The sequence below is a fragment of the Lentzea sp. NPDC042327 genome, assembly GCF_040647275.1.
Classification (GTDB): Bacteria; Actinomycetota; Actinomycetes; order Mycobacteriales; family Pseudonocardiaceae; genus Lentzea.
In genome coordinates, this window is sequence record NZ_JBEZBX010000011.1 from 1 (window position 1) to 112,586 (window position 112,586).

Consider the following 112,586-nt stretch of genomic DNA (forward strand, 5'->3'; position numbering starts at 1 on the left):
ACCCGGTCCCATTCCGAACCCGGTAGTTAAGCCCTTCTGCGCCGATGGTACTGCACTGGTTACGGTGTGGGAGAGTAGGTCGCCGCCGAACTTACGTACAGAAGCCCCTGAGGGTCGAGCGCCAGTCGCTCCCCTCAGGGGCTTTCTGCATTTGTCGGCTCACCCCCTCAGCACTCCCGCAGCCGCGCTCCAGCCGCCCCTACGCTCAGGGCTCACTCGACCGGGTGAACGTTGTCCGGATCTCGTCCTTCCTCCGTCTTGTAGATGTCCACCCATCCGAGCTGTCCGGAACTCATGGTCATCTTCGCCCGCCAATATGGAACCGCGTGGGGGAGGCCGCATGTCCTCAACGACTCCAACCCGACCACTCCCGAGCTGAGCCCCAAGCCGCCCCTCCGGAACTCACCCATCGCGGAGCCCACCGAGCCCAGTCGCCCTCAAGCCGAGTCATCCCACGAACTCGATCACCCCGAAGCCGAACCCAGCCGGCCCAGGCCTCAGCTGCTCCGACCTCGGTCATCCCAACCCCCAGTCACCGCAACCCCAGCCTCCGCAACGCCAATCGCCGCCCAATCCCAGCCACTGCAACCGGAATCACTGCCCAACCCCGGACACCCCAGAGCCGTACCGAACAGCCGACCCGCCACAGGTACCTTCTGCACATGCACAACGAGCAGCGCACCGCCCGCCGGTCCGGGGGCACGAGCAAGACCGCGGACCTCGCGACCAACCCGTTCCGGGTGGACCGCGACCGCGTCGCGAGCTCCCCGTTCTTCGCGCGGCTCGGCGGTGTCACGCAGGTCGTCAGCTCCACCGGCTCCGGTCTGCTCGTGCACAACCGCCTGACCCACAGCCTGAAGGTCGCCCAGGCCGCCCGCGCCATCGCCGAACGCCTCACGAACCGCCCCGAGCTGACCGCGGTGCTGGAGAAGCTCGGCGGTTGCGACCCCGACGTCGTCGAGGCCGCCGCCCTGGCCCACGACCTGGGCCACCCGCCGTTCGGCCACCTCGGCGAGCAGGTGCTCGACCGGTTGGCCCGCCACCGGTTCGCCCTGCCCGACGGGTTCGAGGGCAACGCGCAGTCGTTCCGCATCATCACCACCACCGACGTGCGCGGGCCCAAGGCGCTCGGGCTGGACCTGACCGTCGCCGTCCGTGCCGCGATGCTCAAGTACCCGTGGACCCGTCACCAGGACCTGGGGCTCGCCATCGCGCCCCGCGGTGCGGCCGAGCCGGCTGACATGCCGGGGACCGGCAGTGCGAAGTTCTCCGCCTACGTCACGGAGATGAGCGACCTGCAGCAGGCGCGCGAGCCGTTCGAGGGGCGGATCGAGGCGTGGCAGCAGACGGTCGAGGCCAGTGTCATGGACACCGCGGACGACATCGCCTACGCCATCCACGACCTGGAGGACTTCCACCGGGTCGGGGTGTTGCAGCACGCGACGGTCGCGGCGGAGCTCGGCACGTGGCAGGCGCAGGCGCTGGAGCTCGCCGGGTTGAGCGATGCGGAGCTCGAGGCCGAGATCCGGATGCCGGGGCGGTCGCTGGAGACGTTGCGGCGGCGCATGCACCTCAAGGACTCGTGGGTGATGAACGACGAGGCGTTCGCGATGGCGGTGCGCAAGGTCAGCAAGGAGCTGGTCGACGGGTTGCTCGCGGTGCCGTTCGACGGGTCGGTCGAGGCGGAGCAGGCGGTGGCCGGGTTCAGTGCGCGGTGGACGCGCCGGCTCGTCGACGCGGTCGGTGTGATCGAGGAGCCGACGCCGCGATCGGGGCACGTGGTGCTCGCGGTCGCGCAGTGGCACGAGGTGCAGGTGCTCAAGTTCGTCCACCGGCGGTTCGTGTTGTTGCGGCCGGACTTGGCGTTGCACCAGCGCGGGCAGGCGCGGTTGCTGACCTCGCTCGTGGACGCGCTCGACCAGTGGGTCACGGACCGCACCGAGGCGGACCGGTTGCCGCGCAGGCTGCACGACCTCGTCGAGTTGGCCGAAACGGAGTACGCGGCGCTCGCCCGGACGGAGCCGTCCACATTGGTCGGTCCCGCGGGTGAGCTGTCGGTCGGACCGGACGTCGTGCGAGGCCTGGCAAGGGGAAGGGCCGTGGTGGACTTCGTCGCGTCGCTCACCGACAACCAGGCGGCCGCGTTGCTGGAAGCTCTGTCGGGACGAACCGGTCAGTTGTGGACTGACGCGTTTGTTCTGTGAACTGTGATTGCGCCTGCTCAGTGGGAAGTAGCCCAAAAGGATGCTGACTGTGATCAGTCGTGCACCATACGTTGGCGCCTCGACCGGGATCATCCGGTCGTAGGCCGCGTGTTCTCGGGGGACACGCCAACGTTCGGGGGGAAAGCCCTGTGCGCCCATCTCGAAGAGGCACGACACTGGTCACGGCGGGCACCGCGGTGCTGCTGGCCGCGCTGACCGCGGTCGCGCCGGCGAGCGCGGATCCGGTCAAGGCGTCGAAGTCCATCAACGACCGCACGGCGGCACAGATCGCCGCGTTGCAGAGCATCAAGAAGTCGCTCACCCCAGCTGAGTCCAAAGTAGACAGCGCTCTGGTCGTCGAGGCCCGCAAGCGCGTCCAGGTCGGCGTCACCAGCGCCCTCCCGCAGGTCCAGACCGGTGTCGCGGTGTCGTCGAGCTCGACGACCGTCGTCGACGTCCGTGCGAAGCAGTACTCCGAGGGCCTGGTCGACGCCGTCCGTGCCGCGGGCGGGCAGATCCGGGCGGTGTCCCCTGAGAACCGCACGGTTCGCGCCGAGCTGCCGCTGACCAAGCTCGCCGACATCGCCGGCCGCGCCGACGTCGCCCGCGTCGAGCGGGGTAGCGACGCGATGACGCAGAGCGTCGAGAACAAGCGGGACCGCAAGAGCAAGAAGGCCGCTCCGTCCAAAGAGGACAAGGCGCGGCAGATCGAGCGCCGGCTCGCCGAGCAGCGGACCGCGGTGCTGGCGGCCAAGACCGCCGAGAGCGACAAGGCCCACAGCGCCGACGCCGCGCGTGGCTCGTTCCACGTCACCGGCGTCGGCGTGAAGCTGTGCGCCCTGTCCGACGGCATCTCGTCGCTGGCCGTGTCGCAGGCCGCGGGTGAGCTGCCCGCCGTCGACGTCGTCCCGGGCCAGGAGGGCTCCGGCGACGAGGGCACGGCGATGCTCGAGATCCTCCACGACCTCGCGCCCAACGCGGAGCTCGGCTTCGCGACGGCGTTCAACGGCGACGCGAGCTTCGCCGACAACATCAGGAAGCTGCGCTTCCAGCTCGGCTGCGACGTCATCGTCGACGACGTCATCTACTTCAACGAGTCGCCGTTCCAGGACGGCATCATCGCCCGCGCGGTCGACGCGGTCGCCGCCGACGGTGCCGTGTTCTTCTCCAGCGCCGGCAACCAGGGCAACGTCGCCGACGGCACGGCCGGCTACTGGGAGGGCAAGTTCGTCGACTCCGGTGTCGGCGTCGGCAAGTTCGCGGGCACCGCCCACGACTTCAACCCCGACCCGAACGCCAAGCAGCTGTTCAACCCGCTGTCGAACTACTCCGGTGACGCCCCGGTCACGCTGCACTGGGCCGACCCGCTGGGCCAGTCGTTCAACGACTACGACCTGTACCTGGTCAACGCCCAGGGCAACGTCGTCACCTTCAGCCAGAACAACCAGGACGGCGCCCAGGACCCGTACGAGCGCCTCAACACCCCGACGAGCTCGACCGGCACGCGGCTCGCGGTCGTCAAGTTCCGCGGTGAGGACGTGCACTTCGGGCTCACGCTGTTCGGCGGCCGCTTCGCCGACTCGAACGACGGGCTGAAGAAGTTCGTCACGCCCGGGGTGACCCGCGGTCACTCCGCCGCCAAGGGCGCGATCTCGGTCGCGGCCGCCCCGGCCGCCGGGGCACTGCCGTTCGACCTGGAACCCGGTGACCCGGCCAACCCGAAGGGCCCGTACCCCGGTGCCTTCGACAGCGCGCAGAAGCCGGAGCGCTTCACCTCCGACGGCCCGCGCAAGACGTTCTTCGCCGCCGACGGCACGCCCCTCGCCGAGACCCGCCAGAAGCCGGACATCACCGCGGCCGACGGCGTCGCCACCTCGGTCAGCGGCTTCAACCCGTTCTTCGGCACCTCGGCCGCCGCGCCGAACGCCGCCGCCATCGCCGGCCTGATCCTGTCCGGCAACCCGACGCTCACGCCCGCCGAGGTCAAGGAAGCCCTCGTCACCACGGCGATCGACATCGTCGAGTCCGGAGTGGACAACCGCACCGGCGCCGGCATCGTCATGGCCGACCGGGCGCTCGCCTACACCGGTGCGTCCCCGCAGGCACTGGCCCGCGCGCAGAAGCCGACCGTCGTGAACGACAACGACGGAAGCGCTTTCCTCAAGCCCGGCACGACCTCCACGGTCACCGTGCCGGTCACCAACGGCGGCGACGGCCCGGCCGCGTCGACGTCCCTGGTGCTGACCTCGCCGACCGCCGGCGTGACCATCGCGCCGCGGTCCAAGTTCTACGGCACCATCGAGGTCGGCCAGACGGCCTCGAACACCTTCAAGGTGACCGTGCCGGCGTCCGCGGGCCTCGGTTCCGCGGTCCGGCTCGACGCCAGGGTGACCTACGCGGGTTCGACGTCGCCGACCACGGCGTCGTTCACCCTCCGCGTCGGTGAGCCGTCACGCGACTTCAAGACGTTCGCCTACACCGGCGCACCGGTCGCGATCCCGGACAACGACCCGACGGGCGCGTCCATCTCCCTGCCCGTCACGGGTGTGGGTGCGGCGTCGAACCTGAAGCTCTCCGTCGACGGTGCGACGTGTTCGACCGCGGACGGTGCCACGACCGTCGGCATCGACCACACGTTCGTCGGTGACCTGGTCGGCACGCTGACGGCGCCCTCGGGCAAGTCGGTCACGCTGTTCTCGCGCACCGGCAGCCTCGGCAACAACATCTGCCAGGCCGTGTTCGACGACTCGGCCGCGCGGGCGTTCTCGACGCTGACCTCGGCCGACCAGCCGTTCACCGGCACCTGGCGGCCGGCCGGACAGCTGTCGTCGCTGCTCGGCGAGGCGGCGGACGGCACCTGGACGTTCAAGGTCGCCGACGTGGTCAGCTCCGACCGCGGCTCGGTCCGGGCGGTGACGCTGCACGTCGCCGGCTGGGTGTGACCTGAACGGCTGACAGGGGCCCTGGCACCGAGCTCACGGGTGCCAGGGCCCCGTCACGTCCTCACCGGCCGCTCAACGCAGGAGGGCCGCCTCCCCACCGGGGAAGCGGCCCTCCTGGGCGAAGCGGAACGACTAGCGGTTCGGCCACTCCCAGCGGATGCCGAACACACCGGGACCGAACCCGAGCGCCACCGCGTGCACCCCGCCGCCGGAGTCCAGCGTCAGGTTGCGGCGGCGGGACGGGGTCTCGTCACCGGCGGGCACGCTGTACTGCTGGACCCGCGAGGGGAGGTTCGCCTCGTCGAAGCGCACCTCGATGACGTACTCGCGGACCGGTAGCCGGAACTTGCGGGCGAACGTGTTGTTGCCCTTCGGGGCGTGGCCCTCGGGGAACACCAGCTGGTACTCCATGATGAGGGTCTCGCCGCGGGTCAGCGGCCGCTCGAACATCATCTCCGCGACCATGATGTTGGCCTCGTGGTCACGGGCGATGCGGCCCAGGTGGCAGTTGCGCACGTTCACGATCTCGGGGAGCACGTCGGACTCCTCGGTCTCGAAGACGAGCGCCCAGCGGTCGGGGCCGTCCTGTTCCGCGCGCAGGATCTGCCGCACCCACACGGACTTCTGCCCGCCGTCGGCAGAGATCTCGATGCGGTCGTGCTGGCTGATCCGGCCGAGCTTCAGGTCGGACGAGGTGTCGACCTTCGAGAGCAGGTTCGCCACGCGTTCGCGGCGAGCCCACAGTGCGTCGATGGGCATCATGGTCGTCGGGCGGCACCGGCGTCCCCGTGGTCGAGGTGGGCCGAGCAGCGCCGAGAGACCGGACTGAGGTACGCCGAGGACCGACTCGAGGTGACGAAGCGCCTCCAGCGACTCCGGGCGCTCTGGCCTGCGCCGCCCGGACTGCCAGTAGCTGAGCGTCGCGACGCTGATCGTCACGCCGCGCAGTGCCAACCGGTGCTGGATGCGGTCGAGGCTGAGTCGACTGGCCTTGATCGCGGCTCGAAGAGCCTCCGGAAACGGTCCGGTGGTCAAGAGCTGCGTAAGGCTGCCGTGGCCCGTTGAGTCGGTGTCGTCAACAGTCAGTGTTGGTCGACCGGCAGCAGTGGTCATGGTGACTCCCCGCTGTCATAAGATCACGCCCCAGTGACCCTACCCGCCCGTGAACTGCGCTGGTCGGCGCCGGATGGAGTCAATGGTTAATCCATACGGTTCACGAGTTCACGCTTTCGAGGCTCATCTGTCAAGCGTCATGAACCGATCAGTAACATCCGCGTGCTGCTCACGCGCCGTGTCGAGGTGGTTCTAGTGTGTGCACGATGACCCCCCTCCGACGGGACCGCGCGCCCGGAGGTTCCCCGCCCGTTCCGGTGGTCCGGACGCGGCCCGCGCGCACCGCCGGATGGGAAACGACCGGGAAACTCCGCATGTCGCGCAGGGTAGCGGGGCGGTGAGCCGGGTCCGGCCCGTTCCCGGAGGGCGCGCGGTGGAGGTCGAACCCGAGCGCGTGCACGGGTGGGTCACGCGGTTCGCGGAGCGTCACGGGCCCGTTGACGTGCGGGTTGATGGCAACGTCGTCATCACCGCGGCAGACGGAGCAACAGCGACCTTCGTCACGCGCGGCGGAACCACCCTCGACGAGGTGGTGGAGAAGCTCGCCGAACCGCGGCGGGTCGGACTCGTGCTCGTCCGGCTCGGCGGTCACAGCGTCGGTGTCGCGTTCGGTGACCGGGTCGAGGTGTCCGCGACCGACCGCAAGCAGGTCCACGGCCGCATCCGGGCAGGCGGCTGGTCGCAGCAGCGGTTCGCCCGCCGCCGGGAGGGGCAGGCGCGCGTCGCGCTGCGGGCCGCCGCCGACGACGTGGCCCGCGTCCTGGTGCCCCGGCTCGCGGAGCTGGACGGCGTGGTGCTGGGCGGTGACCGGCAGGCGCTCGACGTCCTGCGCGACGACCGCAGGCTCGCCGGCGTCTTCACCAGGGCGGAGGACCGGGTGCTCGACGTGCCCGAACCGCGGCGCGCGGTGCTGGACGAGGCCGCCCGCCGCGCCCGGTGCGTCGAGATCGTGATCCAGGACACGCGGGCAACCCGGCCGGGCGTCGACCGCATGGATGGGGGTGAGGGTGCCTAGAGGGCGCCACCGACCTGCTGGAGTCGCAAGTGCGCAAACGAATGGTGATCGTGGCGGGTGCCGTCGCGCTCGGAGCGGTGGGCATCGCGGTGCCCGCGCTCGCCCTGAACGGTGGCGGCGGCACACCGGACCACGCGCCGACGTCCTCGGCGCCGCGGCCGACCTCCTCCACGGCGCAGGCCCCGCCGACCACGCCGGCGCCCACCTCGATGTCGAGCACGCCGGAGCAGCCGCCGTCGACGACGGTGCTGCCGACGTCCCCCGGGCCGAGCCTGCCGCCGACCACGCCGCCGCCGTCGATCTTGCCGACGCCGCTGCCCACCACCCCGCAGCAGCCGCCGTCGACCACCTGGGCCACGAGCCCCGCGCTGCCGCCGACGACCTGGACGCCGCCCGCGACGACGCCGCCGGTCTCGTCGCAGCCCGCCTGGTGAGGAGTCACCGCTGAACTGGGAGGCCGAGTTCACCGACTGCTTCGACCGGTCAGCCGACTCGATGCGGTTCACCGCGTTCCTGCTGTGCGGTAGCTGGCACGAGGCGGAGGACGTCGTGCAGTCGGCGTTCTTGAAGCTCTACCTGGCCGGTCCGAAGCTCGCCGACCGGTCGGGGCTCGAACCGTATCTGCGGCAGATCGTCGTGCGGACGTTCCTCGCCGAACGCCGCAAGGTCCGCTGGCGCAGGGAGAAGCTCACCGACACGCCTCCAGAGGGCCTGTCCTCCGCCGCAGGGGCGGAGGACAGGCTCGTCGTCTGGCAGGCGCTGTCCGCCGTGCCCGCACGGCAGCGCGCCGTGCTCGTGCTGCGCTATTGGCACGATCTGAGCGTCGAGGACACCGCCGCCGCGTTGAAGTGCTCCGCGGGCACGGTGAAGTCGCAGGCCAGCAAGGGGCTGGAGACCCTGCGGCGCAAGCTGGGACCGGAGTTCGACCACCTGAGGCTGGAGGTGTGATGGTTCGCGAGGACGACCTGCGGGAGACCTTCTCCGCCCTGCACGCGGAGGGGACGCCGCCGCCCGCCGTCACGGCCGCCGACCTCATCCGGCGCGGGCGGGCCGTGCGGTCCCGGCGGCGTGCGGTCGCCGTGGCCGGCACCGGGCTCGCGACCGTCGGTGTCGTGGCCGTGGCGCTGGCCGTGCTGCCCGGCGCCGCACCACCGGAACCGCTGACACCGGGACCCTCGTCGTCGACCAGCGCGCCGGCCCCGGCGAGCACCTCACCGTCACCGGAGTCGGCCGAGCGGACACCGCCGCCGACGACGACGCTGCCGCCCGGCACCACTCCGCCGTCGGGCACGCAGCAGACCCGGCCACCGCAGACGCCGCCGCCGGCGTCGAGCCCACCCGGCACGCCGGACACGTCGAACGCGGTGTCCCCGCCGGGCACACCGGCCACCACGACCTCCGCCTCGGGGCAGTTCCTGCCGACCACGCCCACGTCGTGCTGCTGAGCGGCACAATCCGGGCATGACCACCCGGATCCGCCTCGTCGAGGTCACCGACGCCAACCGCGCCGCCGTGGCGGCCGTGCGCGTGCACCCGTCCCAGGAACGCTTCGTCGCCCCGGTCGAGAAGTCGTTCCAGGACGCGGAGGACCACCCGGAGGGCAACCCCTGGTACCGCGCCGCCTACACCGATGACGTGCCGGTCGGGTTCGTCATGCTCAGCTGGGACGTGACGCCAGGACCGGGCCTGCTGGGGCCGTACTTCCTGTGGCGCCTGCTCATCGGCGCCGAGCACCAGGGCCGCGGCTACGGCACGGCGGTCCTCGACGAGGTCGTGGCACTGCTGCGCGCGCACGGCGTTCCCGAGCTGCTCACCAGCTACGTGCCGGGTGAGGGCACGCCGGGGCCGTTCTACCTCGGCTACGGCTTCGTGCCGACCGGCGAGGTGGAGGACGGCGAGGTCGTGCTGCGGCTGGACCTCAGCTCGCGACCGTGAAGTGCCGGTCGCCGTGGGGCCGTTCGAGCTCGTCGACCACCGCGATGGCCAGGTCCGCCGCCGAGATCGCGGACGGACCGGTGAGCATCTCGTCGCCGCCGCGCCGATAAGTGCCGGTGCGCTCACCGGGTTCGAGCAACGCCGGTGGGCTCAGGTAGACCCAGTCCGCCGCGTGCGCCCGGCACACCTCCAGCTGCCGCACGCTCGCCGCCGCGATGGGGCGGACGTGCGCCGGCACGAACCGGTCGTCGTCGAGCACGAGCCCCGTGCCACCCGGTGACCGCAGCGGCGCGGCACCACCCACGACCAGCACCCTCGTCCCGGCGGCCAGCGCGGCGTCCAGCAGTGCCGCGGTGGCCGGCCCGGCGCTCTGCTCCTGCCCCGGCCGCGGCCGGGTGGCGGCGACGACACCGTCCACTCGGGACAGCACGTCGGCCATGAGCGCGCGGTCGGTCGCGTCACCGCGCACCACCCGCACCCCGTCCGGCACCTCGGGCACCGTGCTGCGGACCACCGCCGTCACGTCGTGCCTGCGCCGTGCCGCCTCGGCCACCACCTCGGCGCCGACCATGCCCGCGGCGCCGACCACTGCGATCTTCACCGGAGAACGCCCCTGGCGAGCACGGGCGCGGGACGCTGGCTCGCGACGATCGCGGCCAGTGCGAGGGCGAAACCGGTGAGCTGCACCGGGCCGAGCGTCTGGCCGAGCACCACCACGCCCAGCAGCGCCGCGACCATCGGGGACAGCAGGCCGAGCACCGAGACCGAGGTGACCGGCAGCGTGGTGATCGCGCGGAACCACAGCACGTAGGCGAGCAGCCCGCCGACACCGCCGAGCCACAGGTACCCGATCACCGCCGCCGGCCCGACCGCCGGTGGCGGTCCCTCGACCAGGAACGTCACCGGCACCAGGAACAGCCCGCCCGCGGTCAGCTGCCACCCGGCGAACGCCGTCGGCCCCACACCGGCGGGCCGCCCCCACTTCTTCGTCAAGGTCACGCCGAGCGCCATCGTCGCCGCCCCGCCGAGGCCCGCCAGCACGCCGACGAGGTCGAACCCGGCCGCGGGCCCCAGCACCACGAGACCGACGCCGACCACGCCGACGACACCCCACGCGCACCGCCACGCCGACGGGCTCTCCTTGAGCACCCCGACCGCCAGCAGCGCCACCACCAGCGGCTGGGCCGCCCCCAGCGTGGCCGCGACGCCACCGGGCAGGCGTTCGGCGGCGATGAACAGGAACGGGAAGAACAGGCCGATGTTGAGCACGCCGAGCGCGCCGGCCCGCCACCACCAGGACCCGCGCGGCAGCGTCCTGGTGAACGCCAGCGCGACCAGGCCCGCCGGCAGCGCGCGCAGCAACCCGGCGAACAGCGGGTGCCCCGCGGGCAGCAGTTCAGTGGTGACCACGTAGGTCGAGCCCCAGACCACCGGCGCGAAAGCCGCGAACGCGGTGCGGGAGAGGTCGTTGTTCTGCACGCCTCACAGTGTTGGTGACCAGCATGGATGAGTCCAACGCATGTTTGTCACGTCATCCATCGTGGTTCAAGATGGATGGGTGGAACTCCAGCAGATGCGCTACGTCGTCGCGGTCGCCGAGACCGGCAGCTTCACCCGTGCCGCCCAGCGCTGCCTGGTCGTGCAGTCGGCGCTGAGCCACCAGGTCGCCCGCCTCGAACGCGAGCTCGGCGCGCGCCTGTTCGACCGCACCAGCCGCAGCGTGCGGCTGACCCCGGCGGGCACGGCGTTCCTGCCCGCCGCACGCCAGTGCCTCGACTTCGCGGACCGCGCCGCGGCCGAGGTGGCGGCGGCCGTGGGGGAGGTGCGCGGGCGGGTGCTGATCGGCGTGATCCCGACCGTGGCGGCCGTGGACCTGCCGGCGGCGCTGAAGGTGTTCCGGGAGCGCTACCCGCAGGTGCGGGTGGCGTTGCGGATGCAGCCGAGCCACGAGCTCGTCGAGCAGGTCCGCCAAGGCGCCCTGGACCTGGCGTTCCTCGGCCTGCCACCCACCGCGCGCCCCGAGGGGGTGCGCGGGCGTGAACTGGCGCGCGACCGGCATGTCGCCGTGTTCGCGCCATCGCACCCGTTGGCGGAGCGGGACGAGGTGGGGCTGGAGGCGCTGGCCGCGGAGCCGTTCGTGGACTTCCCGACGGGCTCGCCGGGGCGGTCGCAGTCCGACCAGGCGTTCACGGCGGCCGGACTGGTGCGGGAGGTCGCGTTCGAGGTCACGACGGCGGAGCTGATGGCAGGGCTGATCCGCGAGGGGCTGGCGGTCGCGGTGCTGCCGTCGCGGTACGCGCCGCGGTTGGGCGGGGTGGTGACCGTGCCGGTCGTGGACGGGCCGGCACGGGTGGAGCACCTGGTGTGGAGCACGGCCGGGCTGACCCCGGCCGCCGCGGCGTTCCTGGAGGTGCTCGGGGTGCCGGGGGAGGCCGCGGAGCCGTCCTGAGAGCCGTGTGAGCCGCATCAGGTGGTCCGGGCCTTCGGGGAACCTGCCGCCGCGTCTCATGTCGCGCTGGCGGGCTGTTCAGCCCGCCGTGCCCGTCGCCAGCAGCCCGCCGTCGACCCGCACGGTCTCCCCGGTGATCCACGACGCCGCGTCCGAGCACAGGAACGCCACCAGCCCCGCCACGTCCTGCGGCGTCCCGAGCCGCTTCATCGGGTACTGCTGCGACGCCTCCTCCTCGCGGCCGGTGTACAGCGCCTCGGCGAACTTCGTCTTCACCACGGCCGGTGCGACGGCGTTGACGCGGACCTTCGGGCCCAGCTGCCACGCCAGCTCCTCGGTCAGGCGGATCAGCGCCGCCTTCGAGGCGCCGTACGCGCCGATCACACCGGTCGAGCGGATGCCGCCGACGGAGGCGACGTTGACGACAGCGCCGCCGTGCTCGCCCATCCAGGCCTTCCACGCGAGCTGCACGAAACCCAGTGCCGCCACCACGTTCACGTCGAAGATCTTGCGCACCGCGGCCAGGTCGGCGTCCATCAGGGAACCGAACTGGGGGTTGATGCCGGTGTTGTTCACCAGCACGTCGAGGCTGCCGAACTCCGCCACCGTGCGCGCCACGACCTCTTCGCGGGACGCGTCGTCGCCCGCGTTGCCCTGGACCGTCAGCACCCCGCCGCCGAGCTCGGCGGCGGCCGCGGCGAGCTGGTCGGCCTTGCGGCCGGTGATCGTGACGGACGCGCCGCGGGAGAGCAGCTCGCGCGCGATGCCGAGGCCGATGCCGCGGGAGGCACCGGTGACCAGCGCGGTCTTGCCGGAGAAGTCGTCGCTCATGGCCGGCAATCTATGCGTCTGGACACAGGTGGGAAATCCGGTGGCCCGCGACCCGTAGAATGGTCCGCGTGATCCTCCTGGAGTAGGCCGCCGCAGTACGTGCCGCCCCTTTGCCGTACCCACCTACCCGGAGTCTTCTTTGATCACCGCAACCGACATGGAGTTGCGCGCGGGCTCACGCATCCTCGTGAGCGGCGCCAACCTGCGCGTCCAGCCCGGCGACCGGATCGGCCTCGTCGGCCGCAACGGCGCCGGCAAGACCACCTCCCTGCGCGTCCTCGCCGGTGAGGGCCAGCCCTACGGCGGCACCATCACCCGCAAGGGCGAGCTCGGCTACCTGCCGCAGGACCCGCGCGAGGGCGACCTGTCCGTCATCGCCAAGGACCGCGTCCTGTCCGCCCGCGGCCTCGACCAGCTGCTCCGCGACCTGGAGAAGGCCCAGTCGAAGATGTCCGAGCTGGTCGACCCCGACGAGCTCGAGAAGGCCGTCACCCGCTACGGCAAGCTCGAAGAGCGGTTCGCCGCGCTCGGCGGGTACGCGGCCGAGTCCGAGGCGGCCCGCATCTGCTCCAACCTCGGCTTGCCCGACCGGGTGCTCGCGCAGCCGCTCAGCACGCTGTCGGGCGGTCAGCGCCGCCGCGTCGAGCTGGCGCGCATCCTGTTCGCCGCCTCCGAGGCGGGCATCGGCGCGAAGTCCAGCACGATCCTGCTGATCGACGAGCCGACCAACCACCTCGACGCCGACTCGATCACCTGGCTGCGCGGCTTCCTCAAGTCCCACGACGGCGGCCTCGTCGTGATCTCCCACGACGTCGAGCTGCTCGACGACGTCGTGAACAAGGTGTGGTTCCTCGACGCGATCCGCGGCGAGGTCGACATCTACAACCTCGGCTGGAAGAAGTACCTCGAAGCCCGCGCCACGGACGAGAAGCGCCGTCGCCGCGAGCGCGCGAACGCCGAGAAGAAGGCCGGCGCGCTGATGACGCAGGCCGCGAAGATGGGCGCGAAGGCCACGAAGGCCGTTGCGGCGCAGAACATGGCGAAGCGCGCGCAGAAGCTCCTCGACGGTCTGGACGACGTGCGCCAGAGCGACAAGGTCGCGAAGATCAGCTTCCCGGCGCCGGCCCCGTGCGGCAAGACCCCTTTGATGGCAGAGGGTCTGAGCAAGTCCTACGGCTCGCTGGAGATCTTCACCGGCGTGGACCTCGCGATCGACCGGGGTTCCCGCGTCGTCGTGCTCGGCTTCAACGGCGCGGGCAAGACGACGCTGCTGCGGTTGCTGGGCGGCAGCGAGAAGATGGACGCGGGCCAGGTCGTGCCCGGCCACGGTCTCAAGATCGGCTACTTCGCGCAGGAGCACGAGACGCTCGACCACGGCGCGTCGGTGTGGGAGAACATCCGGCACATGGCACCGGACGAGCAGGAACAGCGGCTGCGGTCGCTGCTCGGCACGTTCCTGTTCAGCGGCGAGCAGCTCGACCAGCCCGCCGGCACCCTGTCCGGCGGCGAGAAGACCCGGCTGGCGCTCGCCGGCCTGGTGTCCTCGGCGGCGAACGTGCTGCTGCTCGACGAGCCCACCAACAACCTCGACCCGGCCTCGCGCGAGCAGGTGCTCGACGCGCTGCGGCGCTACGAGGGCGCGGTCGTCCTCGTCACGCACGACCCCGGCGCGGTCGAGGCGCTGGAGCCCGAGCGGGTGATCCTGCTGCCCGACGGCACGGAGGACCACTGGTCCGAGGACTACCTGGAGCTCGTGCAGCTCGCGTGATCTCCACGCGTCAAAGGACTACCGTGCGCACCCTGTGATCAACTGAGTGTGATCGAATCGACCGTTCGGCGATCTCTTTGCTTGATCACCTGGCGTTCTGCGTGAACCTGTTCGATCATTGCGACGACAGGGGCCGTCGAACGGCCCGACCTGCTCGTACGGAAGGCGGGACGAGGTGGCTGACCTGAAGAAGGGTGCCCGGATCACCGGCGCCACGCGGGACAAGCTGGCCGCTGACCTGAAGAAGAAGTACGAAAAGGGCGCGAGCATCCGGGCTTTGGCCGAAAGCACCGGGCGTTCCTACGGCTTCGTGCACCGGGTTCTGTCGGAATCCGGCGTCACGCTGCGCGGTCGCGGTGGCGCCACCCGGACGAAGAAGAAGTAGTACCCCACCAGACTGCTACTCTCCGGTAACTAGCTTCTAGTCCGCCGGAGGTACCGACATGCCAGTGCCCGCTGTCGACGCTGGTGTGCTCGAGCGCGGTGGCGTCCGGCTCGCTCTTGCCGGACCGCTCGCCACCGTCACGCTCGACCGTCCCGACGTGCTGAACGCGCAGACGCCCGCCACCTGGCAGGCGTTGCGGCACATCGGTGAACAGCTGGACCCGGACGTCCGCGTCGTGGTCGTCCGGGGTGCCGGCCGCGCCTTCTCGGCGGGGCTGGACCGGCGCATGTTCACCGGTGAGCCGGTCGACGGAGAACCCGGTGGCCTGCCGGGGATGCTCGCGCTGCCGCCCGAGGAGGCGGACGCGCGGATCGCCTCGTACCAGGCCGGGTTCACGTGGCTGAGCGACCCGGCACGCGTGACGATCGCGGCGGTGCAGGGGCACGCCATCGGCGCGGGCTTCCAGCTGGCGCTGGCGTGCGACTTCCGCGTGCTCACCGAGGACGCGCAGTTCTGCATGGCCGAGACCGGGCTGGGACTGGTGCCCGACCTCGGCGGCACACTGCCCCTGGTGCGCCTCGTGGGGTACTCGCGCGCGGCCGAGATCTGCGTGACCTCCCGGCGGGTCCCCGCCGACGAGTCGCTGCGGATCGGCCTCGCGAACTCCGTCGTGCCCGCGGCCGAGCTGGACGCGACGGTCGAGGCGCTGGTGGCCTCCGTGCTCAAGCCGATGGCGGGCGCGGTCACCGAGACGCTGGCGCTGGTGGCGTCGGCGGCTTCCGGCGTGCCCTTCGCCGACCAGCTGGCCGCGGAACGCGCCGCGCAGCTGCGCCGCATCCGCTCGCTCGCGGCACTGGCGTCCGCTCAGAGCTGAACCGCAGCTCCAGGCGTTCTGTGCAGGAATTGTCAGACCGCTGTGCTGTTCTAGAAGGCGTGGACGGCTACAGCTCCTGGCGATTCATGATGGGGGTGACCTCGGACGCACCGGCCAAGGTGCGCCGCGGCACCTTCCGGCGCGTGCTGGCCTTCGCCCGGCCCCACCGCGCGAAGCTCGTCGTGTTCCTCCTGCTCACGGTGATCTCCTCGGTCCTCGCCGTGTCGACCCCGCTGCTGGCCGGTCGCGTCGTCGACGCGATCGTCGGTGGGTCCGCGCCCTCGGTGGTGGTGTGGCTCGCGGTGGCCATCGCGCTCATCGCGGTGGTCGACGCCGGTCTGGGCGTGGTGGAGCGGTGGCAGTCCACGCGCATCGGTGAGGGCCTGATCTACGACCTGCGCCGGGCCGTGTTCGGCCATGTGCAGAAGATGCCGGTCGCGTTCTTCACCCGCACGCGCACCGGCGCGCTCGTCTCCCGGCTGAACAACGACGTGATCGGCGCCCAGCGCGCGTTCACCTCGACGCTGTCCGGGTTCGTCACCAACATCATCCAGCTGGTCCTGTCGCTGGGCGTGATGTTCACGCTGTCGTGGCAGGTCACCGCGCTGGCCCTGGTGCTGCTGCCGGTGTTCGTGCTGCCCGCCAAGCGGATGGGCCGGCGGATGGCGGACATGCAGCGCGAGGCCTCCACTCTCAACGCCTCGATGGTCACCCAGTCGACCGAGCGCTTCTCCGCTCCCGGCGCGACCCTGGTGAAGCTCTTCGGCCGCCCGGACCGCGAGGAGCAGGAGTTCTCCGACAAGGCCGCGAAGGTCCGCGACATCGGCATCCGCACCGCCATGGCCACCCGCTGGTTCATGACCGGGCTGACGCTCGTGTCCGCGCTCGCGCAGGCCCTGGTCTACGGCCTCGGCGGCTACCTGGCGCTGACCGGCCACCTGGCCGCGGGCACCGTGGTGTCGCTGGCGCTGCTGCTGACCCGCCTGTACGCCCCGCTGACGGCGCTGGCGAACGCCCGCGTCGACGTGATGACGGCGCTGGTGTCGTTCGAGCGGGTCTTCGAGGTGCTCGACCTGGAACCGATGATCCAGGAACGCCCCGGCGCGCGTGCGGTGCCGGACGGGCCGGTGTCGGTCGAGTTCGACGACGTGCGGTTCGGCTACCCGGCCGCCGCGAAGGTGTCGCTCGCCTCGCTGGAGTCGGTCGCCACCCTGGACACCCGCGGCGGCGAGGAGGTGCTGCACGGCGTCAGCTTCAAGGCGGAGGCCGGTCAGCTGGTCGCGGTCGTCGGCTCGTCCGGCGCGGGCAAGTCGACGCTGGCCTCCCTCGTACCCCGGCTCTACGACATCGACTCCGGGTCCGTGCGCCTGTCCGATGTGGACGTTCGCGACCTGAGCTTCGACTCGCTGCGCGGCACCGTGGGCGTCGTGACGCAGGACGGGCACCTGTTCCACGACACGATCCGCGCGAACCTGGAGTACGCGGCCCCCGGCGCGTCCGACGACGAGCTGTGGGACGCGCTGCGGCGGGCCCGCCTGGTCGAGCTGGTGGAGTCGCTGCCCGACCGGCTCGACACCGTCGTCGGCGAACGCGGCTACCGGTTGTCCGGCGGCGAACGCCAACGCCTGACCATCGCCCGCCTGCTGCTGGCCAAGCCGCGCGTCGTGATCCTCGACGAGGCCACCGCGCACCTGGACTCGGAGTCCGAGGCGGCGGTGCAGGCGGCGCTGACCGAGGCGTTGAAGGGCCGCACCGCGCTCGTGATCGCGCACCGGCTGTCGACCATCCGCAACGCCGACCAGATCCTGGTGCTGGAACACGGCGAGATCGTGGAGCGGGGGACGCACGCCCAGCTGATGCGAGCCGAGGGGCGGTACGCGGACCTGTACAACACGCAGTTCGCCGAGCCCCCGGTCGTCGGGGTGTACCCGACTCCGCAGTTCAGCGCCCACGCGGAGGCCACGTCCCCCTGACGGCACCCGCGCCACGGCGCTCGCGTCGTGGCGCCGTTGGTCGGCCGCCTTGACGGGGCTCCGCTGGCGCGGCGGCGCTCGTGTCGTCGCGCGACGAGCTGGCGTGAGCGCCGCGCGTGATGCCGCCGGGCGGCGCGTCGTCGCTCGCGAGCACCACGGGGGCGTACGCCCGACGCAACGCCTCGGTCACCACGGCGCTGCGCGCGCCGTCGCACGACGACCGGGCGGCCGCGGTCGTGCCCGAGGCGTCCCGCGTGGCGAGGCGTTGCGCGTCCGGTGCGCCGCCCGGTGCGCCGCACCTCGCCACGCGCCGGGCCGCACCTCGCCACCCGCCGGGCCTCGCCGCGCGCCGCGCGCCGCACCTCGCACCGCACCGCACCGCGCCTCGCCCCGCACCGCGCGCCGTACCTCGGCTCACGCCGCGCACCTCGCCGCACCACCCCACGCGCCGCGCCTCACTACGCGGCACGCGGGCACCAAGGAAACCGCCGCCGGGCTTCGCCGCGCACCTCGCACCGCACGCCACGCCTTGCCCCGCACCGCGCACCTCGCCGCGCCACCCCACGCGCCGCGCCTCACTGCGCGCCGCACGCGGCACGCGGGCACCAAGGAGACCACCGCCGCGCCCCTCAGCCTTCCGCCGGACCTACGAGCGTTCCGCCGAAACCTGCTCACCCCAGGCGAACCACCCCTCGGCATCACCTCTGGCGGACCACCCGCAGCATCACCCCCGGAGAAACGCGCCGGCCGCGTTCACCGCACTCTGCGACGACCCGGCCTTCTCGACGAACACCGCGAACGCCACGTTCCCCTGGTAGCCCACGAACCAGCCGTGCGCCGTACCGCCACCGGCCTCGGCCGTGCCGGTCTTGCCGGCCAGGCCGCGGAGACCGGCCAGTTGCTTCGCCGTGCCGCTGGTGACGACCTCGGACATCATCTGCCGCAGCGCGGGCAGTGCGGCGCGGGGCGGGGGCGCGCCGACGTCGCCCGGTACGCCGGTGCGGCCGCGCAGCAGGGTCGGGGTCGGGGTGCGGCCGGAGGCCACGGTGGCGGCGACCAGGGCCATGCCGAACGGGCTGGCCTCGACGTTGCCCTGGCCGAAGCTGTTCTCCACCTGCTGGTCGCCGGTGGCGGGCGGCACCTTGCCGGTGTTGGTGGTGGCGCCGGCCATGTCCCAGTCGGCGCCGAGGCCGAAGCGCTTGGCCATCGCGGGCAGGGCCTGCGGGCCGAGCTTCAGGCCGAGCTGGCCGAAGGTCGTGTTGCAGGACAGGGCGAACGCGGTGTGGAACGGCAGGGTCTCGTGACCGAAGCCGTCGTTGTTCACCGTGCGGGTGCCGATGGTGGCGCGCGCCGGGCACGGCACGGTGGTGCCGGGCTGCACCAGGCCGGCGTCCATCGCCGCGGCCGCGGTCACGATCTTCATCGTCGAGCCGGGGGCGTAGCGGCCGATGAACGGGTTGGTGCCGGCCAGCGCCTTGTTCTGCGCCACCGCGAGGACCTCGGTCGTGGCCGGGTCGAGTGCGACGATCGCGGCGCCCTGCGGCAGGGCGTCGACGGCGGCCTGCGCTGCGGCCTGGCGGGCCGGGTCGATCGTGACGGTGAGCTTCTCGCCCATCTCCGGCTTCTTGCCGTCGAGCGGCACGAACCCGGCGGGCGACTGGAGCCCGACCTCCCAGCCGTCGGTGCCCTTCAGGGCACCCGCGGCACCGGTGATCGTCGTGTACAGGCCCTCCGGCAGCGCACCCGGCACCAGCGGTTTGCCGTCGCGGCCCAGCAGTGCCCCGTCCGCGAGCGCGGCGCGGTAGACCAAGGAACCGCCCTCGGTGAGCTGCGGGTGGATGAGCGCGGGGGTCCAGTGGACCTTCCACGTGGTGCCCGCGCGCTGCAGGCTGATCTTGACCTCGTACTTCAGCACCGCCGAGTTCGGCAGCGACCACGTCACCGCGGCCGGAACCTCGGTCGTGGACGCGTCCTCCGCGACGGTGGGCGCGGTGAGCAGCCTGGCCTGGTAGGCCGAGGACCCCATGCCCGTCCTGGTCGCGGCGAACGCCTTGCCGGCCACGTCGGGTGCGTCCGTCAACGCGGCGGCGGCGGTCGAGTCGTTCGAGAACAGCCTGGTCGCGAACGACTGCGCCACCGAGCCCGGTGAGTCGACCACCGGCTTGGCCGGTGTCCCGCCCGGTCCGCTCGAACTGGCCGAACCGCCACCCCACAGCATGACGCCCGCCACGCCCACAACGGTGGCCGTGACGAGCGTTCCGCCGATCAACACGAGTCTGCGTGTCCTGCGTTCCACCGGTGAAGCTCCCCCCAGGTAGGTCTTTCCCCGGTGGGAGGCTAACGCGGCGATGTGGAGATCCTGTGGAAGTTCCCGTTGCTGTGCCAGCTTTTGGCCGTTAGGACGAGCACCGGCCGATAGGACTAGCCCAGCTGGGGAATCCGGGTCTGGTAGTGCCGCAGCATGTCGGCGTTGGCCGCGTCGCCGCCCTCGACGTTCGCGCTGCGCCACAACGGCAGCTGCACACCCGTCTCGGTCGCCTTGTCGAGCAGCCGCACCATCAGCAGGTTCCACAGGAACGCCGTCGCGATGGTCGACACCGCCGCCGTCACCGGTGCCTGCTCGGGGTAGGTGGAGTCACCGGGCGGCACCAGGTTGTCCAGCACGACGGTCGCGACCTCGGCCAGCGTCGTGCCCGCGCGGCGCGGGGCCTGGGAGCTCGCGGACACCGAAGTGACGGCCACGACCGGGCAGCCGGCCTCCGCCGCCTCCAGCGCCAGCTCCACCGGGTAGTGGTTGACGCCTGAGGTCGAGAACACGAACAGCACGTCGTGCGGCGCCAGACCGGCCTCCCGCAGCACCTCGCCCGCGAGCCCGGAGCGGCGTTCGGCGGCCGTGCTGCTGATCGCACCGTGCATCGGCAGCAGCTCGGGGTGGTAGATCGGGCGCACGCAGGCCAGGCCACCCGCGCGGTAGAAGGTCTCGGCGACCGCCGCCAGGGAGTGGCCGGCGCCGGCGGTGAGGATCGTGCCGTCGGCCTGCACTGCGGCGAGCACCAGCTCCGCCACGTCGTCCAGCGCGCTGGAGTTGTGCTGCTCGACGCGGGTCAGGTGCGTGCGCACGAAGGTGCCGTAGTCGGACCCGGTCACGGTGTCGGTCGTCATGCGGCCCAGTAGTACCCGATTGCCGGAGGCCTCACCAGTAACCCGAGCACCACAACTGCCGATACGCGCCATGAGGGCAGTCGGCGGCGGACGGGGGTGGGTCGGATCAGGCGGTACTTCGTCACCTGGGTCGTGCTGACCGCCGTGTTCACCGCCGCAGCCGCCACGCACATCACACTGGCGGTCACCTACGCCGAGCTGTGGCCGGTGTGGGTGGCGTTGGCGCAGCTCGTGGTCGCGGTCGGATGCGCGCGGGCCGCTGTCTGCGCACGGCCCTGAGAGCCGGTGCTCAGGTCCTCCGGCCGGTCCACGTCGGCGCCGTCCGCCACGTCCGAGCACTCGACGTGCCGCACGGAGGCCGACCTCAGGTACTCCCGGGCGCCCTGGTCGCCCGCCGCCGACGACATGACACCGGGGAAGTGGTCGCTGCCGATCAGCACCGGATGACCGATCTCGCCGTCGTACACCGCCCGCGCCAGCACGTCCGGAGCGGCGAGCGCCATCAGCCGGCGCAGTGCGGCGACCGTGACACCGGGGGTGTCCACCGGCAGCACCACCACGGCGTCCACCACGCCCACCGCGTGCAGGCCGGTGCGCAACGACGACCCCATGCCCGACTCCCAGCCGGGGTTGTCGACGACGGTCACCCCGGTCAGCGCCGCCCTCGCCCGCACCTCACCGGCCGCGGCACCCAGCACCACGACCACGGGAGCACAGCCCGCGGACCGCAGCGCCTCGGCCGCGATGTCGACGAAGAGCTTGCCGTGCACCGCAACGAGGGCCTTCGGGGTGCCGAACCGGCGGCCTGCCCCCGCGGCCAGCAGGAGCCCGGCGACGCGCATGCCCCGAACCTAGTCGGTGCGGCGGGCCGGTCGGAAGCCAAGCACCGTGCGCGACCGGGTGCCGAAGCGCTGCCGCAGCCGCTGACCAGCCAGAACAGCTTCCGCTTCCGGCAGTTGCCGCCAGCGGGGAGCAGGTTCAGCCGAGGTTCTCCAAGATCAGGCCGGACGCGGCCTCCGGGACCTCCTCGGGAATCCAGTGGCTGACGTCCTCGACCATCTCGAACCGGTACGCGCCCGTGCACCACTTCTCGGTCTCGAACGCCGCCACCGACCCGAACGCCACGTCCTCGGTGCTCCACACGTACATGGTCTTGACGCCGACCTTGTCCGCGACGCCGTCCGGCCTGCCCGCGCGGTACCAGTTGAGCGCCGCCGACAGCGCGCCCGGCTCGGAGAGGCGCTGGACGTACTCGTCGACGTGCGAGGGCCGCACGCGGTACTCGAACATCTGCCGCAGCGCGTGGGCGTTGTTGTCCAGCATCCGCCTCTCGGTGCTGCGCTCACGCCAGTCCAGCACGTACTGCGACCGCATCCGCTGTTCCTCGTCGGTCTGCAACGCGGTCCGCAGGGCGCCGGGGTGCGGGGTGGAGAACACGGTGAGCGTGCGCAGCCGGTCCGGGTGCTCGATCGCCGTCCACCACGCGACCGCGCCACCCCAGTCGTGGCCGACCAGGTCGACCGTGCCCCAGCCCAGCGCGTCGGCCATCGCCAGCACGTCCCCGACCAGGTGCGTCGTCGTGTACTCCTGGTACCGCTCCGGCCGCACGCCGGGGGAGTAGCCGCGCTGGTCGGGCGCGACGGCGCGGAAGCCGTTGGCGCCCAGGACCGCGACCTGGTGCTCCCACTCGATCGCGGCCTCGGGGAAGCCGTGCAGGAGCAGCACCGGGCGGCCGTCCTCCGGACCGGCCGCGATCGCGTCGAAGGTGCCCGCCTCGGTGGGGATGCTGAGGTGCTCGATCACGGGTGCGAACCCTACCTGTGTGACCTGGATCTCAAGATCCGAGCCGAACGGGGCCGTGTGCCGAAGGCCTGGTGTGCATCCGCAAGTCGACGTGGCGAAACCATCGGGCAGAACGAATGCCGTCGTGCTCGTGTTGCACGGCGGACGGGAGCGCAGCACCGAGCCGGTCCGCCGCCACAACCTCGCTCACCTGCGCATGGTCCCCTTGGCCAGGGCCCTGCGCGCGCCGGGCGTCGAGGTGTGGAACCTGCGCTACCGGATGCGCGGCTGGAACGCGCCGAGCCTCGACCCGGTCAGGGACGCCCGGTGGGCGCTCGACCGGATCGGCGAGCTGCACCCCGGCGCACCGGTCGTGCTCGTCGGGCACTCCATGGGCGGCCGGACCGCGTTGCGCGTCGCCGGCGACCCGAGCGTCGTGGCGGTGTGCGCGCTCGCACCGTGGATCGTGCCGGGGGAGCCCTTCGACCAGCTCAGGGGCAAGGCGCTGCTCATCGCGCACGGCGACCGGGAGCGGATGACCGACCCGGCGAAGTCGCTGGCGTACGCGCGGCAGGCGAAGACCGTGACCGACCGGGTCGCGCGGTTCACCGTCGAGGGCGGCGACCACGCCATGCTGCGCCGGGCCCGCGACTGGACCCGGCTCACCGTCGACTTCGTCCACGGTGAGCTCGGCCTCGAACCGGTGGCAGCGGACATCGCGAACGCGATGCGGGAAGCCTCCCCGCGAGGCCTCGACGTCCCCCTGGGAGGGTCGCGTGGCTGAAGTTGCCGTCATCGGAGCCGGGGTCGCCGGGCTCACGGCCGCGTACGTGCTGCAACGCGCGCACGACGTCACGCTCTTCGAGGCCGACGACCGGCTCGGCGGGCACGCGCACACCCACGACCTGGACGGCGTCCACGTCGACAGCGGGTTCATCGTCCACAACGAACGCACCTACCCGAACCTGGTCAGGCTGTTCCGCGAGCTCGGCGTGCCCACCCAGGACTCCGAGATGTCCATGAGCGTGCGCTGCGACGGCTGCGGGCTGGAGTACGCCGGGGCGAAGAAGCTGCCGGGCCTGTTCGCGAAGCGCTCCAGCGCCACCAACGTCCGGTACGTGCGCATGCTCGCCGAGGTCACCCGCTTCTACCGGCACGCCCAGCGCGTCCTGCGCAACGAGGAGGCGCACGACGTCACGCTCGGTGCGTTCCTCGCGATCGGCGGCTACTCCCGCTACTTCGTCGACCACTTCATCGTCCCGCTGGTCAGCGCCGTGTGGTCGGCCGGCGCCGCGCTCAGCACGGAGTACCCGGCCTGGTACCTGTTCGAGTTCCTCGCCAACCACGGCATGCTCGCCGTCGGCGGCACCCCGCAGTGGAAGACCGTGACCGGCGGCTCCCGCACCTACGTCGACCGCGCGGTGCAAGGCCTCAGCGCCGTCCACGTGGGCACCCCGGTCCGCGCGGTCATCCGCACCGGCGGCGGCGTGGAGATCCGCGACGAGGACGACGTGCTGCACACCGCCGACCACGTCGTCGTCGCCACGCACCCCGACCAGGCGCTCGGCCTGCTCGCCAACCCCACGCGTGAGGAGAAGGAGGTGCTGGGCGCCTTCCGCTACTCCCGCAACGAGACCTGGCTGCACACCGACGCGTCGGTCCTGCCGCGCACCCGCGGCGCGCGGGCGTCGTGGAACCTCTACAAACGGGCCTGCCGCGAGGACGGCGACCAAGTGCTCGTCAGCTACCACATGAACCGGCTGATGCGGCTGCGGGAACCGCGCGAGTACGTCGTCACCCTCAACCCGCACGACGTCGACCCCGGCCGGGTGCTCGCCAGGATGACCTACGAGCATCCCGTCTACACGCCCGGCTCCGTTGCCGCGCAACGACGTCTGCCCGAGCTCAACACCGGCACCACCGCGTACGCGGGTGCCTACCACGGCTGGGGCTTCCACGAGGACGGCTGTGCGTCCGGCGTGCGCGCCGCCCGGCACTTCGGGGTGGACTGGTGATCTATGACGTCGTCATCACGCACACCCGCCGCGAGCTGATCGACCGGGCGTTCCGCCACCGCGCCTACCTGTGGCTCGTCGACCTCGACGGGATGCCGCGGCTGCCGTGGTGGGCGCGGCCGTTCGCCCGGTTCGAGGCGCGCGACCACCTCGGGTCACCGGACCGGTCCATCAGGGAGAACCTGGAGGAGTGGCTCGGTGAACGCGGGATCGAGCTGGGCGGCGGCCGGGTCCTGATGCTCGCCAACGCCCGCGTGCTGGGGTACGTGTTCAACCCGCTGTCCGTTTATTGGTGCCACAACGCCGATGGCGAGCTCGTGTGTGTGGTGGCGGAGGTCCACAACACGTACGGCGGACGGCACTGCTACCTGCTCCGCACCGATGAGCACGGCCGCGCGTCGGTGGACAAGGAGTTCTACGTCTCCCCGTTCCTCGGCGTCGACGGCCACTACGTGATGAGGCTGCCGGCACCGGGGGAGCGGCTGTCCGTGACCATCGCGTTGCGGCAGAACGGGAAGACCACCTTCAGCGCCACCATGCGCGGGACCCGCACCTCCGGGCTGCGGATGCTCCTGCGCCGGCCGTTGATGCCCCAGCGCGTCTCCGCGCTGATCCGCCGCCATGGCATCGCCCTGTACCTGCGGCGCCTGCCGATCGTTCCCAGGAGTGAGTAGATGAGCACGCTGTCCCTGCCCCTTCCGAACCAGGGCGTCTGGCCGGGCCTGTTCACCGCACCGCGTTCACCCCTGCGCGCGCGCCTCGCCGAGTCGCTGTTCCGCAACGCCGTGCGCACCCTGCCGGTGACCGTGCGGTTCCCGGACGGACGGACGTGGGGCGCGGGCGGGCCGGTCATGCGGCTGGTGCGGCCCGCGGCGTTCTTCCACCGCCTCGGCGCCGACGCCAAGATCGGCTTCGGCGAGGCCTACATGGTGGGCGACTGGGAGTCCGACGAGCTCGCGGACGTGCTCACCGCGTTCGCCGCGCGGCTGTCCACGCTCATCCCGCCCGGCCTGCAGCGGCTGCGGCGGTGGGCGGAGCGGCGGCAGACCGAGGTCAACGACATCGCGGGCTCGCGGCAGAACATCCACCGCCACTACGACCTGTCCAACGACCTGTTCGAGCGGTTCCTGGACGAGACGATGACCTACTCGTCGGCGTTGTTCGACGGCGACCGCGGCCTCGACCTGCACGCCGCCCAGCTGCGCAAGATCGACGGCGTCCTCGACTACGCGGGCGTGCGGGCGGGGTCGCGGGTGCTGGAGATCGGCACCGGCTGGGGCGCGCTCGCCATCAGGGCCGCCCGGCGCGGTGCCACCGTCACCTCGCTGACCATCTCCGCCGAGCAGCGCAAGCTGGCGCTGGAGCGGGTGGCGGCCGCGGGCCTGCGCGACCGGGTGGCGGTGCACCTGCGCGACTACCGGGAGGAGCACGGGCGGTACGACGCCGTCGTCAGCGTCGAGATGATCGAGGCGGTCGGCGCCGAGTACTGGCCCGACTACTTCTCGGTGCTCGACCGGGTGCTCGCCCCCGGCGGCCGGGTGGGGCTGCAGGCGATCACCATGCCGCACGACCGGATGATCGCGAGCAAGGCCAGCTACACCTGGATCCACAAGTACATCTTCCCCGGCGGGCTCATCCCGTCGGTGCGCTCGGTCGAGGAGTCGGTGCGCGACCACACCCGCTTGAAGATCACCGAGATGCGCTCGTTCGGCGACGACTACGCCGAGACGCTGCGGCGGTGGCGCGAGAGCTTCCTGGGCCGCTGGGACGAGATCTCCGGTCTCGGCTTCGACGACACGTTCCGCCGGATGTGGGAGTTCTACCTGGCCTACTCGGAGGCCGGGTTCCGGGTCGGCCACCTCGGCGTGCAGCAGTTCGCCATGGCCGAACGACTGGGCCATTAGGACCACGTTCTCCCTCAAAAGGGTGCTGCTTCGCCCACCTGAGGGGACTTCGTGGTCCTCTTGCACGCAGGCGGTATCAAATGGCTCGCTGCGCTCTCTTCTCCAGTGAAGCCCCTAGTGTCGCTGTAGTGGAGGAGGTCGCCGGGATGGTTCAGCCCACAGCCGTGCGGTCCGGTGGCGGTGTCGGCGTCCTCTCAGTCGAAGAGGTCTGGACCGCGCCAACGGTCCCCGTGCGCCGCCGGGCGCGCCAGGAACCGGTCTCCAACCAGTGGCTCGCCGAAGCCGAGTTCACCGACCTCGTCGACGCCGCCCTGGCAGGAGAGAGACGGGCGGTCGAGCACCTGCTCGGCCGCATCCAGCCGCTCATCGTGCGCTACTGCCGCGCCCGCGTGGGCGGCCGGGAACGCACGCTCGTCTCGGCGGAGGACATCGCGCAGGAGGTCTGCGTCGCCGTCCTCGGCGCCCTGTCGAAGTACCGCTACGAGCCCGGCTCGTTCCTGGCCTTCGTCTACGGCATCGCCGCCCACAAGGTCGCCGACGCCCGCCGCCGCGCGGTCCGCAACCGCGCCGAGGTCGTGCCCGAGCTGCCCGACTGCGCCTCCGACGAGGCCGGCCCCGAGCAGCACGCGGTCAACGGCGAGATGATGGCCCAGGTCACGCGGCTGCTGCACCGGCTGCCGCCCCGCCAGCGCGAGATCCTCGTGCTGCGGGTGGCGGTGGGCCTGTCCGCCGAGGAGGTCGCGCTGGCCGTGTCGTCGACGCCGGGTGCGGTGCGGGTCGCCCAGCACCGCGCGCTGACCAGGATGCGGGAGATGATCGCGGAGGAGACGGGCTGAGGTCCGCGGCGTCCTCCTGAGCGCGGCCCCGCGTGGAATTGTCGGTGTCGGGTGGCATCGTGGACCACATGGCGGAACCCGACTTCGACGTGCTCCTCACCGGGACGGTCTTCCTCGACATCATCTTCACCGGCCTGCCGCGGCCACCGGCGGCGGGCACCGAGGTGTGGGCGGACGGGCTCGGGTCGTGCCCCGGCGGGATCGCGAACCTCGCCGTCGCGTTGCGCAGGCTGGAGCTGAGGACCGCGCTGGCGGCCGCGTTCGGCGAGGACGCCTACGGCGACTTCTGCTGGGACGTGCTGGCCGAGCAGGAGGGCGTCGACCTCTCCTACTGCCGCCGGTTCTACGGATGGCATTCACCGGTGACGGTGTCGATGGCGATGGAGCACGACCGTTCGATGGTCACGCACGGGCACAAGGCACCCGTTGTCGCCGATGACCTGTTTTCGCCGCCGCCGTCGGCAAAAGCCTGTTTTGTGCACATTCAGGCGGAAGACGAACAATGGGTGCGCACGGCGAAGCAGAACGGCGCGAAGCTGTTCGCCGACATCGGCTGGGACCGCACCGGGGCGTGGTCGCCGGAGCTGCTGCGCCGTCTTGACGGATTTGACGTCTTCCTCCCGAACCACGTGGAGGCGCAGGGCTACACGCGCACCGACACGCCGGAGGCCGCCGCGCGCGCGTTGGCCGAGCACGTGCCCGTGGTGGTTGTCACACGCGGGGGAGGCGGAGCGGTCGCCGTCGACAGCTCCACCGGGGAATGCGTGGAGGTGCCGGGGCTGAACGTGGCGCCGCTGGACGCGACCGGAGCCGGTGACGTGTTTGGGGCGGGGTTCGTGATGGGCACACTCGCGGGGTGGCCGCTGGAGCACCGCGTGCGTTTCGCGAACCTGTGCGCGGCGCTGTCCGTGCAGCACTTCGGCGGTTCGCTGTCGGCACCGGGCTGGGGAGACATCGCCGTCTGGTGGCGCACCGTGAGCCGGCGACCCGACGAAGAGCTCGCCCGCTACGGGTTCCTCGACGACCTGCTGCCCCACCACACGGGGGTCGAGGTCCGGCGCGCCAGCCCGACGATCGGACTGCGGTTGCTCCGGTAGGTTGAAACCAGTCGATCAGCGGACGCAACCTCACGGGTCTCCCGCGCGACTTAATACGTAGAGCTTTCTCTGGGGTTCGGTTCGGAAGGAGTTGCGGTTTGTTCGCCGCACGCGCGTCAGGCTTGGTCAAGTTGATGGGGTTGTGCCTGACGGCGGGCGTGCTCCTGGCAGCGATGGTGTTCCCGTTCGCAGGAGGGCTGGGGCTCGCGTCGAACCGCGCCGCCGACCAGGTCGACCAGACGTCGGGTGACCTCGCCAAGGGGGAGCTGCCGCTCGTCACCACCATCACGGACATGAACGGCGAGCCGATCGCCTACCTGTACGACCAGTACCGGATCCCGCTGGAGTCGAACCAGATCTCCGACACGATGAAGGCCGCGATCCTCGCGATCGAGGACAAGCGGTTCTTCGAGCACCGCGGCGTCGACTGGCAGGGCATCGCCCGTGCCGCTGCCAAGGCCGGTGTGGACGGTGGCGCGACCCAGGGCGCCTCGACGCTGACGCAGCAGTACGTCAAGAACTACATGGCGTTCGTGCTCGGCGCCGACAACGAGCAGGAGGCCTGGGAGAAGGCCACCGAGGCGACCGTCGGCCGCAAGCTGCGCGAGGCGCGTGTCGCGTTGCAGCTCGAGCAGCAGATGTCCAAGGACGAGATCCTCGCCGGCTACCTGAACATCGTGCCGCTGGGCAACCAGACCTACGGTGTCGGTGCCGCCGCCAAGGCGTACTTCAAGACGACCGCCGACAAGCTGACCGTCCCGCAGGCGGCGCTGCTCGCCGCCATCGCGAACCGCCCGTCGTCGCTGAACCCCGGCGCGAACCCGGAGAAGGCCCTCGAACGCCGCAACACGGTGATCGACAAGATGCGCGAGAACGGCGCGTTCGGCCAGGACGAGACCGAGGCGAAGAAGAAGGCCGACGAGTACAAGGCCGAGCCGCTGGGCGTGACCGACGACCTGCAGATCCTGCCCAAGGGCTGCGTCGGCGCCGGTGACGGCCCGATCTACGGCTTCTTCTGCTCCTACCTGCTCGACTACCTGCAGGACGCGGGCATCACGAAGGCGCAGCTGCAGCGCGGCGGCCTCACGATCAAGACGACGATGGACCCGAAGGCCACGAAGGCGGCCAAGACGGCCGCCGAGCAGCAGGTGCCGAAGATGCAGAACGGCATCGCGAACGTCATGTCCGTGGTCCAGCCCGGCAAGGACAAGCACCGCGTCCGCGCCCTCGTCGCCTCCCGCGACTACGGCAACAACGCCGACCTGGGCCAGGTCGCCCGCCCCGTGCCCGCCGAGGTGCTCCCGTTCGGCCCCGGCTCGGTCAACAAGGTCTTCACCGCCGCCGCGGCGCTCGAGCAGGGCGTGACGGGCATCGACCGCGAGATCCCGGTCCCGAAGGTCCACTACTCCCGCGTGTACCCCAACGGCGGTTCGGCGTGGAAGGTCGAGAACGCGGGCAGCGGCTACGCGGAGAAGATGTCGCTGACCCAGGCGCTCGCCACGTCGCCGAACACCGGCTTCGTGATCCTGCAGGAGAAGACCGGCCTCGACCGCGTCGTCGACATGGGCTACCGCCTCGGCATGCGCGAGACCCTCGCCACCCACAACCGCGGCGCCGAGCCCCTGAAGTCCGACGGCTCCAACGGCCCCTCCCAGGGCGACTGGACCAAGCAGAACAACGCCGGCTCCTACACCCTCGGCCCCGGCGCGACCAGCGTCCTGGAACTGGCGAACGTCGCCGCCACCATCGTCTCGAACGGCAGCTGGTGCCCGCCCACCCCGGTGGAGCAGGTCCTGGACCGCCACGGCAACCCCATGCCGCTGAAGGAGAAGCCCTGCGAGCAGGCCGTCACCCCTGACCTCGCCAACTCGCTGGCCCAGGGCCTGTCCCACGACACGGTCGGCTCCGGTACCGCCGCTGACGCCGCCCGCGCCGCCGGCTGGACCCGCCCGACGATCGGCAAGACCGGCACCACCGAGGAGCACAAGTCGGTCGCCTTCATGGCCGCCACCCCGCAGTACGCGGGCGCCGTCATGACCTACGCCGACGGCAACCGCCCCGAGGTCATCTGCGCGAACCCGATCCGCTTCTGCCCCGGCTCCAACTCGGGCGTCTACGGCGGCCAGGTGGCCGCACCGACCTGGTTCAACGCGATGAAGGTGATCCACGAGGGCCTGGACCCGGCCCCGCTCCCCCCGGCGGCGGCACGTTACAAGTAGCTCCTTCCGCTTTCTTCGGGCCGTCGGACGCGTGATGCGTCCGGCGGCCCTTTGCGTTGCGCCGGTGGGTGGGGGTTGCACCCGTCCTCGGTTCGCTGAGGGAAGAGGGGAGGGGTGGGCGGCGAGGGCTGGGCTCGCGCCTCTGCAGGAGCTTCGGCGCATGGGTGCCAGGTGCCAGGTGCCAGGTGGCGGGTGGCGGGTGGCGGACGATCGCGTCCGTGGCGTCCGTCTTGCTCGGCTGATGCCGTCAGGCACGCTCGCGCAGGGGTCCCCTCGCGTTTCGGGTCCCCCGCGACCCAACGTACGCGCGGGGTCTGACAGTTTCGCGAGGTCGGCGCCGCGATCGTCGCGAAGCGCGACAAGCGGGGGTTTCCGGTCGCGTACGGCTGGCGGACCCCTCACACCACCCCGTCGGCCTTTCTCGATAAAGCGACTGACCAGTACAAACACCGAAGAACGGCATTGGTCTAGTGGTCGTTATCAACCGCTGACCTCACTCGACTACTCAAAGTAGTCATGAGTGGGCTCCGTCACCCAAATAACCACATCGCTTGCTTCCGGCGATAACGCGAGGTTACGTTCCCTGCCGCATGTCACGGTTCGATAACCGCCAGGACACGGACCCACCCCCGAAGGGGTCCAGTCCACCGCGCGCCATCCGGGTCCCCGAAACCCCGGCGCGCACAGCAGGCGGATCGGACTCCCCCCGAGTGTGCATGGAGGCAGTTTTGGCACGGCATCGTGCGAAGGGTCCGTTGATCGACGTGATCGGCAGAGTGGACCTGGACCGCAAGAAGGCCGTCACGGCGGTCGTCGCCGCAGGTGCCCTCGTCGGCGCCGGCTTCACCCAGGCGATGGCCACGGTCACCCCCGTCGACCGGATCGTTCCCGTTGCCGCCACGTCCGAGTTGGCGGCGGCGATGACCCAGCAGCAGCACCAGCCAGGAGCGGTGGAGACGGTGCACGCCGTCGACACCGCCGTGGAGACGCGCCACCTGTTGCAGGCCGAGCAGCTCCAGGTGCAGTTCAACGTCCGCGAGGCCATGAAGGCCGCGGAGGGTGCGTACGCGCAGCGGCAGGAGGCCATCAGGGCCGAGGCGGCACGCGTGGCGGCCGAGGCGGCGCGTGAGGCGGCGCGCAAGGCGGCGGAGGAAGAGGCCCGCAGGCCCAAGGCGGTCAAGCCGGCGCAGGGGTCGTTCACCTCGGGCTTCGGTGCCCGGTGGGGGACCAGTCACAACGGCGTCGACATCGCCAACGCCATCGGCACGCCGATCCTGTCCGTCCTGGACGGCACGGTGGTCGAGGCCGGACCCGCCAGCGGGTTCGGGCTGTGGGTGCGGGTGCAGCACGCGGACGGCACCATCACCGTCTACGGGCACGTCAACACCATCGACGTCGCGCAGGGTGCCGTGGTGAAGGCCGGGCAGCAGATCGCGACCATGGGCAACCGCGGTCAGTCGACCGGGCCGCACCTGCACTTCGAGGTGTGGGTCGACGGGTCGCAGAAGATCAACCCGGTGGGCTGGCTGGCGGCGCGGGGCATCTCGCTCTGAGCGCGGCCGGACGCCGAGGTGGTTCACGCCGGTAGGCCCGATCGGCTCAACGGCGAGGAGTTCGCGGTCACGCAGGGCGACGTCACCTGGCCGTGCGTGACCGCGGAGGTGGCGCCGTGCGAGGACGTGCGCCAGGTTGTGTCTGTGAAAGAGACATCGAGGTCCGCGTCCGGCCAGATCCTCCGCCGCCTGCCGAGGAACGACGGCTGATGCGCGTTCTCATCACCGGCGGTGCCAAGGAGCTGGGCCGGGCCTTCAGCGACACCGTGGGCGCGCGCGGGCACCGGCTGGTCATCACCGGCCGCGACGAACGCGCGCTGGCCGTGGCCGAGCAGGAGCTGCGGGCCCGTGGTGTCGAGGTCGAGGCGCACGTCGCCGACCTCGCCGACCCGCAGGCCACGCCCAAGCTCATCGAGAGCGTCGGGCCGATCGACGTGCTCGTCAACAACGCCGCGCTCGGCGGGCCGGTCGGGCCGACGTGGGAGGTCGACGAGAACGAGTGGTGGCGGACCTTCGAGGTCAACCTGCGCGGGCTCGCGCTCGCCACCACCGCGGCGCTGCGCACGATGACCAGTGGCCGGATCGTCAACATCGTCAGCAACGCCGGTGTGCACCGCTGGCCGCTGCTGTCGGCGTACTCCGTGTCCAAGGCGGCCGTGCTCAAGCTGGGGGAGAACCTCGCCGCCGAGCTGAGGGACCGGCCCATCGCCGTGCTGAGCTACGACCCCGGCATGGTCGACGTCGGCCTGATGGGCCGCGGCAGCAGGGCCGCACCGGACGACGAAGCGGGTCGCAGCGTCGCGCGGTGGGCGAGGTCGCAGCGGGAGCAGGGCAGGTTCACCCCCGTGGAGCAGTCGGCCGGCGTCCTGGCGCGCATCGTCGACGGGGAGTTCGACCACCGCTCCGGCGGGCTCGTCACTCCCGCGGACTGAGACACCGCCGCACGGGAGAGCGCTGTCACCCGATCGTCAACAGGCAATCTGACCAGTTGGTACGGAAGGCCCTTCCTCGCCGGCGGGTCAACCGGGGATCGTCGCGGGTGCTGCTGAGGTCGTTGCGCGGCACGGTTTCGTGTCGCGCCGAACGACATGCGCTGAACCAACGCCCGATCCCCCTGGAGGCGTCGTGCCCGTGCGAACACCCGCTGCTGCCCTGAGCCTGACGGCGGCCCTGCTACCCGAGCACCTGGAGCGAGCGAGAGGACCGCTGAACGTCGCGCTGCCCGACGAGGTGCGGGCGCGGATCGCGCACTGCCGTGCGTTCGTGCTCGAGGTCAGCGGCTCCGGCCGCGCGATCTACGGTGTCACAACGGGTTTCGGGCCGCTCGTCGAGTTCGGGGGTCGCGAGGACAGCGGCAGCCAGAGCGACAACACGATCCTGCACCACATCGTCGGCCACGGCGAGCTGCTGCCGCCCGAGGTCACCAGGGCCGCGGTGCTGGCCCGGCTCTTCTCGTTGGCGCACGGGCGTTCCGGCGTCTCGGAGCACGTCGTCGACGCACTGGTCGCCATGCTCGCGACGGACTTCGCGCCCGCCGTGCCGCGGCTCGGCTCGGTCGGTGCGAGCGGCGACCTGCAACCGCTCGCCTACGTGGCACACGCGTTGCGCGGCAACGGGAACGCGTTCCTCGGCGGCCGGCTGGTGCCCGCGGCCGACGCGCTGCGCGAGGCCGGTCTGCGCCCGGTCGAGCTCGACGGTCGCGACGCCCTCGCCGTCGTGAACGGCATCTCGGTCACCGCCGCCGTGCTCGGTCTCGCCGTCGCGCAGGCACAGCGGTCGCACCGCGTCGCGGAACTGCTGTCCGCCTTGCTGACCGACGTCCTCGGCTGCGGCACGGAGTTCGCGTCACCCGCGCTGCTCGCCGCGTTCGGCCACCCGGACGTCGCCGACGTCGGTGCCGCGCTGCGGACCTGGTTGCGCGGCAGCACCCCCTCCGGTCAACGCCCCCTGCAGGAGGCGTACAGCATCCGGTGCGTGCCACAGCTGGCCGGTGCGGCCCGCACGAGCATCCGGCACGCCGACGAGGTGGTGCGCCGCGACCTCAACGGCGTGAGCGACAACCCGTTGTTCTTCCCCGAGACCGGGGAGGTGCTGCACGGCGGCAACTTCTTCGGCCAGCCCAGCGCCTTCGCCGCCGACGCGCTCAGCCTCGCCCTGGCCCAGCTGGGCAACCTGGCCGAACGCCAGCTCGACCTGCTGGTCGACCCGCACCGCACCGGCGGCCTCCCGCCCATGCTCAGCCCGGCGCCGGGACAGCAGCACGCGGTGCAGGGCATCCAGATCTCCGCGACCGCCACGGTCGCCGCCATGCGCAGGGCCACGCTGCCCGCCTCGGCGCAGAGCCTGCCGACCAACCTGCACAACCAGGACGTCGTCCCGTTCGGCACGCAGGCCGCGCTCACCGCGCTCGACCAGACGAGGCTGCTGCGCTACCTGCACGGCGGGCTCGCCGTCGCGCTGCGCCAGGCCGTCCACGTCGGCGCCCGCCGCCCGCGCGCCCCGAGGCTCGCGGACGTGGTCGACCGGATCGCCGCCGAGGTGCCGGCGATCGAGGAGGACCGGCCGCTGGACACCGCGATCGGCCGGGTGGCCGACCTGCTGGACGAGATCGTCGCCGCCGAGAGCGCGACGGAGAAGGACGGTGTGGGATGAGCGCGCCCGTTTTCAGCCCGGTCTGGGGGCACGCGGCCGTCGACCTGCCGGTGCTGCGACTGCCGATGCCCGGTTCGGAACTGATTCCGTGCGCGGATGACTGCTACCAGATCCCGCTGGAGATCAGCGTCCCCGATGACGAGGTCGGACGGGCCGTCCACCGGTGGTTCCTGGGGCACCACGGCGCATTTTTCGTCTGGAGGTTTCTTTCGGCTTCACTCGATAGGCTGATACGCGAGCGTGATTCGCAACTAGTCCGCCTCACTGCGCTTGGATACGACGCGTACTCGGTGCTGCTGGCGTATTCGGGCAGCTGTTCCCGTGAGGTCTACGAGGACGTCATCCGGCCGTTGATGACGTCGTTCGACCCCGCGTTCAGCGGGCGCTGGGCCCGTGACTACGAGCCCGTGCCCGGTCTGCTGCGCAGGGCCCGTGCCGCACTGGGGCCCGCGGCGGCCGCACCCCTGTCCTCCGCGAGCAAGGCGAACCTGTTGGCACACATGGAGGTCATGCGCAGACTCGTGCCGGACGGCGACTCGCTGCTGCGCGAGTCCGGTCGTGCGCGCATGTCCACCACCGACGCAGAACGAGACAGGTTCGACGAGTTCTTCCTGGTCAGCCGCGAAAACGTGTGCTCCAGCCGTTACCGTGCACACCGCGCCGCCGTCTTCGCCGCCATGGACCGCGACCTCGCGAAGCACCCGGTGCGACCCGAGTACGCCGACACCCTCAGGACGTTCGCCACCCGACTATGAGAGAAGGCCGCGCGTGAACGACTTCAAGGCCGTGGTCATGACCCCGCAGATCTACCGCTACGTGCGCGAGCAGGCAGGCCAGCCCAGTGCGGTGCAGGAGAAGCTGATCGCGCGGACGCTGGAGCTCGGCGACTCGGCGGAGATGCAGGTACCGCACGAGCAGGCGGTCCTGTTCTCCCTGCTGGTCAAGCTCACCGGCGCGCAGACCGTGGTCGAGGTCGGCACCTACACCGGGTACTCCACGCTCGCGTTCGCGCAGGCGCTCCCACCGTCGGGCAAGGTCATCACCTGTGACGTCTCGCCGGAGTGGACCCGCATCGCCGAGGAGGCGTGGCAGGCCGCCGGCGTGCGGGACCGCATCGAGCTGCGGCTGGGCCCCGCCGGGCAGACGCTCGCGGAGCTGCCCGAGGAGCCCACGATCGACCTGGTGTTCATCGACGCGGACAAGGTCGGGTACGCGCACTACTGGGACCTGCTGGTGCCGCGTGTGCGGCAGGGCGGACTGCTGCTCGCGGACAACACCCTCTACTACGGCGGCGCCGCCGACGAGCAGCCCGAGGGCAACGCGGCGGCGATCGACGCGTTCAACCGGTTCGTGCTGGCCGACCCGCGGGTGGAGTCGGTGCTCGTGCCCATCGCCGACGGCCTGACGCTCGCGCGGAAGTTGTAGGCATACCGACCGGTCGGTAGGGTGTCGCCCAAGTGGACTTGGGAGGCGCTCATGGCTCGTTGGGGAATCACGCTGCCGCTGATCGGCGTGCCGGTGCTCGACCACCGGGCGCTGGTCAGCGAGCTGGCCGACCTCGGCTACACCGACGTGTGGTCGGCCGAGACGACCGGGACGGACGCCTTCACGCCGCTCGCGCTGGCCGCCCAGTGGTCGTCGTCGCTGCGCTTCGGCCCCGCGATCGCCCCCGTCTACACCCGCGGTCCCGCGACGCTCGCGATGACGGCGGCGACGCTGGCCGAGGTGACCGGCGGTCGGTTCGTGCTGGGCATCGGCTCGTCCTCGCCCGCGATCGTGCAGCGCTGGAACGCGATCCCGTTCGAGGAGCCGTTCAAGCGCACCCGCGACACCCTGCGGTTCCTGAAGTCCGCGCTGGCGGGGGAGAAGGTCAGCGCCGACTACGACACGTTCTCCGTCAAGGGCTTCAAGCTGGAACGCCCGCCGGCCGAGCGGGTGCCGATCATGCTCGCGGCGCTGCGCCCGAACATGCTGCGCCTGGCCGGTCGTGAGGCCGACGGCGCCATCACGAACTGGCTCGCCGCAACCGACGTCGCACAGGTCCGGTCCGAGCTGGGCGCGGACTCCGAGCTGGCCGCCCGGATCTTCGTCTGCCCGACCGAGGACGCCGACGCCGCACGCGCGCTGGGCCGCATGCTGATCAGCACCTACCTGACCGTGCCCGCCTACGCGGCGTTCCACGACTGGCTGGGCCGCGGCGAGGAGCTGCGCCCGATGCACGAGGCGTGGGCCGCGGGCGACCGCAAGGCCGCCGCGAGGTCGATCCCCGACTCCGTGGTCGACGCCCTGGTCGTGCACGGTTCCGCCGACCGCTGCCGCGAGCGCGTCGCCGAGTACCAGGCCGCCGGCGTGGACACCCCGATCATCGCCCTGCTCCCGACCGGTGGCGACCAGGTCGAGCAGGTGCGCGCGCTGGCACCCAAGGGGTAGCGGTGCCGGGCACCACCGAGCAGCGGATCATCGACGCGGCCGTCCGCCTGTTCGCGTCGCAGGGCTACGACGCGACCTCGGTGCAGGAGATCGTGGCGGCCGCCGAGGTCACCAAGGGCGCGCTGTACCACTACTTCCGCTCCAAGGACGACCTGCTCTTCGAGATCTACCGGCTGCTCATCACCGCCCAGTCCGCGGACATGGACCGGATCATCGCCGCGGGCCTGCCCGCGGCCGAGACGGTGCGGGAGATCCTGACGTCGCTGGTGGTCTCCACCGCGGAACGGGCCGACGAGACCGCCGTGTTCGTCCGGGAGATGCCGCGGCTCGGCGAGGAGCGGATGACCGACTTCCGCGCCGAGCGCCGCCGCTACCACGAGACGTTCCTCGCGGTGGTCGAGAAGGGCCAGGCCTCGGGCGAGTTCAGCTCGACGGTGCCGGCGGAGACCGTCGCGCGGATCGCGTTCGGCGTCGTGAACCAGCTGCCCACGTGGTACCGGCCGGACGGGCCGAAGTCACCGGCCGCCCTGGCGGGGGAGATCGCGGACTTCGTGCTGGCCGGGCTGCGGTAACGGGGAGCCGCGGGAGATCGACCTCTCTGCTGGGGAGGCACCGATGTCGAAGCAGCCACCGGAGTACGGCGTCGCACCGCCGATGCACGAGGTCCCGCCGTCACCGCGGTGGCCGTGGGTCCTGCTGCTCGTGGTCGCGGTGCTGGCCGTGGGCGGAGTGCTCCACGGCGGCAAGGTCGTCGACGCGGTGCGGGAGGCGGCCGGCGGGATGACGAGCGGCGAGGTGGCGGTCGCGGAACCGACCGGTCAGGAACCGCCGCCCGCACCCGGCAAGCGCGTGGTCGTGTTCGAGGTGACCGGCACCGGCACGGCGTTCACCGTCGCCACCACCGTCGGGGCGTCCGTGCAGAACGAGACCGGTGTCCGGCTGCCGTGGACCCGCACCGTCGAGGTGCCCGCCGACGAGCTCTCGAAGTCGGTGATGCTCGTCGTCGTGGCCGGTGCCGACGGGGCCGAGGTGCACGGCCGGTACACGATCGACGGCACCACCGTCCGGGAGGGCAAGGCCTCCGGGCCCTACGGCGTGCTGACGATCACCGACAGCTAACGCGCGCGCAGCGCGGCCAGCGCCTTGTCCGCGTGCGCGTTCATCGAGAACTCGCTCTTCACGACCTCCATGACCCTGCGGTCGGTGCCGATGACGAACGTGTGCCGCTTGACCGGCAGCGGCCCGAACCGGCGCTTCACGCCGAACTGCTCGGCGACCTCACCCTCGACATCGGACAGCAGCGGGTAGTCGAAGCCGTTGAGCTCCGCGAACTGCTTCTGCTTGGCCACGTCGTCGGTGGAGATGCCCACGCGCTGGGCCCCGGCCTCGGCGAACTCGGCGGCCAGGTCGCGGAAGTGACAGCTCTGCGCGGTGCAGCCGGTGGTCATCGCGGCGGGGTAGAAGAACAGCACGACCGGGCCGTCGCCGAGCAGTTCGGACAGCGTGCGGGCGACTCCGTCCTGGTCGGGCAGGGTGAAGTCGGGGGCGAGGTCGCCGGGCTTCATGGATCTCCAATACGCTCGGGGCCGTGACCAGCATGTCCGACGTGGCCAAGGCCGCAGGGGTGTCCGCTGCGACCGTATCGCGCGCGCTGCGCGGCGAACCGGGTGTGTCGGAGGCGACGAGGCAACACGTCAGCGAGGTCGCGCGGCGGATGAAGTACGCCATTGCGCGTGATGCCTCCTCATTGGCCGGTGGCCGGCGTTACGCGATCGCGGTCGTGACCGCCGAGGTCAGTCCGGTGCTCGCCGGAGCGGAGGGCGCGCTGCGGGCGGCCGGGTACGACGTGCTGCTGTACGTGCTGGGCACGCGGGAGGCGCGCGCGAAGTTCTTCGACGAAATGCCGCTGGGCCGCCGGGTCGACGGGGTGCTGCTGCTGTCGATGGCGCTGGCCGAGGCGGAACGGGCCGCGCTCACGGCGCTGGAGGTCCCGCACCTGACCGTCGACGACACCGACCTGCGGCACGCGCTGCAGACCGCCGTCGAGCACCTGAAGCTGCTCGGCCACGAGGACGTGGCGCTGGTGCTCGCCGACGGCGTGGACGAGTCCTACGACGAGATCCTGGTGGCCGCCGGGCTCACCGTGCGTCCCGAGTGGACGGTCTGGTGCTCGCCCACGGTCGACGGCGGCGAGCAGGTGGTCGACGTGCTCCTGGACGGCGAGCGCCTGCCCACCGCCGTGATCAGCTCCAGCGGTGCCGCGGCCGTCGGGATCTTCCTGCGCATGCAGCGCGACGGGCGGGCCGTGCCGGACGAGCTGTCGATCGTGTCGCTCGACGGCCAGGAGCTCACCCGCGTCGTCGGCCTGACCGCGGTCGAGGGGGCCGCGAAGGAACAGGGCGAGCGGGCCGTCGCGGACCTGTTCACGCTGATCAGGGGCGGCGAGATCGAACCGGTGGAGCACTCGGCGCGGCTGGTGGTGCGCAACTCCAGCGGCCCGGTCAGCTGATCCCGCCGTACGTGCCGCCGAGCGTGCTGCGGCTGACCTCGACCGCGCTGCCGCGCACCGTGCAGTCCGCGTACCGCACGAGGTGCCAGTCGATCGGCGACCACCACGGCGGCTCGCCGCTGTCCGCGGTCACGTACACGGTGCCGTCGCCGGAGCGCATCGAGCTGGAGCCGCCCGCCGAGCGGATCTCGTCCGGGGTCAGCTCGCCGTCGGCCGCCGCCGTCCGGAGTGCCGCCGTGATCCGGTCGACCTCGCGGTCGGCGAGGGTGCTCGCGAGACCCCAGGAGAACACCGTCCACAGCACCGCCACGACGACGAGCGCCACGACACCGAGCACGACCCTGACGCCGATCCGCAACGCCCCCATGGGCCGACGGTACCGCCGCCGCGCGACCCCGCGGGGCGCATCCGCGGAAGTACTGTGGCGCCATGCCCGCCGAAGAGCGCCTGACCCGGCTGCCCGCCCTGCCGGACACCCCCGGCTACGCCCACGCGGTGGCGGTGAGCGGGAGGCTCCTGTTCGTCTCCGGTCAGGTCGCGGTGGACGAGACGGGACGTGTGGTCGGGGTGGACGACCTGGCGGCGCAGACCAGGCAGGCGCTGAGCAATCTTCATCACGTCATTTCGAGGTTTGGCGCCGACTGGTCGGATGTCGTGAAGTTCACGTGGTACGTGCTCGACGCGTCGGAAGTGCAGACGGTCCGGGACGTGCGTGACGAAATGCTGCGGCCGGTGCTGGGAGACGTGCACAACCCGGCGAGCACGCTCGTCCAGGTCGCGGCGTTGTTCGGGCCGGAATTTCTCGTCGAGGTCGAGGCCGTGGTCGCCATTCCCGATCAGCGATCGGATGTTTGACGAAAACAGGCGTATGGGTGGTGCCCGACCGGTGTGCACCCTTCGGGTGACCAGGGTCCATTTGCTCTGGCAATGGACGCGCACCTGTGACATAGCTTGTACCTGTGGAGGAGTTGGTGGCGCGGCTGGCGGACGCTTGGGGCGTCGCCACGAGGTACGAGAACTCCGATCAGCAGCAGGTGACCGTCGAGACGGACGTCGTCGTCGCTGTCCTCGCGCAGTTCGGCGTGGACGCGTCCACTCCGGACTCCGTCGAGCGCGAGCTGGCTCTGGTCGAACGCAGGCGGGCGGAGCAGGCGCTGCCGCCGACGATCGTGATCCGCGAGCAGGAGACGTACGACCTGCGCGGGCCCGCGACCGTCGAGCTGGAGGACGGCGGGACGGTCGGCGTCGAGCGGCATCTGCCGGACTCGTTGCCGCTCGGGTGGCACACGATCCGCACCGCGACGCAGACCGTCACCCTGGCCGTGGCGCCCAGGACGTTGCCGGACGTGCCGCACACCTGGGGCTGGATGCTCCAGCTGTACGCCGCGCGTTCGCAGGAGTCGTGGGGGATGGGCGACTTCGCCGACCTCGCGACCGTCGCCCGGCGCAGCAGCCAGGAGCTCGACGCGGGCGTCGTGCTGGTCAACCCGGTGCAGGCGCCCAGCCTGACGCACCCGGTCGAGCGCTCGCCGTACTCGCCGACGAGCCGCCGGTTCGCGAACCCGCTGTACCTGCGCATCACCGACACCGCCGAGTTCCTGCAGGCCTGCCCGCGGACCCGGCAGCTCATCCGCGACCTGCGCCCCGCCAACGAGGACCTGATCGACTACGACGCCGTGTGGGACGCGAAGCGGCAGGCGCTGGAGCTGCTCTTCCCCGGCGGCGAGATCGAGATGGACGCCGACCTGGAGCGGTTCGCGACCTACTGCGCGCTCGCCGAGGTCCACGGCAGCGACTGGCGCACGTGGCCGGCCGACCGCGCGGAACCACCGGCCGAACGGGTCGCGTTCCACGCCTGGGTCCAGCACCTGTGCACCCGCCAGCTGCAGGACGTCCGGCTCGCCGCGCACGAGGCCGGCATGGCCGTCGGCGTCATCCACGACCTCCCGGTGGGCGTGCACCCCGGCGGCGCCGACACCTTCGCCGACCCGGACGCGTTCGCCATCGACGTCAAGGTCGGTGCGCCACCGGACGCGTTCAGCGCCGACGGCCAGGACTGGGGACTGCCGCCGTGGCGCCCCGACAAGCTCGCCGAGACCGGCTACCGGCCGTTCCGCCAGGTGCTGCGCAGCGTGCTGCGGCACGCCGACGGCATCCGCATCGACCACGTCGCCGGCCTGTGGCGGCTGTGGTGGATCCCGCCGGGCGAACCGCCGTCGCGCGGCACGTACGTCCACTACGACGCGGACGCGATGCTCGGCGTGCTCGCGCTGGAGGCCTACCGCGCGGGTGCCGTGGTCGTCGGCGAGGACCTCGGCACGGTCGAGCCGGTCGTCACGAAGACGCTGCAGGAGAACGGCATGCTCACCAGCGCCGTCCTCTACTTCCAGCGCGACTACTACGCGGAGGGCCACCCGCTGGTCCCGCCCGCGCAGTGGAACCCGAAGGCGATGGCCAGCATCTCCACCCACGACCTGCCGACCGCCGCGACGTTCTTCGCCGGTGAGGACGGTCCCGACTTCGACGAGCTGATGCGCGCGGAGGGCATCGACCCCGGCGACCGCGTCGCCGGTGCCCACGAGCTGCTGGCCCACGCGCCCTGCGCGCTGGTGCTGACCTCACCGCAGGACGCGCTGGGGGACACCCGGCAGCCCAACGTGCCGGGCACGGTCGACGAGCACCCGAACTGGCGGATCCCCCTCCCCGTGCCGCTGGACGAGTTCTTCCCACTGGTCAGGGACATCACCCGCCCCCTGCGTCAACGCACACCGGAAACACCCGCTTAACGGCAGGTCGCCGACCTGCGGAGTACTGTTGGGCCGTCACCCGACGGCGGACGACGAAGCCCGGATCTTTTGGAGGTGGCGTACCAGATGAGCTCAGCCGTGAGCACGCGGACACCGACCGACGTGCTGGAACTGGCTGTCGAGCAGGTCCTCGCCGCCGTGCGGCCGACCACGCTCGGCGACCCGCTGGCCGGGGCACGGCGTGCGGAGGAATCGCTGCGCGACGCGCTGCGGGACGCCGGTCCCGCACCGGACAACGAGGCCCTCACCCACGCGCTGGCGTGCGCGGAGGCGGCGGTCGAACACCTGAAGTACTGCGAGATCCAGGAAGCCCGCACGTTGCTCATGGCCGCACGTGGGCAGCTGGTGCTGGCGCACGCAAGGGCGTGACCGCTCGACGCGCCGGGGTTGGTGCACCCCGTGCTGCCCGCACGGTGGACCGGACCCCGGCACGGCCGCGGGAGCTGACCCGCGCCTCCGCGCAACGCCACCCGCGCGGAATGCCGCATCTCGGTTAGACGGATAGGGTCGTGTGGGTATCGCTACCGCGTGAGGAGCATCGTGCGACCCTGGCCCGGCAGGCCGTATCCGCTAGGCGCTGGTTATGACGGCGTAGGAACGAATTTCGCCCTGTTCTCCGAAGTTGCCGAGTACGTGGAGCTCTGCCTCTTCGACGACGACGGCACAGAGACACGCGTCCGGTTGCCCGAGGTGGACGGTTTCGTGCACCACGGCTACCTGCTCGGCGTCGGCCCCGGCCAGCGGTACGGGTACCGCGTGCACGGGCCGTACGACCCGGAGCGGGGCCTTCGCTGCAACCCCAACAAGCTGCTCATCGACCCGTACGCGAAGGCCATCTCCAACGGCCTCGCGTGGGATGAAGCGCTCTACGGCTACAAGTTCGGCGCGCCCGAGGAGCGCAACGACGCGGACTCGGCGCCGTTCGTGTCGAAGTCCGTGGTGGTCAACCCGTTCTTCGACTGGACGAACGACCGCTCGCCCAGGACGCCGTACAACGAGAGCGTCATCTACGAGGCGCACGTCCGCGGCCTCACGATCGACCACCCGGAGATCCCGCCGCGACTGCGCGGCACCTACGCGGGACTCGCGCACCCGGTGATGATCGACCACCTGATCAAGCTGGGCGTGACGGCGGTCGAGCTGATGCCCGTGCACCAGTTCATCAGCGACCACACGTTGCAGGAGCGCAGGCTCAGCAACTACTGGGGCTACAACACGATCGGGTTCTTCGCGCCGCACGACGGCTACGCGGCCATGCCGCTGAACCAGGTGCAGGAGTTCAAGGGCATGGTCCGCGCCCTGCACCAGGCGGGCATCGAGGTCATCCTCGACGTGGTCTACAACCACACCGCCGAGGGCAACCACCTCGGGCCGACGCTGTCCATGAAGGGCATCGACAACCTGGCCTACTACCGGGTGATGGACGACGAGCCCAAGTTCTACATGGACTACACGGGCACCGGTAACTCCCTGAACGTGCGGACGCCGCACACGTTGCAGCTGATCATGGACTCGCTGCGGTACTGGGTGACCGAGATGCACGTCGATGGCTTCCGGTTCGACCTGGCGGCGACGCTGGCGCGGGAGTTCTACGACGTGGACCGGCTGGCGACGTTCTTCGAGGTCGTGCAGCAGGACCCGGTGGTGTCGCAGGTCAAGCTGATCGCCGAGCCGTGGGACGTCGGTCCCGGTGGGTACCAGGTGGGCAACTTCCCGCCGCTGTGGACGGAGTGGAACGGCAAGTTCCGCGACACCGTCCGGGACTTCTGGCGCGGTGAGCCGGCGACGCTGGGCGAGTTCGCCTCGCGCATCACCGGGTCGTCGGACCTGTACCAGGACGACGGCCGCCGGCCTTACGCGTCGATCAACTTCGTCACCGCCCACGACGGCTTCACGCTCAACGACCTGGTGTCGTACAACGAGAAGCACAACGAGGCCAACGGCGAGGACAACAACGACGGCGAGAGCCACAACCGCTCGTGGAACTGCGGCGTCGAGGGACCGACCGACGACGAGGAGGTCGTGGACCTGCGGGCCCGCCAGCGGCGCAACCTCATCGCCACCCTGATCCTGTCGCAGGGCGTGCCGATGATCCTGCACGGCGACGAGTTCGGCCGCACGCAGAACGGCAACAACAACGCCTACTGCCAGGACAACGAGGTCTCCTGGGTCGACTGGTCGCTGCTGGAGCGGCACGCCGAGCTGGTCGACTTCACCTCGGCGCTGACCGCGTTCCGCAAGGCCCACCCCGTGTTCCGGCGCAAGCGGTTCTTCGCGGGCCGGCCGATCCGCAAGGGCGACGAGCTGCGCGACATCGCGTGGTTCACCCCCTCCGGTGAGGAGATGACCGAGCAGAACTGGGAGGACGACTTCGGCAAGTGCATCGTCGTCTTCCTCAACGGCGAAGGCATGCCGGACCTCGACTCGCGCGGCATGCGCGTGGTCGACGACTCGTTCCTGATGGCGTTCAACGCACACCACGAGGACATCCAGGTGACATTGCCCGACAGCTCTTACGGTACCGAGTGGACGGTCGTGGTCGACACCGCGACCGGCCAGGTCGGCGGTGCCGGCAAGAAGCCGATCGCGGCGGCGGGCAGCCTCGCGCTGACCGCGCGCTCGCTGGTCGTGCTGGAGAGGACCGCCTGATGGGCGCCCCGTACTCCACCTACCGCATCCAGTTCACCCCCGGCTTCACCTTCGCCGACGCCGGGAACATCGCGGACTACCTGCACCGCCTCGGCGTGCACGGGCTCTACGCGTCACCGCTGCTGGAGGCGCGCGAAGGCTCCACGCACGGCTACGACGTCACCGACCCGACCCGCACGCGGGAGGAGTTCGGCGGCAAGCAGGCGCGCGAAGCGTTGCAGGACAAGCTGACCGAACTCGGCATCGGCCTGTACGTCGACATCGTGCCGAACCACATGGCCGTGCCGAACCCGTGGTGGGAAGACGTTCTGGAGAAGGGCCAGGAGTCGGAGTACGCCAAGTACTTCGACATCGACTGGTCCTCGGGGCGGGTGCTGCTGCCGGTGCTGGCCGAGGACGCCGAGGACGAGGAGCACGACCACTTCGTCAAGGTGAACTGGCGGCGCGGCAACCAGGAGCTCAACTACCGCCGGTTCTTCGACATCACCGAGCTGGCCGCGATCCGGGTCGAGGACCCGGACGTGTTCGACATGACCCACTACGAGGTGCTGCGGTGGGGCGCGGAGGGGCTGCGGATCGACCACCCGGACGGCCTCGCCGACCCCGGCGGCTACTTCCGGGCGCTGCGCGCGAAGTTCGACGGCTGGATCGTCGTCGAGAAGATCCTCGGGCCGGACGAGACGCTGCCGCAGAGCTGGCCGGTCGACGGCACCACGGGCTACGACGCGCTGCGCGAGATCTGCGGCGTGTTCATCGCGCCGACGGACGCGTTCGAACCCCGTGACGGGCAGCCGACCTTCCACGAGGTCGAGCACGCGTCACGCCGCCAGGTCGCCGACTCGATCCTGGTCGCCGAGGTGCGCCGGATCGCGCGGCTGGTGAAGGACGTGCCGTTCGAGGACGCGTGCGCGGCCGTCGCCGAGGTGATGGTCAACTTCCCGGTGTACCGGTCCTACCTGCCGGAGGGCCTGGAGCACTGGGACACCGCGGTGCGGCTGTCGTCCTCGCCCGCGGTCGAGGCGCTGGACGAGCAGGTCCGCGCCGACCCGCACGGCGAGCTGGCCACCCGCATCCAGCAGACCTCCGGCATGGTCGTCGCCAAGGGCACCGAGGACACCGCGTTCTACCGGTACACGAACTTCGTGGCCCTCAACGAGGTCGGTGGCTCACCAGACCGGTTCGGCATGCCGGTGGAGGAGTTCCACCAGCGCGCCGCCGCCCGCGAGGCCAGCTGGCCGCGGTCGATGACGACGCTGACCACCCACGACACCAAGCGGTCGGAGGACGTGCGGGCCCGGCTCGCCGTGCTGGCCGAGATCCCGGACGAGTACCTGGCGTTCGAGGAGACCATGACCGCGCGGCACGGGCTGTCCGAGCCGTCGCTCAACCGGCTGGCCTGGCAGTCGCTGCTCGGCGCGTGGCCGATCACCGAGGACCGGCTCGCGCAGTACCTGGAGAAGGCCTCGCGCGAGGCGAAGGTCAAGACCTCGTGGGTCGACCGCGACGCCGAGTTCGACGCCGAGGTGGCCGCGTGGCCCGCGAAGGTGCTCGGGCTGCCCGAGGTCGCCGCGTTCGCCGAGCGGCTCACGGTGCCGGGCTGGTCGAACTCGCTGGGCCAGAAGCTGGTCCAGCTCACCGCGCCCGGCGTGCCGGACATCTACCAGGGCACCGAGCTGTGGGACTACTCGCTGGTCGACCCGGACAACCGCAGGCCGGTCGACTACGAGCTGCGCAGGGAGCTGCTGGCCCGCATCGAGGACGGCTGGGTGCCGGAGGTCGACGAGACCGGCGCCGCGAAGCTGCTGGTGGTGCACCGGGCGTTGCAGGCCAAGGCCCGCGGTTTCCACGGCTACCGCCCGCTGCGCGCGGAGGGACCCGCCGCCGAGCACGTGCTCGCGTTCCAGCGCGAGCACGTCATCACCGTCGCGACCCGGCTCCCGGTCGGGCTGGCGCGCAAGGGCTGGCAGGGCACCGCGCTGCCGCTGCCCGGTCCGGAGTGGACGGACGTGCTCACCGGGCGGCCGGCGACCGAGGACCTGGCCGCGCTGCTCGACCGCTACCCGGTGGCTCTGCTCGTGCGAGGGGAATCGTGAGCTTTTCCGTGTGGGCACCGAAGCCCGAGTCCGTGCACGTCCGGGTCGACGGCGTCGACCACGGGATGAAGCGCGACGGCGACTGGTGGCACTGCGACGTGAGCGGCACCGACTACGCGTTCGTGGTCGACGGCCAGGCGCTGCCGGACCCGCGGTCGCTGTGGCAGCCGAACGGCGTGCACGAGGCGTCCCGCGTCTACGAGCACACCTACGAGTGGCAGGACGGCGGCTGGACCGGCCGCGCGCTGCCCGGCGGGGTGATCTACGAGCTGCACATCGGCACGTTCACGCCCGAGGGCACGTTCGACGCGGCGATCGGGAAGCTCGACCACCTGGTGGACCTGGGCATCACGTTCGTCGAGGTCATGCCGGTCAACAGCTTCGACGGCGTCGAGGGCTGGGGCTACGACGGCGTGCTGTGGGGCGCGGTGCACGAGCCCTACGGCGGGCCGGACGGCTTCAAGCGGTTCGTCGACGCCTGCCACGCCCGCGGCCTGGCCGTGCTGCTCGACGTCGTCTACAACCACCTCGGTCCGTCGGGGGCCTACCTCGACCGGTTCGGCCCGTACTTCGCGGGCAGCAACGACTGGGGTCCCGGCCTCAACCTCGACGGCGCCGGCTCCGACGAGGTGCGCCGGTACGTGCTCGACAACGCCCTGCAGTGGCTGCGCGACTTCCACGTGGACGGGCTGCGGCTCGACGCGGTGCACGCACTGGCCGACCGGAGCGCGGTGCACCTGCTGGAGGAGCTCGCGGTCGAGGTGGACGCGTTGTCGGCGGCGGTCGGGCGGCCGTTGACGCTGATCGCCGAGTCCGACCTGAACGACGCGAGACTGGTGACCGCGCGGGAGGGCGGGGGAACGGGCCTGCACGCGCAGTGGTCGGACGACCTGCACCACTGCCTGCACGTCGCCCTGACGGGTGAGACGTTCGGGTACTACGCGGACTTCGCGGCACCGGGAGCGCTGAAGAACACGCTGGAGGGTGTCTTCTTCCACGCCGGCACCTGGTCGTCGTTCCGGGAGAAGCACCACGGCAAGCCGGTCGACACGGCGTTGATCCCCGGCCACCGGTTCCTGGCCTACACCCAGAACCACGACCAGGTCGGCAACCGGGCGGCCGGTGACCGGTTGCCCGCATCCGTGCCCACCGGGAAGTTGTTGTGCGCGGCGGCGATCGTGCTGTGCTCGCCCTACACGCCCATGATCTTCATGGGGGAGGAGTGGGCGGCCTCCACGCCGTGGCAGTTCTTCGCGTCCTTCCCGGACCCGCAGCTCGCCGAGGCGGTCAGGACCGGGCGGCGCAGGGAGTTCTCCCGCCACGGGTGGGGCGAATCAGACGTACCGGACCCCATGTCGCCGCAGACCGTGGAGAACTCGCGGCTGAGGTGGGACGAGGTCGGTGAGGGGGAGCACGCGAAGGTGTACGAGACCTATCGCGCGCTGATCGCGTTGCGGCGCTCCCGCCCCGAGCTGGCCGATCCGCGACTCGACCGGTTCGTGGTGGAGCAGGACGGGGAGTGCTTCGTGCTGCACCGCGGGCAGACCCGCGTGGTGGTCAACCTGGGCACGACCCCCGTCCCGCTGCCTCACGGGGATGTGCTGCTGACCTCCTCGGCGAACCCGTCGTCGCTTCCTCCGGACTCGTTCGCCGTGGTCGCGTTGACGTGATCCCACAACACCTGGTCGGCCGGGTTCACCGGCCGGCCGAGGTGGGCGTGCACGAACGCGGCGACCAGGCGGTCGGCCGCGACGTGCAGCTTGATGTTGTGGTGCTGTGATATCTGCACCAGCAGCTGGAACGCCTGCTGGGGTGTGCAGGGTTTGCGTGCGGCGATCAGGCCCGTGGCCTGCCCGATGACGGTCCGTGACGCCAGGGCCTTGCGCAACCCTGCCACCTCGGCCTCGAGGGCGGTGATTCTCGCGGACGACACCGCCGGCTCCTTTCACGTCGTCATGGTCACAGCGGCATGCCGGTGGGACGACGACGCTCCAGGTAGCTCATCTTGCGAAGGGCGGGCACACCCAGAGCAAGCCGTCTCATCGGCTTGCGGCTGGGTTCTCAACCGCGAGTGATCACCTTATCAACTGTTTGGATCGCTGCTCGCCGGGTAACCGGTCGGCGTAGCTGACCGCTAGTGGAGGAGCCTGATCCATGGGTGCCGACGAGAAGTTCGAGAACAAGGCCGAGGAGCTCAAGGGCCGCGCCAAGGCCGCGGTCGGCGACGCCACGGACAACGAGCAGTGGCAGGCCGAGGGCCGCGCGGAGCAAGCCAAGGGCGCTCTGAAGCAGGCCGGCGAGAAGGTCAAGGATGCCTTCCGGTCGACCAAGTAAGGACACCGCGTCCGCCGCCCAGTTCGTCCCCGAGGGGAAGAGCTGGGCGGCGTTGCGTTCTGCTGCCGCCGGCTGCCGCGGGTGCGAGCTGTACCGCGACGCCACCCAGACGGTGTTCGGCGAGGGGCCGGTGAAAGCCCGGCTGATGATGGTGGGGGAGCAGCCCGGCGACCGCGAGGACGTCGAGGGCCACGTGTTCGTCGGCCCGGCGGGCCGGTTGCTGGACAAGGCGTTGGCGGCCGCGGGCATCGCCCGGCCCGACGTCTACCTCACGAACGCGGTGAAGCACTTCAGGTTCACCGCGCGCGGCAAGCGCAGGATTCACCAGCAGCCACGGCGTTCCGAGGTCGTCGCGTGCTTCCCGTGGCTGCGCGAGGAGCTGCGGGTGGTGAAGCCCGACCTGGTGGTGTGCCTGGGTGCCGTGGCGGCGAAGGCGTTGCTGGGGCCGTCGTTCAAGCTCACCGAGAACCGGGGCCGGGTGGTGGAGCACGACGGGCTGCGGGTCGGCGTGACCGTGCACCCGTCGGCCGTACTGAGGGCCGAGGACTTCACCGAGTCCTATGACGCGTTCGTCGCCGATCTCACGGTGCTGAAGAAGGCGCTCTGAGGTTCGGTCGTCTCGGTGCGGTTCCCCGGAAATGGGACAACCCCCGGACGACTCCCGCGTGAGCGGGCCGAGCGGGACCAGCGCTCGAAGTCCGGGGGTCGGGTGGCTGCCTGGGTTTCGCCAGGCGTCACCGAGGGCTGGTCCTAGCGGACAGCCACCTCACGAGTCCGATAGCTATACAACTTTGGACCACCTCCTCTCTTGTGTACTTCGAACCTATGCGTTGGTCGGCCGCCCGTGCAACGGACTTTTCTCACGCCGACCGGAGGGCGGAGTTCGCGTAGAATCCGCGGGCATGGTGCGCATCCCCTTGAGTTCGCTGCAGCGGGAGCGGGGCAGGCGGCTCGGGCAGTTGCTGCGCGACGCGCGCGGCCAGGAGAGCATGGTCGAGATCGCCGCCAGGGCCGGTCTGTCCGCCGAGACGGTGCGCAAGATCGAGACCGGTCGCGCCCCCACACCGTCCTTCTTCACGATCGCGGCGCTAGCCGGCGCGCTGGGCATCTCCCTGGACGCGCTCAACGAACTCCTGACCCCTCAAAAGTCAGCCTGACCCCCTCTGCTGTTCAGGCAAGAGGGAGTCAGGGCAGGGTCAGGATTGTGGGGCCGTCGACGGTGATGGCCACGGTGTGTTCGACGTGGGCGGCGCGTGAGCCGTCGTCGGTGCGCAGGGTCCAGCCGTCGTCGTCGCTGCTGTAGCCGTCACGGCCGCCGGCGTGCAGCATCGGTTCGAGGGCCAGCACGACGCCGGGCACGAGCTTCAGGCCCTCGCCGGGCTTGCCCTCGTTGGGGACGAACGGTTCCTCGTGCATCGCGCGGCCGATGCCGTGACCGCCGTGGTGCCGGAGCAGGCCGTAGCCGCCGGCACGGGCCACGGAACCGATGGCGTGCGAGATGTCACCGATCCGCGCGCCCGGCCGGGCGGTGTCGATCCCGGCCCGCAGGGCGCGTTCGGTGCAGTCGATGAGCGCGAGGTCGGCGTCGGTGGCGGTGCCGATCACGAAGCTGGTGGCGGCGTCACCGCACAGCCCGTCGACCACGGCGCCGCAGTCGATGCTGACCAAGTCGCCGTCACCGAGCACCTGCGGCCCCGGGATGCCGTGCACGACGGCGTCGTTCACCGACGCGCAGATGACACCGGGGAACGGGCTGGGCGACCACCGCGGGTGGTAGTCGAGGAACGGCGACGTCGCACCGGCCCCGAAGATCACCTCCCTGGCCACCTCGTCGAGCTCGCGCAGGGTGACCCCCGGTGCGGCGTGGGCACGGCACGCGGCGAGGGCCCGTGCGACGACGCGACCCGCTTCGCGCATGACGTCCAGCTCGGCGGCGGACTTCAGTTCGATCACGGTATAACTATACCGAACCGGGCAAGCAGGGCCTGTGCCGCAAGCGGTTCAGCCGGCGGTGCTCCGCCGTGCCGACCTGGCCACGCCGACGGCCGCGATGACCGCGAACAGCACGCCGGTCGACAGGATCTGGCCGCGGGCCTGGGAGTCGGCCAGCATCAGCCCGACGATCCCCACGATCGCCGCCAGCGCGAGCCACGACAGGTACGGGTAGCCCCACATCGGCACGACCGGGTCGGCGATGCCGCGGCGCATCCGCAGCTGCGACACGGCGATGAAGCCCCACACGACCAGCAGGGCCGAGCCGACGGCGTTGAGCAGCAGCAGGAACACCGTGTCCGGCCACAGGTAGTTGAGCCCCACCGACACGAAGCCGAACGCCACCGACGCCAGCACGGCGTTGCGCGGCACGCCGTTCCTGCGCCGCAGCAACGACTTCGGCGCCTCGCCGCGGTCGGCGAGCGAGGACAGCATCCGGGCCGCGCCGTACAGGGTGGCGTTGATGGCGCTCAGCAGCGCCACGAAGATGACGACGTTCATGATCTGCGCCGCGCCCGGGATGCCGATCCTGGTGAGCACCGCCACGTACGGGCTCGCGCCGACCTCGGAGTCGTTCCACGGCAACAGGGTCACGACGACGGCCATCGAGCCGAGGTAGAACACCAGCAGCCGGGTGACCGACGTGCGCACCGCCTTGCCGATGGCGCGCTTGGGGTCCTCGGCGTCGGCGGCGGCGATCGTGACGACCTCCAGTCCGCCGAACGCGAACACGACCGCCATCAGCCCGGCGACCACGCCGCCCCAGCCGTGCGGGAGGAAGTCGCGCAGGTTGCTCACGCCGGGGGAGTCCACACCGGGCAGCAGACCGAGGACCGCGGCACCACCGAGCAGCAGGAACAGCACGATCGCGGCGACCTTGAGGCCCGCGAACCAGAACTCGAACTCGCCGAAGTTCCGCACGTTCGCCAGGTTCACCGCCGTCAGCACCGACATGAACACCAGCACCCAGGCCCACTGCGGCACGCCGGGCAGCCACCCGGACGCGATCTTCGCCGCCCCGGTCGCCTCGACCGCGAGCACCACGACGACCGCCGACCAGTAGCCCCAGCCGACGGTGAACCCGGCCCACGGCCCGATCGCCTTCTCCGCGTGCACCGAGAACGCGCCCCCGCTGGGGTGTTCGGCCGCCATCTCCCCGAGCATGCGCATCACGAGCAGCGCGAGCAGCCCGGCGAGCCCGAACGAGATGAGGACCGCCGGTCCGGCGATCGCGATTCCCGCCCCTGTCCCGACGAAGAGACCGGCGCCGATCACGCCGCCCAGTGCGATCATGGTCAGGTGGCGTTCACGCAGGTGAGTCACGCTCTCCAGCCCCGTTCGAGTGTGCCGATGGCGGCCCGATAGTGAGTTCATGGCGGCGGGGAGTCAAATCGTGTGATCGGCGTTACACCTCGATCAAGTGAGGGTGAGATCCATGAGCTCGCCTAAGGGAGTACTACCGCACCCCGACACGTTCTCCGCGGCCCAGCAGCGCTACTCGGACTGGGGCTGGCTCGTGCTGCGCTCCGAGAACAGGCTGCTGCTGACCACGGACCACCAGGTCTCCGCCGTCGAGCTCGGTTCCGCGATCGGCGAGGAGGTGCGGCACTACCTCGCCCTGCGGATGCTCGGCGGACCGGTGGTGGCGCTGCCGGGGGCTCCCGGGCGGTGGCTCCTGCTCACCGAGTCCGCCGACGAGGCGTCGCAGGTGAACCTGATCCGCCTGCGGGCCCGCGGCGCGCTGACGCACCGGCTGGGCACGCTCGTGCCGCTGCCGCCGTCGCGGATCGACCGCGGCGGTGTCGGCTGGCTGGGGGAGACGCCGGTGGACCGGCCTTTCCTGCCGCCGTTCTCGGCCGTGGTGGCCGCGCTGCGGGCGGTCACGGAGACCGCCGCGCTGCGCTGACCCCGCCTCAGCCGAGCAGGAGCGACTTGCCCAGCGTCGTGCGCTCCTCCAGCGCCCGGTGCGCCTTCGCGGCCTGCGTCAACGGGTAGGTCGCGCCGATCACCGGGCGGAGCCGGCCCCGTGCCGTGAGCGCGAGCGCTTCCGTGAGCAGCTCGTGCACCGTGGCCGGAGCGGGTGGACCGTCTGCCAACGGGTTGTCCACGTGCACCTGCCGTTGCCGCGCGAGCTCGGGGTCGATGTCCGCGAAGCCGTCCGACGTGCCGTAGGTGACGAAGTGCCCACCCGCGGCCACGGTCTCGAACACGGCCCGGCCGAGCGGCCCGCCCGCACCGTCGAAGGCCACCTGCACGCCGTCGGTCGCGTCGAGCACGCGATCCTGCCAGCCCTCGGCCGAGTAGTCGACGGTGACGTGCGCTCCCAGGTCCTCCGCCAGGGCGAGCTTGCGGTCACCGCGGGCCGCCGCCACGACCAGGGCCCCGGCGGCACGGGCCAGCTGCACGAGCAGGGAGCCCGCGCCACCCGTCGCGGCGGCCACCAGCACCCAGTCACCCTCGCCGATCTCCACGCGGCGCAGGAGGTTCAGCGCCGTGACGCCGTCGTGCAGCAGCGCCGCCGCATCGGGCGAGCCCAGGCCATCCGGCACCGCGACGACGTCACCGACCGGCACGACGACCTGCTCCGCGTACCCCGCGGGGCCGCGCGCGACGACGTGCCGGCCGACCCACGCCGGGTCCACGCCCTCGCCTGCCGACAGCACGTGTCCCGCACCGCCCCCACCGGGCACGTAGGGCGGGTGCGTGGGGAAGTACTCGTGGCCCCAGCCCCGCCGCAGCAGCGTGTCGAGGAAGATCACGTCCGCGGCCGCCACCCCGACCACGACCTGTCCCGGCCCGGCGACCGGGTCCGGCACCTCCTCCGCGACGAGCACCTCGGGACCACCGAACCCGTGCACGCGAACAGCCCGCATCACAACCCCCACCTCGACGACCGGTCAGGACGCCGACCCCAGGAGCTCCACTTGGCTGGAGATCAAGGCGCTCGCCCGGTGCTCGCGCGGGCCACGAGCGTCGTCGGGAGCTCCCGCGTCCGGGCCTCGCCACCGCCGAGGAGGTCCGTCAGCAGGTCGACGGCGACCTGACCGCCCTCCTCGGTCGGCATCGTCACGGTCGTGAGCGCGGGCGAGCACATCGCCGCGTACAGGATGTCGTCGAACCCGGTCACGCTCACCTGCTCGGGCACCCGCACGCCGCGCGCCGCCAGGTGGCTGAGCACGCCGAGCGCGACCAGGTCGTTGTAGGCGATGAACGCCGTCGCACCGGTCGCCAGCGCCCGTTCGGCCGCGACCAGCCCGCCGGCGAAGTTCGGCTCGAACGACCCGAGCAGCTCCGCACGGCCCCGCAGGCCCTGCTCCCGCCGGTGGTTCGACCAACCGGCCGGACCGCCGAGGTAGACGTGGTGCGCGTGCCCCAGCGACTCCAGGTGCGCGACGACCTGGTCCATGCCGAGGGCGCTGTCCATCAGCACCGACGACACACCGGGCACGACGCGGTTGAGCAGCACCAGCGGTGTGGCGTCCGCCAGCTCGGCGACCTGCTCGTCGGACAGCAGCGACCCGCACAGCACCAGGCCGTCGACCTGCGCGGCCATCGTCCGCACCAGCTCGGCCTCGACCAGCGCGTCCTTCCTGCTGTCGCAGAAGAACACCGAGGTGCCCGCCTCGCCCGCCCGCGTCTGCACGCCGCGCAGCACCGCGGGGAAGAACGGGTTCTCCAGGTCGGGCACCACGATGCCGAGGTTGCCGGTGCGCCCGGTGATCAGGCTGCGGGCGGCGCGGTTGGGCTGGTAGCCCAGCCCGCGCACGACCTCCAGCACCCGCTGCCGGGTGGCCTCGCTGACCAGACCGGGTGCGCTGAGCGCGCGCGAGACCGTCGACGCGGAGACCTGCGCCTGGCGAGCGACATCCCTGATCGTGACGGCCACGCGAGCCATCATGGCAGCACCGCGACCGGCTCAGCTCACAGTTCGAGGCCCGTCAGCACCAGCACGCGCGGCTCGGTCAGGTCCTCCATCGCCGCCCGCAGCCCCTCGCGCCCGACACCGGACTCCTTCACCCCGCCGTACGGCATCTGGTCGGCCCGGTAGCTCGGCACGTCGCCGACGATCACGCCACCGACCTGGAGCCGGTGCGCCGCGCGGAAGGCGAGCCGCACGTCGGTCGTGAACACCCCGGCCTGCAGGCCGTACCGGGACGCGTTGACCAGGTCGAAGGCCTCCTCGACGCTGTCGACGCGGGTCAGCGTGACGACCGGGCCGAACACCTCCTCGGCGTTGACCTTCGCGGTCGCGGGCACGTCGGTGAGCACGGTCGGCGCGTAGGTGCGGCCGTCGCGGGTGCCGCCGGTCAGCACCGTGGCCCCCGCCTCGGCCACCCACGCCTCGACCCGGTCAGCGGCGGCGTCGTTGATCAACGGACCCACGTCGCCGGCGACGTCGAGCTTCTTCACCTGCGCCACAACGGCGTCCGCCACCGCGTCGTAGACGTCGGTGTGCACGTACACGCGCTGCACCGAGATGCACGACTGCCCGGCCTGGTACATGGCGAACGTGGCGATGCGCTGCGCGGCGAACTCGACGTCGGTCCAGTCCGGCGCCACGATCGCGGCCGCGTTGCCGCCGAGCTCCAGCGTGACGTGCTTGCGCGGCACCCGGTCCCTGATGCCCCACCCGACCGGGCTGGAGCCGGTGAACGACACGACCGGCAGCCGCGGGTCCTCGACGAGCCGCGCGGTGTCCTCGTTGGCCAGGTGCAGCACCGCCCACGCACCCCCGGGCAGGTCCGTCTCGGCCAGCAGCTCCCCGAGCAGGAACGCGGCCTTCGGCGTGGCGGGCGCCGGCTTCAGCACGATCGGCGCGCCGACGGCCAGCGCGGGCGCGACCTTGTGCGCCACCAGGTTCAGCGGGAAGTTGAACGGCGCGATGCCCAGCACCGGCCCGCGCGGCACCCGCCGCACCAGCGCGAGCCGTCCCTCTGCGGCCGGGTCGGTGTCGAGGCGCTGCAGCTCGCCGGAGAACCGGCGGGCCTCCTCGGCGGCCCAGCGGAACGTGGAGACCGCGCGGGTCACCTCGACCCGCGACCACCTGAGCGGCTTGCCGGAGTCGTCGGTGATGGCCTGCGCGAACTCCTCCGCGCGCTCGGCCAGCCGCGTCGACACGTGGTCGAGCGCGGCGGCCCTGCGGTGGGCCGGCAGGGCGGCCAGCTCGGGAGCGACCGCGTGCGCCTGCGCGACCGCGTTCTCGACGTCTTCTGGGGTGTGGAAGTCGGTCATGCGAGCAAAGCTCCTTCGAGAACGTCGAGGCCTTCGGCGAGCAGGTCGTCCGGGATGACGAGCGGGGGCAGCAGACGGATCACGTTGCCGTAAGTGCCGCACGTCAGCACGACGACACCCTGTTCGTGGCACGCCTTCGCCACGCGGGCGGCGACTTCGGGCGTGCGTTCGGTGAGCTCGATGGCGAGCATCGCGCCACGGCCGCGGACCTCGGCGATGGTGCCGGTCTTCTCCGCGACCGCCTTGAGCCGGGGGAGCACCGTGTCCTCGATGCGGCGTGCGGCGGCGTTGAGGTCCCGCTCGCGCATCGTGCGGATGGCGCCCAGCGCGGCAGCGCACGCCACCGGGTTGCCGCCGTAGGTACCGCCGAGTCCGCCCACGTGCACGGCGTCCATGATCTCGGCGCGTCCCGTGACGGCGGCCAGCGGGAGACCGCCCGCGATGCCCTTGGCCGTGGTGACCAGGTCCGGCACCACGCCCTCGTGGTCGCAGGCGAACCACTCCCCGGTGCGGCAGAACCCGGTCTGGATCTCGTCGGCCACGAACAGCACCCCGCGTTCGCGGCACCACCGCGCGACGGCGGGCAGGAAACCGGGCGCGGGTGTGATGAACCCGCCCTCGCCCTGGACCGGTTCGACCACGACGGCCGCGGTGTTGTCGCCGCCGACCTGCTTCTCGATCGCGGTGATCGCCCGTTCAGCCGCCTCGGCACCGGTGAGGCCGTCGTGCAGCGGGTAAGACGTGGGCACCCGGTACACCTCCGGCGCGAACGGCCCGAAGCGGTGCTTGTACGGCATGTTCTTGGCCGTCAGCGCCATCGTGAGGTTCGTGCGCCCGTGGTAGCCGTGGTCGAACACGACGACCGCCGCCCGGCCGGTGACGTGCCGGGCGATCTTGACCGCGTTCTCCACGGCCTCCGCGCCCGAGTTGACCAGCACCGACCGCTTCTCGTGCGTGCCGGGGGTCAGGGCGTTGAGCTCCTCGCACACCGCCACGTACCCCTCGTAGGGGGTGATCATGAAGCAGGTGTGGCTGAACCGGTCGATCTGCGCGTGCACGGCCTCGGCCACCGCGGGCGCGGGGTTGCCGACGCTCGTGACGGCGATGCCGGAGCCGAGGTCGATCAGCCGGTTGCCGTCGACGTCGACGAGCAGGCCGTCGTCGGCGGAGTCGATGTGGAGGGGCAGCGCGGAGCCGACCCCGGCGGCGACGGCGTTCGTGCGCCGTGCCTGGAGCTCCAGCGACTTCGGGCCGGGCAGCGAGGTGCGCAGTCGGGTCATGGGGTCAGCATGGTCCTGGTCAGCGCGGTGCGCAGTGGCGGAAATGGCGATCAGCAGCGGCCTCGCTGTACAAACTGGCACATGCCGATCACGTTGCGGGAGCTCGCGTCCGCGCTGCGGTTGCCGGTGCTCGCCGGTGACGTGTCACGACCGGTCGGCTGGGTGCACGGCACGGAGCTCGCCGACCCGGCGCCGTTCCTGGAGGGCGGTGAGCTGCTGCTGACCACCGGACTGGGCGAGCCGGGGGAGGACTACGTCGACCGGCTGGTGCGCGCGGGGGTCGTCGGCCTCGGCTTCGGCACCGGGCTCAGCCACGCCGCCGTGCCGCCCGCGCTCGTCGACGCCGCCCGCCGCACCGGGCTCGGGCTGGTGGAGGTGCCGCGCGAGGTGCCGTTCATCGCGATCAGCAAGGCCGTGTCGAGGGCCGTGGCCGCCGACGAGTACGCCGCCCTCACCCGCACCAGCGAGGCCCAGCGCGCGCTCACCCGTGCCGCGGTCAGGGCCGGGGTCGGGGGTGTGGTGCGCCGGCTCGGCCAGTGGGTCGACGGCTGGGTCGTGCTGCTCGACGCCGCCGGTCACCCCGTGCACGCGCACAACCCGCGCCTGGTGCCCGACCTGACCGCCGAGCTGGCCCGGTTGCGGACCGCCGGCGGGCTCGCGAGCGCCGCGTTCGAGCTCGCGGGGACCCACGTGTTCCTCCAAGTGCTCGGCAGCCGGGCACGCGGTGTGCTCGCCGTGGGCACCACCCGGCCCGAACCCGGCATCGTCAACACCGCGGCGTCCCTGCTCACCCTCGCCCTGGCGCGGAACGACGCCGTCGACGCGGCCCGCGGGGAGCTGCGCGCCGCGCAGTTCCGGCTGCTCCTCGCGGGACTGCCGGTCGACGGCCTGCCCGAGCGGTTCCGCGTCCACCTCGTCACCTCGCCACCGGACGACGACGACGTGTTCTGGGCCGAGCACGACGGTGACGTCGTGGTGCTGGCGGCCGAGTCCGACGGCTTCTCGTCGTCCGAAGTGGACGGAACGCAGGTCGCGCGCGGCTACCGGGAGGCCGTGCGGGCGCGGGAAGCGGGTGTGCGCGCGTTCGAGGACCTGGCCGGCCGGATCCCGTTGCCGGACGGGTTCGCCGCCGCGCTGCTGCGGCCGCTCGACGCCGGGGCGAGGGAGGCCTTGCGGGTCTGGCTGGGCCACCACGGCGCGTGGGACCCGGCGGCGGCCCGGCTCGGCGTGCACCGGCACACGTTGAAGAGCCGCGTGCGCAGGGCCGAGCAGGCGCTGGGCCGCTCCCTGGACTCGCCCGGCCTGCGTGCCGAGCTGTGGCTAGCCCTGCACCGCGAAGGTGAGTGAGGCCGTGTATCCGGCGGACACGCTCCCGGACATGGTCGCCATCTGCTGGTCCACGCCGTCGCGGAACACCATGTCCTGCTGCAACGAGGATCGCGACATGGTGCGCACCGACTGCGTGTAGCCGGTGGTGCCGTAGACCTCCTTGCACGTCGACTCCGGCAGTGCGAGCTGCGAGGTCGTGATCTTGTTGCCCGCCCCGGTGGCCTCGGAAAGGCTCGGGTAGACCTCGAAGTGGACGTGCGGCCATCGCCCCGAGTACGCGCCGGGGAACACGCTCACGAACTTGAGCCTCCCGCTCGCGTCGGTCTCCTGCACGCCGCGCAGGAAGTTCTCGTCCTTCACGCGGTCGGAGTACATCGAGTAGTCGCCGTTGATGTCGCAGTGCCACAGGTAGACGGCCGCACCGGGGTACGGCGTGCCGTCCTCGTGCCGCACGGTCAGCTCGATCGTCAGCGGCACGCCCTCGGCCGTGCGGGTCGACGAGCCGAAGCTGGAGCGGATGTCGGACCGCACGATGCCGCTCTGCGTCAACGCGTTCGGGCCGTTGGAGCCGTCACCGGGGTACGGCCCGGCGGTCTCCTCGGGGATCGCCTCCAGCGCGACGCCCCGGGCGGCAGCGGAGGTGGAGGTCGTGGGGGACGACGTGGTCGTGGTGGTCGACGGGGCGCAGGCCACGAGGGTGAGGCCCGCGCCGCCGAACAGCGTCAGCGCCCGCCGGCGCCCGAGGAGCGTGGCGAGGTCGTACTGGAGGCCGCGGTCGTGGTTGTCCGTCATGGCACCCAGACTGCGGCCGGTTCCTGTGAGGCACCTGTGGGGAACCTGTTCCTCGGTTGTGCGGTACCTCGACGGCAAGATGGCGTCATGCGGAAGCTGACCTACGGCATGAACGTGAGCCTCGACGGCCACGTCGCCGCGACCGGTGGTGACATCGGCTGGGGCGTGTCGAGCGACGAGCTGTTCGAGTGGTGGCTCGAACAGGAGCAGGCGATCGAGCTGTTCCTGTACGGGCGCGGGTTGTGGGAGGCGATGAGCTCCCACTGGCCGACGGGCGACCAGCGGCCGGGCGCCACCCCGGCCGAGGTCGAGTTCGCGCGGAACTGGCGGGACACGCCGAAGGTGCTGTTCTCCTCCACGGTCGGGGAGGCCGGCTGGAACACCCGCGTGGTGCCCGGCGACGCGGTCACCGAGATCACCCGGCTCAGGGACGGCGACGGCGGGCCGATGCGGGTCGGCGGCGCGGCGCTGGCCGCGGCGGCCGTGCGGGCCGGGCTGGTCGACGAGTACCAGGTCGTCACCCACCCGGTCCTGGTCGGCGGCGGCACGCCGTTCTTCCCCGTCTTCGACGGCCGGGTGGACCTCGCCCTCGTGGAGACGCGGACGTTCCCCGGCGGGGTGGTCATGACCCGCTACGAGCGGCGTTAGCCGAACTCGGGGAGCACGAGCGCGGAGTGCTCGGGACGGCTGCCGCCCGTCGCCATGGTCTCCCGCTCCCGCAACGCGGCGTTGCGGGCGGCGAGGGCCTCCGCCGTGCCGGGGAACAGCTCCGCGTCGCCTTCCCGCACGAGGTTCTGGTTCGCCTCGACGAACGGCCGGGTGCCGCGTTCGTACGCCGCGAACGCCGCCGCGTGGTCCGGTGCCGTGCCGAGGTGGCCGGCCAGCACGTACGCGCCGACCAGCGCGAGGCTCGACCCCTGCCCGGTGAGGAACGACGGGGCGTACGCGGCGTCACCGACGAGCGCGACGCGACCGGACGACCAGTGCGGCATGCGGATCTGGCTGACCGTGTCGAAGAACAGGTCCTCGGCCGACCGCATCGCCGCGACCAGCCGCGGCACCTCCCAGCCGTCGCCCGCGAAGACTTCCGCGACCAGGTCGCGCTGGGCCAGCGGGTCGTGGAAGGCGCCGAACGGGGCCTCGGCGCGGGTGAAGCTCAGGAACCCGTGCACGGTCGGCTCCTCGCCCACGGCGTAGAGCGCGGCGGCGCGGCCGGGTTCGTTCCACAGCAGCGCCTCGTGCGCGAGACCGAGGTGGTTGGGCAGGGTGAAGCCCGCGAAGCAGTACCCGAGGTAGCGGTGGAACTGCTCCTCCGGGCCGAACGTCAGCGCGCGCACCGCGGAGTGCAGCCCGTCGGCGCCGACGACGTGGTCGTAGGTGCGCTGAAGGCCGCTGCGGAACGTCACGTCCACACCGCCGTCGTGGTCGTCCATGGCCACGACGGAGTTGTCGAACAGGAACTCCACGTCGTCGCGCACGACCTCGTAGAGGATCTCGGCGAGGTCACCGCGCCGCACCTCCAGGTCGCGGTGGTCGTCGCCGCCGGTGATCGTCTCCGGCCGGATCGACGCGACGCGCTCACCGCCGGCGTCGAGGAACGTGATCCGCCGGGTGTCGACGTGCGCCTCGCGCAGCCGGGGGAGCAGGCCCATCCGCTCGACCACGCCGAGCGCCGTGCCGCGGATGTCGATGGGGTAGCCGCCGCCGCGCAGGGTGTGGGACCGCTCCACGACGGTGACGTCGAAGCCGTGCCGCCGCAGCCAGAACGCGAGGGACGGACCGGCGACGCTGGCGCCGGAGATCAGGACTGAGCTCACGAAAGCCTCCGTTAACTAACTTAGGTATCGTTTCACGACCGACGCAAGCATATACCTAAGTTAGGTAGGTAAGTTGTGGGCGAGGGCCTGAACCCCGCGGCGATGCTGCCGCACCTCCTGCGCCTGGGCACCGTGCTCAACCGGAGCCGCCTGGTCGAGAGGGCCGTGGAACGCGTCGGCATACCGCTCGACCGGCCGGGCCTGACCGTGCTGATCACCCTGCGCATGGCCGGTCAGCCGCTGCGGGTCGGGGAGATCGCCACGCGGATGCAGGTCGCCGGTCCGCACGTCACGAGGCACCTGCACGACCTGGAACGCGCGGGTCTGGTCCGCCGCGTCACCGACCCCGGCGACCAGAGGGCGCGGCTCGTCGAGCTGACCGAGCCGGGTGACGCGGCGGCCGGGCGGTACCTGGAGGCGGTGCTCGGGTCGTTCGCCGACGCGATCGCCGACTGGTCCACCGAGGACCAGGAGACCTTCGGCCGGCTGCTCGGTCGGTTCGTGGAGGACGTCCAAGCGCACTTCGCCGCCGAATAACGGGCGCCGCGTGCTGTCCTTTCGAAAAGTGGGCCGGGACAATTCCCACCGGTCTTGCCGCTGGATCGGCTCCGGCTCACTCGTTCGGACTCGAAAGGAGTCTGTGAAGACAGCTCAGAGCTCGTTCTCGCCCAGAGAGAGAATGTGGAAGCCGAAGCTCGTGGCGTTGTAGCCGGTGTCACGCGAGTCGCTGCCGGCGTGCGCTCGGCACCGTACCGCTGAACGCGCTGCCGACAACGGCGAAGTATTCACCCGAGTGCGATCCTGTTCACCTTCACCGGGAAAGGCCCCGGCATACCGCCAATCGTGCTACTCGCGAGTAGTACAAATCCCGGAGAAGGGCCGAAGACTTTCTTTCGAGGGCCTGCGGAGGGGCGGCGCCCGTGACGGCCACCGGGCGCCGCCCCTCCTGCGGGCGGGTGGACCCCTGCCGTCCACCCGCTCCCGCTAACCGGGGTGGTCCTCTGCCCTGGCCCTGCGCGACTCCCGTTCGAGCAGCGCTGCCCGGTCGACCTCGTCGTGCGGCACGTCGAGGGCGGCGCTGATCCACGCGCGCCAGTAGGGCCCGGGAATGCGCTTCCCGCGTTCCCACCTCGACACTTCTTCGCGGGTCACGCTGTCGTTCTGTGAGATCTCGCACAACAGGTCCGCCAGTTCGCGCTGGGTCAGGCCCTGCTCTCGCCGCGCCCGCGGAATCAAGGCGGTAATCGGCGGGGTCTCCTGGTGCTCGTGGGCTGCACGGACTGCCTTGAGCACGGTTCTGCTCCGTTTCGGTGAGATGCCGGTGTGCGTCCAGACTGCCGCAAAGCGCGGGAGTTCGGTCCGTGCATTGCGGTGATACCGCCGGTCGTTGAACGTTCGCGTACCGCAGGAATCAACCGATCGGATGTTCGGCCGAACTGAGCTGGGCCAATGGGGTGTGCGCACTCGGATTCCGCACCCCTCAGTAGTGTGACCGCCATGGGCATCGTTGCCGAGGCAATGACCTGGATGACAAGGTAGGAAAAATGCTCTCGACGGTCGAAGTGGTGCAGGTGTTCCTCGCGCGCCTCGCGGCACAGGACGCCTCCGGCATCGCGCGGTTGTGCGCACCGACCGTGGAATGGGAGGCGGCCGACCCGAACGGCGTCCGGTGGGCCCTCGGCGCGCGCACCCGGCGAGAGGTCGAGTCCCACTTCCTGACGCTGTTCGCCACGTTCGACCTGGAACAGCTCGCGGTGCGGCAGGTCGTCGTCGACGGAGGCGACGCGGCCGTGTTCGGCAGGGCGCGCTGGCGGGTGCTCGCGACGGGCGAGCGGGTGCTGGCGCAGTTCGCCGCGGTCCTCTCCGTGCACCTGGGGGAGATCGAGCAGTACTGGCACATGCCCGACACCCTCGCCGTCGCGACCGCGACCGGTGCCGCCGCGCGGACCGGGGCATGAACAGCAGGCGTGAGCAGTCCGCACGTACCCGCGCCAAGCTCCTGGCCGCCGCGGCCGAGGTGTTCGACCGCGACGGTTTCGCCGGCTCCAGCCTGACCGACGTGTGCTCCAGGGCGGATGTGTCGAAAGGCGCGCTGTACTGCCACTTCCGCTCGAAGGAGGCGCTCGGCGTCGCCCTGGTCGAGGAGCAGTCCCTGCTGTGGCACCGGCTGCGCGACGAGTACCTGGACGCGGAGAAGTCACCGGTGCAGGCGCTGGTGCTGATGTCGTTCGAGTTCGTCCGCAGGCTGGAGACCGACCTCGGCGTGCGGGTGAGCGCGAAGCTGTTGCGGGAGGCCGTGTTCTTCGACATCGCAGCCGCCGCCCAGGTCGTCGGCTGGGTCGCGGTGGTGCGCGAGGTGCTGTCGCTGGCCCAGGAACGCGGCGAGCTCAGGGCCGACGTGAACATCCGGCACGCCGCCGAGCAGATGGTCGCGGAGCTGCTCGGCGCGCAGCTCGTCGCCCAGGCGCTGAGCGGCGGCAGCGACCTGCGGTCCCGGCTCGTGCGGCTGTGGCGGTCGATGTCCGGCTGCCTGGTGACGGCGGACGTCGGCCACCAGCTGCGCTTCGAGTGACGTCACCCGATCGGCCCATCAAGGCGTTGCGGCATCCGGTGCACGTGGAATTTTCTTCAGGTCCCGCTCAGTTACGCCGGCCCCGCCTGAACCGATGAGGAGCTGGTGGGACGGCACACGGGCCGTCCGCCACCCGGTTGATCTTCACGGTGACCGGGTAGCCGGGATTCCACGCGACCGGTTAGGTTGCTGCGCGATGAGCGGAGGCGCATGAACGAGCCGTGGGACGGCGACCTGACCGGGTCGGTGATCGACGACCGCTTCGTCGTCGGTTCGCTGCTCGGTTCCGGCGGCATGGCCGAGGTCTACCGCGCCTACGACCGCTCGACCACGAGCTCGGTCGCCATCAAGGTGTTCTCCGGCCCCGGCCTGCCCGACGACGAGATCCGCCTGCAGCGCGAGGCGACGATGCTCGCCTCCGTCGAGTGCCCCGGCATCATCCCCGTGTACAGCTCCGGCAAGGTCGCCCGCCGCCCGTACTTCGTGATGCGCGAGATCTCCGGCGGCACCCTGCGCCAGCGCATGCGCGAACCCCTGCCACCGCGCCTCATCGCCCGCATCGGCGGCCAGGTCGCGGCGGTCCTCGACCACGTTCACGGCCTCGGCGTCGTGCACCGCGACGTGAAGCCGTCGAACATCCTCCTCGACGACGCCGAGAAGCAGGCCTACCTCGCCGACTTCGGCCTGGCCCTCCTGCCGGAGCTCACCAGGGTCACCTCCTCCGGCATCCTCGTCGGCACCGCCGGCTACCTGGCCCCCGAGCAGGTCCGCGGCGCCGAGGTGGGCCCGAAGGCCGACATCTACTCCCTCGGCCTGGTCCTGCTCGAATGCCTGACCGGCCGCGCCGAGTACCCCGGCGGCGACGCGGAGGCCGCCCTCGCCCGCCTCGCCCGCCCACCCCGCGTCCCCGTCGACCTGCCGGTGTCCTGGATCTCGCTGCTGACGGCGATGACCGCCTCCGACCCGTCCCGCCGCCCCACCGCGGCCGAGTGCCGCACCGCACTGGAAGCCGCCCACGAGGCCAGCCGCGGCGTACCCGCCCTCCTGCCCACCGCACCGGTGGCCGCCCACGACACCCCCACCCCACCCACCCGCTCCCGCCGCTGGGCCCTGACCGCCGCCGCGTTCGCCGTCGGGGCCGTCGGTGTCGCGGCCGTGGTGTTCGCGCTGGCCGGTGGCGGTGACAACGCCCCGGTGGCACCGCAGGTGGCATCGGACCCGTCCACGCAGGTCGTGACCGTTTCAGCGTCGACGGTGACCGTGGTGCACACGGCGGAATCCGGCCAACCCGGGGTGGTCCGTCCCACCGGGCAGTCGGGGAGTGCGGGGCCGAGCGGGTCTTCGGCGCCCGGGGTGGTGCCGCCTGAGGTGACCACCACGGACGTCGTGCCCACCAGTGAGGTCGTCGTGGCGGAGGAGACGGACACGACTCGGCGGAGCAAGGAGCGGGCGGCGACCACTTCGAAGCCCCGGCCCACGCAGGGGCAGAAGCCTTAGGGCGTCAGCTGGTCGCGCTTGGCACGGTTCTGGCTCGGAGTGGCTCGGCTCTGTTCGCTTCAACAGCCGCCGCGGCATTCGGCGCACCCCAACGGTCGCCGCAGCTCCACCCCAGCCGCCCCGGCTCAGCCGCCACTCGCCACCCAGCCCATCAGCTGGCCGACTCGCCCACCTCCCCGAACGGCAGATCCGCCAGCTCCCCGCGAACCGTGTCCAGGTCCGGGTACACCGCCGACGCCCCGCTGTCGATCAGCTCGTCCTCGCTCACCCCACCCGTCAGCATGCCGATGGACGGCAGGCCCGCGCGGCGGGCGGCTTCGCAGTCCCAGACCGAGTCGCCGATCATCACCGCGCGGTCGCCCTTCACCTTGCGGAGGGCGATCTGGATGAGGTCGGGGGCCGGCTTGCTGGCGTCGGCGTCGTCGGAGGTGGTCCAGGCGACGTCGCCGGGGTCGAGGAGTTTCAGGTAGTGCTCGATGTGCTTGCTCTTGCCGGAGCTCGCCAGCACGACGGACAGGCCCATGTCGGTGGCGGCGTGGATCAGGCGGTGGGCGCCTTCGAAGGGCTGGATCTCGTCGATCAGCTCGTCGAAGTAGCGTTCCCAGGTCGTGCGGAGGGTGTCGCCGTGCTGTTCTTCCACGTGGTCGCCGGCCACCGCGGCCACCATGCGGTCGCCGCCCATGCCGATCGCGCGGTGCACGCGCCAGGCCGGCACCGTCAGGTCGAGGCTGCGGAACGCGCGCAGCCACGCCACGGTGTGGTGGTAGTTGGTGTCGACCAGGGTTCCGTCCACGTCGAGGACCAGGGTGTTGCTCATGGGCGTGGGCTGCCCGTGTCCTCGTCGGAGCAAACTCCCGTGGGCCCTCCTTCCCGCGTTTCCGTTTTGCGGGGCGCGCGAGGTGGTCTGTTTCGGACATCTACCAGACGGGCCCCAGCGTGAATCCGGACGAGCTTCACCCGGTCGGGTGAGACCTCAGCGCACCGAGCCCACCAGCGAACGGGTTCCGCTCAACGCCGCCAGCTCGCGCCGCAGCACCCCGTCGAGCCACTGCGGGTCCGACATCCACGACTGGTTCGTGTGCAGGCAGACGTGCACCGACGACCGGTACACCGACAGCGCCACCCCGACCGCGTGACCTGGGGCGACGGGTGCGACCGGGTACATCTCGGCCAGTGCGGCGCCGTCCAGCGACAGCGGCACGGACGGCAGGGGGACCGAGGTGACCAGCGTGTCGAACAGCAGGGGTGCGCAGCGCGCGGCTACCGGGGCGGCCAGGCGGTGGAGCAGGGCCGGGACCTTGTCGGCGAGCAACGGGAGGGCGCCTGCGCCGCGGTCGGGGCCGGCGGCCTTGGCGGACTCCATCTGGGTGCGCACCGAGCGCAGGCGTTCCAGCGGGTCCGGTTCGCCGACCGGCAGGGACACCAGGAAACCGGAGATCGAGTTGCCGGCCGCGCCGTCGCCGGAGCGCGTGCGCTGGTTCACCGGGATCAGCGCACGCACCGCGGCGGTCGGGCCGGCCGCGTCGTGCGCGGTCAGCCAGTGGCGCAGCGCACCGGTCACCAGGGCCAGCAGCACGTCGTTCACCGTGCCGCCGTGCGCGCGGCGGATGCGGTGCACGTCGGCGAGGTCCACACGCGACATGACCACCCGGCGCGGGCGCGTGGACGAGGTGAGCACCGGCGAGTTCAGCGTCGGCGGGCGGGTGTTCTGCAGCACGGCGGACGCGATGTCCAGGGTGTCCCTGATGCCCCGCAACGACGGCAGCGACGGGAACAGCGGGCGCGGCGCCGGCTCCGCTGCATCCGGAATGGACAGTCGGGACGCGTCGAACAGGCGCAGGCCCAGGCCGACCGCCTTCATGCCGTCGCACAACGAGTGGTGCAGCTTCGCGAACACCGCGAACCGGCCGCCGGCCAGGCCCGTGACCACGTGCAGCTCCCACGGCGGGCGCGCCAGGTCGAGCGGCTGGGCCATCAGGTGCGAGATCAGCGTGGCGAAGCGGTCGCGGCCACGAACGTGGTGGGTGAACACGTGATCTTCAGCCGCGAAACCGGGATCCTCCACCCAGCGCGCGCCGCCGAGCAGGCCGGTGCGGGCGCGGGCGCGCAGGCGGGGGACTTCCGCGGCGCGTTCGCAGAGCACGGCGGCGATGCGCGCCGGGTGCACGAGGTTAGTGGGCGTGAACGTGGCCACCGCGCCGAGGTGCAGCGGATTGCTGTTGCCCTCCATGGCGAGGAAGGCGACGTCGAGGGGGGAGAGGTGGTCGGTCATAGGTGTGCAAGGAAAACAGGTCCGCGTGTCCTGCGCATTGCGATGAGATGGCGGCGACTCCCTACCGCCCCAAGTACACCCGAACGGTGGTGCCGCTGTGACTCGTGTGAGTGCGAACCAGGTCACACAGCAGGTTCACCATCACGATCCCGAAGCCCGACAGGCCCGTGAACGACGGCGGGAAGCCGGTTCCGGAGTCGCTCACCTCGCACACCGCCGTGTCGCCCTCGCGCCAGAACCGCAGCACGCCCCGCCCGGACGCGTGCAGGATGCTGTTCGTGGCCAGCTCGTTCACCGCGAGCACCAGGTCGTCAACCTGTTCGCGGCGCAACCACTGCGCGTACGTGGACACGAGCTTGCGCACGTGCGCCAGCGTCCCGACGGAGAACGCGTGCTCCTCGGCCGTCGCGGGCGGCGGCGGCAGTGGCACGTTGTAGACCTCCGACAGCCCCGCCGGGTCCGTGTACGACTCGGACGCGACCCGCCGCGACCCGTCGATCACCACCGGATGCGTCCTGCGCGCGTCCGCCAGCACGTGCTCCGGCAGCGAACCGGCGTTGTACGGGCACAAAATGACGCCCTGGCGCCCTTCGAACGCCGTGTTGACGAGCGCCTCGTGCTGGATGCACGCCGGATATTCGAGGTCGCTGCGACCCGGCCACATCGGCTCGCCGACCATCCGGACGCGGCGCTGCGGCGCCGACGCGCTGAACGCCATCAGCACACCGGGGATGATCCGGCCGGGGTTGCGGCCCGCCTCGGTCATGTCGATGAAGTGCACCTGGTCGGCCCGCTCGGCCAGCCGCGCCCGCAACAGCGCGATCTTGCGCTCCGGCACGGCCACCAGCACCGGCTCGCCGCTGTCGACCCCGTCCGCCGCGAATCTGGCCGTGCTGACGAGGAACTCGTCCTCATCCCGGTAGAACAGGGCCTCGTGTGCGAACGGAGCAATGGAGTTCATCAGCAACCTGAGGGCTTCGGTGGCGTGGGCAACGCTTCATTCTGCTACCCGTAACACCGTTTCGGCGGGGGCCAGCCCGGTGGTTTCGGCAGACGGCGGCCCACCGTGCGGGACGGGCGGTGCGGACCTGCGCGTCCTGTTCTCGACCACCGGCCCACGGGTACCTCCCGTCATGCGGACGGCGGCGCCCGACCGGTGGAACGTCCGAAGTGGAGCGGAGTTGCGGCAGGCCGGCGGACCGGCGCATCATCCCGGCGAAGAGGAGGCGAGGGCATGATTCCGCACTTCACGCTGAGCGGCCAGGAGGACGCCCCGGTGCTGGTCCTCGGCAACGCTCCCGGCACCACCACCGCCCTGTGGAACGACTTCCCGCTCCCGTTCCGGCTGCTGCGCTTCGACCTCCCCGGCCACGGCGGCAGCGCACCCGCCGAGCACGCCACGGTCGAGTCGCTCGCGTCCGGGGTGGTCGAGCTGCTGGACCACCTCGGGCTGCGCCGGGTGCACTACTGCGGCGTGTCGCTCGGCGGCATGCTCGGCATGTGGCTCGCCGCCAACACCGACCGGATCGACCGATTAGCGCTCGTGTGCACGTCCGCGTGGCAGCCCGACAAGTCCGGCTGGGACGAGCGGATCAGCGCCGTCCGCTCGTCGGGCCTGGCAGCGGTCGCCGACGCGATCGTCTCGCGCTGGTTCACGCCGGCGTTCTCCCCGGCCGCCGTCACGCGCTTCCGCACGGACCTGCTGGCGGTCGACACCGCCTCCTACCTCGCGTGCGCGCGGGCCGTCCGGGACGCGGACCTGCGGCCGGAGCTCGCGAAGATCGACGCTCCGACCGTGGTGATCGCCGCGGCACGCGACCAGGAGACGCCGCCGGAGTGCGCGCGGCAGATCGCGGAGGACCTGCCGAACTCCGACCTCTACATCGTCGGCGACGCCGCGCATCTGGCCGTCGTCGAGGCACCGAGGACGATCTCGGTGATCCTCGACGGCCACCTCGGTGACGCCTAGGCGATCCAGCCGACCAGCGAACGCCACGCGGTCGTGGAGAACGCCAGCACCTCGCCCTCTGCATTCTTCGAGTCCCGCACCAACGCGTCCTGCGACAGGGCGACCTCGACGCAGTCGCCAGAACCGTTCGCGGTGCTGCGGCTGCTCTTACGCCAGTTCCGTTCCTGGGGCATCGGAATCCTCTCGAAGTCCGCTGACGTACTCCGCCAGCCTGGTCTTCGATTGTTCCGCATCCAAGGCAACCGCCTCCAGGCGCCGGAAGAGCCGCCTTGCCCGCTGCACCGCGCCTGCCTCCTGCGCGAACACCTGGGCCATGTCGGTCTCGCTGAACACGATCGGGGGCGCCTTGTCGAACTCGTACAGCGTGCACTTCGACTGGGGGGCTGCGGCGCGGACGTGCGCGGGCACCAGCCGAACCAGGTGGGTGTTGAACATCAGGTGGAGGTACTGGTCCTCCATGAGCTGGTCGTCGCCCAGCCTGACCTGCAGCGCGAGCTCGTGCACGTAGAACACGCACTCCGGCCGGTCGTGGCGCCTCAGCAGGCTCTGCCGCTCCATGCGCGCTTCGAGGTACCTCCGCACGTCCTCCGGCTCCTCGATCCCGCCCTCTTCAAGCAGCGCCTGCGCGTACCTCCGCGTCTGGAAGAGACCCGGTGGCATCATCGGCTCGTAGCTGGTGATCTTCGTCGCCAGCGACTCGGTCATCGCGAGCGTGCGCAGGTTCTCGGGCATCTGCGCGAGGTACGGGTCGAAGGCGTGCCGGTAGCGCTGCCGGAACGCCTCGATGAAGTCGATGTCCTTGCCGCACGTGCTGAGGAACTGGACGATGTCGATCTCGCTGGCGTGCGCCTTGCCGTGCTCGATGTTGGACACCTTGCTCGGGTCCCAGCCGAGCCGCGCCGCCATGGCGCGGCCGTGCATCGACGTCGACGACTCCCGTATGAGGCGGAGCTCGTCACCCAGGTCCCGGCTGTACGCGGTGGAGTAGATCGCGGTCATGGCCAGGGACGCTAAGCGTTGATTTCAAAACAAGGTACTGGCTCGTTCGGGTGAAAACGGACCAGGTCAGACCTTCTCCAGCGGCCGGTGCGGCTCCGCCGGAAGCTCGACCCGGATCTCGTCGCCCGGCCGCACGACGCCACCGGTCAGCACCACCGACATGATCCCCGCGCGCCGGACCAGCTTCCCGCCGGGGCCCTTGCCGACGACCTCCTTGAGCATCCCCGTGGAGAACCGGTCGATCTGCACGCACGGGTTGCGCAGGCCGGTCACCTCGACGACCGCCTCCGGCCCGAGGTGGAGCAGCGTGCCGGTGGGCAGGCCGAGCAGGTCGATGCCGCGGGTGGTGACGTTCTCGCCGATCGCGCCCGGCTCGATGGCGTAACCCTTGGCGCGCAGCTCGTCGAACAGCTCCTCGTGCATGAGGTGCACCTGGCGCAGGTTCGGCTGCGTCGGGTCCTGCGCGACGCGCGAGCGGTGCTTGACCGTCACGCCCTGGTGCACGTCGCCCTCGACACCAAGGCCGGCGAGGAGCGTGATGCTCTCGCGGACGGGCTTGGTGAACGTGTACTCCTCGCTGCGGCTGACCGCCGTCACAACCCCCATGACGTCGATTGTGCACGATGATCCGGAGGCGTGCTGCTGGGCCGTTCGACGTAACGGAATTCGTCCGGAAAATGTTGCTGCCGCACGCATTGCGCAGACCGGGACGTCCCGGTTCCGTCCACGCGACGGGAGTGTCACCTGCGGTGATCACGGAGAGCGTGGAAACGCTCTCACGAACTTCCGTCTGAACTATTGACTAATCCTCACGTGAGGCTGTTGACTGCGTCACACCTCGGCGGAACCGGTTACGGAACCGGTTCCAGAGGCGGCGGAAGGAAGTTCGGCATGCGTGTCACGATCGCTGAGGTCGCCCAACGCGCCCAGGTGTCCAAGGCGACCGTGTCACGTGTGCTGAACGGCAAGCCCGACGTGGACGCCTCCACCGCGCAGCGCGTCCGCAAGGTCATCGACGAGATCGGCTACGTGCCCAGCGCCCGTGCGGTCGGGCTGGCGCGGGGCCGCACCCGCACGGTCGGCATGCTCGCGCCGTCGCTGACCTGGCCGTGGATGGGCGAGGTGCTGCAGGGCATCGTCGACACCCTGGAGGCCGACGGCTACGGGCTGCTGCTCTACACGATCAACCGCGGGCCGGAGTCGCTGAACCAGTTCGCGAACCACGTGTCCGCCAACGCCTTCGACGGCCTGCTCGTGGTCGAGCCGCCGGACACGCTGCACTACATCTCCACGCTCTACCGGGCCGGGCTGCCCGTCGTCATGATCGACGACCGCGGCTCGCACCCGGAGTTCCCCTCGGTGACGACGACGAACCGGCAGGGAGGCGCGGATGTCGCACGGCACCTCGTCGCGGCGGGCCGCCGCAGGTTCGCCGTCGTCACCGGGCCCCCGCACTTCGGGTGCACCCAGGCGAGGCTGGACGGGTTCCGGCTCGCTTTGGCGGAAGCGGGCCTGACGCTGCACCCGGACCTCATCGTCGACGGCGACTTCACCACCGAGGGCGGCGAGGTCGCCGTCGACAAGCTCCTCGCGAGCGGCATCCCGTTCGACGCGATCTTCGCGCACAACGACCTCTCGGCGGTCGGCGTGCTGCGGGCGTTGCGCGAGGCGGGCCGGGTCGTGCCGGACGACGTGGCCGTGGTCGGCTTCGACGACGTCCCGGTCGCCGGCCACACCGAACCCCGGCTGACGACGATCCGCCAGCCCGGCCAGGAGATGGGCGCCGCCGCCGCGCGGATGCTGCTCTCCACGCTCGAAGGACAGCCGATGCCCGACCACCCGCTGGTGCTGCCGACTTCGTTGATCGTGCGCGAATCCGCGCCCTAGAAAAGCACGCGAACACAAATCCGAATACCGAACCCACCGGTCACCGCACGCGACCGGTGTCTTCGGCCTGCCTGTGAGAGAGCGCTCTCACATCATTCGTATCGGGAGAGTCCCCATGCGCAGAACAGTCATCGTCGCGCTGGCACTGGCGCTCGCGGCGGCCGGGTGTTCCTCCGGTGGCAGCACCACCAAGGCGTCCGGAGTACTGACGGTGGGCATGCCCAACGGGCCGCTGACCGAGAACCACAACCCGTTCCTGCCCACGTCGGCGGCGGGTTCGCTCGGCTACCGCTACCAGATCTACGAGCCGCTGGCGTTCGTGAACAACACGCGCCCGGCCCAGGAGCCCGTGCCGTGGCTCGCGACCAAGTGGGACTGGACCGACAACTACAAGAAGGTCTCCTTCACGCTCCGGGAGAACGTGAAGTGGTCCGACGGCAAGCCGTTCACGGCCGCCGACGTCGCCTTCTCGTTCGAGATCCTGAAGAAGTTCCCTGCGCTCAACAACCGCGACTCGCTCAAGGTCGAGACCGCGACGGCGACGCCGGACGGCAAGGTCGAGGTCACGTTCGCGACCCCGCAGTTCGTGACCCGCAACAAGGTCATCAGCGCGATGGTCGTGCCCCAGCACATCTGGAGCACGATCGCCGACCCGACGACCTACACCAACCCCGACCCCGTCGGCACCGGCCCGTACAAGCTGAAGTCGTTCACCTCGCAGACCGTCACGATCGAGCGGCGCGCCGAGTACTGGCAAGAACTGCCCAAGGTCCCGCAGATCCAGTACACCTCCTACAACGACAACACCGCGCAGACCACGGCGCTGGCCTCGGGCGCGAGCCAGTGGTCGTACGTCTTCATCCCGGACTACCAGAAGCTCTACGTCGACAAGGACCCGAAGAACCACAAGCTGTGGTTCCCTGCCGGTCTCGGCATCCACGGCCTGTGGCTGAACCACACCGTGGCGCCGTTCGACAACGCCGCGCTGCGCTCGGCGATGAGCGACGTGATCGACCGCGAGGCGATCTTCGTCCGCGGTGAGGCGCGGCTGTTCCCGAAGCTGGAGTCGCCCACCGGCATGCCGCTGCCCGCCGGTGACTCGTTCCTCGCGCCGGAGTACAAAGACGCCCGGTTCGAGATCAACGTGGACAAGGCCAAGCAGAAGCTCACGGCCGCCGGGTTCACGCTGGACGGCGGCGTGCTCAAGGCGCCCGGTGGCAAGCCGGTCACGATCGAGCTCACCAACCCGTCCGGCTGGTCGGACTACCTGACCGTGCTCGACATCATCAAGAGCGACCTGAAGAAGATCGGCATCGAGGCGACCGTCCGCACGCAGACCGCGGACGCCTGGACCACCGACTTCGCGAACGGCCAGTTCCAGGGCTCGCTGCGGTGGACGAACACCGGTGCGACGCCGTACGAGATGTACCAGAACATCATGGACGGCGCGGAGCTCAAGGCGCTGGGCCAGACCGCCGCGGTGAACTTCGGGCGCTACAACAACCCCGACGCCACGGCCGCGCTGGCCGAGTACGCGAACGCCACGGACGACGCGGCCCGTGCCAAGAGCCTGGCGACGCTGCAGAAGATCATGGTGGAGCAGGTGCCGATGATCCCGACCTCGGCCGGTCCGATCGGTGCGGAGTACAGCACGAAGAGCTGGGTCGGCTGGCCGTCCGAGGAGGACCCGTACGGTCCGCCGCAGGCCACGCTGCCCAACGCCCTGCAGATCGTCATGAAGTTGCAGCCGGCGTCATGACTCAGGAGGTCGCGCTGGAAGCACGGGGTCTGGTCAAGACCTACAAGCGCGTGCGCGCGGTGCAGGACGTTTCCCTCGTCCTGCGCCGCGGGCGCGTGACCGCCCTCGTCGGTGAGTCGGGGTCGGGCAAGTCGACGGTGGCGAAGCTGCTGGCGCGGCTGGTGGACCCCACGTCCGGCGAGATCCTGCTGGACGGCAGGCGGGTGCGGCGGGTCCGGGAATACCGGCGTTCGGTGCAGATGGTGTTCCAGGACCCGTTCGCCTCGCTCAACCCGGTCCACACCATCCGCTACCACCTCGTCCGGCCGCTGAAGATCCACAAGCGGACCGAGACGCCGGAGGAGCTGATGGAGCGGGTGCACCTGCCCGCAGACTTCCTCTCCCGGTACCCGCACGAGCTGTCGGGGGGCCAGCGCCAGCGCGTCGCCATCGCGCGGGCGCTGGCCGCCAGCCCCGAGGTGCTGCTCGCGGACGAACCGGTGTCCATGCTGGACGTCTCCATCCGGCTCGGGGTGCTGAACCTGTTGCTGGACCTCAAGGAACGGCTCAAGCTGGCCATCCTCTACATCACGCACGACATCGCGTCGGCGCGGTACTTCGCCGACGAGACGTTCGTGATGTACGGCGGGCAGCTCGTCGAGGGCGGCGACAGCGAGACGGTCACGCAGCGGCCCGCGCACCCGTACACGCAGCTGCTGATCGAGTCGGCGCCCGACCCCGACCGGGCCGTCGTCGCACTCGACGCGCCCGCCGAGGACGTCGCCGAGGTCTCCGCGGGGTGCCAGTTCGCCGCGCGCTGCCCGAAGGTGCAGGCCCGGTGCTGGACCGACGCGCCACCGCGGGTGGACGTCGACTCCCGCGGGCACTGGGCGGCCTGCTGGCTGTACGTGGAGGCGGCGGCATGACGTTCCTGCTGCGCCGTGCCGTGTTCTACCTGGTCACGCTGTGGGCGGCGATCACGGCGAACTTCCTGCTGCCGCGGCTGCTGCCCGGCGACCCGGTGCAGGCGATGATCACCAAGCTCGGCGGCCGGCTGAACAGCGACGCGATGGCCTCGCTGTACGTCCTGTTCGGGCTGGACGAGAAGAAGTCGCTGTGGGAGCAGTACGTCGACTACTGGGGCGCGCTGCTGCGCGGTGACCTCGGGCTGTCGTTCACGTTCTTCCCCACGCCGGTGGCCGACGTGCTGTCGCAGTCGCTGCCGTGGACGCTCGGGCTGGTCGGCGTCACCACGGTCATCGCGTTCGTGCTCGGGACCCTGGCGGGGGTGTACGCGGGCTGGAAGCGCGGGTCGTGGCTCGACTCGCTGATCCCGGTGACGACGTTCCTGTCATCCATCCCGTACTTCTGGCTCGGGCTGATCGCGATCTCGGTGTTCTCGGTGACGTTCCCGCTGCTGCCCGCCTCCGGCGGCTACGCGGCGGGGCTCGTGCCGGAGTGGTCGTGGGAGTTCGTCGGCAGCGTGCTGGAGCACGCCGTGCTGCCCGGCATCACGATCGTCGTGTCGTCGGTCGCCGGCTGGGTCCTGGGGATGCGCAACATGATGGTCACCGTGTCGGCCGAGGACTACGTCCTGGTCGCGCGGGCCAAGGGGCTGTCGCAGCGGCGGATCATGTTCGCCTACGCGGCGCGCAACGCCGTCCTGCCGTCGATCTCGGGCTTCGCGCTGTCGCTCGGGTTCATCGTCGGCGGCGCGCTGCTGGTCGAGATGGTGTTCTCCTACCCGGGACTCGGCTACGTGCTGTTCCAGGGCATCGGTGCGAAGGACTACCCGTTGATGCAGGGCGTGTTCCTGGTGATCACCCTGGCGGTGCTGGTGGCGAACCTGCTGGCGGACGTCGGCTACCTGCTGCTGGACCCGCGCACCCGGCGGGAGGGCTGAGCCGAGATGAACTTCAAGACCCGCCTGGGACTGGGCATCCTCGCGTTCTTCGCCGTGATCGCCGTGGTCGGCGAGTGGATCGCGCCGTACGACCCGTCGGAGATGGGCAACGACCTGCTGTCGCCGCCGTCGGCCGCGCACTGGTTCGGCACGACGATGACCGGGCAGGACATCTTCTCGCAGGTGCTCGTCGGCACCCGCGGCGTGATGGTCGTCGGGCTCGTCTGCGGTGTGCTCGCGACGATCCTGTCCATCGTGGTCGGTGTGACCGCCGGGTTCCTCGGTGGCGCCGCCGACGAGGCGTTGTCCATGCTGTCCAACGTCTTCCTGGTGATCCCGGCGCTGCCGCTGATCATCATCGTGGCGTCGATGCTGCCGTCGGCGGACACCGTGCTGATCGCGGCGGTGATCTCGCTGACCGCGTGGGCGTGGGGTGCGCGGGTGCTGCGGGCGCAGACGATGTCGTTGCGCCGCAGGGACTTCGTGGAAGCCGCCCGCGCGTCCGGTGAGCGGACCTGGCGGATCATCGTGTTCGAGGTCCTGCCGAACCTCACGGCCGTCATCGCCTCCGGCTTCGTCGGCACCGTGATCTTCGCCGTGATGCTGCAGATCACGCTGTCGTTCGTCGGCGTCGTCTCGCTGTCGACCTGGAACTGGGGCACGGTCCTGTTCTGGGCGCAGTCGAACCAGGCGCTCGGCCTGGGCGCGTGGTGGTGGTTCGTCCCCGCCGGCCTGTGCATCGCACTGCTCGGCACGGCGCTGGCACTCATCAACTTCGGGATCGACGAGTACGCGAATCCCCGCCTGCGGAAGGTGCGCGCATGAGCCCGGTCCTGGAGATCCGCGACCTCTCGGTCGACTACGGCTCGTTGCGGGCCGTGCACGACGTCTCGCTGACCCTGAACGCCGGTGAGGTGCTGGGCCTCGCCGGCGAGTCGGGGTCCGGCAAGTCGACCCTGGCCTACGCCGCGACCCGGCTGCTGCAACCACCCGGCCGGGTGCCGTCGGGCGAGGTGTGGTTCAAGGGCCACGACCTGCTGGCGCTCACCGACCGGCAGCTGCGGGAGCTGCGCTGGAACGAGATCGCGATCGTGTTCCAGGGCGCCATGAACGCACTGAACCCGGTCATCTCGGTCGGCGCGCAGCTCGACGACGTGCTGCGCACGCACCGGCCCTCGATGGACCGGTCCGCGCGGACCGCTCGCGGCCGTGAGCTCCTGTCGCTCGTGGGCATCCCCGCCGACCGGCTGACCGCCTATCCGCACCAGCTCTCCGGTGGCATGCGCCAGCGCGTGATGATCGCGATGGCGCTCGCGCTGGAACCCGAGGTCGTCATCATGGACGAGCCGACGACCGCGCTGGACGTGGTGGTGCAGCGGCAGATCCTCGGCCAGATGATGCGGCTGCGCGAGACGCTGGGCTTCTCGATCATCTTCATCACGCACGACATCTCGCTGCTCGTCGAGTTCTCCGACCGCATCGCGATCATGTACGGCGGCCGCGTGGTCGAGGAGGCACCGGCGGCGGAGATCTACCGCGCCGCACGCCACCCGTACTCGCAGGGCCTGCTCGGCTCGTTCCCGGCCCTGCGCGGTCCGCGCCGCGAGCTGCGCGGCATCCCCGGCTCCCCGCCGGACCTCAGGTCGATGCCGTCCGGCTGCCCGTTCCACCCGCGCTGCCCGTCCGCGCTCGACGTGTGCAGCGCCGAGATGCCGCGGCTGACCGCCGTGGACGAGCGCCGCCGCGTGGCGTGCTGGTTGGAGGAGGTCCATGTCTGAGCTCGCCGGTCTGCCCGCCGACTTCTACTGGGGCGTCGCGACGTCCGCGTACCAGATCGAGGGCGCGCACGACGAGGACGGCCGTACACCGTCCATTTGGGACACATATTGCCGCCGGCCCGGCGCTGTCGTGAACGGCGAGAACGGTGACGTGGCGTGCGACCACTACTACCGCATGCCCGCCGACGTGGCGATGATCGCCTCGCTCGGCGTCGACCGGTACCGCTTCTCGGTGTCGTGGCCGCGCGTGCAGCCGGGCGGTCGCGGCCCGGTGAACCCCGCGGGGATGGACTTCTACTCGCGCCTGGTGGACACGTTGCTGGAGGCGGGCGTCGCACCGTGGCTGACGCTCTACCACTGGGACCTGCCGCAGGAGCTGGAGGACGCGGGCGGGTGGCCGGAACGCGACACCGCCCACCGCTTCGCCGAGTACGCGGAGCTGGTGCACGACGCACTGGGCGACCGCGTCTCCACGTGGACGACCCTGAACGAGCCGTGGTGCTCGGCGATGCTCGGCTACGACGTGGGCCGGCACGCACCCGGTCGCACGGACTTCGCCGACGCGATGCGCGCCGTGCACCACCTGCTGCTGGGCCACGGCCTCGCGGCGCGGTCGTTGCGCTCGCGCGGCGTGACCGACCTCGGCATCACGCTGAACCTGGGCGTCTCCACCCCGGCCTCCGCCGACCCGCGCGACGTGGACGCCGCCCGCCGCGCCGACGGCCTGGGCACCCGCATCTACCTGGACCCGCTGGTGCACGGGCGGTATCCCGAGGACGTGCTGGCCGACATCGCCGCCCGCGGCGCCGCGCTGCCCGTGCACGAGGGCGACCTGGAGGTCATCTCGACGCCGCTGGACGTGGTCGGCGTGAACTACTACTCGTCGCATGTCGTGAAGGCGACCGACGACCCCGCCGCACCCGAGGTGGTGCCGACCGGGCGGCCGGTGACGCACATGGGCTGGGAGATCGTGCCGGAGCGGTTCACCGAGCTGCTCCTGCGGCTGCACCGCGACTACGGGGTGCCGATGGCGATCACCGAGAACGGCGCGGCGTTCGAGGACTCCGCCGACCCGTCCGGGTTCGTCGACGACGCCGACCGGGTCGAGTACTTCCGCACGCACGTCGCCGCCGTCGCCGAGGCGGTCAGGGGCGGGGCGGACGTGCGCGGCTACTTCGCGTGGTCGCTGATGGACAACTTCGAGTGGGCCTACGGGTACGAAAAGCGGTTCGGGATCGTGCGGGTCGACTACGAGACCCAGGAGCGGACGCTCAAGCAGAGCGCGCTGTGGTTCCGGGACCTGATCGCGGAGCTCCGGGCGGTGCAGATCACGTCCGAAAGCACTAGCTAAGGCGTGCCTTAGTTAGGTTAGGGTCACTTTGCGTGCGAGAACCGCGACGCACAGGGATCCGGCCACGGGAGGACCGCGCGATGGAACCGGTGACAGACCTGGCCGGGATCGGCTTCGGGCCGTCCAACCTCGCGCTCGCCATCGCGGTGCAGGAGCACGAGCGGCCGGTGCTGGCGCGGTTCTTCGAGAAGCAGGCGGCGTTCGGGTGGCACCGGGGCATGCTGCTCGACGACGCGACGATGCAGGTGTCGTTCCTCAAGGACCTGGTGACGCTGCGGAACCCGACGAGCGGGTTCAGCTTCCTGTGCTACCTCCGGGAACGCGGGCGGCTGGTCGACTTCGTCAACCACAAGAACCTCTTCCCGCTGCGCAAGGAGTTCCACGACTACTTCGAGTGGGCGGCGGAACGGGTCGCGCACCAGGTGTCGTACGGCAGCGAGGTCACCGACGTCCGACCGTGCGCCGAGGGGTTCGAGCTCGTCGCGAAAGGCCAGGTCACGCGCACGCGCAACCTCGTGCTCGCGACCGGGCTGGAGGTGAACCTGCCGGAGGGGGTCGAGGCGGGGGAGCGGATCTGGCACAACCGCGACCTGCTGCACCGGGTCGGTGAGCTGGAGGACCCGCGGCGCGTCGTCGTGGTCGGGGCGGGGCAGAGCGCGGCGGAGACCGTGGCGTTCTTCCACGACCGGTTCCCCGGTGCCGAGGTGCACGGGGTGTTCGCGCGGTACGGGTACAGCCCGGCGGACGACAGCCCGTTCGCCAACCGGATCTTCGACCCCGCGGCGGTGGACGACTTCTACCGCGCGCCGGAGGGCGTGAAGAAGAAGCTGATGGGCTACCACGCCAACACCAACTACGGCGTCGTGGACCAGGACCTGATCGAGGAGCTGTACCGGCGGGTGTACCGGGAGAAGGTGCTGGGCCGCCAGAGGCTGGTGCTGCACAACACCTCGCGGCTCACGGACGTGACCGCGGACGGCCGGTGCGTGATCGAGTCGCTGGCCGACGGCGCGCGTGTGCCGGTCGACGCCGACGTGATCGTCTACGCGACCGGGTACCGGCCGGCGGACCCCGTGCGGGTGCTGGGGGAGCTCGGCGAGCGGGACGAGCTCGGGCGGTTGAAGGTCACCAGGGACTACCGGGTGGTCACCGACGCCGGCGTCACGGGCGGGATCTACCTGCAGGGCGGCACCGAGCACACGCACGGCATCACGTCGTCGCTGCTGTCCAACACCGCGGTGCGGGCGGGGGAGATCCTCGACTCGATCCTGCGGCGGACGCAGGCCGTGCCCGCGGTCGGGCAGGACGCTGTGGCGAAGGTGGCCGCGCCCGTGAGTTAGGGTTACCTAACTCGTCAGTGGAACCGGAGAGGACCAACGCCATGACCAACCCGTTCGAGGACCCGCAGGGCCGATTCTTCGTGCTGGTGAACGAGGAGCAGCAGCACTCGCTGTGGCCGGTGTTCGCGGAGGTGCCCGCCGGGTGGACGAAGGTCTTCGGCGAGGAGAGCTGCGAGGCGTGCCTGGCCTACGTCGAGGAGAACTGGACCGACATGCGCCCCCTCTCAATCCGCTAGCCCCTCTCCCCCTCCTGCTCTTCCGGTATCTGCAAGTACCACCAACACCTGATCAAATCGCCGCTGACTACCACCAACATGTTCGCCGCTCGCCGAACCAGGGCTGGGGTTCGCGGGCGGCTGGAAGCGCTGTTGGTAGTAGAAAAGTGCCTGTTGATGTTGAGCTGGTGGTACTTGCAGATGCTTGTGGAGGCGGGGCGCCCGGCTGTCGCGCCCGCGGTGATCGACATGAAGGCCACCACCCCAGTCATGAGTCGGACCGGGTGACCGGCGTGCCTCGGCGGTGCTATGGTTCATTACATGAGTAACGAACCAGGGAAGTAGTCGTGTTCGACGACCGGAGTCCGATCTACCGGCAGATCGCCGACCGGATCAAGGCGGACGTGGTCAGCGGGGCGCTGAAGGCGGACGAGCAGGTCATGTCGACCAACCAGTACGCCGCCTACTACCGGATCAACCCGGCCACCGCGGCCAAGGCGTTCCAGCAGCTCGTGGACGAGAAGGTGCTCTACAAGAAGAGGGGGATCGGGATGTTCGTGAGCACGCGGGCTCGCGACATGCTGCGGGCACAGGGCAGGGAGACCTTCTTCGGCGAGGTGGTCGACCCGATGGTCGCCGAGGCGCGCGCCATCGGCATTCCGCTCGCCGACGTCATCCGGCGCGTCGAGCAGCACGACAGGGGGGAAGTGTGATGCAGGTCGACGTGCGGGGTTTAACGGTCCGCTACGGCACCATCACCGCTGTGGACGACATGAGCTTCTCGTTGTCCGGTAACAAGATCTACGGTCTGCTCGGGCGCAACGGCTCCGGCAAGACCAGCCTGATGTCCGCTCTCGCCGGCTACCGCAGGCCCGTCGGCTCGGTGCTGCTCGACGGTGCGCCGGTCTTCGAGAACGCGCGGGCGATGCGGAACGTCTGCCTGGTCCGGCACACGACCGACGCCGCCGACAAGGGCGACAAGGTCGTCCACGCGCTGGAGTACGGCAAGGCGTGGCGCGAGACGTGGGACGACACCTATGCCCGCGAGCTCGTCGAGCTCTTCGGGCTGCCGCTCAAGACCAAGGTCGGCGAGCTGTCGCTGGGGCAGCGGTCCGCGCTCGGCGTCACGATCGGGCTCGCCAGCCGCTCACCGCTGACGATGCTCGACGAGTCGCACCTCGGCATGGACACGCCGACCCGGTACGCCTTCTACGACGCGCTGCTGCAGGACTTCATGCGGCACCCGCGCACCATCGTCATCTCCACGTACCTCATCGAGGAGCTGGCCTCCCTGCTGGAGGAGGTCCTGATCATCGACAACGGCCGGCTCGTGCTCCAGGAGGAGGCCGACGTCCTGCGCTCGCGCGGCACCGAGGTCACCGGGACCGCCGACGACGTCGACGCGTTCACCGCAGGGCTCACCGTGCTGAGCGAGAAGTCGCTGGGGCGCACCAAGTCGGTCATGGTCTACGGCACGCTCGACGACGCGCAGCTCGTCCACGCCCGCCGGCTGGGGCTGGAGCTAGGGCCGATCGCGTTGCAGGACCTGTTCGTGCACCTCACCGAACCGGTCGGGGGGCTGCGGTGAGGGTCTTCCGCCACCTGGCCACGTCGCTCGCCGGGTTCAGCGCGCTCGTCGCGGCCGGGGTGTTCGTCTTCACCGTCGCCCTCACGTTCGCCGTGTCGCTCTTCAAGGACGTCGTGATCAGCGGGTGGTCGGTGGCCGCCGGTCAGGTCGGGCCCTGGTTCGTGCTCTTCGTCGGCGTCCACGTGATCCACAACGTGCTGCCCGTCGCGGTCGCGCACGGCCGCACCCGCCGGGAGCTGCTGGGCGCCGCGACCGGGTTCAGCGTGGTGTTCGCGGCCGCGATGGCCGCGGTCGCGTGGCTCGGGTTCGCCGTCGAGGGCGGCGTCTACGCGCTGATGGACTGGACCGCGGGGGACCGCGGGCTGCCGCACGCCTACTTCCTGATGTACCTCGTGTGGTGCGCGGTCGGCATGCTCCTCGCCGCGGCGTTCGACACGTCCGGACTGGCGGGCCTCGTCGCACTGCCGTTCGGCATCGCCTTCGCGGTCATGGCCAAGGTGCGGATACCCGGCTCCGGCGAGCTCCCGTTCCTGCGCAACGAGATGAGCCTGCTCGGCGCCGGCTGGCACGTCGCGTCCGCGGTCGCGTGGCTGCTGGCGGTCGCGGCGACGTGGCTGATCGCCAAGAACATGCCGGTCAGGTCCAAGAGCGCGTGAGCGGTCAGCCGCTCGCCCGCACGACGAGCGAAGGCGCGAACACCACCGACGTGACGGGCGTGGCGGGGTTCGCGATCTGCCGCAGCAGCTGACGGGCCATCTCCTGCGCCATGTCGGCGATCGGCTGGCGGACGGTCGTGAGCTCCGGCTCGCACGTCAGCGCCGCGCTGCTGTCGTCGAACCCCACCACCGCCACGTCACCGGGCACCGTGCGGCCGTGGCGGTGCAGGACCGCGATCGCACCGGTCGCGATCAGGTCGGAGCCGGCGAACACGCCGTCGACGTCGGGGCAGCGGGCGAGCAGCTCCTCGGTCGAGGCGATCCCGGACTCCCTGGTGAAGTCACCGTGCACCACGACCGCGTCCGGCACGACGTCGAGGAAGCCGCGCACGCGGTCCCGGCCCGTGGGCATGTCCTGCGGGCCGGTGATCGTGGCGATGCGCCGGCAGCCGAGCGCCAGCAGCCGTTCGCCGGCCAGCGCACCGCCCGCCGCCTGGTCCACGTCGACGTAGGTGATCGGCATCGGCTGCCACGGCCGCCCGGCCAGCACGACCGGCAACCCGGCCGCGATCAGCTGACCGGGCACCGGGTCCGCCGGGTCGGTGTGCACGAGGACCACCCCGTCCAACCGGCCGCAGCGCAGGTCGCTCACCGCCTGCTCGCGCGTCCCCGGCCCGGTCATCATGAGCACCAGGTGGATGCCCAGCGGCCGCACCACGCGGGTCACGCCGCTCACGACGCTCGCCAGGTGCGGGTCGCCGAGCATCCGGTGCTCGTCGGGCAGCACCAGCCCGATCGCGTCGGCCCGCCGCGTCACCAGCGAGCGCGCCGCGATGTTCGGCAGGTACCCGGTGCTGGAGATGGCGCGCTGCACCGCGTGCCGCAGCGCCTCGTCGACCGTGCCGAGGCCGTTCACGACCCTCGACGCGGTGGCGCGCGACACCCCGGCGACGCGCGCCACCTCCTCCAGCGTCACGCGTTTCACCTGGCGGCCAGCTCCGCCGTGCGGTGGCGTTCCATCAGCTCGACGATCTCCACCGTCGGCGGGTGCTTCAGGTCCACGCGCGCGTTCTCCAGTACCTTCAACGACTCCGTCAGGTGCGCGCGCACGAACTGGTCACGCGCCTGCGGGTCGGTCGCCGCCAGCTGGATCTCCGCGTCGGTCGGCATGCCCGGCATGTCGTGCCCGACGTGGTTGTTCACGTACGGCACGTCCAGCACCGCGCGCAACCGTTCCAGCTCCTCACGGCGGTGCGCCACCATCTCGGCCGGGCCGCCGTTCTCCAGCAGCTTCAGCACCTGTTCGTTGGTCCCGATCGAGAGCTCCACGAACGCGCGTTCGGTCTGCCCGAACGCGCCCTGCGCTTCCGAGCTCACCGGGGTGTCGGGGGTGGGGAGAGGTGCCTGCTGGCAGCCCGCGAGGAGGCCGGCCAGCAGGCAGAGGATCACCCGTGGTTTCCGTTGTGGTCGCATTTGATCACCACGTTGATGCAGTTGCGGACACGGCGTTCCATCTCGGCACGCGGCCAGACGTTGAAGAAGTCGCCGTGCATGGTCTGTCCGGTGCCCGAGGCCAGTCGCAGGCCCGAGGTGGTGCCGTTCACCGGGTAGCGCAGCACCATCCGCAGCTTCGGCACCGGCACCGGGTGCGAGGACGGGCAGCCGCCCGCGACGGGGTACGACAGGTGCGACTTGTGGTCGGACGAGTCGAGGTCGCGGCCGTTCCAGCACTGCGGGAAGTCCAGGTAGGTCTCCAGCATCGTGCCGGACGGGCATTCGACGAAGTTCTTGGACGGGTTCACGTGCCCGGCGTGCAGGCACGACCACCGCGCGTTGCTGTCGCCGTCGCCGGTGGCCTTCGCGTTGCCCGCGACGACCTTCAGCCCGTAGGGCATCGGCTGGATCGCCGCCGGGTTGTTCACGCCCTCGCCGAGGTAGTAGAAGGTGACGCCGGTCGGTGCGATCGCGGTGTTGTCGCGGTAGAGCGTCGGCACCCAGTAGGAGGAGATGTCCGCCGCCGGGTTGCAGTTGCCCGTCGAGCCCTCCAGCGACTGCTGGGTGGTGCGGGCGTTGGTCGAGCGGTTGCCGAAGAAGTCGTGCGAGTGGGAGGCACCGGGCAGGTTCGGCAGGACGATCGGGTCGTCCGGGAGCCGGTGGCTGATCGGGCACTCCGCGAGGAACTCGGCGACGCGCACCGGTGCTCCCTGCGCCGCGCCGGGGACGCTCAGCACCCCGGCGGCCAGTGCGAGGATCGTGGCCAGGTGGAACAAAGGCTTCCTCATTGAAGCTTTCCTCTCCGCAGCAGGATTGGGAGAGCGCTCTCACGCCGTTCGAGCATGGCGCAGGTCGCAAACGGGCGTCAATCCGCAAGAAACGTTCAGAAGTCCCGGTTTTCTTGACACCACGCACCCGTGCCCTGACTCTCGGTGCTGAACTCCTGTCGCAGAGAGCGCTCTCTCACGCCTCGTCGCCCGTTCATCGGCTTCAGGAGCACCCATGTCAGGAAGGCCCCACCGCACGAGACTGCCCCTGCTCGTCGCCGCGGCGCTGGTCGCGGCCACGATCACGCCGGCGCAGGCCGCCGGCCCGTTGCTCTCCCAGAACCGTCCCGTCACCGCCTCCAGCAGCGAGAACGCCGCGTTCAGCGCGACGGCCGCCGTCGACGGCGACCCCGGCACCCGCTGGTCCAGCCAGTTCAGCGACCCGCAGTGGATCCAGGTCGACCTCGGCTCCCCGGCGAAGGTCGACCAGGTCGTGCTGGCCTGGGAGGCCGCGAGCGCCAGGGCGTACACGCTCAGCATCTCCGCCGACGGCAACTCGTGGCAGGAGCTGCGCCGCACCACCGCCGGGCCCGGCGGCACGGAGACGCTCGCGGTCTCCGGCACCGGCCGGTACGTGCGGCTCGACCTCACCCAGCGCGCCACGCAGTACGGCTACTCGCTGTGGGAGTTCCAGGTGTTCGGCACCCGCGACTCCGGCAGCGCGGAAACCCTGCTGTCGTATGGCAAGACCGGGTCCGCCTCGACGTTCCAGGACGACCCGAACTGCGGTGGCTGCACCCCGGCCAAGGCGTTCGACCGCGACCCCGCCACCCGGTGGGCGACCAGCGCGACCACCGGCTGGGTCGACCCCGGCTGGATCTCCGTCGACCTCGGCGCCACGGCCCGGATCTCCAAGGTCGTGCTGCAGTGGGACCCGGCGTTCGCGACCGCGTACCGGATCGAGGTGTCCGACGACAACGCGACCTGGCGGCAGCTCTACTCGACCACGACCGGCCGCGGGTTCAAGGAGACGCTGACCGTCAGCGGCACCGGCCGGTACGTGCGGATGTACGGCACGGCCCGGTCGAACGGCTACGGCTACTCGCTGTGGGAGTTCCAGGTCTACGGCACCGGCGGCAACCCGACGCCCGCGCCACCGCTGCCGCCGAACCCGTCGTTCCCCGGCCGGCTCGTCTGGTCCGACGAGTTCAACGCCCCCGCTGGCACCGCGCCGGACGCCTCGAAGTGGCAGCCGGAGACCGGTCCCGGGGTGAACAACGAGCTGCAGTACTACACGAACAACAACAACGCCCGCCACGACGGCAACGGCAACCTGGTGCTGCAGGCCCGCCGCGAGGTCACGCCGGGCAGCGCCTGCCCGGTCGACCCGGTCAGCGGCAGCACGACCTGCCAGTACACCTCCGCGCGCCTCAACACCTACGGCAAGTTCACGTTCACCTACGGCCGGGTCGAGGCGCGGATCAAGGTGTCGTCCACGCAGGGGTTGTGGCCCGCGTTCTGGATGCTGGGCGCTGACTTCTTCGACCAGCGCCGGCCGTGGCCCTACACCGGCGAGATCGACATCATGGAGCACGTCGGCAAGGAGCCGAACCGGGTCTACTCGACGCTGCACGCCCCGGCGTACTTCGGCGCGGGCGGGTACGGCTCCCCGCTCGACCTCGGCCAGCCCGCGGCGGCGGCGTTCCGCACGTTCGCCGTCGAGTGGGACTCCAGCCACATGACGTTCAGCGTGGACGGCAACCGGTTCTTCACCGTCGACCGCAACGTCCTGGAGACCACCCGCGGGCCGTGGGTGTACGACCACCCGTTCTTCCTGATCATCAACAACGCCGTGGGCGGCGACTGGCCCGGCCCGCCGGGGGCCGGGACGCAGCTGCCGCAGGACATGGTGCTCGACTACGTCAGGGTGTACCAGTGATCGTCGTGCGAGCGGGTGGCGAGACGTCGAACGCCTCGTCGACCGCCTCGACCTCGATCTGCGCGGTCTCGCCGTTCGTGAGCGGGATCGCGGGCACGAAGTACGCGTCGTTCGGCGTGCCACCGAGGAAGAGCCGTTCGGGACCGGCTTTGTAGACCCGGTACTGCCGGACCCGGCCGGGGGAGCGGGTCCAGGTGAGCCGTGCCGACACCGTGGCGGCGTCGGTGCGGCTCACCAGCTCCACCCGCGGGTTCGCCGGTGCGGCGGGTGCGGTCATGGCCGGGTCGGTGACGCCGATGCGGCCGACGAGGGCGGTCACCGGGCCGCCGGGCAGCACCCGCAGCGCGATCTCGGTGAGCGTCGCACCGGCGTGCTCACCGAGCGGGAACACGCTGCGCCGCCACCCGCCGCTGACGCCGCCGAGGTCGAGCACCCGCTCGGTGGTCCCGATCCGCAGCACGGCCTGCAACCGCGACGGACCGGTGCCGGTGCGGTGCACGACCTCGAACTGGCTGCTGCCGGTGAGCGGGAGCGCCGTCGCGAACAGCCGCACGTCGTTGGCGGACGCGGGTGTGCCGGTGATCTTCAGCGCGGTGCCGCCGTCGTACGGGTCGTCCCAGTCCAGCGAGGGCACGACCTTCGTGCCGCTGCCGGTGACGCTCCACCGCCAGGTCGGCAGCACGTCCTGCAACGCCAGGTTGTTCCACTGCTGCGTCGAACGGACCGTGCCGCCGACGGCGAACTTGCGGCCGTGCCCGGTGTTGAAGTTCGTGACGAACGGCAGGGAGGTGATCGGCGTCAGCTCGGTGATGTGGTGGGCGACGCCCTTCCACGCCGCGTTTGTCGTCGTGTTGGCCGGGTCGCCGTTCGGACCGACCCAGAACCTGTTGTCCCGCGCGTAGAAGTCGGCGGGACCGGTCGCGGACTTGAACGTCCACTCCGGACGGTAGAAGCCGAGCGAGGTGGTGTGCGGCCCGCCCTCGGGGAAGATCGAGGCCCAGGCGACGCTGGTGTTGTAGCCGTTCGACTCGACGTCCACACCGGACGCCAGGTCGTACGGGCTGCGACCCATCTGCCGGGCGAGGTTCGCCGAGTTCTGCAAGCCCTGCGCGCTCCACCAGAAGTTCAGGAACATCTCGTCGGAGGGGGCGAAGAACATCCGGTTGCGCGCGGTCAGCGCGTTCTGCCAGGAGACGCTGCCGGTGTCGGTCATCGCGTCGTACCAGATGATCCGCAGGCCGCTCCTCTTCAGGTAGACGATGAAGTCGCGCATGTCGGCGGCCAGCTGGGCGTTGCCGCCGGCGGTCTCCTGGTTGAGGAACCAGCCGTCGAAACCGTGGTGGCGGGCCACCTGGACCATCTTGTCCGCCACCGGGAACCGGTCGCCCTCGCGCCGGACGAGGTCGCGCACCCACTGCAGCTGACCGCCGTACGCGGTGGGCGGCAGGAACACGTTGCCGATCACCTTCACGCCGTTGCGGTGCGCGGCGTCGGTGACGGTCGGGTTCGGCGCGAGGATCAGGCCCTCGGAGGCGCTGCCGCCCCAGAACACCAGCTCGTCGACGTACTGCCAGTAGTTGGTGGCGTAGTAGTTCATGTCGAGCGCGCCCTGGGCGGGGTTGCCGCTCGTCGGCGCGTACGCGACCAGCGCCTGCACCCGCGCCTCGTTCGCGCGGGCGTGCGGGTTGGCCGGCCGGGCGGGCACGACGCGCCGGGCGAGGGGGACCGAGCTGCGGTTGTACCGCGCGTCCCGGTCCGTCGCCGGATCCCAGTCGAGGATCGTGGCGAGGTGCCAGTAGGACGCGTACGGCTGGGCGACATCGGCCAGCGCGGAAGCGGGGGCGTCGGGCAGCAGACCTGTTAGCGCTGCCGTTGAGCTCAGTACGAGGAACTGTCTCCTGGTGGGCACGCGCTCACCCTTGTGCGGCATCTGATTCGTCGCATACCGCCTCTACGGTGACCTGATCGGACGACAATTCCCTGCTCAGCTGCGCTCGGTAACCATCCGACCGGACGAATCGGACGAGCCTACCGAGCGGTAGCGTTGGGGACGCCGTTTTGGTTCCCCTGCAACCAATTGAGGTGTATTCGTCGTGCGCATCAAAGTCGTTGTCGCGGCACTCGTCCTGGCCTTCGCCCCCACCGCCACCGCCACCGCGGTCGCCAACCCCCACGAACGCGGTCCGGCACCCACGGCCGCGTCGGTCGAGGCGTCGCGCGGCACCTTCGCCGTCACCCAGACCACCATCGCCCGCCAGCCGGACTTCGGCGGCGGCACCGTCTACACCCCCACCAGCGACCTCAAGTTCGGCGCTGTCGCCGTCTCACCCGGCTTCACCGCCACCCAGACGTCGGTCGCGCACTTCGGTCCCCGGCTCGCGTCCTTCGGGTTCGTGGTGGTCACCATCAACACCCTGTCCGGCTTCGACGACCCCGACAGCCGCGGCCGCCAGCTGCTCGCGGCACTGGACTACGCCGTCCGCACCAACCCCCGCGTCGACGCCTCGCGCCTGGCCGTGATGGGTCACTCGATGGGCGGCGGCGGCGCACTGCGCGCCTCGGTCTCCCGGCCCGCCCTGCAGGCCTCCATCCCGCTGGCCGCTTGGCACACCACGAAGAACTGGTCGGCCGTCGGCGTCCCGACCCTCGTGCTCGGCGGTCAGAGCGACCCGACCGCACCCAACTCGCAGCACTCGCTGCCGTTCTACACCTCGATGACCGCCGCACCGGACAAGGCGTTCCTCGAACTGCGCGGCGGCGACCACTCCGACCCGCGCAGCGACAACGTGACCGTCCGCAAGTTCACGCTGTCGTGGCTCAAGCGGTTCGTCGACGACGACCTGCGCTACGACCAGTTCCTGTGCCCGGCCCCCGCGCCGAACACCGCCATCAGCGCGTACCGCGACACCTGCCCGCACTCCTGACCCCGGTGGGCAAGGCGTCTGCAAGTACTACCGACACGGTGGTCGGCAGTACTTGCAGACGCCAGAACAAGGATCACTCGTAGGCGATGGCGTCCAGGACGTTGAGCCGTGCGGCGCGGATGGCCGGCAGGATCGCCGCGACCACGCCGACGAACGCGGCCACCACCAGGTACTGGACCATCGTGGCCCACGGGAAACCGAGCTCGGAGATGCCCTGGTCCTTCAGCGCCTGCACGGTCGCGACGCCCAGCGCGAGGCCGACCGCGAGACCGAGGACCGCGCCGAAGACGGAGATCACCACCGACTCGACGGTGATCATCCGCATCACCTGCGAGCGCCGCATGCCGATGGCGCGCAGCAGACCGAGCTCGCGGGTCCGTTCGATCACCGACAGCGCCAGGGTGTTGATGACGCCCAGCACCGCGATGAGGATCGCGAGCGCCAGCAGGATCTGGATCATCAGCAGGACCGTGTCGAACTGCGAGGTCGTCTGCTTCACGAACGCGCTGCGGTCCTGCACGGTGATCTCGGGGTTGTCGGCGAACAGCGGCTCGACCCGCTTCTGCACGTCCGCCGCACTGGTGCCGGGGTTCACCTGCACGAACGCCTGGGCGACCCGGTCGGAGCGGAAGTTCTTGCCCGCCGACTCCGGCAGCACCAGCGCACCCTGCAGCACCTGGGACTTGGCCCAGATGAACCCGACCGTGAAGGTCTGCGGCTGCGCGGCCCTGGCCAGCTGCAGCGACACCGTGCTGCCGACCGTCCAGCCCTTCTCGGCCGCCATCTCCTCGGGCAGCGCGAGCTGGTCGTCCTTCAGCGGCGCGATCTCACCGGACTTCGGCTTCAGCGCGAACATCGTCGCCAGCGCGGGCACGTCGTTGACGCCGACCGCGAACAGCTGGCTGTCGCCCTGGAGCACACCGTCCTGCGACCAGCCGACGGCCGACTTCACGCCCTCGGTCCGTTCGACCTCCGACAGCACGTCCCGCGGGAACGTCGCCGGCTGGCCCTCCGCCTGGCCCTCACCGGAGATGATCAGGTCGGTCTGCAGCTGACCGGAGGCCAGCTTCTCGATCGACTTGGTCGCCGACGTCAGCACCACGCTCACGCCGGTGATCAGCGAGATGCCCACCATCAGCGCGGCGGCGGTGATGGCGGTGCGGCGCGGGTTGCGGGCGGAGTTGCGCCGGCCCAGCAGGCCGGGCATCGACCACGACAGCAGCCGGCCGATCAGCGACACCATCGGCCGCGACAGGATCGGCGTCAGCAGCGCCACGCCCACGAACGCCACCAGGATGCCGCCGAAGATCAACGGCAACGACGCCTGCCGGAAGCCGAAGGCCAGTGCCGTGCCACCGGCGGCCGCGACCAGCGCGCCGGTGATGGTGATCTTCGTCAGCGGCCGGTCCGGCGTGGCCGCCTCGCGCATGGCCGCGACCGGTGCGATCCGCGACGCCCGCAGCGCAGGCAGGACCGCCGCGACCACGGTGACGACGATGCCGACCGCGAACGACGAGATCACCGCGGACGCCGGCACCCCGATGCCCGCGAGCTGCAGGTTCGTGCCGCCCACCGAGCTGAAGATCGTCGCCAGCAGCGCCCCGACGCCGACCCCTGCCCCGAGGCCGGCGATCGACGCGATGAGGCCGATCACGAACGCCTCCAGCACCACCGAGCCGATGACCTGGCCGCGGGAGGCGCCCATCGACCGCAGCAGCGCGAGCTCCCGCGTGCGCTGGGCGACGATGATGGAGAACGTGTTGAGGATGATGAAGATGCCGACGAACAACGCGATGCCGGCGAACCCGAGCAGCACGTAGTTGAAGAACTTCAGGCCCTCGTTGATCTGGTCGGCCTGCTCCTTCGCGAGCGTCGCACCGGTCTTCACGTCGTAGCCGGAGCCGAGCTTCGCGGCCACGGCGTCGCGCAGCGCGTCGTCGGACGTGCCGGCCGCGGCGGTCACGGTGACCGAGGAGTACGCGTCCTGCTTGCCCAGCAACAGCCGCTGCGCCACGGGTTCGGTGAACGCCACGGACAGCTCGCCGCCCAGCGACTCGCGACCACCGGCGTACTCGTAGACACCGGCGATCTTGAAGGTCTTCTTCGGCTCCAGCGTGAGCAGCCCGATCTCGTCGCCGACCTTGAAGCCACCGGTCGAGGCGAGGTAGGCGTTGACGACGACCTCGTCGTCGGCCGCGGGAGCCTTGCCGTCGCGGATCTTCTCCTGACCGGTGCCGGTCCAGTTGGTGCCGAACCGCGGTGCGCCGGAGGTCGTGATGACCTTGCCGTTCTTGCCGATCGGCCGCGCGGACCCCTGCACCTCGCCGACCGCGGACGCCACGCCCGGCACCGCCTTCACGTCGGCGATCGCCTGCGGCGTGAGCGGCTGGGGCTCCTTGCCCTTCTCCTGCTTCGGCGACACCGAGACGTCCACGTTGGCGAACGCCGACGAGAACAGGTCGGTGAACGACCGCTGCAGCGTGTCGGTCAGCACGAACGACCCGGACACGAACATCACGCCCAGCACCACCGCGAGCGCGGACAGCACCAGCCGGAGCTTGCGCGACAGCAAGCTCTTGATAGTGGCCTTAAGCATGTGGCACCACGACACCGTCGAGGTGCTTCATCGTCTCCAGGACCTCGTCGGCCGAGGGCGCCAGCAGCTCGCGGACGATGTGGCCGTCCTTGAGGAAGATGACGCGGTCTGCGTACGACGCGGCGTTCGGGTCGTGCGTGACCATCACGATCGTCTGCCCGAACTCGCGGGCGGACCGCTGCAGGAACGCGAGCACCTCGGCACCGGACTGCGAGTCCAGGTTGCCGGTCGGCTCGTCCGCGAACACGACCTCGGGCCGCGACACCAGGGCACGCGCGCAGGCCACGCGCTGCTGCTGGCCACCCGACAGCTGCGTCGGGCGGTGCGAGAGCCGGTCGCGCAGGCCGACGGTGTCGATGACGACGTCGAACCACTCCCGGTCGACCTTCTTGCCGCCGATGGCGAGCGGCAGCGTGATGTTCTCCTCGGCGGTCAGCGTCGGCAGCAGGTTGAACTGCTGGAAGATGAACCCGACCTGGTCGCGCCGCAGCTCGGTGAGCCCCCGGTCCTTCAGGCCGGTGACCTTGGTGTCACCGATCCACACCTCGCCGCGGGTCACGTCGTCCAGCCCCGCCAGGCAGTGCATCAGGGTCGACTTGCCCGACCCCGACGGTCCCATGATCGCGGTGAACCGCGACCGCTCCAGCTCGACGCTCACCCCCGCGAGCGCGGTCACGGCGGCGTCGCCGGACCCGTATTCCTTCCACACGTCGACGGCTCTCGCCGCGACTCCATCGGACGTGCTCACTGTCTGTCCCCTCCTGTGGGATTTCTTGCGCACCATCTTCGACGACGCGGCGTACCGGAGGGTCAGGTCTTCCCCTGAGATCAACCCTGAACCAGTGTGCCCCCACACCTCAGCACCGGCATGCTGAGAGAGCTCTCAGCCCCGGCGGGTGCGCGTCATCGCGTGGTCGCGAGGGGAACGGTATTCCACAGGCGGCACAGTGTCTTCCGCCTTCGGATGACTAGGCGGTCAACTTCCGTCGCATGGGGACGGTGGGTTCCATCCGCCACGAAACCAGTTCCACCCGCAGGCCTTCGCGCAGCGCGTTCGCGGCGAGCCAGTGGTCCACGTCGCCGAGGTAGGCGCTCGCGGGCCGCGGCCAGCGGTCCAGCCACCGCCCGAACGCGGCGTTGAGCGCGATCGGTCCGCCCGGCGGGCGCACGCCCAGCACGAGCACGGGGTCCTCCCCGGTGACGAACCCGGTGGCGGTCTCGTGCACGCCACCGAAGAGGACCCGGTCCGCGCCCACCTCACGGGCCTTGTCCGCCACCGCGAAGAACGCCGACCCGCGCCCGGAGGCCCGCACCACCAGCTGGTGCGCGCCGAAGTCGGTGTCGAGGAACTCGTCGGCGCACGTGCCGTCATCGGCCAGCACCAGCACGTTCGTGCCGCCGGGGAGTGCCCCGACCTGGTCCGGGTGCGTGATGCCGATGACGGTGATGCCCACGGGACAGATCCTGACCGGCCCGTGTTAAGCCTTGGCGCCGTTGGTGTTAAACAAGTTTCGGCAGCACCTCGGCACCGAAGAGCCGGATCGTCTCGATGACCGACTCGTGGGGCATGCCCCCGATGTCCACCATCACCAGGTGCGTGTCGATGGACAGCGTCCGCGCCAACGCGTTCAGCCGCGCCGCCACCTCGTCGGGCGTCCCGCAGACCGCGGCACCCTCCATGATCTCGTCGACATCGATGTCACCGTCACCGCGCCACGGGTCGGCGAACCGCGCGTACTCGGCCAGGTGCGGCCGCCACCGCTCGCGCGCGTCGGACTCCGCCACGAACACGTGGCTGGGCACCCCGACGCGGCCGGTGGGGAAGCGTTCGCGGTAGCGCTGCACGACGTCTTGGTAGATCGACGGGTCGCGCAGCGTCGAGGGCAGCATCAGCGGCATCTCCAGCTCGGCCCCGAGATCGGCCGACACCGCCGATCCCGACCCGATCCACACCGTGGGGCGCGGCGTCTGCACCGGCCGCGGCGTCGTCGTCACCTCGGTCAGCTGGCCGCGGAACCGCCCGTCCCAGCTCACCTCCGGCTCCTCCAGCAGCTTGAGCAGCAGCCGCAGGTGCTCCTCGAACCGGGCCCGCAGCTCACCGGGCTGCACCCCGAACGCCGCGTCGGTCTGCTGGTCCACCCCGCGCGCCACGATCAGCTCCGCGCGCCCGCTCGACAGCACGTCGAGCGTCGCCAGCGCCTCGGCCACCAGGACCGGGTCGCGGTGGGCGAGCAGCGTGACGCCCGTGGACAGCCGCAGCGTGGTCGTCCGCGCCGCCACGGCCGACAGCAGCAGCTCGGGGGCGGACACGATGTAGCGGGTGAAGTGGTGCTCGCCGATCGCGACGCCGGCGAACCCCGCATCCTCAGCCACCACCGCCTGCTCGACCATCGCCCGCAGCCGTTCGGCCTGCGGCACCTCCCGGCCCGTGCACGGGTTGGGCAGGTGGTCGCCGAGGATCAGCAGGTAGACGTCCATGACGGACATTTTTCCAGCGCGCGGGGTTAGATGGTCGACATGGTCACCGACAACCGCGCGGAGAGCCGCTACGAGGTCCACGTCGACGGGAAGCTCGCGGGCTTCCTGGAGTACCGGGACGTGGGCGGCGTCCTCGCGCTCGTGCACACCGAGGTCGACGACGCCTACGCCGGGCAGGGCCTCGGCGGGCAGCTCGCGAAGTTCGCACTGGACGACGTCCAGGCCCGCGGGGTGAAGATTTCGCCCCTGTGCCCGTTCGTGGCGAAGTACATCGACAAGCACCCCGAATACCGTGTTACCGTCCGGTAGATAGTTGCGAGCGCTAACGATCGGGGTGAGCGGGCGTGTGGAGTGAGCCGGGCGCGTTCGAGGTGGCACCAGGTGTGCACCGCATTCCGCTGCCGCTGCCCAACGACGGCCTGCGGGCGGTCAACGTGTACGCGGTCGAGGACGGCGACGGCCTGGTGATGATCGACTCCGGCTGGGCCCTCGACGAGGCCCGCGACCAGTTGGAGGCCGCGCTCGGCACCCTGGGCAAGGGCTTCGAGGACATCCGCCGGTTCCTCGTCACGCACGTGCACCGCGACCACTTCACGATGGCGGTGTCGCTGCGCCGGACGTTCGGCAGCAAGATCGGCCTGGGCCTCGGCGAGCAGCCGTCGCTGCGGCACATGCTGCACGGCCAGGAGGACCAGCACGTCTCCGACCTGCGCAAGTGGGGTGCCGGCGAGCTCGCGGAGACGTGGGTCAAGATCATGCACAGCGTCGACCGCGGCGAGGCGCTGCGCGACTACGAGGAACCCGACGAGTGGCTCACCGCGTCGACCCTCGACCTGGAGCACCGCAGCCTGGAGGTCATCCCGACGCCGGGACACACCCGCGGCCACGTCGTGTTCGTCGACCACACCGCGAAGGTCCTGTTCTCCGGCGACCACGTCCTGCCGCACATCACCCCGTCGATCGGCTTCGAGCCGTTGCGCCCCGAACTGCCCCTGGGCGACTACATGACCTCGCTGCGGCTCACGCGCGGATTGCCCGACCTCAAGCTCCTGCCCGCACACGGTCCCGTGACCGACAGCGTCCACGCCCGCGTGGACGAGCTGCTGAGCTTCCACGAGCAGCGGCTGGAGGAGATCGGCAAGGCCGTCGCGGGCACCGCGTTCGAGACCGCCCGCAAGATCGGCTGGACCCGCCGGCAACGCCGGTTCGACGACCTCGACATGTTCAACCAGGTGCTCGCGATCGGCGAGACCGCCGCGCACCTCGACGTCCTCGTCGAACGCGGCGAACTGACCCGGACGGAGTCCGGGGGCGTGTTCGAATACTTGCCCTGACGGCGGAGAGCCTGAGGGAGTTTCGGGCAAGAGCGATGACCAAACGGGCATTCCTCCATTTTCGCTTCATTCTTCTCGACGGGGAAACTACAGTCGATACCACGAGGTGAGGTGACTCACCGGCTTTCCTCGACGGAATCGCGTCAATGGTCCTCGGGCTTTGTCGTGAATTCCGCCGGTGTGTGGCGCACATCTTTTGTTTTTCGACTCGTCGTGTTCCAGGCCCACGGTGGAGTTTGCGATGATTGGTCTAGCGGCATCGGGAGCCGTCGCACGGGCAGACGAGTGGGTGTTGCGGCGCCTGCCCACGGCGGCCTGGGGTGCCGGGAAGAGCGCGGCGGCGGCCGAGGACCTCGTGAGGGAGCTGAGCTCGGAAGTGCTCGCCGGCCTGCCCGAGGTGGCGGAGGTCAGCCGGGACGAGGCGCGGCGCTTGCTCGTCGGCCTGGGGTTCTGCGGCAGCGCGGTGGCGCGGTTCGCCGTGGAGACCGGGCAGGAGGTCGAGCAGGCGTTCGGGCACCTCCGCGTCGGGCGGTCCGCGTGCGCGTTCCGGCGCTACTACGCCGACCTGGCGGAAGCGTCCGGAGCCGGGCATCCGCCACGCCAGGCTTTCGCGTCCGTCGTCACGTGGAACGCGCCCACGGTCGTCGTGAGCGCCGACGGCATGCCGGACGTCCGAATCGCATCCGCGTACGGCGACGGAAGAACGAGGACCTGGACGGGCACGAGCGACGAATCGAATCTTTGGAGGCTGTTCAAGAAGAGCGTCGCCCTCGGTGCCGCCGCCAACGAGTTGCTGTCGCCGCTGATCTCCGGTGAGGTGGAGGTGGAGTCCCCGGAGTTCGTCCGGCGGGCTCTCCTCGCCGCGGAGCTGATCGACAGGATGCGCGAAGAAATGCGCTCGTTCACCGTCAGGAGGCCGACCGGCGGCGGTTCCATGTCGGTCGAGGTCTTCATGGGTGAGATCCGCCAGTACGGCGTTCCCTGGGACCCCGGGGCGGAGGCCCCCAGCGGTCCGCACGAGGCGGAGTGGCTCAAGCGCGACATGATGCTCGGTCAGCGCTCGCCCGAGTACGTGGACCAAGTGCGCCGAAGGTATCCACAGCTGCTGGAAGGGGATGTGCGAGGCGTCGAGGACGCCCTCCGGTCCCCCTCCCTGGAACAGGTCGTGCGGCGGGCCTGCCTGCGCCACCTCTCCTCCGACCACGACAGCGGCGGCAGCCGGCGGGCTCAGGTGCTGTCCGGCGTGCTCGCGGTACGGGCTGTCCACCGTGCGGCAGGCCTGTGCGCCGCCGCGCACCTGGGCCTGGCGAGGAGGTTCCTCTTCGTCCCCCGGCGGCGTTCGGCACCGGCCGGCGAGCGCCCCGGCCTGGAGGTGACCGCGGTGGCCAACGACGCCGGCATCACGGGCATGACCGAAAGCGTCGTCAAACGACTGACCGAGCGCAGGCTCGAACCCGTTCTCGACGACGTCGTCGGGAGAGCGGGAGAAGCCGAGCTGAGCCAGGCGCAGGCCGCACTCGACCGGTGCACCCGCCCCGCGGTCACGATCGTCGATCTTTCCGTCAATCCCTGATCCGTCCCGGGCTCGCGTGCTGGAATGGCGGGCGTGACCCCGCTCGAGCTCGCCGCCTGGACGTGGAAGATGCCACGACGAGGCAGAGGTTTCTGGTTCTCCCTGGCCATCGACGTCCTGTGGCCGATCGTCGTGCTGTTCGTCCGCCTGCGCGTGCGGGGCCGTCAGCACGTGCCCGGCACCGGTGGCGTGATCCTCGCGTTCAACCACCTGTCGAACTCGGACACGGTCGCCGCCGTCGTCTTCGCGCTGATGTCGGACCGCGTCCCGCGCATCCTCGCGAAGGCCTCGCTCTGGCGCACGCCGCTCTTCGGCCGGGTCATGCGCTCAGGCGGCCACATCCCGGTCGAACGGGGCACCGTCAAGGCCGCCAGGGCGCTGCGCCCGGCCGTGGAGGCGCTGAAGGCGGGGGAGTGCGTGATGGTGTTCCCCGAGGGCAGGTTCACCGACGACCCCGGCAACTGGCCGATGAAGGGCAAGTCCGGCGTCGCGCGGATGGCCCTGGAGAGCCGCGCCCCGGTCGTCCCGGTCGCCGAGTGGGGCACCCAGGACCTGCTGCCCAGGGGCACCGTGCTGCCGCGGTTGCTGCCGCGCAAGCGGGTCGAGGTGGTCGCGGGTGCGCCGGTCGACCTGAGCGACCTCTACGACCGCGAACTGACCGCCGAGGTGCTGGACGAGGCGACCGCGCGGGTGATGGATGCGATTGCGGTCACGTTGTCCGGCATACGTTCCGGGGAACCGGGTAGCCGAAGGACATGACTCTGCCCAAGGAAAGCATCAGGCCCGGCGGCGACGGCTTGTGGGCTTCCGTGATCCCGGAACCGCGCGAGGAGCAGCAGTGGGTCGTGCAGGCGGACGACGACCCGTTGATCGTGCTGAGCGTCGACTGACCGCCGGCGACGGACCCGCTACCGCCCAGCTCTGGTGGGCTCGGCGGAGCAGGCAGCCCCGTGGACCAGTCCCGCCAGAACGGCGGGGCTGCCCGCGCTGTCCGGGAAACCGCCCGTGATCAGCGCGGCAGCTTCACCACGGTGACGAAGAAGTCGTCGATCTGGCGCACCACGTCGATGAACCGGTCGAAGTCCACCGGCTTGGTCACGTAGGCGTTCGCGTACAGGCTGTAGCTGCGCAGGATGTCCTCCTCCGCCTCCGACGTCGTCAGCACGACCACCGGGATCGACCGCAGCTCGGCGTCCGCCTTGACCTCGGCCAGCACCTCGCGGCCGTCCTTGCGGGGCAGGTTCAGGTCCAGCAGGATCAGGCCCGGCCGCGGCGCGTTCGCGTACTGGCCCTCGCGGCGCAGGAACTCCAGCGCCTCCACACCGTCCTTCACCACGTGCAGCTGGTTGCGGATCTTGTGGTGCTCGAACGCCTCCTGCGTCATCAGCGCGTCGCCGGGGTCGTCCTCCACGAGCAGGACGTCGATCACGGTCAGCGGTGCCTCGTTCATGCGGTTTCCTCAGGCAGTGCGTCGGTGGCGGGCAGCGTGAACTCGAAGCGCGTACCGGAGTCCACACCGGTGTTCAGCCAGATGGTGCCGCCGTGGTACTCGACGATCTTCCGGCACATCGCCAGTCCGATGCCCGTGCCGGGGTAGGCGTCCTTCGGGTGCAGGCGCTGGAAGATGACGAAGATCCGGTCAGCGTACTCCGGCTCGATCCCGATGCCGTTGTCGTGCACCGAGAACCTCCACATGTCGCCGTCGCGTTCCGCCGCGATGGTGACGACCGGCGGGTCCTCGCCCCTGAACTTCAGCGCGTTGCTGATCAGGTTCTGGAACACCGCGCTGAGCAGCGTCGCCTCGCCGCGCACCGGGGGCAGGTCGGCGACCACGAGGGTCGCGCCGGTCTCCTCGATCCGCTCGGAGAAGCTGTCCTCCAGCTGGCGCACCACCTGGTTGAGGTCCACCATCGTGCGTTCGCGGGTGATGCGGCCCACGCGGGAGAACGCCAGCAGGTCGTTGATCAGGCCCTGCATCCGCTTGGCGCCGTCGACGGCGAAGTCGATGTACTGGTCGGCGCGCTCGTCGAGCTGCCCGCCGTAACGGCGTTGCAGCAGCTGGCAGAACGACGCCACCTTGCGCAGCGGTTCCTGCAGGTCGTGCGAGGCCACGTAGGCGAACTGCTCCAGCTCGGCGTTCGAGCGCTGCAGCTCCGTCTTCGCCGCCTCCAGCGTCGCCAGCTCCTGCACGATGCGGTGGCGCATCGCGTTGACGTCGTCGCCGAGCATCACCGTCTCGCGCGGGCCGTGCACGTCGATGCGGCGCTGGAAGTCGCCGTTCGCGACCTCCCTGACCTGTTCGGCGAGGCTCGCGAGCGGACCGATCAGCATGCGGTGCAGCAGCGCCGACAGGCCGCCGATCACCGCGACCAGCAGCACGCCCATGCCGATGACCAGCCACAACACCACGTTCGCCGCGGCGCTCAGGTCCTGCCTGGCCTGCCGGCCCAGCTCGCCGATGTCGGTCTGCAGCCCGGCCAGCTCGGCGCGGATCTGGTCGAACAGCACCTTGCCGCGCTCGATGTCGCTCGGGCTGCCGGGACCGGACAGCTGGACCGCGGTGATCGTCAGCTCCGCGTACTCGGCACGCCACTGGCCCGCCAGCCGGCCGATGCGGTCGAGCCGGCCGCCGGGGTCACCGACGTGGTCGCGCACCCGCTGCGCGGCCTCCCGCTCGGCGTTCTGCCCGTCGAGGTAGGGCCGCAGGAAGTCGTCCTCACCGGTGAGGACGAACCCGCGCAGGCCGGTCTCCTGGTCGAGGAACGCCCGGTTGAGGTCCTTCGCCTCCCGCGCGGCCGGCTCGACCGCGTCGACCGCGCGCTGGCGGGCCGTAGAAAGCGAGTCGAGCGCCACCACGGTCGAGGAGATCGCCACCGCCGTCATCACGAGCAGCACCGTGACGATGACGACCAGCATCCGGCTGGCCGGCATCCGGTCGGACAGTTTCACGTGAGCTTCACCTGGGGTCTTTCAGCAGCAGGACGGCCATGTCGTCGTCTAGTTCCCCGCCGTTGAGCCGGGTAACCTCCGCGATCACCGGATCGAGCCACGACGCGGTGCCGCGGCGCAGCTCGTCCTGCATGATCTCGCACAGGCGCTCGACACCGAGCCGGTCGGTGTCGTCGGGCACCCGGCCCTCGATCAGGCCGTCGGTGAAGCACATGAGCGACCAGCCGGGCGGCAGCGGCACGTCCACGCCGGTCCACGCGTAGTCGGGCAGCACGCCCAGCGGCACGCCGATCTTCGACTGGGGCAGGTCCACGATCTGCTGACCGGCCACCAGCAGCGGTTCGGGGTGACCGGCGAGGAAGTAGCGGGCCGAGCGCCGGTCCGGTGCCACGGTGACGGTGCAGGCCGTGGTGAAGATGCCCTCACCGTGCCGCTCCGCGACCAGCACCTGGTCGAGCGTCCGCAGCACCTTCTCCGGCGGTTCGCCCGCGAGCACCAGCGCACGCCACGCGATCCGCAGGCAGACGCCCAGCGCGGCCTCGTCGGGGCCGTGGCCGCAGACGTCGCCGATGATCGCGTGCACCGTGCCGTCGGGCAGGCCGACCGCGTCGTAGAAGTCACCGCCGAGCAGCATCCGCTGGCCACCGGGCTGGTAGCGGACCTCCAGGTCCAGGTCGGAGCCCTTGAGCAGCGGGGGAGGGAGCAGGCCGCGTTCCAGGCGGGCGCGTTCCTGGGCGACCAGGGTGGCCTCGCGCAGCTTCTGCTGGGCGTCGTCGGCCCGGCGCCGTTCGACCGCGTACCGCACGCCGCGCAGCAGCAGCTCGCCGTCGACCTGACCCTTGACCAGGTAGTCCTCGGCACCGGCCGCGACCGCGTCGATGCCCTCGCCCTCGTCGTCCAGGCCGGTGAGCACGATGATCGCGGGCGCGCGGGGTATGCCCAGCAGCCGGTGCAGGCCGTTCAGGCCGTGGGAGTCGGGCAGGCCGAGGTCGAGCAGCACGCACTCCGCGTCGGCCAGCAGGGTCTCCGCTTCGGCCAGCGTGCGGGCACGCGTCAGCTGGAATGGCGCGTTCGCCTCTTCGAGGAGCGCCTCGACGAGGACCGCGTCACCATCGTCGTCCTCGACCAAGAGGACGCGCACGGTCTTGGTTCGCATCACGTCGGACTTTAACGCGATTCGGCTGCGCGGTCGGTGTCCGGCCTACCAGGATGGCGGGCGTGTTGATCCGCCTCGCCCAACCAGCCGAACTGCCGTACCTCCAGGAGATCGAAGTCGCCTCCGGCGAACCGTTCACCGACGTCGGCATGCCCGAGATCGCCGCCGACGCCCCGATGTCGCTGGAAGCCCTGGCAGAGCACGAGGTCTGGGTCGCGGTGGGCGGCAGCGGGGTGCCCGTGGCGTTCATCGCGGTCGGCCCCGTGGACGACGCCACCCACATCCACCAGGTGAGCGTCCACCCGTCGTGCGCACGGCAGGGCATCGGCGCGGCGTTGATCGAGCACGTCACGCCGGCCGACCGCGCTGTGACGCTCACGACGTTCCGCGACGTGCCGTGGAACGCGCCCTACTACGAGCGGCTCGGGTTCCGGACGGTCACCGAGCCGTCACCGGGGCTCGCGGAGCTCATGCGCGAGGAGGCCTCACGGGGCCTCGATCCCGCGACCAGGGTCGCGATGGTCCTTCTCCCAGCGCACGAACGTCCCTGACGCCACCGACAGGCTGCTGAGCAGCCACACCAGCACCCCCGCGTCGTCGGTCACGCCGATCACCGGCAGCAGCTCCGGCACCAGGTCGATCGGCGAGACCAGGTACACCAGCGCCACCGCCCACAGGGCGAGCTGGTTGCGGGGCAGCCCCCGGTACGCGCCGCTGCGCCAGGCCTTCCACAACCGCGGGAGGGCCTTGGCGCGGGTGATCGGGTTGCCGACCGGCCCCGGCAGGCCCTGCGCACGCCTGCGGCGGTAGCGCACGACGCCCAGCGCCAGGAACACCAGGCCCAGTGCCGTCATCACCCAGCCGACCGGCGTCGGGCTCAGGCCACCGAGCGGCGCGTCGCGCAGCAGCAGGATCAGCAGGCCGGACAGGGAGATGAACGCTCCGAAGACGACCATCGCTAACTCGGCTCCTGGAACAGCATCGTCGGGATGGACTTCGGCGGCTGCCGCTGCGGTTCCGGCTGCGCGAAGTCGAACACCTGCTCCGGTGCCTCCTCCGCGGGAACCTCCTTGACCACCGGCTTGCGCGCCGCCTTCACCGGTGGTGGCGCGGACACGTCGAGCGCCTGCCGCGCCTTGGAGATCCAGACCTTCTGCATCGCCTCGTCCTTGCTGCCGGCCGCGGACGCCGCGAGTCCGGAGAGGACACCGCGGATGCGCGCGACCAGCGCGGGATGCCGCCGGACCGCCTGCCACACCGCGTGATCACCCGGCAACCGGGCCGAGACGAGCTTCGTCACCTGAGCGCGCAGCTCCGATGTGGACAGATCGAGCCAACGCTCGACCGCTGACGGGCCAATCGCCACGTGCACAGCCTCCCCGAGAACGACAACCGCCCCCACAGGATCTCACGGATCGAGCGGGGGCAGGTGGTCCGGGCGCTTTTCGCCGCTCGGGTCAGGAAGCGACGACCTCGAGCAACACCTTGCCGTTCTCGTCGTGGATGCGGAAGGTGGCGATCTCGTGCCACCGCATGGCCACGTTCGCCTGCAACCGGATCGTCTTCTTGTCGCCGGCCACGGGTTCCGGTGCGAACCAGGACGTGACCTGGGCGACGCGGCCCGCGCGGCCGACCGCGACGAGCGAGCCCTTGGACGGGCCGGACATCCCGCTGACCTCGATGTCCATCGACGTGCCCCACGGCTCGTCGGACGCGGTGATCTTCGTGAACACACCGCTGTTCGGGTCCTGCTGCTGCACCTGCATCGACGAGTCGGCCTGGTTGTTGGCCACCCGCGTCTGCGAGGTCGACGTGCTGGGGTTCTGCCCGCCCCCCGCCTGGTTCGACCCGTCGTCGCCACCGACGACCAGCGTGGTGACCACGGCGGTCACCGCGATGACACCGGCTGCCGCGGCGGCCACGCCCTGCGCGATGAACCACCGCCTGCGCTTGCGCCGGGCCGCCACCGCGTCGAGCATGACCCGCACCGACTTGCCGTCCGGGCGTTCCGGAGCCGTCCCCCTCAGCATCCCGCCCGCGTCGGCCTCGTCGATGAGGTCCGGCACCACCGCGAAGTCGCGCAGGTCAAGAGCACACCGCCGACATTCGGTCAGGTGGTTCTCGAACGCCTCCACCTCATCGGCATCGAGGATGCCGAGCACGTAGGCGGCGACGTCGAGGTGGTCTGGTGCCGTTGTCACCGCGTCTCTCCCCGATCGTGCAACGCACGCCGCAACGCACGCAGCGCGTAGTACACCCTCGACTTGACCGTCCCCGGTGGCACGCCCAGTGCCGCCGCGGCCTCACCGACGGTGCGGTCCCGCAGGTACGTTTCGAGAATAGCCTCCCGGTGCTCCTCGGAGAGACCGTTCATCGCCTCGGCGACGACGATCGCCGCGAGGGTGCGGTCCTCCTCACCGCCCGAGGGCGACTCGTCCGAAGGGGTCAGTTCGAACTCCTGCGGACGGACGCTCCGCTTTCGCCTGTCGTCGATGACCAACCGCCTTGCCACCGTGAACAACCACGACCGCAGGAGCACGGGGTCACGTTCGAGCTTCTCGGCGTTGCGCCAAGCCCTGACCAGTGTCTCCTGCACGATGTCCTCGGCCCATTGACGATCATGGCCGGTCAACCGCATGCAGTGTCCCAGCAGGGCGCTGCCGAATTCCTCGTACAGCCGACGGATCAACTCTTCTTCGAGAGATCCCGGTCTTGGTGATTGTTCGTCTAACTCACGTTGACGTCTATGCCGCGCCACGGGGGACATCCTTGCCCCATCAACCGTCTCAAGTCGAGAGGCAAATATTCCTCACGAAGTTCGTGAACCGTTGCCGGATCGTGTCCGTACTCCTCGGTACCCAAGCCGAGAAAGGACCCTGCCGATGCGACGTGGACAGGCCGTCGCCGCCCTGGCGGCACTGGCTCTCAGCCTCACCGCGTGCGGCAGCTCGCAAACGCCCGCCACCACGCCCGATGGCGGTCTCAAGGCCGCACCGGCGGACCTGAGCAAGGTCACGCTGCTCGCGGTGGCGGAGTCCGCGCAGGTCGGCTGGCACGTCACCGACGGCGACGGCCTGCCGCTCTACCGGTACGACAAGGACACGCCCAAACCCGCGAAGTCCAACTGCGAGGGTGAGTGCGCGAAGGCGTGGAAGCCGGTGAAGGCCGACAACGACCCGATGGCCGCCGGCGTGGACCCCGGTCTCATCGGGACCGTGACCAGGTCCGACGGCACGAAGCAGCTCACGATCGCCGGGTGGCCGCAGTACACGTTCGCCGAGGACGAGACGGCCGGTGACCTCAAGGGCCAGGCCAAGGGCGGCGTGTGGTTCGCCACCGCCCCCAACGGCGCCAAGATCACCGGCGGCAAGGCCCAGAACAACGCGAAAACCGGTACGACCGGTGCCACGCCGACGGCGCCACCGCCCTCGTCGTCCGCGGCCGCACCCGGTTATTGACCTCGTGCCGATCCCCGGAACCGACTCCCCGAACCAACTTCCTGAACCAACTCCCAGAACCAACTCCCAGAACCAACTTCCTGGACAACGAGGACTTCAAGACGATGACCAGAGCCCTCGCCACCGTCTTGGCGATGTTGTTCCTGTTCTCCGGCGGTGCGGTCACCGCGTCCGCCCAGCCCGCGGACACCGGGGGAACGGTGCAGGCCGAAGGCGGCCCGTTGACCGCGAACGACCGGGACCTCCTGGTGAAGGTGCGCCAGGCCGGTCTGTGGGAGATGCCGATGGGCGAGCTCGCCCAGACCAAGGCGCAGAACCCGCGCGTGAAGGTGGTCGGGAAGCAGCTGATGCTCGACCACATGAAGCTGGACGAGGCGGTGAAGAAGCTCTCGGCCCAGCTGAACGTCCCGATCCCCGACCTGCCCAGCGCGGCGCAGCAGTCCTGGATGGACGAGCTGAACGGCCTGGAGGGCGCCGCGTTCGACCAGGCGTTCGCCGACCGGCTGCGCGCGGCGCACGGATCGGTGTTCGCGTTCGTCGCGAAGGTGCGCATCCAGACCCGCAACGACCTCATCCGGCCGTTCGCGCAGGTCGGCATCGACGTGGTGATGAAGCACATGACGTTGCTGGAGAGCACCGGCCTCGCGGGTGACGCCGCGTTCGCCGAGCCCGTACCCGCCGGCGGCATCATCAACGCGACCCTGGCCTCCGGTGAGGGGCCGAACATGTGGGTGATCCTCACGGTCACCGCCGCGGGAGTGGTCCTGACGATCCTCCTGCTCCGAGTCCTCCGCCCGCGACGGCCGGTGAGGTGAGTCTGCAAGACCCCGTCTGAGAACGGGAAACGGAGGTGGTGTCCCCAGGTCAGAGGCACTCCAACGCGGACCTGTTCCCACCCGCCCGGCCCTGCTGTGCCCACTCCTGCACCGCAGGACCGGGCGGGTTCCCGCGAGAGTTTCACCCGTTCGGAGTTCGTTCGGAGGAAGTGTTGTTGTCCAGCCAGATTCCGCTCCTGGTGGCCCAGGCGTCCGAGTTCGACTCGGGCCTGAAGAAGATGGCCCAACTCTCCGCCAGGCTGGCTTACGTCTTCATGTGCGCGACCTTGTCCTGGGGCGTGCTCATCGCGACCGGGTGGGCCGAGAAGCTCACCGGCCGGGAAGGACTGAAGAACGGGCACATGGTGCTCGCGTCGCTCGCCATCGCGTTCGGTGCGGTGCACGCCTTTGCGTTCACGTTGCTGCAGAACGGGGCGTTCAGCTACGTCAAGCTCATCCTGCCCTTCGTCGACGGCGGCCTCTTCCGGCACGCCCTCGGCATCCTCGGACTGGAGGTCATGGCCGCTATCGCCATCCTGGCGTCCATGCGGCACAAGGTCTTCTACCGCAAGTGGCTGCGGTTCCACCAGACGGCGTACATCGCCGTGGCGATCACCGTTGTGCACTCCTGGTTCGGCGCCATCGCGAACGGCAACCTGGCCGTGCTGTGGCTCGCCGGTCTCACGATCCTCGTCCCCACCGCGACCCTCGCCCTGGCGCGGTTCCTGCCCCCGGAGGTGCTGATGCGCATCGGCATGCTGGAGCCCGAGCGGGGCAAGGAGCCCGGCATCGGCGAGGGCGACGCGATGGACGTCAGCGTCAACAACGAGAAGTGCCACCGCTACGGCACCTGCCAGGCGGAGGCCCCCGACGTCTTCCAGCTGATCGAGGACAACCGCCTGACCTACAACCGCCGCCCGCCGGAGGAGCACTTCGCCCAGGCGCGGTCGGCCGCCCGCGCGTGCCCCATGCGCGCGATCGAGATCAGGGAGCGAGTGAAGTGAGCGAGCGGATTGTGGTCGTCGGCGGCGGACTCGGTGGAGTCCGCTCCGCGGAACGGCTGCGCGAGATGGGCTTCGACGGCAGGATCACGATCCTGTCGGCCGAACGCCACCTCCCGTACCACCGCCCATGCCTGTCCAAGCAGATCATCACGGGGGAGTGGCACCCCGACGACTCGCTGCTGTCGTACTCGGGCGACCTCGACGCCGAGTGGCGCCTCAACTCCCCCGCGCTGCACCTGGACCCGAAGACGCAGTCCGTCTGGGTGCCCGGCGGTGAGGAGATCAAGTACGACGGCATGATCATCGCCACCGGCGTGGACGCCAGGGCGATGGGCGGGGCGCCGCGCCACGACCCGCGGGTGCACGTGCTGCGCACGCTGGACGACGCGGTCGCGATCCGCAGGAACATCCGCCAGTCGCAGGGGCTCGTCGCCGTCATCGGCGGTGGCTTCATCGGCTGCGAGCTCGCCTGCTCCGTGCGGCACATGGGCCGCGACGTGGCCCTCATCGTCCGGTCGCCCGCGTTGCTGGGCGGTGTCGTCGGCGACGACATCGGCAAGAAGATCACCGAGGCGCACGTCGAGCACGGCGTGCGGCTGGCCACCGGCGTCGGCATCAAGCACTGGGTGCGCCAGCCCGGCGGCATCGGCATCCACCTGAGCGACGGCCAGGTGTTCTTCGCCTCCTGCGTCGTGCTCGCCGTCGGCGCCTCGCCCGCTGTCGACTGGCTGCGCGGCTCCGGCCTCGTCATCGAGGACGGCGTGCTCTGCGACGCGACCAACCACGTCGTCGGCGCCGAGAACATCGTGGCCTGCGGTGACGTGGCCCGGTGGCCGAACCTGCGCTTCAACGGCGTCGTCCGCCGCGTCGAGCACTGGCTGAACGCGGTCGAGGGCGGCCGCGCGGCAGCCGAGAACCTGTTGGTGGGCCGCAACTCCGCCAAGCCCTACACGCCGGTCCCGCGGTTCTGGACCGAGCAGTACGGCATGCGCGTGCAGGGCGCGGGCCTGCCCGTGCTGGGCACCGACACCACCGACGTCAACGGCCTGACCGGTTTCATCGCCGACGGCAAGCTCGTCGGCATCGTCGGCCTCGAACAACCCGGCAAGATCATCACCGAGACGCCGGAGCTGTTCCGGCAGAACACCGTGGACCTCAGCCGTCCGGTGTGGACCCAGCCGGCCGAGGAGACCCCGCAGCCGCTGCCCACCACCCAGATCCCCGTTCCCGAACCAGTCGCCGCCCGCGCATCGTCGGTTCCCCCGTCGGTCTCGTCGTCGACGTCCCCGCCTTTGCAGCGGCGGAGGCACTCGCGGTCGAGGCCGGAGATGGTGCGCTCGGGCGGAGGACGCGCGAGGCCCTAGATCCGAGGCCGGCCCCACCGGTACAGGGCAAGCGGAGACGAGCGACTCCGACGCGCCGCGCGGCCAGGTGGCGGACCAGACGCCCGCGGCGTGCGCTCGTACCGCGCCGGTGGGGCCGGCCTCGCCCTCTCGCGTCCACAGCGGTGTGGCGGCCCGGCGGGCTCCCGGGCCGCCACACCGGCCTTTCCAGTCCCGCGGTCAGGTGGAATCCACCACTGGGCCCGCCGGCATCCCGATAACGTCGTCGCCATGAGCGATCCGCCGGTGCGCAACGAGATCGGAACCGTCAACGGCGTCGCCCTCCAGGTGGGCACGATCAACGGCCCGGTCACCGTGCACGTGCCACCCGAGGTGCCCGAGGACGATCCCGGCGCCGACCCGCTCGTGGTCGACGTGCGGCTGCGCAACCTCGACTACGTCTCCCTCACCGACGGCGACCGGGTCGTGGACGTGCCGGCCAGCGGCCACTCCGTGCAGCTGATCGTCACCGGCGTGTCCAGGACCCCGGTGGTGCTCGCCGAGCTGCGGGTCGAGGTGCTCACCAGGACCGACCGGTCAGGGCCGCTGAACCGGCACGCCGCCGCGGTGCCCCGCCGCCGGTTCGAGGTGCTGCTCGACGCCACGCCTCCACGGCTGCGTGCGCTGGGGGACACCGACTTCCCCTACGAGGTCGGCCTGCACGAGTCGGAGGCGTTCGACCTCAAGGTCGTCACCGAGCAGGGCGACGTCGAGTGGGTGCTGCACCTGGACTGGGTGTGCGGGCGGCGCAGCGGGTCCCTGCGCGTCGGGCTCGGGCACTGGCCGTTCCGCACCGCCGCCCGCTACCCCGGGGCGGTGCGGTGACGGGAGGTCGCGTGTACGTGCTGACCCACCCCGTCCGGGTCGTGCCGGTGGTGGTCGAGGACCCCGCGTTCGCCGGCGTGGTCGAGGTCAGCACCCGCACCCACATGAGCGCGGTCATCGCTCCGGGACCGGTCACCGGGCCGGTGGCCGAGCACGTCCCGCTCACGGGGCACAACGTCGTGCTGCGGGTGCGCGGCGCGGTCGTGGTCGAACGGGTCGGCATCGCGCAGGTCCTGGAGCTGCCGCTGGACGCCGACGGGGTCAGCCTGGTCCACAACCACCACACCGCGCCGCTGACACCGGACTTCGTCGAGGAGGTGGTGCGGTCGGGCGCCGCGTACGCGCCGCTGGCGGCTCCCGACGTCGAGGTGGACCTGGACCGCGGCACCACGCGCGGACTCGACGGCGCCACGACCCTGCCGTTGCGGGTGGCGGCGGGGGAGGTCGCCGAGCTGGTGCTGGCCCCGGTGACGAACGTGGTCGACCTGGTGCGGTGGACGCTGGTCGTGCACCTGCGCCGCGGCGAGGACACGGCCGCGGTCACCGCCGGGCTCGCGGTCACCGCGGAGACCTCGATGGGGAACGGTGCCACCGGGGAACGTGCCGCGGTGCAGGTGTTCTACCCGGACCACTGGCACCGGGGTGCCACGCGGGAGGACGTCGTGGCACGGCAGGGGGCGGCGGAGTTCTACGCCTTCGCGGCCCACCTGACGGCGGACGGTTCCGGGTTCGTCCGCTTCCCGGAGCTGGACGGGGACCCGGAACCCGCCGAGGCCACCCGGCTGTGCGCGGAGGCCGACCGGATCGCGGAGGAGGGCGACCGGGACGCCGCGCTCGCCGCGTACACCGCGGCGGCGGAGGCCGGCAGCGGTGCCGCCGCGTTCCGGCTGGGCCACCTCGCCGACGTGACCGGAGCCGTCGAGGACGCCGTGCGCTGGTACACCCTCGCGGCGCGGCGGCAGTTCCGGCCCGCGTTCAACGACCTCGCGGCGCTGTACAACCGGCTCGGCCGCCTCGACGAGGCCGAGCACTGGTACCGGCGGGCCGTCGAGGTCGGCGACTGGGTCGCGGTGAGCGGGCTGGGGGTGGTGCTCGTGCGGCGCGGTGCGCCCGAGGCGGAGGCCGTGCTCCGGATGGCCATGACCACCCCGGCCGGCGAGGCGATGGTCAGGACCACCGGCGACGAGTACGCGCACCGGGTGCGGCAGGCCGCGGCCGTCGCGGCGGGTCTGCTGGGCGACCTGCTGGTGGCGCGGGGCCGCGTCGACGAGGCGGCCGAGGTGCTGCGGGAGGCGGTCCGCGGTGGCAACGCACTCGCCGCGCACTCGCTCGGGCAGCTGCACCACGACCGCGGCGACCTCGACGCGGCACGGCGGTGGTGGCGGGAGTCGGCCGAGGCCGGGTTCCCGTTGAGCGCCCACCACCTGGGCCGGCTGGCCGAGGAGGAGGGGGACGCCGCCGAGGCCGAGCTCTGGTGGCGGCGCGCGGCCGCGGCGTTGCCGGCGACGCTGACCCGCGGCACCTTCGCCCTGGACGGGGAGCACGGGGTCAGCTTCGTGATCGGCGACCTCGCGGAGTCGGGGGAGGTGCTGGCCGCGTACGCGCTCGGCATCCGGTTGCGCTACCGCGGCGAGGCCGAGGAGGGCGGCCACTGGCTGCGGCTCGCGGCGCGCGCCGGTCACCAGGCCGCCCGCTACGAGCTGTCCGACGAGCCGGACTGGACGCAGGTGGCCGAGGTCCACCTGCTGGAGCCGCACCGGCTCGCCGTGCGGCAGGACGGCTGGTACCGCCTGCCCGACCCCGGCTGGACGGCGGGCGCACCGGTGCCGGTCGACGCGCTCGTGGGCGCGTACGCGGTCGACGGGGACGGTGGGCTCGGCCCGTTCCAGCCGAACCCGCTGTACGTGCCGCAGACCAGGGCGCTGCCGACCGATCCGGTGCACGCACTGCTGAGGCGGGTCCTGACCGACGAGACCGCCGGTGCGCGGCTCCTCGGCCTGCTCGCCGGCACCGTCGTCGAGATCGCCACCGACGAGCGGGGCCACCTGCGGCTGCTGCGGTCCCCGGACGGCCGGCCGTGCGTCGCGGTCGTGACGGCGGAGCTGCACAAGCGGCGGCTGCCCGCGGTGCGGTGGCACCGGGTCGTCGGCGACC

General features: G+C 71.0%; 112 protein-coding genes and 1 rRNA gene (1 of these 113 running past the window's edge). 72 read left to right on the plus strand and 41 right to left on the minus strand.

From position 1 onward, the window contains the following. The 3 genes from rrf to AB0A63_RS26340 all read left to right on the plus strand — a co-directional run. A 5S ribosomal RNA gene (gene rrf / locus AB0A63_RS26330) occupies nt 1–91 on the plus strand; the annotation flags it as partial. 571 nt (nt 92–662) lie between these two features. Continuing rightward, nucleotides 663–2,204, plus strand: a complete 1,542-nt coding sequence (dgt, locus tag AB0A63_RS26335; protein WP_360396077.1) for a dGTP triphosphohydrolase — start codon at nt 663–665, stop codon at nt 2,202–2,204. Between the two features lie 149 nt (nt 2,205–2,353). Continuing rightward, nucleotides 2,354–5,146: a S8 family serine peptidase gene (locus tag AB0A63_RS26340; protein ID WP_360396079.1), complete on the plus strand. Its 2,793-nt coding sequence runs from the start codon at nt 2,354–2,356 to the stop codon at nt 5,144–5,146. 132 nt (nt 5,147–5,278) lie between these two features. On the opposite strand, the gene AB0A63_RS26345 is transcribed toward AB0A63_RS26340, so the two are convergent. Next, complete coding sequence (locus AB0A63_RS26345; protein WP_232837002.1) at nt 5,279–6,181, minus strand: hypothetical protein; 903 nt, start codon at nt 6,179–6,181, stop codon at nt 5,279–5,281. 415 nt (nt 6,182–6,596) lie between these two features. Here AB0A63_RS26345 and AB0A63_RS26350 point away from each other — a divergent pair, with 415 nt between their 5' ends. The 5 genes from AB0A63_RS26350 (at nt 6,597) to AB0A63_RS26370 (ending at nt 9,209) form a co-directional block, all read left to right on the plus strand. After that, a complete protein-coding gene (locus tag AB0A63_RS26350; protein WP_360396081.1) occupies nt 6,597–7,274 on the plus strand; it encodes an acVLRF1 family peptidyl-tRNA hydrolase in 678 nt (225 codons plus the stop codon). Nucleotides 7,275–7,303: 29 nt separating this feature from the next. Beyond that, nucleotides 7,304–7,708, plus strand: coding sequence for a hypothetical protein (locus AB0A63_RS26355; RefSeq protein WP_360396082.1), 405 nt, complete (start codon nt 7,304–7,306; stop codon nt 7,706–7,708). Between the two features lie 61 nt (nt 7,709–7,769). Beyond that, complete coding sequence (locus AB0A63_RS26360; protein ID WP_360396084.1) at nt 7,770–8,222, plus strand: SigE family RNA polymerase sigma factor; 453 nt, start codon at nt 7,770–7,772, stop codon at nt 8,220–8,222. Further along, a complete protein-coding gene (locus tag AB0A63_RS26365) occupies nt 8,222–8,719 on the plus strand; it encodes a hypothetical protein (RefSeq protein WP_360396086.1) in 498 nt (165 codons plus the stop codon). The genes AB0A63_RS26360 and AB0A63_RS26365 overlap by 1 nt, the downstream gene beginning before the upstream one ends. A 16-nt stretch (nt 8,720–8,735) precedes the next feature. Continuing rightward, nucleotides 8,736–9,209: a GNAT family N-acetyltransferase gene (locus AB0A63_RS26370; protein ID WP_360396087.1), complete on the plus strand. Its 474-nt coding sequence runs from the start codon at nt 8,736–8,738 to the stop codon at nt 9,207–9,209. Here AB0A63_RS26370 and AB0A63_RS26375 read toward each other — a convergent pair. Beyond that, a complete protein-coding gene (locus tag AB0A63_RS26375) occupies nt 9,193–9,810 on the minus strand; it encodes an NAD(P)H-binding protein (protein ID WP_360396089.1) in 618 nt (205 codons plus the stop codon). The genes AB0A63_RS26370 and AB0A63_RS26375 overlap by 17 nt on opposite strands. Then, entirely contained in the window at nt 9,807–10,688 is an 882-nt protein-coding gene (locus AB0A63_RS26380; RefSeq protein ID WP_360396090.1) for an EamA family transporter, read from the minus strand. The genes AB0A63_RS26375 and AB0A63_RS26380 overlap by 4 nt, the downstream gene beginning before the upstream one ends. Nucleotides 10,689–10,767: 79 nt before the next feature. On the opposite strand from AB0A63_RS26380, the gene AB0A63_RS26385 reads away from it, so the two are divergent. Continuing rightward, nucleotides 10,768–11,658, plus strand: a complete 891-nt coding sequence (locus tag AB0A63_RS26385; RefSeq protein WP_360396092.1) for a LysR family transcriptional regulator — start codon at nt 10,768–10,770, stop codon at nt 11,656–11,658. Between the two features lie 78 nt (nt 11,659–11,736). Here the strand turns inward: AB0A63_RS26385 and AB0A63_RS26390 are convergent, their stop codons facing one another. Further along, nucleotides 11,737–12,489: an SDR family oxidoreductase gene (locus AB0A63_RS26390; protein WP_360396093.1), complete on the minus strand. Its 753-nt coding sequence runs from the start codon at nt 12,487–12,489 to the stop codon at nt 11,737–11,739. Between the two features lie 139 nt (nt 12,490–12,628). Between AB0A63_RS26390 and AB0A63_RS26395 the strand changes: the two genes are divergently transcribed. The 4 genes from AB0A63_RS26395 (at nt 12,629) to AB0A63_RS26410 (ending at nt 17,489) form a co-directional block, all read left to right on the plus strand. Beyond that, entirely contained in the window at nt 12,629–14,257 is a 1,629-nt protein-coding gene (locus tag AB0A63_RS26395; RefSeq protein ID WP_360396095.1) for an ABC-F family ATP-binding cassette domain-containing protein, read from the plus strand. Nucleotides 14,258–14,375: 118 nt separating this feature from the next. Beyond that, nucleotides 14,376–14,642 (plus strand): helix-turn-helix domain-containing protein, encoded by a 267-nt coding sequence (locus tag AB0A63_RS26400; protein WP_360396097.1) that lies wholly within the window; start codon nt 14,376–14,378, stop codon nt 14,640–14,642. 58 nt (nt 14,643–14,700) lie between these two features. Continuing rightward, complete coding sequence (locus AB0A63_RS26405; protein ID WP_360396099.1) at nt 14,701–15,516, plus strand: enoyl-CoA hydratase/isomerase family protein; 816 nt, start codon at nt 14,701–14,703, stop codon at nt 15,514–15,516. Between the two features lie 86 nt (nt 15,517–15,602). Beyond that, on the plus strand, nt 15,603–17,489 hold the full coding sequence (locus AB0A63_RS26410; RefSeq protein ID WP_360396483.1) for an ABC transporter ATP-binding protein: 1,887 nt from the start codon (nt 15,603–15,605) through the stop codon (nt 17,487–17,489). Between the two features lie 724 nt (nt 17,490–18,213). Here the strand turns inward: AB0A63_RS26410 and AB0A63_RS26415 are convergent. The 4 genes from AB0A63_RS26415 to AB0A63_RS26430 form a co-directional block, all read right to left on the minus strand. After that, nucleotides 18,214–19,785 carry a penicillin-binding transpeptidase domain-containing protein gene (locus AB0A63_RS26415; RefSeq protein WP_360396101.1) on the minus strand — a complete coding sequence of 524 codons (1,572 nt, stop codon included), beginning with the start codon at nt 19,783–19,785 and terminating at the stop codon, nt 18,214–18,216. Nucleotides 19,786–19,910: 125 nt separating this feature from the next. Next, entirely contained in the window at nt 19,911–20,651 is a 741-nt protein-coding gene (locus AB0A63_RS26420; protein ID WP_360396103.1) for an SIS domain-containing protein, read from the minus strand. A 188-nt stretch (nt 20,652–20,839) separates the two neighbouring features. Beyond that, nucleotides 20,840–21,493, minus strand: a complete 654-nt coding sequence (locus AB0A63_RS26425; RefSeq protein WP_360396105.1) for a nucleotidyltransferase family protein — start codon at nt 21,491–21,493, stop codon at nt 20,840–20,842. Nucleotides 21,494–21,629: 136 nt separating this feature from the next. Continuing rightward, nucleotides 21,630–22,454, minus strand: a complete 825-nt coding sequence (locus tag AB0A63_RS26430) for an alpha/beta hydrolase (protein ID WP_360396106.1) — start codon at nt 22,452–22,454, stop codon at nt 21,630–21,632. A gap of 73 nt (nt 22,455–22,527) precedes the next feature. Between AB0A63_RS26430 and AB0A63_RS26435 the strand changes: the two genes are divergently transcribed. The 15 genes from AB0A63_RS26435 to AB0A63_RS26505 all read left to right on the plus strand — a co-directional run bounded on the left by AB0A63_RS26435 (nt 22,528) and on the right by AB0A63_RS26505 (nt 38,258). Beyond that, nucleotides 22,528–23,217, plus strand: coding sequence for an alpha/beta fold hydrolase (locus AB0A63_RS26435; RefSeq protein WP_360396108.1), 690 nt, complete (start codon nt 22,528–22,530; stop codon nt 23,215–23,217). Continuing rightward, the gene (locus AB0A63_RS26440; RefSeq protein WP_360396109.1) at nt 23,210–24,448 is read left to right on the plus strand and encodes an FAD-dependent oxidoreductase; all 1,239 of its coding nucleotides are present in this window, start codon (nt 23,210–23,212) and stop codon (nt 24,446–24,448) included. Before AB0A63_RS26435 ends, AB0A63_RS26440 begins: the two co-directional genes overlap by 8 nt. After that, on the plus strand, nt 24,445–25,122 hold the full coding sequence (locus tag AB0A63_RS26445) for a DUF1365 domain-containing protein (RefSeq protein ID WP_360396111.1): 678 nt from the start codon (nt 24,445–24,447) through the stop codon (nt 25,120–25,122). The genes AB0A63_RS26440 and AB0A63_RS26445 overlap by 4 nt, the downstream gene beginning before the upstream one ends. After that, nucleotides 25,123–26,352 (plus strand): cyclopropane-fatty-acyl-phospholipid synthase family protein, encoded by a 1,230-nt coding sequence (locus AB0A63_RS26450; RefSeq protein WP_360396113.1) that lies wholly within the window; start codon nt 25,123–25,125, stop codon nt 26,350–26,352. It begins immediately after the preceding gene. Between the two features lie 146 nt (nt 26,353–26,498). Continuing rightward, nucleotides 26,499–27,188, plus strand: coding sequence for an RNA polymerase sigma factor ShbA (gene shbA / locus AB0A63_RS26455; RefSeq protein WP_360396115.1), 690 nt, complete (start codon nt 26,499–26,501; stop codon nt 27,186–27,188). Between the two features lie 68 nt (nt 27,189–27,256). Continuing rightward, nucleotides 27,257–28,285: a PfkB family carbohydrate kinase gene (locus AB0A63_RS26460; protein WP_360396117.1), complete on the plus strand. Its 1,029-nt coding sequence runs from the start codon at nt 27,257–27,259 to the stop codon at nt 28,283–28,285. 134 nt (nt 28,286–28,419) lie between these two features. Continuing rightward, nucleotides 28,420–30,504, plus strand: coding sequence for a transglycosylase domain-containing protein (locus AB0A63_RS26465; protein ID WP_360396118.1), 2,085 nt, complete (start codon nt 28,420–28,422; stop codon nt 30,502–30,504). A 764-nt stretch (nt 30,505–31,268) separates the two neighbouring features. Further along, nucleotides 31,269–32,057, plus strand: a complete 789-nt coding sequence (locus AB0A63_RS26470; RefSeq protein ID WP_360396120.1) for a M23 family metallopeptidase — start codon at nt 31,269–31,271, stop codon at nt 32,055–32,057. A gap of 209 nt (nt 32,058–32,266) precedes the next feature. Then, a complete protein-coding gene (locus tag AB0A63_RS26475) occupies nt 32,267–32,989 on the plus strand; it encodes an SDR family NAD(P)-dependent oxidoreductase (RefSeq protein ID WP_360396122.1) in 723 nt (240 codons plus the stop codon). A gap of 193 nt (nt 32,990–33,182) precedes the next feature. Continuing rightward, nucleotides 33,183–34,709: an aromatic amino acid ammonia-lyase gene (locus AB0A63_RS26480; protein ID WP_360396123.1), complete on the plus strand. Its 1,527-nt coding sequence runs from the start codon at nt 33,183–33,185 to the stop codon at nt 34,707–34,709. Further along, entirely contained in the window at nt 34,706–35,464 is a 759-nt protein-coding gene (locus AB0A63_RS26485) for an L-tyrosine 3-hydroxylase (protein ID WP_360396125.1), read from the plus strand. Before AB0A63_RS26480 ends, AB0A63_RS26485 begins: the two co-directional genes overlap by 4 nt. A gap of 13 nt (nt 35,465–35,477) precedes the next feature. Beyond that, complete coding sequence (locus AB0A63_RS26490; RefSeq protein ID WP_360396127.1) at nt 35,478–36,134, plus strand: class I SAM-dependent methyltransferase; 657 nt, start codon at nt 35,478–35,480, stop codon at nt 36,132–36,134. 51 nt (nt 36,135–36,185) lie between these two features. After that, complete coding sequence (locus AB0A63_RS26495; protein WP_360396129.1) at nt 36,186–37,139, plus strand: LLM class F420-dependent oxidoreductase; 954 nt, start codon at nt 36,186–36,188, stop codon at nt 37,137–37,139. 2 nt (nt 37,140–37,141) lie between these two features. Next, the gene (locus tag AB0A63_RS26500) at nt 37,142–37,711 is read left to right on the plus strand and encodes a TetR/AcrR family transcriptional regulator (RefSeq protein WP_360396131.1); all 570 of its coding nucleotides are present in this window, start codon (nt 37,142–37,144) and stop codon (nt 37,709–37,711) included. Nucleotides 37,712–37,754: 43 nt separating this feature from the next. Beyond that, entirely contained in the window at nt 37,755–38,258 is a 504-nt protein-coding gene (locus tag AB0A63_RS26505) for an MmpS family transport accessory protein (protein ID WP_360396132.1), read from the plus strand. Here the strand turns inward: AB0A63_RS26505 and AB0A63_RS26510 are convergent. Beyond that, nucleotides 38,255–38,704 carry a peroxiredoxin gene (locus AB0A63_RS26510; protein WP_360396134.1) on the minus strand — a complete coding sequence of 150 codons (450 nt, stop codon included), beginning with the start codon at nt 38,702–38,704 and terminating at the stop codon, nt 38,255–38,257. The two genes, AB0A63_RS26505 and AB0A63_RS26510, sit on opposite strands and share 4 nt — an antisense overlap. A gap of 32 nt (nt 38,705–38,736) precedes the next feature. Between AB0A63_RS26510 and AB0A63_RS26515 the strand changes: the two genes are divergently transcribed. Continuing rightward, nucleotides 38,737–39,648: a LacI family DNA-binding transcriptional regulator gene (locus tag AB0A63_RS26515; RefSeq protein ID WP_360396484.1), complete on the plus strand. Its 912-nt coding sequence runs from the start codon at nt 38,737–38,739 to the stop codon at nt 39,646–39,648. Here AB0A63_RS26515 and AB0A63_RS26520 read toward each other — a convergent pair. Further along, nucleotides 39,641–40,015: a hypothetical protein gene (locus AB0A63_RS26520; RefSeq protein WP_360396135.1), complete on the minus strand. Its 375-nt coding sequence runs from the start codon at nt 40,013–40,015 to the stop codon at nt 39,641–39,643. The genes AB0A63_RS26515 and AB0A63_RS26520 overlap by 8 nt on opposite strands. Nucleotides 40,016–40,077: 62 nt before the next feature. On the opposite strand from AB0A63_RS26520, the gene AB0A63_RS26525 reads away from it, so the two are divergent. The 6 genes from AB0A63_RS26525 (at nt 40,078) to treZ (ending at nt 48,867) form a co-directional block, all read left to right on the plus strand. Further along, nucleotides 40,078–40,503, plus strand: a complete 426-nt coding sequence (locus tag AB0A63_RS26525; protein ID WP_360396137.1) for a RidA family protein — start codon at nt 40,078–40,080, stop codon at nt 40,501–40,503. 104 nt (nt 40,504–40,607) lie between these two features. Then, complete coding sequence (locus AB0A63_RS26530; protein ID WP_360396139.1) at nt 40,608–42,434, plus strand: 4-alpha-glucanotransferase; 1,827 nt, start codon at nt 40,608–40,610, stop codon at nt 42,432–42,434. 87 nt (nt 42,435–42,521) lie between these two features. After that, entirely contained in the window at nt 42,522–42,824 is a 303-nt protein-coding gene (locus tag AB0A63_RS26535) for a hypothetical protein (protein WP_360396140.1), read from the plus strand. Between the two features lie 171 nt (nt 42,825–42,995). Beyond that, a complete protein-coding gene (glgX, locus tag AB0A63_RS26540) occupies nt 42,996–45,104 on the plus strand; it encodes a glycogen debranching protein GlgX (protein ID WP_360396142.1) in 2,109 nt (702 codons plus the stop codon). Next, nucleotides 45,104–47,197 carry a malto-oligosyltrehalose synthase gene (gene treY / locus AB0A63_RS26545; protein ID WP_360396144.1) on the plus strand — a complete coding sequence of 698 codons (2,094 nt, stop codon included), beginning with the start codon at nt 45,104–45,106 and terminating at the stop codon, nt 47,195–47,197. The genes glgX and treY overlap by 1 nt, the downstream gene beginning before the upstream one ends. Next, entirely contained in the window at nt 47,194–48,867 is a 1,674-nt protein-coding gene (treZ, locus tag AB0A63_RS26550) for a malto-oligosyltrehalose trehalohydrolase (RefSeq protein WP_360396145.1), read from the plus strand. Before treY ends, treZ begins: the two co-directional genes overlap by 4 nt. On the opposite strand, the gene AB0A63_RS26555 is transcribed toward treZ, so the two are convergent. Beyond that, entirely contained in the window at nt 48,786–49,130 is a 345-nt protein-coding gene (locus tag AB0A63_RS26555; protein WP_360396146.1) for an ANTAR domain-containing protein, read from the minus strand. The genes treZ and AB0A63_RS26555 overlap by 82 nt on opposite strands. A 221-nt stretch (nt 49,131–49,351) precedes the next feature. Between AB0A63_RS26555 and AB0A63_RS26560 the strand changes: the two genes are divergently transcribed. The 3 genes from AB0A63_RS26560 (at nt 49,352) to AB0A63_RS26570 (ending at nt 50,688) form a co-directional block, all read left to right on the plus strand. Next, a complete protein-coding gene (locus tag AB0A63_RS26560; RefSeq protein ID WP_360396148.1) occupies nt 49,352–49,531 on the plus strand; it encodes a CsbD family protein in 180 nt (59 codons plus the stop codon). Next, nucleotides 49,509–50,138: a UdgX family uracil-DNA binding protein gene (locus AB0A63_RS26565; protein WP_360396149.1), complete on the plus strand. Its 630-nt coding sequence runs from the start codon at nt 49,509–49,511 to the stop codon at nt 50,136–50,138. Before AB0A63_RS26560 ends, AB0A63_RS26565 begins: the two co-directional genes overlap by 23 nt. Nucleotides 50,139–50,433: 295 nt before the next feature. Then, entirely contained in the window at nt 50,434–50,688 is a 255-nt protein-coding gene (locus tag AB0A63_RS26570; protein ID WP_360396151.1) for a helix-turn-helix transcriptional regulator, read from the plus strand. A 28-nt stretch (nt 50,689–50,716) separates the two neighbouring features. Here AB0A63_RS26570 and map read toward each other — a convergent pair whose 3' ends face one another. Both map and AB0A63_RS26580 read right to left on the minus strand, forming a co-directional pair. Then, a complete protein-coding gene (map, locus tag AB0A63_RS26575) occupies nt 50,717–51,484 on the minus strand; it encodes a type I methionyl aminopeptidase (protein WP_360396153.1) in 768 nt (255 codons plus the stop codon). A gap of 48 nt (nt 51,485–51,532) precedes the next feature. Further along, nucleotides 51,533–52,846 carry an amino acid permease gene (locus AB0A63_RS26580; protein WP_360396155.1) on the minus strand — a complete coding sequence of 438 codons (1,314 nt, stop codon included), beginning with the start codon at nt 52,844–52,846 and terminating at the stop codon, nt 51,533–51,535. A 112-nt stretch (nt 52,847–52,958) separates the two neighbouring features. Between AB0A63_RS26580 and AB0A63_RS26585 the strand changes: the two genes are divergently transcribed. Next, nucleotides 52,959–53,429, plus strand: coding sequence for a hypothetical protein (locus AB0A63_RS26585; RefSeq protein WP_360396157.1), 471 nt, complete (start codon nt 52,959–52,961; stop codon nt 53,427–53,429). Nucleotides 53,430–53,436: 7 nt separating this feature from the next. On the opposite strand, the gene AB0A63_RS26590 is transcribed toward AB0A63_RS26585, so the two are convergent. The 4 genes from AB0A63_RS26590 to gabT form a co-directional block, all read right to left on the minus strand. Continuing rightward, complete coding sequence (locus tag AB0A63_RS26590; protein WP_360396158.1) at nt 53,437–54,396, minus strand: zinc-binding dehydrogenase; 960 nt, start codon at nt 54,394–54,396, stop codon at nt 53,437–53,439. A gap of 62 nt (nt 54,397–54,458) precedes the next feature. Next, nucleotides 54,459–55,421: a LacI family DNA-binding transcriptional regulator gene (locus AB0A63_RS26595; protein ID WP_360396160.1), complete on the minus strand. Its 963-nt coding sequence runs from the start codon at nt 55,419–55,421 to the stop codon at nt 54,459–54,461. A 23-nt stretch (nt 55,422–55,444) separates the two neighbouring features. After that, nucleotides 55,445–56,755, minus strand: a complete 1,311-nt coding sequence (locus tag AB0A63_RS26600) for an aldehyde dehydrogenase family protein (protein WP_360396161.1) — start codon at nt 56,753–56,755, stop codon at nt 55,445–55,447. Continuing rightward, nucleotides 56,752–58,035 carry a 4-aminobutyrate--2-oxoglutarate transaminase gene (gabT, locus tag AB0A63_RS26605; RefSeq protein WP_360396163.1) on the minus strand — a complete coding sequence of 428 codons (1,284 nt, stop codon included), beginning with the start codon at nt 58,033–58,035 and terminating at the stop codon, nt 56,752–56,754. The genes AB0A63_RS26600 and gabT overlap by 4 nt, the downstream gene beginning before the upstream one ends. An 81-nt stretch (nt 58,036–58,116) precedes the next feature. On the opposite strand from gabT, the gene AB0A63_RS26610 reads away from it, so the two are divergent. After that, nucleotides 58,117–59,382 carry a PucR family transcriptional regulator gene (locus AB0A63_RS26610; protein ID WP_360396165.1) on the plus strand — a complete coding sequence of 422 codons (1,266 nt, stop codon included), beginning with the start codon at nt 58,117–58,119 and terminating at the stop codon, nt 59,380–59,382. Here AB0A63_RS26610 and AB0A63_RS26615 read toward each other — a convergent pair. Continuing rightward, on the minus strand, nt 59,356–60,156 hold the full coding sequence (locus tag AB0A63_RS26615) for an intradiol ring-cleavage dioxygenase (protein WP_360396166.1): 801 nt from the start codon (nt 60,154–60,156) through the stop codon (nt 59,356–59,358). The genes AB0A63_RS26610 and AB0A63_RS26615 overlap by 27 nt on opposite strands. A gap of 87 nt (nt 60,157–60,243) precedes the next feature. Between AB0A63_RS26615 and AB0A63_RS26620 the strand changes: the two genes are divergently transcribed. Next, nucleotides 60,244–60,804, plus strand: coding sequence for a dihydrofolate reductase family protein (locus AB0A63_RS26620; protein ID WP_360396168.1), 561 nt, complete (start codon nt 60,244–60,246; stop codon nt 60,802–60,804). Here AB0A63_RS26620 and AB0A63_RS26625 read toward each other — a convergent pair. After that, nucleotides 60,801–61,973 (minus strand): FAD-dependent monooxygenase, encoded by a 1,173-nt coding sequence (locus AB0A63_RS26625; protein ID WP_360396170.1) that lies wholly within the window; start codon nt 61,971–61,973, stop codon nt 60,801–60,803. The genes AB0A63_RS26620 and AB0A63_RS26625 overlap by 4 nt on opposite strands. Before the next feature lie 75 nt (nt 61,974–62,048). Here AB0A63_RS26625 and AB0A63_RS26630 point away from each other — a divergent pair, with 75 nt between their 5' ends. Beyond that, nucleotides 62,049–62,510: a MarR family transcriptional regulator gene (locus AB0A63_RS26630; protein WP_360396172.1), complete on the plus strand. Its 462-nt coding sequence runs from the start codon at nt 62,049–62,051 to the stop codon at nt 62,508–62,510. Nucleotides 62,511–62,957: 447 nt separating this feature from the next. Here the strand turns inward: AB0A63_RS26630 and AB0A63_RS26635 are convergent, their stop codons facing one another. Further along, nucleotides 62,958–63,266: a helix-turn-helix transcriptional regulator gene (locus AB0A63_RS26635; protein ID WP_360396174.1), complete on the minus strand. Its 309-nt coding sequence runs from the start codon at nt 63,264–63,266 to the stop codon at nt 62,958–62,960. Between the two features lie 251 nt (nt 63,267–63,517). On the opposite strand from AB0A63_RS26635, the gene AB0A63_RS26640 reads away from it, so the two are divergent. The 3 genes from AB0A63_RS26640 to AB0A63_RS26650 all read left to right on the plus strand — a co-directional run bounded on the left by AB0A63_RS26640 (nt 63,518) and on the right by AB0A63_RS26650 (nt 66,042). Next, nucleotides 63,518–63,931 (plus strand): nuclear transport factor 2 family protein, encoded by a 414-nt coding sequence (locus AB0A63_RS26640; protein WP_360396176.1) that lies wholly within the window; start codon nt 63,518–63,520, stop codon nt 63,929–63,931. Then, entirely contained in the window at nt 63,928–64,545 is a 618-nt protein-coding gene (locus tag AB0A63_RS26645; protein ID WP_360396178.1) for a ScbR family autoregulator-binding transcription factor, read from the plus strand. Before AB0A63_RS26640 ends, AB0A63_RS26645 begins: the two co-directional genes overlap by 4 nt. 210 nt (nt 64,546–64,755) lie before the next feature. Continuing rightward, nucleotides 64,756–66,042, plus strand: a complete 1,287-nt coding sequence (locus AB0A63_RS26650) for a serine/threonine-protein kinase (RefSeq protein WP_360396179.1) — start codon at nt 64,756–64,758, stop codon at nt 66,040–66,042. A gap of 151 nt (nt 66,043–66,193) precedes the next feature. Here the strand turns inward: AB0A63_RS26650 and AB0A63_RS26655 are convergent, their stop codons facing one another. The 3 genes from AB0A63_RS26655 to AB0A63_RS26665 form a co-directional block, all read right to left on the minus strand. Then, nucleotides 66,194–66,859 carry an HAD family hydrolase gene (locus tag AB0A63_RS26655; RefSeq protein WP_360396181.1) on the minus strand — a complete coding sequence of 222 codons (666 nt, stop codon included), beginning with the start codon at nt 66,857–66,859 and terminating at the stop codon, nt 66,194–66,196. Nucleotides 66,860–67,015: 156 nt separating this feature from the next. Then, the gene (locus AB0A63_RS26660) at nt 67,016–68,314 is read right to left on the minus strand and encodes a wax ester/triacylglycerol synthase family O-acyltransferase (RefSeq protein WP_360396183.1); all 1,299 of its coding nucleotides are present in this window, start codon (nt 68,312–68,314) and stop codon (nt 67,016–67,018) included. A 61-nt stretch (nt 68,315–68,375) separates the two neighbouring features. Further along, entirely contained in the window at nt 68,376–69,275 is a 900-nt protein-coding gene (locus tag AB0A63_RS26665; RefSeq protein ID WP_360396185.1) for an anti-sigma factor RsbA family regulatory protein, read from the minus strand. 273 nt (nt 69,276–69,548) lie between these two features. Here AB0A63_RS26665 and AB0A63_RS26670 point away from each other — a divergent pair, with 273 nt between their 5' ends. Then, on the plus strand, nt 69,549–70,283 hold the full coding sequence (locus tag AB0A63_RS26670) for an alpha/beta fold hydrolase (protein WP_360396187.1): 735 nt from the start codon (nt 69,549–69,551) through the stop codon (nt 70,281–70,283). Here AB0A63_RS26670 and AB0A63_RS26675 read toward each other — a convergent pair. From AB0A63_RS26675 to AB0A63_RS26685, 3 genes are all read right to left on the minus strand, one after another. Then, nucleotides 70,280–70,456 carry a DUF397 domain-containing protein gene (locus tag AB0A63_RS26675; RefSeq protein ID WP_360396189.1) on the minus strand — a complete coding sequence of 59 codons (177 nt, stop codon included), beginning with the start codon at nt 70,454–70,456 and terminating at the stop codon, nt 70,280–70,282. The two genes, AB0A63_RS26670 and AB0A63_RS26675, sit on opposite strands and share 4 nt — an antisense overlap. Beyond that, nucleotides 70,431–71,282, minus strand: a complete 852-nt coding sequence (locus AB0A63_RS26680) for a helix-turn-helix transcriptional regulator (protein WP_360396190.1) — start codon at nt 71,280–71,282, stop codon at nt 70,431–70,433. The genes AB0A63_RS26675 and AB0A63_RS26680 overlap by 26 nt, the downstream gene beginning before the upstream one ends. Nucleotides 71,283–71,348: 66 nt before the next feature. Further along, nucleotides 71,349–71,888 carry an MOSC domain-containing protein gene (locus AB0A63_RS26685; protein WP_360396192.1) on the minus strand — a complete coding sequence of 180 codons (540 nt, stop codon included), beginning with the start codon at nt 71,886–71,888 and terminating at the stop codon, nt 71,349–71,351. Between the two features lie 285 nt (nt 71,889–72,173). Here AB0A63_RS26685 and AB0A63_RS26690 point away from each other — a divergent pair, with 285 nt between their 5' ends. The 12 genes from AB0A63_RS26690 to AB0A63_RS26745 all read left to right on the plus strand — a co-directional run bounded on the left by AB0A63_RS26690 (nt 72,174) and on the right by AB0A63_RS26745 (nt 83,738). Then, nucleotides 72,174–73,169, plus strand: coding sequence for a LacI family DNA-binding transcriptional regulator (locus AB0A63_RS26690; RefSeq protein WP_360396193.1), 996 nt, complete (start codon nt 72,174–72,176; stop codon nt 73,167–73,169). A 115-nt stretch (nt 73,170–73,284) separates the two neighbouring features. After that, the gene (locus AB0A63_RS26695; RefSeq protein ID WP_360396195.1) at nt 73,285–74,928 is read left to right on the plus strand and encodes an ABC transporter substrate-binding protein; all 1,644 of its coding nucleotides are present in this window, start codon (nt 73,285–73,287) and stop codon (nt 74,926–74,928) included. Beyond that, on the plus strand, nt 74,925–75,833 hold the full coding sequence (locus AB0A63_RS26700; protein ID WP_360396196.1) for an ABC transporter ATP-binding protein: 909 nt from the start codon (nt 74,925–74,927) through the stop codon (nt 75,831–75,833). Before AB0A63_RS26695 ends, AB0A63_RS26700 begins: the two co-directional genes overlap by 4 nt. Beyond that, entirely contained in the window at nt 75,830–76,810 is a 981-nt protein-coding gene (locus tag AB0A63_RS26705) for an ABC transporter permease (protein WP_360396197.1), read from the plus strand. The genes AB0A63_RS26700 and AB0A63_RS26705 overlap by 4 nt, the downstream gene beginning before the upstream one ends. 6 nt (nt 76,811–76,816) lie before the next feature. Further along, nucleotides 76,817–77,635 (plus strand): ABC transporter permease, encoded by an 819-nt coding sequence (locus AB0A63_RS26710; protein ID WP_360396198.1) that lies wholly within the window; start codon nt 76,817–76,819, stop codon nt 77,633–77,635. Beyond that, nucleotides 77,632–78,588 carry an ABC transporter ATP-binding protein gene (locus AB0A63_RS26715; protein ID WP_360396200.1) on the plus strand — a complete coding sequence of 319 codons (957 nt, stop codon included), beginning with the start codon at nt 77,632–77,634 and terminating at the stop codon, nt 78,586–78,588. Before AB0A63_RS26710 ends, AB0A63_RS26715 begins: the two co-directional genes overlap by 4 nt. Next, nucleotides 78,581–79,939: a GH1 family beta-glucosidase gene (locus AB0A63_RS26720; RefSeq protein WP_360396202.1), complete on the plus strand. Its 1,359-nt coding sequence runs from the start codon at nt 78,581–78,583 to the stop codon at nt 79,937–79,939. The genes AB0A63_RS26715 and AB0A63_RS26720 overlap by 8 nt, the downstream gene beginning before the upstream one ends. 80 nt (nt 79,940–80,019) lie before the next feature. Then, nucleotides 80,020–81,279 carry a SidA/IucD/PvdA family monooxygenase gene (locus AB0A63_RS26725; protein ID WP_360396204.1) on the plus strand — a complete coding sequence of 420 codons (1,260 nt, stop codon included), beginning with the start codon at nt 80,020–80,022 and terminating at the stop codon, nt 81,277–81,279. 41 nt (nt 81,280–81,320) lie between these two features. After that, entirely contained in the window at nt 81,321–81,515 is a 195-nt protein-coding gene (locus AB0A63_RS26730) for an MbtH family protein (protein WP_360396206.1), read from the plus strand. A gap of 326 nt (nt 81,516–81,841) precedes the next feature. After that, nucleotides 81,842–82,207 (plus strand): GntR family transcriptional regulator, encoded by a 366-nt coding sequence (locus AB0A63_RS26735; protein WP_360396207.1) that lies wholly within the window; start codon nt 81,842–81,844, stop codon nt 82,205–82,207. Beyond that, a complete protein-coding gene (locus AB0A63_RS26740; RefSeq protein ID WP_360396208.1) occupies nt 82,207–83,082 on the plus strand; it encodes an ABC transporter ATP-binding protein in 876 nt (291 codons plus the stop codon). Before AB0A63_RS26735 ends, AB0A63_RS26740 begins: the two co-directional genes overlap by 1 nt. Then, nucleotides 83,079–83,738 (plus strand): hypothetical protein, encoded by a 660-nt coding sequence (locus tag AB0A63_RS26745; RefSeq protein ID WP_360396210.1) that lies wholly within the window; start codon nt 83,079–83,081, stop codon nt 83,736–83,738. Before AB0A63_RS26740 ends, AB0A63_RS26745 begins: the two co-directional genes overlap by 4 nt. 4 nt (nt 83,739–83,742) lie before the next feature. Here AB0A63_RS26745 and AB0A63_RS26750 read toward each other — a convergent pair whose 3' ends face one another. Genes AB0A63_RS26750 through AB0A63_RS26760 form a run of 3 tightly spaced genes read right to left on the minus strand, consistent with a single transcriptional unit; the run spans nt 83,743 to nt 86,020 of the window. Further along, nucleotides 83,743–84,714: a LacI family DNA-binding transcriptional regulator gene (locus AB0A63_RS26750; RefSeq protein WP_360396212.1), complete on the minus strand. Its 972-nt coding sequence runs from the start codon at nt 84,712–84,714 to the stop codon at nt 83,743–83,745. 5 nt (nt 84,715–84,719) lie between these two features. Continuing rightward, nucleotides 84,720–85,187, minus strand: a complete 468-nt coding sequence (locus tag AB0A63_RS26755) for a hypothetical protein (RefSeq protein WP_360396213.1) — start codon at nt 85,185–85,187, stop codon at nt 84,720–84,722. Next, nucleotides 85,184–86,020 carry a DUF1996 domain-containing protein gene (locus AB0A63_RS26760; protein WP_360396215.1) on the minus strand — a complete coding sequence of 279 codons (837 nt, stop codon included), beginning with the start codon at nt 86,018–86,020 and terminating at the stop codon, nt 85,184–85,186. Before AB0A63_RS26760 ends, AB0A63_RS26755 begins: the two co-directional genes overlap by 4 nt. A gap of 214 nt (nt 86,021–86,234) precedes the next feature. Here AB0A63_RS26760 and AB0A63_RS26765 point away from each other — a divergent pair, with 214 nt between their 5' ends. Beyond that, nucleotides 86,235–87,938 (plus strand): discoidin domain-containing protein, encoded by a 1,704-nt coding sequence (locus tag AB0A63_RS26765; RefSeq protein ID WP_360396217.1) that lies wholly within the window; start codon nt 86,235–86,237, stop codon nt 87,936–87,938. Here the strand turns inward: AB0A63_RS26765 and AB0A63_RS26770 are convergent. Further along, nucleotides 87,922–89,847: a hypothetical protein gene (locus tag AB0A63_RS26770; protein WP_360396219.1), complete on the minus strand. Its 1,926-nt coding sequence runs from the start codon at nt 89,845–89,847 to the stop codon at nt 87,922–87,924. The two genes, AB0A63_RS26765 and AB0A63_RS26770, sit on opposite strands and share 17 nt — an antisense overlap. A gap of 184 nt (nt 89,848–90,031) precedes the next feature. Between AB0A63_RS26770 and AB0A63_RS26775 the strand changes: the two genes are divergently transcribed. Next, entirely contained in the window at nt 90,032–90,862 is an 831-nt protein-coding gene (locus AB0A63_RS26775; RefSeq protein WP_360396221.1) for an alpha/beta hydrolase, read from the plus strand. Nucleotides 90,863–90,935: 73 nt separating this feature from the next. On the opposite strand, the gene AB0A63_RS26780 is transcribed toward AB0A63_RS26775, so the two are convergent. The 4 genes from AB0A63_RS26780 to AB0A63_RS26795 all read right to left on the minus strand — a co-directional run bounded on the left by AB0A63_RS26780 (nt 90,936) and on the right by AB0A63_RS26795 (nt 95,936). After that, the gene (locus AB0A63_RS26780) at nt 90,936–93,458 is read right to left on the minus strand and encodes an FtsX-like permease family protein (RefSeq protein ID WP_360396223.1); all 2,523 of its coding nucleotides are present in this window, start codon (nt 93,456–93,458) and stop codon (nt 90,936–90,938) included. Continuing rightward, on the minus strand, nt 93,451–94,242 hold the full coding sequence (locus AB0A63_RS26785; protein ID WP_360396486.1) for an ABC transporter ATP-binding protein: 792 nt from the start codon (nt 94,240–94,242) through the stop codon (nt 93,451–93,453). The genes AB0A63_RS26780 and AB0A63_RS26785 overlap by 8 nt, the downstream gene beginning before the upstream one ends. A 184-nt stretch (nt 94,243–94,426) precedes the next feature. Further along, on the minus strand, nt 94,427–94,912 hold the full coding sequence (locus AB0A63_RS26790; protein ID WP_360396224.1) for a hypothetical protein: 486 nt from the start codon (nt 94,910–94,912) through the stop codon (nt 94,427–94,429). Between the two features lie 46 nt (nt 94,913–94,958). After that, on the minus strand, nt 94,959–95,936 hold the full coding sequence (locus AB0A63_RS26795; protein ID WP_360396226.1) for an LLM class flavin-dependent oxidoreductase: 978 nt from the start codon (nt 95,934–95,936) through the stop codon (nt 94,959–94,961). A gap of 39 nt (nt 95,937–95,975) precedes the next feature. On the opposite strand from AB0A63_RS26795, the gene AB0A63_RS26800 reads away from it, so the two are divergent. The 5 genes from AB0A63_RS26800 (at nt 95,976) to AB0A63_RS26820 (ending at nt 99,733) form a co-directional block, all read left to right on the plus strand. Beyond that, complete coding sequence (locus AB0A63_RS26800) at nt 95,976–96,245, plus strand: GNAT family N-acetyltransferase (RefSeq protein WP_360396228.1); 270 nt, start codon at nt 95,976–95,978, stop codon at nt 96,243–96,245. Nucleotides 96,246–96,280: 35 nt separating this feature from the next. Further along, the gene (locus tag AB0A63_RS26805; protein ID WP_360396230.1) at nt 96,281–97,270 is read left to right on the plus strand and encodes an MBL fold metallo-hydrolase; all 990 of its coding nucleotides are present in this window, start codon (nt 96,281–96,283) and stop codon (nt 97,268–97,270) included. Between the two features lie 241 nt (nt 97,271–97,511). Then, nucleotides 97,512–98,843 carry a hypothetical protein gene (locus AB0A63_RS26810; RefSeq protein ID WP_360396232.1) on the plus strand — a complete coding sequence of 444 codons (1,332 nt, stop codon included), beginning with the start codon at nt 97,512–97,514 and terminating at the stop codon, nt 98,841–98,843. Between the two features lie 33 nt (nt 98,844–98,876). Next, nucleotides 98,877–99,602, plus strand: a complete 726-nt coding sequence (locus AB0A63_RS26815; RefSeq protein WP_360396234.1) for a lysophospholipid acyltransferase family protein — start codon at nt 98,877–98,879, stop codon at nt 99,600–99,602. Then, nucleotides 99,599–99,733 carry a hypothetical protein gene (locus AB0A63_RS26820; protein ID WP_360396235.1) on the plus strand — a complete coding sequence of 45 codons (135 nt, stop codon included), beginning with the start codon at nt 99,599–99,601 and terminating at the stop codon, nt 99,731–99,733. The genes AB0A63_RS26815 and AB0A63_RS26820 overlap by 4 nt, the downstream gene beginning before the upstream one ends. A 119-nt stretch (nt 99,734–99,852) precedes the next feature. Here the strand turns inward: AB0A63_RS26820 and AB0A63_RS26825 are convergent, their stop codons facing one another. From AB0A63_RS26825 to AB0A63_RS26835, 3 genes are read right to left on the minus strand one after another with little or no spacing between them, the layout of a single operon-like run. Beyond that, nucleotides 99,853–100,293 carry a response regulator gene (locus AB0A63_RS26825; protein WP_360396236.1) on the minus strand — a complete coding sequence of 147 codons (441 nt, stop codon included), beginning with the start codon at nt 100,291–100,293 and terminating at the stop codon, nt 99,853–99,855. After that, nucleotides 100,290–101,792 (minus strand): ATP-binding protein, encoded by a 1,503-nt coding sequence (locus AB0A63_RS26830; RefSeq protein ID WP_360396238.1) that lies wholly within the window; start codon nt 101,790–101,792, stop codon nt 100,290–100,292. Before AB0A63_RS26830 ends, AB0A63_RS26825 begins: the two co-directional genes overlap by 4 nt. Before the next feature lie 7 nt (nt 101,793–101,799). After that, on the minus strand, nt 101,800–102,948 hold the full coding sequence (locus tag AB0A63_RS26835; protein ID WP_360396240.1) for a SpoIIE family protein phosphatase: 1,149 nt from the start codon (nt 102,946–102,948) through the stop codon (nt 101,800–101,802). Between the two features lie 53 nt (nt 102,949–103,001). Between AB0A63_RS26835 and AB0A63_RS26840 the strand changes: the two genes are divergently transcribed. Beyond that, on the plus strand, nt 103,002–103,499 hold the full coding sequence (locus AB0A63_RS26840) for a GNAT family N-acetyltransferase (RefSeq protein ID WP_360396242.1): 498 nt from the start codon (nt 103,002–103,004) through the stop codon (nt 103,497–103,499). On the opposite strand, the gene AB0A63_RS26845 is transcribed toward AB0A63_RS26840, so the two are convergent. The 4 genes from AB0A63_RS26845 to AB0A63_RS26860 form a co-directional block, all read right to left on the minus strand. Then, on the minus strand, nt 103,434–103,904 hold the full coding sequence (locus AB0A63_RS26845) for a YkvA family protein (RefSeq protein ID WP_360396244.1): 471 nt from the start codon (nt 103,902–103,904) through the stop codon (nt 103,434–103,436). The genes AB0A63_RS26840 and AB0A63_RS26845 overlap by 66 nt on opposite strands. A 2-nt stretch (nt 103,905–103,906) precedes the next feature. Further along, entirely contained in the window at nt 103,907–104,248 is a 342-nt protein-coding gene (locus AB0A63_RS26850; protein ID WP_360396246.1) for a hypothetical protein, read from the minus strand. A gap of 157 nt (nt 104,249–104,405) precedes the next feature. After that, entirely contained in the window at nt 104,406–105,149 is a 744-nt protein-coding gene (locus AB0A63_RS26855) for a zf-HC2 domain-containing protein (protein WP_360396248.1), read from the minus strand. After that, entirely contained in the window at nt 105,146–105,715 is a 570-nt protein-coding gene (locus AB0A63_RS26860; protein WP_030468711.1) for a sigma-70 family RNA polymerase sigma factor, read from the minus strand. Before AB0A63_RS26860 ends, AB0A63_RS26855 begins: the two co-directional genes overlap by 4 nt. 115 nt (nt 105,716–105,830) lie before the next feature. On the opposite strand from AB0A63_RS26860, the gene AB0A63_RS26865 reads away from it, so the two are divergent. The 6 genes from AB0A63_RS26865 to AB0A63_RS26890 all read left to right on the plus strand — a co-directional run. Further along, nucleotides 105,831–106,406 (plus strand): hypothetical protein, encoded by a 576-nt coding sequence (locus AB0A63_RS26865; RefSeq protein ID WP_360396250.1) that lies wholly within the window; start codon nt 105,831–105,833, stop codon nt 106,404–106,406. Between the two features lie 104 nt (nt 106,407–106,510). After that, entirely contained in the window at nt 106,511–107,221 is a 711-nt protein-coding gene (locus AB0A63_RS26870) for a DUF4142 domain-containing protein (protein WP_360396252.1), read from the plus strand. A 170-nt stretch (nt 107,222–107,391) separates the two neighbouring features. Beyond that, nucleotides 107,392–108,225, plus strand: a complete 834-nt coding sequence (locus tag AB0A63_RS26875; protein ID WP_360396254.1) for a ferredoxin — start codon at nt 107,392–107,394, stop codon at nt 108,223–108,225. Continuing rightward, complete coding sequence (locus AB0A63_RS26880; protein WP_360396255.1) at nt 108,222–109,589, plus strand: FAD-dependent oxidoreductase; 1,368 nt, start codon at nt 108,222–108,224, stop codon at nt 109,587–109,589. The genes AB0A63_RS26875 and AB0A63_RS26880 overlap by 4 nt, the downstream gene beginning before the upstream one ends. Before the next feature lie 249 nt (nt 109,590–109,838). Continuing rightward, entirely contained in the window at nt 109,839–110,432 is a 594-nt protein-coding gene (locus AB0A63_RS26885) for a hypothetical protein (protein ID WP_360396257.1), read from the plus strand. Nucleotides 110,433–110,443: 11 nt separating this feature from the next. Continuing rightward, nucleotides 110,444–112,586: the 5' portion of a type VII secretion system-associated protein gene (locus AB0A63_RS26890; RefSeq protein ID WP_360396259.1), read on the plus strand. It continues 95 nt past the right edge of the window; 2,143 of the gene's 2,238 nt are visible here — the first part of the coding sequence; the start codon lies at nt 110,444–110,446; the stop codon falls past the right edge of the window.

Bases quoted from the DNA above. Each gene is read 5' to 3' on its own strand.
- AB0A63_RS26495 (WP_360396129.1), top strand. From the start codon at position 36,186: ATGGCTCGTTGGGGAATCACGCTGCCGCTGATCGGCGTGCCGGTGCTC.
- AB0A63_RS26865 (WP_360396250.1), top strand. From the start codon at position 105,831: ATGCGACGTGGACAGGCCGTCGCCGCCCTGGCGGCACTGGCTCTCAGC.
- AB0A63_RS26705 (WP_360396197.1), top strand. From the start codon at position 75,830: ATGACGTTCCTGCTGCGCCGTGCCGTGTTCTACCTGGTCACGCTGTGG.
- AB0A63_RS26525 (WP_360396137.1), top strand. From the start codon at position 40,078: ATGCCCGCCGAAGAGCGCCTGACCCGGCTGCCCGCCCTGCCGGACACC.
- AB0A63_RS26655 (WP_360396181.1), bottom strand. From the start codon at position 66,859: ATGAGCAACACCCTGGTCCTCGACGTGGACGGAACCCTGGTCGACACC.
- AB0A63_RS26650 (WP_360396179.1), top strand. From the start codon at position 64,756: ATGAACGAGCCGTGGGACGGCGACCTGACCGGGTCGGTGATCGACGAC.
- AB0A63_RS26600 (WP_360396161.1), bottom strand. From the start codon at position 56,755: ATGACCGACTTCCACACCCCAGAAGACGTCGAGAACGCGGTCGCGCAG.
- AB0A63_RS26795 (WP_360396226.1), bottom strand. From the start codon at position 95,936: ATGGACGTCTACCTGCTGATCCTCGGCGACCACCTGCCCAACCCGTGC.
- AB0A63_RS26520 (WP_360396135.1), bottom strand. From the start codon at position 40,015: ATGGGGGCGTTGCGGATCGGCGTCAGGGTCGTGCTCGGTGTCGTGGCG.
- AB0A63_RS26535 (WP_360396140.1), top strand. From the start codon at position 42,522: ATGAGCTCAGCCGTGAGCACGCGGACACCGACCGACGTGCTGGAACTG.
- AB0A63_RS26615 (WP_360396166.1), bottom strand. From the start codon at position 60,156: ATGACGGACAACCACGACCGCGGCCTCCAGTACGACCTCGCCACGCTC.
- AB0A63_RS26420 (WP_360396103.1), bottom strand. From the start codon at position 20,651: ATGACGACCGACACCGTGACCGGGTCCGACTACGGCACCTTCGTGCGC.
- AB0A63_RS26365 (WP_360396086.1), top strand. From the start codon at position 8,222: ATGGTTCGCGAGGACGACCTGCGGGAGACCTTCTCCGCCCTGCACGCG.
- AB0A63_RS26660 (WP_360396183.1), bottom strand. From the start codon at position 68,314: ATGACCGACCACCTCTCCCCCCTCGACGTCGCCTTCCTCGCCATGGAG.
- AB0A63_RS26685 (WP_360396192.1), bottom strand. From the start codon at position 71,888: ATGGGGGTTGTGACGGCGGTCAGCCGCAGCGAGGAGTACACGTTCACC.
- AB0A63_RS26885 (WP_360396257.1), top strand. From the start codon at position 109,839: ATGAGCGATCCGCCGGTGCGCAACGAGATCGGAACCGTCAACGGCGTC.
- AB0A63_RS26665 (WP_360396185.1), bottom strand. From the start codon at position 69,275: ATGAACTCCATTGCTCCGTTCGCACACGAGGCCCTGTTCTACCGGGAT.
- AB0A63_RS26725 (WP_360396204.1), top strand. From the start codon at position 80,020: ATGGAACCGGTGACAGACCTGGCCGGGATCGGCTTCGGGCCGTCCAAC.
- AB0A63_RS26425 (WP_360396105.1), bottom strand. From the start codon at position 21,493: ATGCGCGTCGCCGGGCTCCTGCTGGCCGCGGGGGCAGGCCGCCGGTTC.
- shbA (WP_360396115.1), top strand. From the start codon at position 26,499: ATGGTTCAGCCCACAGCCGTGCGGTCCGGTGGCGGTGTCGGCGTCCTC.
- AB0A63_RS26645 (WP_360396178.1), top strand. From the start codon at position 63,928: ATGAACAGCAGGCGTGAGCAGTCCGCACGTACCCGCGCCAAGCTCCTG.
- AB0A63_RS26475 (WP_360396122.1), top strand. From the start codon at position 32,267: ATGCGCGTTCTCATCACCGGCGGTGCCAAGGAGCTGGGCCGGGCCTTC.
- AB0A63_RS26785 (WP_360396486.1), bottom strand. From the start codon at position 94,242: ATGGTGCGCAAGAAATCCCACAGGAGGGGACAGACAGTGAGCACGTCC.
- AB0A63_RS26510 (WP_360396134.1), bottom strand. From the start codon at position 38,704: ATGAAGCCCGGCGACCTCGCCCCCGACTTCACCCTGCCCGACCAGGAC.
- AB0A63_RS26765 (WP_360396217.1), top strand. From the start codon at position 86,235: ATGTCAGGAAGGCCCCACCGCACGAGACTGCCCCTGCTCGTCGCCGCG.
- AB0A63_RS26840 (WP_360396242.1), top strand. From the start codon at position 103,002: ATGGCGGGCGTGTTGATCCGCCTCGCCCAACCAGCCGAACTGCCGTAC.
- gabT (WP_360396163.1), bottom strand. From the start codon at position 58,035: ATGACCCGACTGCGCACCTCGCTGCCCGGCCCGAAGTCGCTGGAGCTC.
- AB0A63_RS26870 (WP_360396252.1), top strand. From the start codon at position 106,511: ATGACCAGAGCCCTCGCCACCGTCTTGGCGATGTTGTTCCTGTTCTCC.
- dgt (WP_360396077.1), top strand. From the start codon at position 663: ATGCACAACGAGCAGCGCACCGCCCGCCGGTCCGGGGGCACGAGCAAG.
- AB0A63_RS26730 (WP_360396206.1), top strand. From the start codon at position 81,321: ATGACCAACCCGTTCGAGGACCCGCAGGGCCGATTCTTCGTGCTGGTG.
- AB0A63_RS26780 (WP_360396223.1), bottom strand. From the start codon at position 93,458: ATGCTTAAGGCCACTATCAAGAGCTTGCTGTCGCGCAAGCTCCGGCTG.
- AB0A63_RS26720 (WP_360396202.1), top strand. From the start codon at position 78,581: ATGTCTGAGCTCGCCGGTCTGCCCGCCGACTTCTACTGGGGCGTCGCG.
- AB0A63_RS26405 (WP_360396099.1), top strand. From the start codon at position 14,701: ATGCCAGTGCCCGCTGTCGACGCTGGTGTGCTCGAGCGCGGTGGCGTC.
- AB0A63_RS26505 (WP_360396132.1), top strand. From the start codon at position 37,755: ATGTCGAAGCAGCCACCGGAGTACGGCGTCGCACCGCCGATGCACGAG.
- AB0A63_RS26410 (WP_360396483.1), top strand. From the start codon at position 15,603: ATGATGGGGGTGACCTCGGACGCACCGGCCAAGGTGCGCCGCGGCACC.
- AB0A63_RS26565 (WP_360396149.1), top strand. From the start codon at position 49,509: ATGCCTTCCGGTCGACCAAGTAAGGACACCGCGTCCGCCGCCCAGTTC.
- AB0A63_RS26450 (WP_360396113.1), top strand. From the start codon at position 25,123: ATGAGCACGCTGTCCCTGCCCCTTCCGAACCAGGGCGTCTGGCCGGGC.
- AB0A63_RS26680 (WP_360396190.1), bottom strand. From the start codon at position 71,282: ATGACCGCGATCTACTCCACCGCGTACAGCCGGGACCTGGGTGACGAG.
- AB0A63_RS26675 (WP_360396189.1), bottom strand. From the start codon at position 70,456: ATGCCCCAGGAACGGAACTGGCGTAAGAGCAGCCGCAGCACCGCGAAC.
- AB0A63_RS26695 (WP_360396195.1), top strand. From the start codon at position 73,285: ATGCGCAGAACAGTCATCGTCGCGCTGGCACTGGCGCTCGCGGCGGCC.
- AB0A63_RS26390 (WP_360396093.1), bottom strand. From the start codon at position 12,489: ATGAGCGACGACTTCTCCGGCAAGACCGCGCTGGTCACCGGTGCCTCC.
- AB0A63_RS26370 (WP_360396087.1), top strand. From the start codon at position 8,736: ATGACCACCCGGATCCGCCTCGTCGAGGTCACCGACGCCAACCGCGCC.
- AB0A63_RS26560 (WP_360396148.1), top strand. From the start codon at position 49,352: ATGGGTGCCGACGAGAAGTTCGAGAACAAGGCCGAGGAGCTCAAGGGC.
- AB0A63_RS26670 (WP_360396187.1), top strand. From the start codon at position 69,549: ATGATTCCGCACTTCACGCTGAGCGGCCAGGAGGACGCCCCGGTGCTG.
- AB0A63_RS26590 (WP_360396158.1), bottom strand. From the start codon at position 54,396: ATGCGGGCTGTTCGCGTGCACGGGTTCGGTGGTCCCGAGGTGCTCGTC.
- AB0A63_RS26810 (WP_360396232.1), top strand. From the start codon at position 97,512: ATGATTGGTCTAGCGGCATCGGGAGCCGTCGCACGGGCAGACGAGTGG.
- AB0A63_RS26860 (WP_030468711.1), bottom strand. From the start codon at position 105,715: ATGTCCCCCGTGGCGCGGCATAGACGTCAACGTGAGTTAGACGAACAA.
- AB0A63_RS26710 (WP_360396198.1), top strand. From the start codon at position 76,817: ATGAACTTCAAGACCCGCCTGGGACTGGGCATCCTCGCGTTCTTCGCC.
- AB0A63_RS26825 (WP_360396236.1), bottom strand. From the start codon at position 100,293: ATGAACGAGGCACCGCTGACCGTGATCGACGTCCTGCTCGTGGAGGAC.
- AB0A63_RS26570 (WP_360396151.1), top strand. From the start codon at position 50,434: ATGGTGCGCATCCCCTTGAGTTCGCTGCAGCGGGAGCGGGGCAGGCGG.
- AB0A63_RS26515 (WP_360396484.1), top strand. From the start codon at position 38,737: ATGTCCGACGTGGCCAAGGCCGCAGGGGTGTCCGCTGCGACCGTATCG.
- AB0A63_RS26740 (WP_360396208.1), top strand. From the start codon at position 82,207: ATGCAGGTCGACGTGCGGGGTTTAACGGTCCGCTACGGCACCATCACC.
- treY (WP_360396144.1), top strand. From the start codon at position 45,104: ATGGGCGCCCCGTACTCCACCTACCGCATCCAGTTCACCCCCGGCTTC.
- AB0A63_RS26800 (WP_360396228.1), top strand. From the start codon at position 95,976: ATGGTCACCGACAACCGCGCGGAGAGCCGCTACGAGGTCCACGTCGAC.
- AB0A63_RS26690 (WP_360396193.1), top strand. From the start codon at position 72,174: ATGCGTGTCACGATCGCTGAGGTCGCCCAACGCGCCCAGGTGTCCAAG.
- AB0A63_RS26700 (WP_360396196.1), top strand. From the start codon at position 74,925: ATGACTCAGGAGGTCGCGCTGGAAGCACGGGGTCTGGTCAAGACCTAC.
- AB0A63_RS26640 (WP_360396176.1), top strand. From the start codon at position 63,518: ATGCTCTCGACGGTCGAAGTGGTGCAGGTGTTCCTCGCGCGCCTCGCG.
- AB0A63_RS26585 (WP_360396157.1), top strand. From the start codon at position 52,959: ATGAGCTCGCCTAAGGGAGTACTACCGCACCCCGACACGTTCTCCGCG.
- AB0A63_RS26610 (WP_360396165.1), top strand. From the start codon at position 58,117: ATGCCGATCACGTTGCGGGAGCTCGCGTCCGCGCTGCGGTTGCCGGTG.
- AB0A63_RS26595 (WP_360396160.1), bottom strand. From the start codon at position 55,421: ATGATGGCTCGCGTGGCCGTCACGATCAGGGATGTCGCTCGCCAGGCG.
- AB0A63_RS26760 (WP_360396215.1), bottom strand. From the start codon at position 86,020: ATGAGGAAGCCTTTGTTCCACCTGGCCACGATCCTCGCACTGGCCGCC.
- AB0A63_RS26465 (WP_360396118.1), top strand. From the start codon at position 28,420: ATGGGGTTGTGCCTGACGGCGGGCGTGCTCCTGGCAGCGATGGTGTTC.
- AB0A63_RS26620 (WP_360396168.1), top strand. From the start codon at position 60,244: ATGCGGAAGCTGACCTACGGCATGAACGTGAGCCTCGACGGCCACGTC.
- AB0A63_RS26835 (WP_360396240.1), bottom strand. From the start codon at position 102,948: ATGCGAACCAAGACCGTGCGCGTCCTCTTGGTCGAGGACGACGATGGT.
- AB0A63_RS26460 (WP_360396117.1), top strand. From the start codon at position 27,257: ATGGCGGAACCCGACTTCGACGTGCTCCTCACCGGGACGGTCTTCCTC.
- AB0A63_RS26485 (WP_360396125.1), top strand. From the start codon at position 34,706: ATGAGCGCGCCCGTTTTCAGCCCGGTCTGGGGGCACGCGGCCGTCGAC.
- AB0A63_RS26820 (WP_360396235.1), top strand. From the start codon at position 99,599: ATGACTCTGCCCAAGGAAAGCATCAGGCCCGGCGGCGACGGCTTGTGG.
- AB0A63_RS26845 (WP_360396244.1), bottom strand. From the start codon at position 103,904: ATGGTCGTCTTCGGAGCGTTCATCTCCCTGTCCGGCCTGCTGATCCTG.
- AB0A63_RS26715 (WP_360396200.1), top strand. From the start codon at position 77,632: ATGAGCCCGGTCCTGGAGATCCGCGACCTCTCGGTCGACTACGGCTCG.
- AB0A63_RS26360 (WP_360396084.1), top strand. From the start codon at position 7,770: ATGCGGTTCACCGCGTTCCTGCTGTGCGGTAGCTGGCACGAGGCGGAG.